This is a genomic window from Methylomonas subterranea (assembly GCF_024505185.1).
GTDB lineage: Bacteria > Pseudomonadota > Gammaproteobacteria > Methylococcales > Methylomonadaceae > Methylomonas > Methylomonas subterranea.
On sequence record NZ_JANIBJ010000016.1, the window covers coordinates 1 to 105,519 of the forward strand.

Annotated in this window: 104 protein-coding genes and 2 pseudogenes; 50 read left to right on the forward strand and 56 right to left on the reverse strand. The window is 54.1% G+C overall.

Annotated features, from left to right (window positions below; all coding sequences use genetic code 11):
• Positions 1 to 289: pseudogene (locus NP590_RS09890) on the forward strand (glycosyl transferase family protein); the annotation flags it as partial.
• Here the strand turns inward: NP590_RS09890 and NP590_RS09895 are convergent.
• The gene (locus NP590_RS09895; protein ID WP_256602216.1) at positions 278 to 925 is read right to left on the reverse strand and encodes a PilZ domain-containing protein; all 648 of its coding nucleotides are present in this window, start codon (positions 923 to 925) and stop codon (positions 278 to 280) included. The pseudogene NP590_RS09890 and the gene NP590_RS09895 overlap by 12 nt on opposite strands.
• A gap of 41 nt (positions 926 to 966) precedes the next feature.
• Between NP590_RS09895 and NP590_RS09900 the strand changes: the two genes are divergently transcribed.
• Together NP590_RS09900 and NP590_RS09905 are read left to right on the forward strand one after the other, a co-directional pair.
• Positions 967 to 1,557 carry a transglycosylase SLT domain-containing protein gene (locus NP590_RS09900; RefSeq protein ID WP_256602217.1) on the forward strand — a complete coding sequence of 197 codons (591 nt, stop codon included), beginning with the start codon at positions 967 to 969 and terminating at the stop codon, positions 1,555 to 1,557.
• A gap of 120 nt (positions 1,558 to 1,677) precedes the next feature.
• Entirely contained in the window at positions 1,678 to 2,157 is a 480-nt protein-coding gene (locus NP590_RS09905) for an FKBP-type peptidyl-prolyl cis-trans isomerase (RefSeq protein ID WP_256602218.1), read from the forward strand.
• 164 nt (positions 2,158 to 2,321) lie between these two features.
• Here NP590_RS09905 and NP590_RS09910 read toward each other — a convergent pair whose 3' ends face one another.
• Together NP590_RS09910 and NP590_RS09915 are read right to left on the reverse strand one after the other, a co-directional pair.
• Positions 2,322 to 2,942 carry an OmpA family protein gene (locus NP590_RS09910; protein WP_256602219.1) on the reverse strand — a complete coding sequence of 207 codons (621 nt, stop codon included), beginning with the start codon at positions 2,940 to 2,942 and terminating at the stop codon, positions 2,322 to 2,324.
• Complete coding sequence (locus tag NP590_RS09915; protein ID WP_256602220.1) at positions 2,942 to 3,391, reverse strand: FecR family protein; 450 nt, start codon at positions 3,389 to 3,391, stop codon at positions 2,942 to 2,944. The genes NP590_RS09910 and NP590_RS09915 overlap by 1 nt, the downstream gene beginning before the upstream one ends.
• 254 nt (positions 3,392 to 3,645) lie before the next feature.
• Between NP590_RS09915 and NP590_RS09920 the strand changes: the two genes are divergently transcribed.
• The 3 genes and pseudogenes from NP590_RS09920 to NP590_RS09930 all read left to right on the forward strand — a co-directional run bounded on the left by NP590_RS09920 (position 3,646) and on the right by NP590_RS09930 (position 8,878).
• Positions 3,646 to 5,805 (forward strand): HD domain-containing phosphohydrolase, encoded by a 2,160-nt coding sequence (locus NP590_RS09920; protein WP_256602221.1) that lies wholly within the window; start codon positions 3,646 to 3,648, stop codon positions 5,803 to 5,805.
• Between the two features lie 27 nt (positions 5,806 to 5,832).
• Positions 5,833 to 7,971, forward strand: coding sequence for a CHASE2 domain-containing protein (locus tag NP590_RS09925; protein ID WP_256602222.1), 2,139 nt, complete (start codon positions 5,833 to 5,835; stop codon positions 7,969 to 7,971).
• Between the two features lie 375 nt (positions 7,972 to 8,346).
• A pseudogene (locus NP590_RS09930) lies at positions 8,347 to 8,878 on the forward strand (REP-associated tyrosine transposase).
• 79 nt (positions 8,879 to 8,957) lie between these two features.
• On the opposite strand, the gene NP590_RS09935 reads toward NP590_RS09930, so the two are convergent.
• The 3 genes from NP590_RS09935 to NP590_RS09945 all read right to left on the reverse strand — a co-directional run bounded on the left by NP590_RS09935 (position 8,958) and on the right by NP590_RS09945 (position 13,818).
• A complete protein-coding gene (locus NP590_RS09935; protein WP_256602223.1) occupies positions 8,958 to 9,272 on the reverse strand; it encodes a hypothetical protein in 315 nt (104 codons plus the stop codon).
• Between the two features lie 563 nt (positions 9,273 to 9,835).
• Positions 9,836 to 12,844, reverse strand: a complete 3,009-nt coding sequence (locus NP590_RS09940; protein ID WP_256602224.1) for an EAL domain-containing protein — start codon at positions 12,842 to 12,844, stop codon at positions 9,836 to 9,838.
• Positions 12,841 to 13,818: a phosphate/phosphite/phosphonate ABC transporter substrate-binding protein gene (locus NP590_RS09945; protein WP_256602313.1), complete on the reverse strand. Its 978-nt coding sequence runs from the start codon at positions 13,816 to 13,818 to the stop codon at positions 12,841 to 12,843. The genes NP590_RS09940 and NP590_RS09945 overlap by 4 nt, the downstream gene beginning before the upstream one ends.
• Before the next feature lie 127 nt (positions 13,819 to 13,945).
• Between NP590_RS09945 and NP590_RS09950 the strand changes: the two genes are divergently transcribed.
• Positions 13,946 to 17,977, forward strand: a complete 4,032-nt coding sequence (locus NP590_RS09950) for a hypothetical protein (protein WP_256602225.1) — start codon at positions 13,946 to 13,948, stop codon at positions 17,975 to 17,977.
• Positions 17,978 to 18,074: 97 nt separating this feature from the next.
• On the opposite strand, the gene NP590_RS09955 is transcribed toward NP590_RS09950, so the two are convergent.
• The 3 genes from NP590_RS09955 to NP590_RS09965 all read right to left on the reverse strand — a co-directional run bounded on the left by NP590_RS09955 (position 18,075) and on the right by NP590_RS09965 (position 20,734).
• Positions 18,075 to 19,547 carry a methyl-accepting chemotaxis protein gene (locus tag NP590_RS09955; protein ID WP_256602226.1) on the reverse strand — a complete coding sequence of 491 codons (1,473 nt, stop codon included), beginning with the start codon at positions 19,545 to 19,547 and terminating at the stop codon, positions 18,075 to 18,077.
• The gene (locus NP590_RS09960) at positions 19,544 to 20,089 is read right to left on the reverse strand and encodes a PAS domain-containing protein (RefSeq protein ID WP_256602227.1); all 546 of its coding nucleotides are present in this window, start codon (positions 20,087 to 20,089) and stop codon (positions 19,544 to 19,546) included. Before NP590_RS09960 ends, NP590_RS09955 begins: the two co-directional genes overlap by 4 nt.
• A gap of 252 nt (positions 20,090 to 20,341) precedes the next feature.
• The gene (locus NP590_RS09965; protein WP_256602228.1) at positions 20,342 to 20,734 is read right to left on the reverse strand and encodes a YMGG-like glycine zipper-containing protein; all 393 of its coding nucleotides are present in this window, start codon (positions 20,732 to 20,734) and stop codon (positions 20,342 to 20,344) included.
• A 158-nt stretch (positions 20,735 to 20,892) separates the two neighbouring features.
• Here NP590_RS09965 and rpmH point away from each other — a divergent pair, with 158 nt between their 5' ends.
• From rpmH to NP590_RS10005, 8 genes are all read left to right on the forward strand, one after another.
• Positions 20,893 to 21,027 (forward strand): 50S ribosomal protein L34, encoded by a 135-nt coding sequence (gene rpmH, locus NP590_RS09970; RefSeq protein WP_256602229.1) that lies wholly within the window; start codon positions 20,893 to 20,895, stop codon positions 21,025 to 21,027.
• Positions 21,028 to 21,030: 3 nt separating this feature from the next.
• A complete protein-coding gene (gene rnpA, locus NP590_RS09975; protein WP_371927291.1) occupies positions 21,031 to 21,396 on the forward strand; it encodes a ribonuclease P protein component in 366 nt (121 codons plus the stop codon).
• Complete coding sequence (gene yidD / locus NP590_RS09980; protein WP_013820712.1) at positions 21,378 to 21,602, forward strand: membrane protein insertion efficiency factor YidD; 225 nt, start codon at positions 21,378 to 21,380, stop codon at positions 21,600 to 21,602. The genes rnpA and yidD overlap by 19 nt, the downstream gene beginning before the upstream one ends.
• 3 nt (positions 21,603 to 21,605) lie before the next feature.
• Positions 21,606 to 23,306: a membrane protein insertase YidC gene (gene yidC, locus NP590_RS09985; protein ID WP_256602231.1), complete on the forward strand. Its 1,701-nt coding sequence runs from the start codon at positions 21,606 to 21,608 to the stop codon at positions 23,304 to 23,306.
• A gap of 6 nt (positions 23,307 to 23,312) precedes the next feature.
• Positions 23,313 to 24,650 carry a tRNA uridine-5-carboxymethylaminomethyl(34) synthesis GTPase MnmE gene (gene mnmE, locus NP590_RS09990; RefSeq protein ID WP_256602232.1) on the forward strand — a complete coding sequence of 446 codons (1,338 nt, stop codon included), beginning with the start codon at positions 23,313 to 23,315 and terminating at the stop codon, positions 24,648 to 24,650.
• Between the two features lie 192 nt (positions 24,651 to 24,842).
• Positions 24,843 to 25,130, forward strand: coding sequence for a type II toxin-antitoxin system TacA family antitoxin (locus NP590_RS09995; protein ID WP_256602233.1), 288 nt, complete (start codon positions 24,843 to 24,845; stop codon positions 25,128 to 25,130).
• The gene (locus NP590_RS10000) at positions 25,127 to 25,639 is read left to right on the forward strand and encodes a GNAT family N-acetyltransferase (RefSeq protein WP_256602234.1); all 513 of its coding nucleotides are present in this window, start codon (positions 25,127 to 25,129) and stop codon (positions 25,637 to 25,639) included. The genes NP590_RS09995 and NP590_RS10000 overlap by 4 nt, the downstream gene beginning before the upstream one ends.
• Positions 25,640 to 25,899: 260 nt before the next feature.
• Complete coding sequence (locus NP590_RS10005) at positions 25,900 to 26,124, forward strand: hypothetical protein (RefSeq protein ID WP_256602235.1); 225 nt, start codon at positions 25,900 to 25,902, stop codon at positions 26,122 to 26,124.
• A gap of 12 nt (positions 26,125 to 26,136) precedes the next feature.
• Here NP590_RS10005 and NP590_RS10010 read toward each other — a convergent pair whose 3' ends face one another.
• On the reverse strand, positions 26,137 to 28,011 hold the full coding sequence (locus NP590_RS10010; RefSeq protein WP_256602236.1) for a sigma-54-dependent Fis family transcriptional regulator: 1,875 nt from the start codon (positions 28,009 to 28,011) through the stop codon (positions 26,137 to 26,139).
• Between the two features lie 276 nt (positions 28,012 to 28,287).
• Here NP590_RS10010 and NP590_RS10015 point away from each other — a divergent pair, with 276 nt between their 5' ends.
• From NP590_RS10015 to msrQ, 7 genes are all read left to right on the forward strand, one after another.
• Positions 28,288 to 28,563, forward strand: a complete 276-nt coding sequence (locus NP590_RS10015) for a BufA1 family periplasmic bufferin-type metallophore (protein ID WP_256602237.1) — start codon at positions 28,288 to 28,290, stop codon at positions 28,561 to 28,563.
• Positions 28,564 to 28,575: 12 nt separating this feature from the next.
• Positions 28,576 to 29,457 (forward strand): MNIO family bufferin maturase, encoded by an 882-nt coding sequence (gene bufB / locus NP590_RS10020; RefSeq protein WP_256602238.1) that lies wholly within the window; start codon positions 28,576 to 28,578, stop codon positions 29,455 to 29,457.
• Positions 29,441 to 30,211, forward strand: a complete 771-nt coding sequence (locus NP590_RS10025) for an HvfC/BufC N-terminal domain-containing protein (protein ID WP_256602239.1) — start codon at positions 29,441 to 29,443, stop codon at positions 30,209 to 30,211. Before bufB ends, NP590_RS10025 begins: the two co-directional genes overlap by 17 nt.
• Before the next feature lie 14 nt (positions 30,212 to 30,225).
• Positions 30,226 to 30,705, forward strand: a complete 480-nt coding sequence (locus NP590_RS10030) for a DoxX family protein (protein WP_256602240.1) — start codon at positions 30,226 to 30,228, stop codon at positions 30,703 to 30,705.
• Positions 30,660 to 31,148, forward strand: coding sequence for an SDR family NAD(P)-dependent oxidoreductase (locus NP590_RS10035; protein WP_256602241.1), 489 nt, complete (start codon positions 30,660 to 30,662; stop codon positions 31,146 to 31,148). Before NP590_RS10030 ends, NP590_RS10035 begins: the two co-directional genes overlap by 46 nt.
• 150 nt (positions 31,149 to 31,298) lie before the next feature.
• Entirely contained in the window at positions 31,299 to 32,231 is a 933-nt protein-coding gene (gene msrP / locus NP590_RS10040) for a protein-methionine-sulfoxide reductase catalytic subunit MsrP (protein WP_256602242.1), read from the forward strand.
• A 4-nt stretch (positions 32,232 to 32,235) separates the two neighbouring features.
• Positions 32,236 to 32,856: a protein-methionine-sulfoxide reductase heme-binding subunit MsrQ gene (gene msrQ, locus NP590_RS10045; RefSeq protein WP_256602243.1), complete on the forward strand. Its 621-nt coding sequence runs from the start codon at positions 32,236 to 32,238 to the stop codon at positions 32,854 to 32,856.
• A gap of 33 nt (positions 32,857 to 32,889) precedes the next feature.
• Here msrQ and NP590_RS10050 read toward each other — a convergent pair whose 3' ends face one another.
• The 7 genes from NP590_RS10050 to trxA form a co-directional block, all read right to left on the reverse strand.
• Positions 32,890 to 34,425 carry a GTPase gene (locus tag NP590_RS10050; protein ID WP_256602244.1) on the reverse strand — a complete coding sequence of 512 codons (1,536 nt, stop codon included), beginning with the start codon at positions 34,423 to 34,425 and terminating at the stop codon, positions 32,890 to 32,892.
• Positions 34,422 to 35,627 (reverse strand): GTPase family protein, encoded by a 1,206-nt coding sequence (locus NP590_RS10055; RefSeq protein WP_256602245.1) that lies wholly within the window; start codon positions 35,625 to 35,627, stop codon positions 34,422 to 34,424. The genes NP590_RS10050 and NP590_RS10055 overlap by 4 nt, the downstream gene beginning before the upstream one ends.
• 114 nt (positions 35,628 to 35,741) lie before the next feature.
• Positions 35,742 to 37,748: a DNA helicase Rep gene (gene rep, locus NP590_RS10060; protein WP_256602246.1), complete on the reverse strand. Its 2,007-nt coding sequence runs from the start codon at positions 37,746 to 37,748 to the stop codon at positions 35,742 to 35,744.
• A gap of 88 nt (positions 37,749 to 37,836) precedes the next feature.
• The gene (locus NP590_RS10065; RefSeq protein WP_256602247.1) at positions 37,837 to 38,955 is read right to left on the reverse strand and encodes a glycoside hydrolase family 5 protein; all 1,119 of its coding nucleotides are present in this window, start codon (positions 38,953 to 38,955) and stop codon (positions 37,837 to 37,839) included.
• Positions 38,956 to 38,962: 7 nt separating this feature from the next.
• Positions 38,963 to 40,663, reverse strand: coding sequence for an ABC transporter ATP-binding protein/permease (locus NP590_RS10070; RefSeq protein WP_256602248.1), 1,701 nt, complete (start codon positions 40,661 to 40,663; stop codon positions 38,963 to 38,965).
• 189 nt (positions 40,664 to 40,852) lie between these two features.
• Positions 40,853 to 42,109 (reverse strand): transcription termination factor Rho, encoded by a 1,257-nt coding sequence (rho, locus tag NP590_RS10075; protein WP_256602249.1) that lies wholly within the window; start codon positions 42,107 to 42,109, stop codon positions 40,853 to 40,855.
• A gap of 177 nt (positions 42,110 to 42,286) precedes the next feature.
• Positions 42,287 to 42,613, reverse strand: coding sequence for a thioredoxin TrxA (trxA, locus tag NP590_RS10080; protein ID WP_013820898.1), 327 nt, complete (start codon positions 42,611 to 42,613; stop codon positions 42,287 to 42,289).
• 101 nt (positions 42,614 to 42,714) lie between these two features.
• Between trxA and rhlB the strand changes: the two genes are divergently transcribed.
• Complete coding sequence (gene rhlB / locus NP590_RS10085) at positions 42,715 to 44,046, forward strand: ATP-dependent RNA helicase RhlB (RefSeq protein WP_256602250.1); 1,332 nt, start codon at positions 42,715 to 42,717, stop codon at positions 44,044 to 44,046.
• Here rhlB and yrfG read toward each other — a convergent pair.
• Complete coding sequence (yrfG, locus tag NP590_RS10090; RefSeq protein WP_256602251.1) at positions 43,976 to 44,650, reverse strand: GMP/IMP nucleotidase; 675 nt, start codon at positions 44,648 to 44,650, stop codon at positions 43,976 to 43,978. The genes rhlB and yrfG overlap by 71 nt on opposite strands.
• A 107-nt stretch (positions 44,651 to 44,757) precedes the next feature.
• Here yrfG and nudE point away from each other — a divergent pair, with 107 nt between their 5' ends.
• On the forward strand, positions 44,758 to 45,330 hold the full coding sequence (gene nudE, locus NP590_RS10095) for an ADP compounds hydrolase NudE (RefSeq protein ID WP_256602252.1): 573 nt from the start codon (positions 44,758 to 44,760) through the stop codon (positions 45,328 to 45,330).
• Here nudE and ampD read toward each other — a convergent pair.
• A complete protein-coding gene (gene ampD, locus NP590_RS10100; RefSeq protein ID WP_256602253.1) occupies positions 45,308 to 45,856 on the reverse strand; it encodes a 1,6-anhydro-N-acetylmuramyl-L-alanine amidase AmpD in 549 nt (182 codons plus the stop codon). The genes nudE and ampD overlap by 23 nt on opposite strands.
• Positions 45,857 to 45,976: 120 nt before the next feature.
• Here ampD and nadC point away from each other — a divergent pair, with 120 nt between their 5' ends.
• Positions 45,977 to 46,810, forward strand: coding sequence for a carboxylating nicotinate-nucleotide diphosphorylase (gene nadC, locus NP590_RS10105; RefSeq protein WP_256602254.1), 834 nt, complete (start codon positions 45,977 to 45,979; stop codon positions 46,808 to 46,810).
• Positions 46,811 to 46,977: 167 nt separating this feature from the next.
• Here nadC and NP590_RS10110 read toward each other — a convergent pair whose 3' ends face one another.
• Positions 46,978 to 47,490 carry a hypothetical protein gene (locus NP590_RS10110; RefSeq protein WP_013820904.1) on the reverse strand — a complete coding sequence of 171 codons (513 nt, stop codon included), beginning with the start codon at positions 47,488 to 47,490 and terminating at the stop codon, positions 46,978 to 46,980.
• A 240-nt stretch (positions 47,491 to 47,730) separates the two neighbouring features.
• Between NP590_RS10110 and NP590_RS10115 the strand changes: the two genes are divergently transcribed.
• A complete protein-coding gene (locus tag NP590_RS10115) occupies positions 47,731 to 48,333 on the forward strand; it encodes a peroxiredoxin (RefSeq protein WP_256602255.1) in 603 nt (200 codons plus the stop codon).
• A gap of 410 nt (positions 48,334 to 48,743) precedes the next feature.
• Here the strand turns inward: NP590_RS10115 and NP590_RS10120 are convergent, their stop codons facing one another.
• The 7 genes from NP590_RS10120 to NP590_RS10150 all read right to left on the reverse strand — a co-directional run bounded on the left by NP590_RS10120 (position 48,744) and on the right by NP590_RS10150 (position 54,808).
• Positions 48,744 to 49,064, reverse strand: coding sequence for a hypothetical protein (locus NP590_RS10120; protein WP_256602256.1), 321 nt, complete (start codon positions 49,062 to 49,064; stop codon positions 48,744 to 48,746).
• A 58-nt stretch (positions 49,065 to 49,122) separates the two neighbouring features.
• Positions 49,123 to 49,464, reverse strand: coding sequence for a YdbL family probable chaperone protein (locus NP590_RS10125; protein WP_256602257.1), 342 nt, complete (start codon positions 49,462 to 49,464; stop codon positions 49,123 to 49,125).
• 11 nt (positions 49,465 to 49,475) lie between these two features.
• On the reverse strand, positions 49,476 to 49,673 hold the full coding sequence (locus tag NP590_RS10130; RefSeq protein WP_256602258.1) for a YnbE family lipoprotein: 198 nt from the start codon (positions 49,671 to 49,673) through the stop codon (positions 49,476 to 49,478).
• Positions 49,674 to 49,719: 46 nt separating this feature from the next.
• Positions 49,720 to 51,450 (reverse strand): intermembrane phospholipid transport protein YdbH family protein, encoded by a 1,731-nt coding sequence (locus NP590_RS10135; RefSeq protein WP_256602259.1) that lies wholly within the window; start codon positions 51,448 to 51,450, stop codon positions 49,720 to 49,722.
• 86 nt (positions 51,451 to 51,536) lie between these two features.
• Entirely contained in the window at positions 51,537 to 52,547 is a 1,011-nt protein-coding gene (locus NP590_RS10140; protein WP_256602314.1) for a Gfo/Idh/MocA family protein, read from the reverse strand.
• A gap of 236 nt (positions 52,548 to 52,783) precedes the next feature.
• Positions 52,784 to 53,731, reverse strand: a complete 948-nt coding sequence (locus NP590_RS10145; RefSeq protein ID WP_256602260.1) for an Aq_1264-related membrane protein — start codon at positions 53,729 to 53,731, stop codon at positions 52,784 to 52,786.
• 162 nt (positions 53,732 to 53,893) lie between these two features.
• A complete protein-coding gene (locus tag NP590_RS10150) occupies positions 53,894 to 54,808 on the reverse strand; it encodes a DMT family transporter (protein ID WP_256602261.1) in 915 nt (304 codons plus the stop codon).
• 117 nt (positions 54,809 to 54,925) lie between these two features.
• Here NP590_RS10150 and NP590_RS10155 point away from each other — a divergent pair, with 117 nt between their 5' ends.
• The 3 genes from NP590_RS10155 (at position 54,926) to NP590_RS10165 (ending at position 57,708) form a co-directional block, all read left to right on the forward strand.
• The gene (locus NP590_RS10155; protein WP_256602262.1) at positions 54,926 to 56,131 is read left to right on the forward strand and encodes an ABC transporter permease; all 1,206 of its coding nucleotides are present in this window, start codon (positions 54,926 to 54,928) and stop codon (positions 56,129 to 56,131) included.
• A gap of 3 nt (positions 56,132 to 56,134) precedes the next feature.
• Positions 56,135 to 57,334, forward strand: a complete 1,200-nt coding sequence (locus tag NP590_RS10160) for an ABC transporter permease (RefSeq protein WP_256602263.1) — start codon at positions 56,135 to 56,137, stop codon at positions 57,332 to 57,334.
• A 98-nt stretch (positions 57,335 to 57,432) separates the two neighbouring features.
• Positions 57,433 to 57,708 (forward strand): late competence development ComFB family protein, encoded by a 276-nt coding sequence (locus NP590_RS10165; RefSeq protein WP_256602264.1) that lies wholly within the window; start codon positions 57,433 to 57,435, stop codon positions 57,706 to 57,708.
• A 79-nt stretch (positions 57,709 to 57,787) separates the two neighbouring features.
• Here NP590_RS10165 and gltA read toward each other — a convergent pair whose 3' ends face one another.
• The 5 genes from gltA to amoC form a co-directional block, all read right to left on the reverse strand.
• Positions 57,788 to 59,083, reverse strand: a complete 1,296-nt coding sequence (gene gltA, locus NP590_RS10170) for a citrate synthase (protein WP_256602265.1) — start codon at positions 59,081 to 59,083, stop codon at positions 57,788 to 57,790.
• Between the two features lie 145 nt (positions 59,084 to 59,228).
• Positions 59,229 to 59,651 carry a hypothetical protein gene (locus NP590_RS10175; RefSeq protein WP_256602266.1) on the reverse strand — a complete coding sequence of 141 codons (423 nt, stop codon included), beginning with the start codon at positions 59,649 to 59,651 and terminating at the stop codon, positions 59,229 to 59,231.
• A gap of 228 nt (positions 59,652 to 59,879) precedes the next feature.
• A complete protein-coding gene (gene amoB / locus NP590_RS10180) occupies positions 59,880 to 61,124 on the reverse strand; it encodes a bacterial ammonia monooxygenase, subunit AmoB (RefSeq protein WP_256602267.1) in 1,245 nt (414 codons plus the stop codon).
• 98 nt (positions 61,125 to 61,222) lie between these two features.
• Positions 61,223 to 61,972: a bacterial ammonia monooxygenase, subunit AmoA gene (gene amoA, locus NP590_RS10185; RefSeq protein WP_036280011.1), complete on the reverse strand. Its 750-nt coding sequence runs from the start codon at positions 61,970 to 61,972 to the stop codon at positions 61,223 to 61,225.
• Between the two features lie 112 nt (positions 61,973 to 62,084).
• Positions 62,085 to 62,837 (reverse strand): bacterial ammonia monooxygenase, subunit AmoC, encoded by a 753-nt coding sequence (amoC, locus tag NP590_RS10190; RefSeq protein ID WP_256602268.1) that lies wholly within the window; start codon positions 62,835 to 62,837, stop codon positions 62,085 to 62,087.
• 284 nt (positions 62,838 to 63,121) lie between these two features.
• On the opposite strand from amoC, the gene NP590_RS10195 reads away from it, so the two are divergent.
• Entirely contained in the window at positions 63,122 to 63,562 is a 441-nt protein-coding gene (locus NP590_RS10195; protein WP_256602269.1) for a hypothetical protein, read from the forward strand.
• Between the two features lie 373 nt (positions 63,563 to 63,935).
• Here the strand turns inward: NP590_RS10195 and NP590_RS10200 are convergent, their stop codons facing one another.
• From NP590_RS10200 to NP590_RS10230, 7 genes are all read right to left on the reverse strand, one after another.
• Positions 63,936 to 64,595, reverse strand: a complete 660-nt coding sequence (locus NP590_RS10200) for a hypothetical protein (protein WP_256602270.1) — start codon at positions 64,593 to 64,595, stop codon at positions 63,936 to 63,938.
• A gap of 32 nt (positions 64,596 to 64,627) precedes the next feature.
• Positions 64,628 to 64,999 (reverse strand): copper resistance CopC family protein, encoded by a 372-nt coding sequence (locus tag NP590_RS10205; RefSeq protein ID WP_256602271.1) that lies wholly within the window; start codon positions 64,997 to 64,999, stop codon positions 64,628 to 64,630.
• Between the two features lie 9 nt (positions 65,000 to 65,008).
• Positions 65,009 to 66,274 (reverse strand): sialidase family protein, encoded by a 1,266-nt coding sequence (locus NP590_RS10210; RefSeq protein ID WP_256602272.1) that lies wholly within the window; start codon positions 66,272 to 66,274, stop codon positions 65,009 to 65,011.
• Positions 66,275 to 66,321: 47 nt separating this feature from the next.
• Entirely contained in the window at positions 66,322 to 67,731 is a 1,410-nt protein-coding gene (locus tag NP590_RS10215) for an ATP-binding protein (protein WP_256602273.1), read from the reverse strand.
• 2 nt (positions 67,732 to 67,733) lie between these two features.
• On the reverse strand, positions 67,734 to 68,393 hold the full coding sequence (locus tag NP590_RS10220) for a response regulator (protein ID WP_256602274.1): 660 nt from the start codon (positions 68,391 to 68,393) through the stop codon (positions 67,734 to 67,736).
• A gap of 410 nt (positions 68,394 to 68,803) precedes the next feature.
• Positions 68,804 to 69,247 (reverse strand): NfeD family protein, encoded by a 444-nt coding sequence (locus NP590_RS10225; protein ID WP_256602275.1) that lies wholly within the window; start codon positions 69,245 to 69,247, stop codon positions 68,804 to 68,806.
• Positions 69,248 to 69,249: 2 nt separating this feature from the next.
• Entirely contained in the window at positions 69,250 to 70,170 is a 921-nt protein-coding gene (locus tag NP590_RS10230; RefSeq protein WP_256602276.1) for an SPFH domain-containing protein, read from the reverse strand.
• Between the two features lie 104 nt (positions 70,171 to 70,274).
• Here NP590_RS10230 and NP590_RS10235 point away from each other — a divergent pair, with 104 nt between their 5' ends.
• A complete protein-coding gene (locus NP590_RS10235) occupies positions 70,275 to 70,538 on the forward strand; it encodes a hypothetical protein (RefSeq protein WP_256602277.1) in 264 nt (87 codons plus the stop codon).
• Positions 70,539 to 70,540: 2 nt separating this feature from the next.
• Here NP590_RS10235 and NP590_RS10240 read toward each other — a convergent pair whose 3' ends face one another.
• The 3 genes from NP590_RS10240 to NP590_RS10250 are packed head-to-tail and all read right to left on the reverse strand — an operon-like array spanning position 70,541 to position 74,367.
• The gene (locus tag NP590_RS10240) at positions 70,541 to 72,463 is read right to left on the reverse strand and encodes a transglutaminase TgpA family protein (RefSeq protein ID WP_371927292.1); all 1,923 of its coding nucleotides are present in this window, start codon (positions 72,461 to 72,463) and stop codon (positions 70,541 to 70,543) included.
• Between the two features lie 39 nt (positions 72,464 to 72,502).
• Positions 72,503 to 73,465: a DUF58 domain-containing protein gene (locus tag NP590_RS10245; protein ID WP_256602278.1), complete on the reverse strand. Its 963-nt coding sequence runs from the start codon at positions 73,463 to 73,465 to the stop codon at positions 72,503 to 72,505.
• Entirely contained in the window at positions 73,462 to 74,367 is a 906-nt protein-coding gene (locus tag NP590_RS10250; RefSeq protein WP_256602279.1) for an AAA family ATPase, read from the reverse strand. Before NP590_RS10250 ends, NP590_RS10245 begins: the two co-directional genes overlap by 4 nt.
• 113 nt (positions 74,368 to 74,480) lie before the next feature.
• Between NP590_RS10250 and NP590_RS10255 the strand changes: the two genes are divergently transcribed.
• From NP590_RS10255 to NP590_RS10265, 3 genes are read left to right on the forward strand one after another with little or no spacing between them, the layout of a single operon-like run.
• Positions 74,481 to 75,065 (forward strand): MarR family winged helix-turn-helix transcriptional regulator, encoded by a 585-nt coding sequence (locus tag NP590_RS10255; protein WP_256602280.1) that lies wholly within the window; start codon positions 74,481 to 74,483, stop codon positions 75,063 to 75,065.
• Between the two features lie 5 nt (positions 75,066 to 75,070).
• Entirely contained in the window at positions 75,071 to 75,322 is a 252-nt protein-coding gene (ubiK, locus tag NP590_RS10260; RefSeq protein WP_256602281.1) for a ubiquinone biosynthesis accessory factor UbiK, read from the forward strand.
• A gap of 6 nt (positions 75,323 to 75,328) precedes the next feature.
• Positions 75,329 to 76,837, forward strand: a complete 1,509-nt coding sequence (locus NP590_RS10265; RefSeq protein WP_256602282.1) for a YifB family Mg chelatase-like AAA ATPase — start codon at positions 75,329 to 75,331, stop codon at positions 76,835 to 76,837.
• 109 nt (positions 76,838 to 76,946) lie between these two features.
• On the opposite strand, the gene NP590_RS10270 is transcribed toward NP590_RS10265, so the two are convergent.
• Genes NP590_RS10270 through NP590_RS10290 form a run of 5 tightly spaced genes read right to left on the reverse strand, consistent with a single transcriptional unit; the run spans position 76,947 to position 81,254 of the window.
• A complete protein-coding gene (locus tag NP590_RS10270) occupies positions 76,947 to 77,927 on the reverse strand; it encodes a thymidylate synthase (protein WP_256602283.1) in 981 nt (326 codons plus the stop codon).
• A 54-nt stretch (positions 77,928 to 77,981) separates the two neighbouring features.
• On the reverse strand, positions 77,982 to 78,536 hold the full coding sequence (locus NP590_RS10275) for a DUF2058 domain-containing protein (protein WP_256602284.1): 555 nt from the start codon (positions 78,534 to 78,536) through the stop codon (positions 77,982 to 77,984).
• The gene (locus NP590_RS10280; RefSeq protein ID WP_256602285.1) at positions 78,533 to 79,129 is read right to left on the reverse strand and encodes a Uma2 family endonuclease; all 597 of its coding nucleotides are present in this window, start codon (positions 79,127 to 79,129) and stop codon (positions 78,533 to 78,535) included. The genes NP590_RS10275 and NP590_RS10280 overlap by 4 nt, the downstream gene beginning before the upstream one ends.
• A gap of 46 nt (positions 79,130 to 79,175) precedes the next feature.
• Positions 79,176 to 80,396, reverse strand: a complete 1,221-nt coding sequence (locus NP590_RS10285; RefSeq protein WP_256602286.1) for a hypothetical protein — start codon at positions 80,394 to 80,396, stop codon at positions 79,176 to 79,178.
• Between the two features lie 3 nt (positions 80,397 to 80,399).
• The gene (locus tag NP590_RS10290; RefSeq protein ID WP_256602287.1) at positions 80,400 to 81,254 is read right to left on the reverse strand and encodes an outer membrane protein assembly factor BamD; all 855 of its coding nucleotides are present in this window, start codon (positions 81,252 to 81,254) and stop codon (positions 80,400 to 80,402) included.
• An 83-nt stretch (positions 81,255 to 81,337) separates the two neighbouring features.
• On the opposite strand from NP590_RS10290, the gene rluD reads away from it, so the two are divergent.
• From rluD to NP590_RS10310, 4 genes are all read left to right on the forward strand, one after another.
• Positions 81,338 to 82,288: a 23S rRNA pseudouridine(1911/1915/1917) synthase RluD gene (rluD, locus tag NP590_RS10295; protein ID WP_256602288.1), complete on the forward strand. Its 951-nt coding sequence runs from the start codon at positions 81,338 to 81,340 to the stop codon at positions 82,286 to 82,288.
• Complete coding sequence (gene pgeF, locus NP590_RS10300) at positions 82,269 to 82,994, forward strand: peptidoglycan editing factor PgeF (protein ID WP_256602289.1); 726 nt, start codon at positions 82,269 to 82,271, stop codon at positions 82,992 to 82,994. Before rluD ends, pgeF begins: the two co-directional genes overlap by 20 nt.
• A gap of 2 nt (positions 82,995 to 82,996) precedes the next feature.
• Positions 82,997 to 83,824 carry a ZIP family metal transporter gene (locus NP590_RS10305; RefSeq protein ID WP_256602290.1) on the forward strand — a complete coding sequence of 276 codons (828 nt, stop codon included), beginning with the start codon at positions 82,997 to 82,999 and terminating at the stop codon, positions 83,822 to 83,824.
• 76 nt (positions 83,825 to 83,900) lie between these two features.
• A complete protein-coding gene (locus NP590_RS10310; protein ID WP_256602291.1) occupies positions 83,901 to 84,059 on the forward strand; it encodes a hypothetical protein in 159 nt (52 codons plus the stop codon).
• Between the two features lie 134 nt (positions 84,060 to 84,193).
• Here NP590_RS10310 and NP590_RS10315 read toward each other — a convergent pair whose 3' ends face one another.
• Both NP590_RS10315 and NP590_RS10320 read right to left on the reverse strand, forming a co-directional pair.
• A complete protein-coding gene (locus NP590_RS10315; RefSeq protein ID WP_256602292.1) occupies positions 84,194 to 84,670 on the reverse strand; it encodes a NifB/NifX family molybdenum-iron cluster-binding protein in 477 nt (158 codons plus the stop codon).
• A gap of 135 nt (positions 84,671 to 84,805) precedes the next feature.
• Positions 84,806 to 85,153, reverse strand: a complete 348-nt coding sequence (locus tag NP590_RS10320) for a hypothetical protein (protein ID WP_256602293.1) — start codon at positions 85,151 to 85,153, stop codon at positions 84,806 to 84,808.
• A gap of 75 nt (positions 85,154 to 85,228) precedes the next feature.
• Here NP590_RS10320 and NP590_RS10325 point away from each other — a divergent pair, with 75 nt between their 5' ends.
• Genes NP590_RS10325 through NP590_RS10340 form a run of 4 tightly spaced genes read left to right on the forward strand, consistent with a single transcriptional unit; the run spans position 85,229 to position 90,048 of the window.
• Positions 85,229 to 85,462 carry a hypothetical protein gene (locus NP590_RS10325; protein WP_256602294.1) on the forward strand — a complete coding sequence of 78 codons (234 nt, stop codon included), beginning with the start codon at positions 85,229 to 85,231 and terminating at the stop codon, positions 85,460 to 85,462.
• Positions 85,463 to 85,511: 49 nt separating this feature from the next.
• Positions 85,512 to 88,295, forward strand: a complete 2,784-nt coding sequence (gene polA, locus NP590_RS10330; protein ID WP_256602295.1) for a DNA polymerase I — start codon at positions 85,512 to 85,514, stop codon at positions 88,293 to 88,295.
• 14 nt (positions 88,296 to 88,309) lie between these two features.
• The gene (locus NP590_RS10335; RefSeq protein ID WP_256602296.1) at positions 88,310 to 89,152 is read left to right on the forward strand and encodes an HDOD domain-containing protein; all 843 of its coding nucleotides are present in this window, start codon (positions 88,310 to 88,312) and stop codon (positions 89,150 to 89,152) included.
• A gap of 11 nt (positions 89,153 to 89,163) precedes the next feature.
• Positions 89,164 to 90,048: an MBL fold metallo-hydrolase gene (locus NP590_RS10340; RefSeq protein ID WP_256602297.1), complete on the forward strand. Its 885-nt coding sequence runs from the start codon at positions 89,164 to 89,166 to the stop codon at positions 90,046 to 90,048.
• A gap of 64 nt (positions 90,049 to 90,112) precedes the next feature.
• Here the strand turns inward: NP590_RS10340 and NP590_RS10345 are convergent, their stop codons facing one another.
• Genes NP590_RS10345 through NP590_RS10360 form a run of 4 tightly spaced genes read right to left on the reverse strand, consistent with a single transcriptional unit; the run spans position 90,113 to position 91,854 of the window.
• On the reverse strand, positions 90,113 to 90,685 hold the full coding sequence (locus tag NP590_RS10345) for a TonB-dependent receptor domain-containing protein (protein WP_256602298.1): 573 nt from the start codon (positions 90,683 to 90,685) through the stop codon (positions 90,113 to 90,115).
• On the reverse strand, positions 90,606 to 90,926 hold the full coding sequence (locus NP590_RS10350; RefSeq protein WP_256602299.1) for a hypothetical protein: 321 nt from the start codon (positions 90,924 to 90,926) through the stop codon (positions 90,606 to 90,608). Before NP590_RS10350 ends, NP590_RS10345 begins: the two co-directional genes overlap by 80 nt.
• 25 nt (positions 90,927 to 90,951) lie before the next feature.
• Positions 90,952 to 91,389, reverse strand: a complete 438-nt coding sequence (locus tag NP590_RS10355) for a TonB-dependent receptor plug domain-containing protein (protein ID WP_256602300.1) — start codon at positions 91,387 to 91,389, stop codon at positions 90,952 to 90,954.
• A complete protein-coding gene (locus tag NP590_RS10360; RefSeq protein WP_256602301.1) occupies positions 91,390 to 91,854 on the reverse strand; it encodes an NBR1-Ig-like domain-containing protein in 465 nt (154 codons plus the stop codon).
• Between the two features lie 26 nt (positions 91,855 to 91,880).
• Between NP590_RS10360 and NP590_RS10365 the strand changes: the two genes are divergently transcribed.
• Complete coding sequence (locus NP590_RS10365; protein WP_256602302.1) at positions 91,881 to 92,564, forward strand: WG repeat-containing protein; 684 nt, start codon at positions 91,881 to 91,883, stop codon at positions 92,562 to 92,564.
• Positions 92,565 to 92,630: 66 nt separating this feature from the next.
• Here the strand turns inward: NP590_RS10365 and yihA are convergent, their stop codons facing one another.
• Positions 92,631 to 93,260, reverse strand: a complete 630-nt coding sequence (gene yihA, locus NP590_RS10370) for a ribosome biogenesis GTP-binding protein YihA/YsxC (RefSeq protein WP_256602303.1) — start codon at positions 93,258 to 93,260, stop codon at positions 92,631 to 92,633.
• Between the two features lie 110 nt (positions 93,261 to 93,370).
• On the opposite strand from yihA, the gene NP590_RS10375 reads away from it, so the two are divergent.
• The 6 genes from NP590_RS10375 (at position 93,371) to NP590_RS10400 (ending at position 100,838) form a co-directional block, all read left to right on the forward strand.
• Positions 93,371 to 94,051: a c-type cytochrome gene (locus tag NP590_RS10375; RefSeq protein ID WP_256602304.1), complete on the forward strand. Its 681-nt coding sequence runs from the start codon at positions 93,371 to 93,373 to the stop codon at positions 94,049 to 94,051.
• An 88-nt stretch (positions 94,052 to 94,139) separates the two neighbouring features.
• Positions 94,140 to 96,110 (forward strand): cytochrome c biogenesis protein ResB, encoded by a 1,971-nt coding sequence (locus tag NP590_RS10380; RefSeq protein WP_256602305.1) that lies wholly within the window; start codon positions 94,140 to 94,142, stop codon positions 96,108 to 96,110.
• 7 nt (positions 96,111 to 96,117) lie between these two features.
• Positions 96,118 to 97,275, forward strand: coding sequence for a c-type cytochrome biogenesis protein CcsB (gene ccsB, locus NP590_RS10385; RefSeq protein ID WP_256602306.1), 1,158 nt, complete (start codon positions 96,118 to 96,120; stop codon positions 97,273 to 97,275).
• Positions 97,275 to 97,880, forward strand: coding sequence for a thiol:disulfide interchange protein DsbA/DsbL (locus NP590_RS10390; RefSeq protein WP_256602307.1), 606 nt, complete (start codon positions 97,275 to 97,277; stop codon positions 97,878 to 97,880). Before ccsB ends, NP590_RS10390 begins: the two co-directional genes overlap by 1 nt.
• 113 nt (positions 97,881 to 97,993) lie before the next feature.
• On the forward strand, positions 97,994 to 99,517 hold the full coding sequence (locus NP590_RS10395) for a GGDEF domain-containing protein (RefSeq protein ID WP_256602308.1): 1,524 nt from the start codon (positions 97,994 to 97,996) through the stop codon (positions 99,515 to 99,517).
• Positions 99,518 to 99,524: 7 nt separating this feature from the next.
• Positions 99,525 to 100,838 carry a GGDEF domain-containing protein gene (locus NP590_RS10400; protein ID WP_256602309.1) on the forward strand — a complete coding sequence of 438 codons (1,314 nt, stop codon included), beginning with the start codon at positions 99,525 to 99,527 and terminating at the stop codon, positions 100,836 to 100,838.
• 81 nt (positions 100,839 to 100,919) lie between these two features.
• Here the strand turns inward: NP590_RS10400 and NP590_RS10405 are convergent, their stop codons facing one another.
• Together NP590_RS10405 and NP590_RS10410 are read right to left on the reverse strand one after the other, a co-directional pair.
• On the reverse strand, positions 100,920 to 101,606 hold the full coding sequence (locus tag NP590_RS10405) for a hypothetical protein (protein WP_256602310.1): 687 nt from the start codon (positions 101,604 to 101,606) through the stop codon (positions 100,920 to 100,922).
• A gap of 216 nt (positions 101,607 to 101,822) precedes the next feature.
• On the reverse strand, positions 101,823 to 103,526 hold the full coding sequence (locus NP590_RS10410; protein ID WP_256602311.1) for a glycoside hydrolase family 17 protein: 1,704 nt from the start codon (positions 103,524 to 103,526) through the stop codon (positions 101,823 to 101,825).
• Between the two features lie 235 nt (positions 103,527 to 103,761).
• On the opposite strand from NP590_RS10410, the gene NP590_RS10415 reads away from it, so the two are divergent.
• Positions 103,762 to 105,489, forward strand: a complete 1,728-nt coding sequence (locus tag NP590_RS10415) for a multicopper oxidase domain-containing protein (protein ID WP_256602312.1) — start codon at positions 103,762 to 103,764, stop codon at positions 105,487 to 105,489.
• Positions 105,490 to 105,519: the final 30 nt, after the last annotated feature.

Genomic DNA, 105,519 nt, shown 5'->3' on the forward strand with positions numbered 1-105,519 from the left:
CAACCCGGATGTCGAATGTCTGGTGCAGAGCGTTACGCATGGCGAGTTGGTCGATGATCTTTGGCCGGCCCTGTTTGCCAGACGTCACATGAAGGACGAGGAATTGAATCCGCTACAGTTGCAAGCCTTGTGGCAAGGCCGGTTGGAGGACGAGTTTGCCGAAGCCACCGTCATCGGCACCACGGCGGTGGCCTTGAAGTTATTGGGCAAGGCCGACACCCAGGAGGCGGCTCACCAAATGGCCGACGGCTATTGGCAAAACCGCAACAGGCAACGCTTACCGGGCTGACAGCACCTGGTCGCGGACGAATCGAGGCACGCCGGGCAATTGGTCCCGTTGCAAATGCACGTACTTTAAACCCAGCAATGTCGTGTGCTCATCGAAGTCGACCCAAATCACCTCGGCTTCGCCTTCAACCTGCTGATCCTTAAAGCTGAAGGACACCCGGCTCCCCGTTTGGATATCCAACACCCTGGCAATCCGCACCATCAAGCCGTCCACCGACACGTTCTGGGTGGTAAACACATATTCGCCGGCGCCGATGACGATTTCGCCCAAGGTGTTGAGATTTTTACGATAAGCGCGGCGGTTATACAGCAAACTATCGATATCGTAGGACAGATCCCGAAATTCGATACCTATCAACAACCCGGCATCAACCGTCTCGACCCGCACCACTTCAGCCTCGCCGGCAATGCGCATATCCGGCAAATAGATGTCCACCCGCGGCGAAACCTGTAAACTGTTAAAAATGTCCTTTACCCGGTGCCCGGGCTGTTTATCGCTTAATTCCGCCAAAAATCCGCTCAGCGACAAATTGATGACTTTGATTGGAAGTTCCTCAAAGCCGAGATATATAAGCCCCTGGCAACTGACATTTTTACGGTAAGCCCTATGTTCTTCCATCTGTGTTGTATTCGTCATGTCATTCACCTTGCATTCATTTAACCGGGAACCTGGATGAAATGAAACCAAATTCGTTTTTGATCATTAGCTTAGTCCTTTTATCCGCCTGCGCAACCATGCCGCCTAAAAATACTCAGGATGTTTGCATGATTTTCCGGGAAAAAGACGATTGGTACAAGGCCAGCCTGGCCGCTTCGCGGCGCTGGGGCGTGCCGATCGCGGTGCAGATGTCCATCATTTTTCAGGAATCCGGCTTTGTTGCCGATGCGCAGCCGCCGCGTCCGACCTTACTGGGCTTTATCCCCTGGTTTCGCTCCAGCAGCGCTTACGGCTATCCGCAGGCACAAGACGGCACTTGGTCCGATTATCGCCAACAAACCGGCCAGCACTGGGCGGACCGGGAAGATTTTGCCGATAGCTGCGACTTTGTGGCGTGGTATTGCGCCATGAGCAAAAAACAACTGGGCATTCCCCACACCGACGCCAAAAACCTTTATCTGGCCTACCACGAAGGCCACGCGGGTTACCGCCGCCAACAGTATAAAAACAAACACTGGCTGCTGAACACAGCCCAAAAAGTACATCAACGCGCCTGGCAATACGACGCGCAACTGACTGCTTGCCGGCAAGAGCTGGAAAGCGAAAACTGATAAACTAGCGCGATAACCGCTGGCCGAAAACGGCCCGGATGAGCCCTGGGCATGTTTTTCGCGGCGCATGCGGTTATGGCTTGTACCCGTTAAATCATGATTTTTTACCAGGAGCAACCCTTGAAATCTTTACGCAGCCGCATCATAGCCACCTTAATCGCATTCATCACAGGATTTATTATGTTTTCCATGGCCAACGCCACCACTCCCGCCGAAAACAAAGCCGCCGGCGAAAAATTCTTGGCGGACAACGCCCAAACCGCCGGCGTCATCACTACCGCCAGCGGTTTGCAATATTTGGTCTTCAACGAAGGCAGCGGCGCAATGCCGAAAGCCACCGACAATGTCACCGTGCACTACAAGGGCACCACCATAGACGGCAAGGAGTTCGACAGTTCTTACGGCCGCGGCGCGCCGGCTACCTTTCCGCTCAATCGGGTAATCGCCGGCTGGACCGAAGGCCTGCAATTGATGAAGGAAGGCGCCAAGTACCGCTTTTTCATCCCGTCCAATCTGGCTTATGGCGAACGCGGCGCCGGTCGCGACATAGGCCCCAATGCCGCGTTGATTTTCGATGTGGAATTGATCAAGGTCGATTAAAGCGAAATCGGCGGCCGGCAAGCATTTGCCAAGTCGGCCGCCTAGCCCGAGCTCAGGATTCCGCCCAAAATAACTTCCGCATTCCGTTCCGTAGGTTGTCGTAAAAAGCCCCTCTCCTTGCGGGAGAGGGTTGGGGTGAGGGATATCGAAGGAACGCCCCCCGCTTACCTGACGGTGACTTCCACCCGGCGATTTCTGGGTTCGTCGGTATTATCCGGCGTCGGCACCAACAGATTCTTTTCTCCGTGCGAATCCACCGTGACCTTTTCGGCGTCCGGCACGGCTTCCGCAAACAACACAGCCACCGATTTCGCCCTTTCCAAACTCAGGCGGGCATTGAGTTGCTCGTCGCCCTTGGTATCGGTATGTCCGATGATGGAAATGTCGGCCGCCGGCCGCCGCCGGATCTCCGCAATGATTTTAGGAATATCGGCCTTGGATTCCGCCGTCAAGTCCACCGTGCCGCCTTCGAAGTATAAATAAAACGGCAAGGGCTTTTCCGGGCTGGCCGCCAACGCGGAGCCGAAATCCTTTTGAATCTGTTGTTCGCTGACGGCAAAGATTTTGCCGGCGTCGCCCTTGAGATTCACTGCGTCCCGATTATTTTCCAACACAGTGCTGCCCCTTGGGGTCGTCACTTCCACCTTGCCGAGACTGCCGTCTTCCTCAGCCAGCAACACCACATAGGATTGCGAACAAGCGCTTAGACCCAGGACGGCCGTCAGCGATAACAGCCGCAAGCCGCTAACATTAAATAGTGCCCGATTATTGAATTGTTTAGACATTATTCCGCCTCCGCCTTGGCCAAAAATCGCGTGCCCCTGACGCCGATGATGCCGGCCGGCGTTTTTACCGATACCGCTTCCGGTTTAAGCTTGGCGATGACGCCCGAAATGTAATGCAAGGTACCCCTGGCCAGACTGGCGACGAGTTTCAATTCGTTTTTGGCGGGAGCGAACAGGTATTCATCGATACGCAGTTCGGTGTCCGGCCCCAAAGACATCACCGTATTATCTTTAAAGGTCACGCCCAAACGACCGTTCTCGCCGGTTTTAAGTAGATTGCCCAGATACACCGGCGTACCGGGCCGCGCGGGTGTAGAACCCTGTTCGTTGACAACGCTGACTTGGCCCTCCGCTATTTTGACGAAGCCGAGAATCTCGCCCTCGGCCCAAGCCCGCACCGACAACAGGCAGGCCGCCAATGTCAGCATCGTGATACATATTTTCAACATTACTCCTCCTAAACGGGTTTTATTCGCTCTCTCTTTAATAATTTTTCCGGCCGTCTATACTTGACCGAATCCAATGGCGCGCGCTGGACAAGCTTCAATAATAGTCATACATTGGCATTTAAGATCGAAAAATAGCCCAAATATTATTAAATATCTCCAATATCCAATCGTTGTTTGAATATATGAGTCCTAGTAATCTTCCCAATTGATTATCGAATATTATTGTGAATGCCGAGCCTCTATCCGACATAGCCATGCAGCAAACTCATAACCTGATCTTGCTATATGGCGATATGCTCGGCGGACCGGCCCTACAACGCAGTATCGAATCAGCAGCCGACGGGTGCGACACCTACCTGCTGCACGACGCCGACCAAATCATTACAGAATTGCAACGGGGCAATTTCGACATATTGGTGCTGGATGCCGATAACGAACTGCTCGAAGTAAGCGAATTACTGCCACTGCTGCGGCGGCAATTCCAGCCGGCCGAACTGCCGATCCTGGTTCTGTCCGACCGGCTATCCACCGACAATTGCAATATCGCCCTGAGTCTGGGCGCAAGCGACTTCATAACCAAACCCCTATCCGCCGATGAAGTAAAGATAAAAATCAGAAACGCGCTGGCCCTGAGACAGTGCTTTAAAGCGCAGCAACTGACGCGAAACCAGCTTGAGCAACAAGTCCGGATCAGAACCGCCAAATTGAACATGCTGATAGACAGCGGCCTGATGATGTCGCGGGAAAAAAGCCGCGAACGTTTACTGGCGCACATCCTGCGCGAGGGCCAAAAACTGCTGCATTGCGATGGCGGCACCATTTTTCTGGTCACCAAAAATCGATCCTTGCGTTTTGCCATACGCACCCGCGACGACACCCTGCCTTTCGATGAAATCGAACTATACGACCCGGTCTCCGGCCAAATCAATGACCGCTATGCCTCCACCTACGCCGCCAACCATAACGAAACCGTCATCATCGACAACGTCTACGCGGAGACCCGCTTCGACTGCAGCGGCACCCAAGCCTTTGACGCCCAATCGGGCTACCGGACCGTTTCGCTGCTGACCGCGCCGATGGCGCCGCGCAGCGGACAGGTTATCGGCATTCTGCAGTTTTTCAACGCGCTGGATCCGCGGACCGGCGCGGTGATTCCGTTCCCGCCCGACATTGTGGAATTGGTGGAAGCCCTGGCGGCCCAGTCGGCGATTGCCCTGGACAATTTACAACTGATCGAAGGACAGAAAAACACCACCGAGAGCATAATCCGAGTGCTGGCGTCCGCCATCGACACCAAAAGTCCACACACCGGACACCACTGCGTGCGGGTGCCGGAATTGGCCGTCATGCTGGCCGACGCCGCCTGCCGGCAAACCGAGGGGCCGCTGGCCCATTTCAATTTCGAATCCGAAGATCAGTGGCTGGAATTCCGGGTCGGCGCCTGGCTGCACGATTGCGGCAAAGTTACCACCCCCGAATATGTGATTGAAAAGGCCACCAAACTGGACATGCTGTTCAACCGCATCCACGAAATCCGCATGCGCTTTGAAGTGCTGCTGCGCGATGCCGACATCAGACGGCTCGAAACCCTGCTTGACGGCGGCGACAGCACCGAAGCCGACCGGCGTTTCGAACGGGAAAAAGCCGAGCTGATGCAAGACTTTGCCTTCATTGCCGAGTGCAACATGGGCCGCGAGTCCATGCACCCGAACGACTGCGATCGCATCAAGACCATCGCCGAAAAAACCTGGCTGCGCTATTTCGACGACACACTGGGATTATCCCAGCACGACACGCTGCGCTTGCGGGCCGAGGATAAGCCCAGCCTGCCGGTTGCGGAACGACTGCTGGCGGACAAGCCCAAGCACATCGTGCCGCGCCCCGAGCATAAAGTGCCGGACCCGGCCCTGGGCATCAAAATGGACATTCCGGAAAACATGTTCAATTACGGCGAAATTTACAATCTGTCCATCCAAAAAGGCACTCTGACCGCCGAAGAGCGTTACAAAATCAACGAACACATCATCGAGACCATCAATCTGCTGGAAAAAATACCTTTTCCGGATTTTTTGCAGCGGGTACCGGAATACGCTTCCACCCACCACGAAACCCTGGACGGGCGCGGCTACCCCCGCAAACTGACCGCCAAAGAGTTGTCCATTCCCGCCCGCATCATGGCGGTTGCCGATATTTTTGAAGCCATTACCGCCTCGGACAGGCCTTACAAAAAACCCTACACGCTCTCCGAATCCTTAAAAATTTTATGCGCCATGAAAAACAATCGCCATATCGACGCCGATATATTCGAGTTGTTTTTAACCTCCGGCGTCTACAGGCAGTTTGCCCTCAAATACCTGCTGCCGGAACAGATAGACGAAGTGGATATATTTGAATACCTCGACAAAGCCTCCTAGGCAGGCGGCCGCCCTAACTTTCAAGCCATGCCGTTAAAAGCCGGCCAGTTCCCTGCCTGGCTGGGTTTTGGCGTGCTGCTGCTTTCCCTGCTGGGCGGCTCCGGCCTCTATCTGTGGAATCCGGAACCGCTGCAAATTCTTCGCCATGCTGCTTTCGATCAATTCCAGCGCCTCAAACCGCGGCCTTACTCCGATACCGCGGTCAAAATCATCGATGTCGACGACGAAAGCCTGAAACGTCTGGGCCAATGGCCATGGCCGCGCACTCGCCTGGCCGAACTGCTGACCATGCTGCAAGCCGCCGAACCGGCCAGTATCGCCATCGATATTATTTTCGCCGAAAAAGACCGCACCTCGCCGCGGACCATGCTGGAATTTTGGCAATTGCCGGCCGACAAAGCGCAATGGCTTGCCAATCTGCCCGATCACGATCAGGTGCTGGCCGAAGCCGTGGGGCATGGCAACACGGCCTTGGGCTTCGCCCTGTCGCCCAACCCGTCCCTGGGGGACGTGCCGGCGATCAAGGCCCAATACGCCCTGATTGGCACCTCTCCGCTGTCCTATCTGTTGCCGTTTCAGGGCGCGTTGTCGCCCTTGCCCGCCCTGGAGGCCGCCGCCGCCGGCAACGGCGCCTTGACCTTTATCTCCGATGCCGACGGCGTAATCCGCAAAGTACCCTTGCTGTTGCGCTATCAAAACACCCTGGTGCCTTCGCTGGTGGCCGAAAGCTTGCGATTGGCGCAAAAAACCCGAAACTATACCTTGCACAGTCTGGCGGACGACGCGGGCATGGCCGCAATCGGCATCGGCCGCTTGCAAATTCCCACCACCGCCAACGGCGAAATCTGGATCCATTACAGCCAGCCCGACAGCCGGCGCTATATTCCGGCCTGGCGGATTCTGGCCGGCGAAATAGACAGCCGCCGCTTGCGCAACAACATTCTGCTGATCGGCACATCGGCGCAGGGTTTGATGGACTTGCGCTTCAGCCCCTTGGGCGGGATTATTCCCGGCATAGAAGTTCACGCCCAGGCCCTGGAGCAAATCCTCGGCGGCAAGCACCTGAGCCGGCCCGGCTGGGCCAATGCCCTGGAACTGCTGGCCATCCTGCTGGGCGGCCTGCTGATAGGCGCTGTTGCACTGGGCAATGGCGCAATCTTCTCGTTTGTCGGCTTTATACTAGCGCTGTTGCTGCTATGGGGCTGCGCCTGGTGGGCCTATGCCTATCATCAGTTCCTGCTCGACCCGGTTTTACCATCCATAATCTGGCTAATGACTTTTCTTTTTACCAGCATTTTCCGGCACATCTACAGCGAACGCAGCCAACGCTGGGTCAAGCAGGCCTTTTCTCGCTATATATCGCCCAATCTGGTGGAGTATCTGATCAGCCACCCGGAACAACTGGAACTGGGCGGGAGGCGCCAGACCTGCAGTTTTGTCTTCACCGACCTGGTGGACTTCACCGCCTTGATGGAGCGCCTGGACCCCGGCCAAGCCGTGAGTCTGTTGAATACCTATCTGGAAAACATGATAGCCATTGCCTTTTCCCATCACGGCACCCTGGACAGAATCGTCGGCGATGCCGTAGCCATCATGTTTTCGGCCCCCATCCAGCAAACCGACCATCAACGCCGGGCCGTGCAATGCGCCCTGGATATGCAACGCTTTGCCAGCCGTTATGCGGCGGAGCTGAACGCCCAAGGCTTGGCGTTCGGACAAACCCGTATCGGCGTACATAGCGGCGAAGTGATAGTCGGCAATTTCGGCGGCAAAACCATCTTCGATTACCGGGCGCTGGGCGACGTAGTCAATACCGCCTCGCGGCTGGAAGGCGCCAACAAATATCTCGGCACCCTGATCTGCGCGTCCGAAGCCACCCTGGCCGGCTGCCCCGAGATTGCCAGCCGCCGCATCGGCCACCTGCGGGTCAAGGGCAAGTCTATACCGCTGACCGTATACGAGCTATTGGATGAGACCAACCTGAATCCCGCCGCGCTGACGGCATACCAAACCGCCCATGAATTGATGTGCGCCACCGATCCGGGAGCCATCGGCGCCTTTCAACACCTGGTGGACGACCATCCCAGCGATAAACTGGCCGCCTTTCACTTAAAACGCCTGCTGGACGGGGAAAGCGGCGATTTGATCGAGCTGAGCCAGAAATAAGCCGGTACGAAGCAGACTGCCTAAACAAATCCCCCACCGCCTCCATACCCCTGTATAGAGGATAAGGCTGCATATTCCAGCCTAATCCAGCCAACTGTTCCGATTGATTGTCCGCCACCGATTCCAATCGCAAAACCACCACCCATTCCGTTACGATTACTCAAGTTGTGGATGACGACTTTTGGAAGTGGCGAATTGACGCAATCGATCCAGGGTAGCCATTAACTATGCAACGTTGTATGTTCGCTATTCGGCGCATACCCGACATTTAAAATTCACGATAAATGGCGATTAATTTTGAAACTCGGGTAGGATGTGCCAACCAACGGGCGGCGCATCGGTTGAGATAATAATGGCATAAACCATCGATTTAATATGACGGATTATCGTAGACTCTATATTCCCGGCGCATCATGGTTTTTTACCGTAAATTTGGCGCAACGAAAGGAAAACCGCTTATTGATTGATAATGTCGATTTATTGTGCAAGGCATTTGCCTATACCAAACGCCGACAGCCCTTTAAAATAGATGCCGTGGTTGTTTTACCCGACCACATTCATTGTATTTGGACTTTACCTGCAGGGGATTCCGATTTCTCAACCCGCTGGAATGTTTTGAAAGGCGTCTTTTCCAAAAGCCTCGAAAAAGGGGGAACGAGTTTCAGCCAGTCGAAAATCCCGAAGGGAACGTGGCATTTGGCAGCGGCGATTTTGGGAACATGGCTTGCGCGATCAAGAAGATTACAGCCGGCACATGGATTACATCCATTGGAATCCGGTAAAGCATCAATGGGTAAAGTCGGTAAAAGACTGGCCTTATTCGAGTTTTCATAATTACCTCAAGCAAGGATTTTATCCCGAGAACTGGGGTAGCGTTATGCCGTTGGATATTGAAGGCATTGAATAACTCGAAAGATGCGCCGCCCGTTGGTTGGCGCATCCTACGGGCTGCAAAGCTCCCGAGCCAATTAGCATACCTTATGGCCTTATTTTAACCTGCCTCCTCTGATAGCCCTATTGCGCAGTTCAATTATCCATTCGTTATTTATTTCAGATAGGCAGTCTTCTAATGGCCAATCGGGTGCAGTTTCTATTAAATGAACAAAAGATGAAGCCAAGCCAAAACATCCGTCTGATCCAAATAATTTAACTAAAATCCTAGCCTCTTCGTTAGTTATCGGTTTCGTTATTGATCGGTAAAGGTTTTCATAACAACGAATTAAATCTGGGTCCAAATTATTTTCGGATGGCAATGGGCCGAGTTTTTCTAAATCAAGAATTTGCTGCCTTATTTTTTTCATATTTATTGCTTGTTTATCAATTCAAGGCCATAAGGTGCGCTGACTATAGGGTGACGCCGTCAGGCGCACCGTTCGCGATCGTTGCGCCTCGCATGGCTCGGCACAACCTATAGGCAGTCGCACATTTTTGGGATTACAGCTGGCAGCTTTAGATCAATCAACAGACCTTCGCCATAAAAACCATCTGTCCACTTTTGGCCGACCGCCGACGGTCAGTTAAGTAGGTCGGAATAAGCCGGTAGGCGTTTCCGGCAAAGCTTTTGCAATTTGTCTCATTCCGCCGGAAACGCTATCGCTTATTCCGGCCTGCATCCCGCATGTTCCCAAGTACCAGCTTTTCGGCATTAATGCCATTGGCAGAGGATTAAACATTTGGAAGCTTTATTTTTCAGACCAAGTCCAGCTTCTGAGTATCGCCATTGATCAGAATTCTCCCCGGTGAAAGGTGATCCGGTAGGCCATTGGAAAGGCCAAAAATAAAAGCAATGCGTATCCAAAATCTTGAGTCTGCAGCAAACCAAATGATTGGCGGTAATGGTGCTTTCCGGAATTCACCAGGTTTTTTAGCCCATAAAGCGGGCATTAAATTGCGCCAGTGTCTCGGGGTTGCCGAACAAATAACCTTGAAAATAGCGGCAACCGCAATCGGTCAGATAGGCCTGCTGCGGCTCCGTTTCCACCCCTTCGGCGATGATTTGCAAATTCAGGCTGTCGCCCAAGGCCAAAACGGTTCGTATGATCGCGGCATTATTCCCCTCGTTGCGCAATTCAGCGATGAAAGAACGGTCTATTTTCAATTGAGTCAGCGGCAAGCGCTGCAAATAGGCCAGCGAGGAATAACCGGTACCGAAATCGTCCATCGCAAACTCCACCCCCAGCTTATTCAGGGCCCGCATGACGGCTATGGCATTTTCCACATTACCCAGTACCACGTCTTCGGTGATTTCCAGTTTCAAGCGCCGGGGATCCGCGCCGGTTTGGCGCAACAGGCTTTGCATCTGCCGCACAAAATCCTGCTGACTCAACTGTTTGGCGCTGATGTTTACCGCCAGACTCAATCCCGCCATCGCCGGCCGCCGGGCCCAGTTGGCCAATGCAGCGCAGGCCTCCCGCAAGGCGAAATTCCCCAGCGCCACTATCAAGCCGCTTTCCTCGGCCAGAGCAATAAACTCGGCCGGCGCCACGGTACCGCGCAAGGGATGATCCCAGCGCAGCAAGGCCTCCGCGCCAATCGCTCGCCGCTGCCGGTCGACTTGAATCTGATAAAACAATTTGAACTGGTTTTGCTCCAGGCCGCTGCGTAAGTCGGCTTCCAGCGCCGCCCGCTTGTTCAGTCCGGCCTGCATTTGCGGATCGAACAGACACAAGGTGTTGCGGCCGGCCTGCTTGGCTTGGTACATCGCCATATCCGCCTGCTTCAACAAATCCTCGCTGTTGACATCCAGCCCGTGAAACATCGCCACCCCTATGCTGGCGCTGGAATGATGTTCCACCAGGGACACGCCGCCGTCCGCATTGATTTGATGCAGGCGATAGACCTGGTTCATTTCCGCCAGAATCTTATTGCCGATTTTTTGCGCATTGACCGCCGCGATTTGCCTGTCCGCCGACAATTCTTCCAGCAGAACCACAAATTCGTCCCCGCCATGCCGGGCAACTGTGTCCACTTCCCTGACCGAACGGCACAGGCGCTTTCCGGCCTCGATCAGCAACTGGTCGCCTAAATTATGCCCCTGGGTATCGTTTAAAATCTTGAACCTGTCCAAATCCAAAAACATCACCGCGCCATGCCCGCCCTTGCGCTGATTGGCGGTTAGCGCGGCTTCCATCTTCTCCAGCAATAAGCGGCGATTGGGTAAATCGGTCAGGGGATCGTAAAACGCCAGTTTATAAATACGCTCTTCATTCAACTTGCGTTCGGTAATATCGGTAAAGGTCACCACATAATGCGTCAGGCAACCCTCGCCATTCACCACCTTGATGATGGACAACCATTGCGGATAATGCAGACCGTCCTTGCGGCGGCTTTCCACTTCGCCTTGCCAGCATTGCTGGGTGTCGGTGTTATCCCAGATAGTCAAATTCAGGGCGGTTTGCCGGGGCCAGCACCCGATTTGCTCGGGGGTTTTGCCGATGCATTCTTCCGCCCGATAGCCGGTCAGCACGCTAAACATCAGATTGACGCGGCGGATGGTCTTATCGGCATCGGTGATCATGATGCCTTCCTGGCTGTTTTCGAATACCGACGCGGCCAGGGCCAGTTCGATTTCGCTTTGTTTGCGCTGCCTCTCGCGGTCGAAGTTATCCAGGGCATAGGACATATCGTTGACCAAACCCGATAGCAGCGTGATGATATTGTCGCTAAAAAAATCCGTTTTTTCGGCATAGACCGCCAAGCCGCCGAAGATTTGCCGGTTTCGCAGCAAGGGAAACGCCGCAACGGATTTTATCCCCGCCTCCCTGGCGGCCTTGTGCCAGATTTGGGTACCGGCGTCGCTCAAAAAGTCGTTCTGGATACAGGCCTGCTTTTGGCGTATGGCATTGGCCAATACCGCATGACCGTAGGGCGAATCCGGGTCGATATCGATATGCAAGTTACTGACATAATTTGATTCATTGTCGCTATGCGCCGCGATTACGACACGACCCGTGGCGTCCAGCCTGCCGACAAACACCAGCCGCAACTGAATTTTTTCCGCCAGAATATTGCATATGCGCTTCAACAGGCTGCGCTCGTCGGCATCCCGCACAATGGCGGCCACGCTCTCCGTCCATGCCGCATACACCCGATTCAGCAGGTCCAGCTGCTGTTCCGAGGCCACCAAGGTATCCAGCATATGATTCAGGGATAGCCCCAACTGGCTGATTTCGTCTCCGCCGCGCAATTCGCTACGCTCGCTACGCGAGCCGGTTTCTATCGCGGATGCCACCGCCATCAAGGACTGCAGGGGTTTGATCAGGCTATTCGACAACCACAGCGACACCAACAACAAAATCAGCACGGTCGCCGCAATGAACTGCAAACCGACCCAGGCGACCCTGCGTAAACTGGCCTGGGTGGCTTTTTGATCCAGTTCGATGCGGGCCCACCCTACCAGCCGCTGATTGACCATAATGGGCGCGGCCACGTCTATCATATGCCGGTCGGCCAGCAACAAGGCGGGCTCCGGCGTCACTTGCTCCAGCAATTGCCGGCTTAGGGCATCGGTGACGTATAAACCGGTCTCGTCGTTTCTGCTGGAGGCCAACACCTGCCCGCGCGGCGACAGCACCAAGGCTCTGATCAGGTTAGGCGTTTTTTCGTAGCCTTGCAGCACCTCCCGCAAACCCGCCACATCATTGGCCAACACCCAGGATCCGCTGCCGTTTGCCAAGCTATTGGCCAGGGTGTGCGCCCGCAATATCCCGGCCTGATCCAGAAAATTCTGTTGCTGTTTCAGCAACAAGCCGGCCAGTCCCAACATCATCAGTAAGGAAACCCCGCCGAATGCCAACGCCAGCCGACGGTGCAGGGATTGTCGGCCGAAGCGGCGCAAGACCTGCCAAGGGCGAAAGCGGGAAAAAGTATTCACGGGCTAACGGAATGCACGGTTTGGGAAAAGCGTTCTAAAAACGCCTGGACCGGCGCATAAGTTCGATTGTCGGCGGCTTCGAAACGCGAGACGGGCACGGCGGCCAGCATGGCGCGACCGCTCTCGCTGTCCCGCAAGGAAAACAAGAAACCGGAAAATTTATCGACGACTTCGGCGGGTACGTCGTCCCGCACCACCCAGGCGTTGTTTAGCAGCGGCTCGGTTTGCCATTTCACGACCAATTCGCCGGCTTGTTGCGGATGTTCCGCCATAAATAATTTCCACGGTACCGGCCAGGTCGCCGCCGCCGCCACTTCCCCCATCAACACATTCATGATCGAAGATTCCTGCGAACCCACATAACGGTTTTCGATATCCCGGTTCACATCCAGGCCGTGAGTATGCAAAAAATATTGCGGCATCATGGTCGCCGCCAGCGCCGTTTTGGCCGGATAGGCCACCGCCTTGCCCTTGAGGTCGGCCACGCTGTCGATACCGCTATCCTTGCGCACCAATATGATGCCGCGAAAATCCTCGTCATCCGCCATTTTTCCGAACACCCGGTAACCATGCTTCAGGGCGCCGATAGTTTGATATGGATTGGGCATGGCGATAGCAAAATGCCGGCCATAGAGTTTTTTATCGAACTCCTCATAATTGCGCGACGCCTCCAGTTTCAACTCGACCTCCGGCATCCGCTGATTGATGTATTCGACAATCGGCCCATACACTTCGAACAAGCGCTTGGGGTTATGCAAGGGATGCACGCCGACGATGTACTCGGTGACCTGCTTTAAGGGTTGAGAACTGAAACTCGGCTGATATCCGCTTGCCGAATCCGCGCTCAAGTAATCCCGCAGCCGATGGATCCATTCCCAGGGCTCGACAGCTTTCAACGGCTCCGCGCGCGCCACGTCCGGCCCGCCCAGCCAGATCGAACAGCACAACAGCAGAATCCGCCCCGCACTCGGCATCACTCATCACTCTCCGGCATATTCATCGGCATCGCATCGCTCAGACATTGCAAATTATGGTTCCGAAACATTCTAACCGCTATTTCTGACTACAATTGCCATTGCATTCGCCTCCGGAGCACTAAACATGAATCACGTTCGCATATTTACGCTATTTCTGTTGCTGCTTTGTCAGCCTCATGCGGCCGCCGGGTTTGACGACAAATCCGTGCCGGAGGTCTTAAAGGCCTGGATACCCTGGGTTTTGTCTGATCAAGCGCAATTCGACTGCCCGTTTTTCCATAACGACTTTCAGCAAAAAAACTGCAGCTGGCCGGGGCCGCTAAAGCTGGAATTGCAAGATGGAAACGGCAGCTTCAGCGGCGAATGGACCCTGTATCAACCCGCCTGGATAAGCCTGCCCGGCGACAGCCGGCATTGGCCGCAACAAGTATCTATCAACCAAAAGCCGGCGGTGGTGACAGCCCGCCAAGACAAACCCGCCATTTGGATGCCGGCCGGGCAGTATCAAGTCAGCGGCACATTCAATTGGGACAAGCTGCCGGAAAGTCTGGCTATCGCCGACGACTCCGGTTTGATACAGCTCAGCCTGAACGGTAAATCCGTAGCCTATCCGCGCCTGGACCAAGGCGCGCTATGGTTGCGAAACCAAATCGACACGTCCGCCGCCACTCAACAGGATAGTCTGGATATACAAGTCTTTAGACAAATCATGGACGACAATCCCTTGCAGGTGTCCACCCGTCTGGAACTGAACGTGTCCGGCCGGGCGCGGGAAATCAGTCTGCCTTACGCTCTGTTGCCATCCTTCATTCCCGTTCTGCTGGACAGCCCGCTGCCGGCGCGCCTGGAAGCCGATGGTCGTCTGTTGCTGCAAGTTCGCCCCGGCCACTGGCGGATCGGCTTGCTGGCCCGCCACCCGCAAGCCCTGTCGCAACTAGACCTGAGCATTCAAGACCCGACTTGGCCGGAATCCGAACTGTGGGCCTTTCAAGCCATGCCGGGCCTGCGCTTGGTGGAAATCGAGGCCTTGCCGGCGGTGGACCCCAGCCAAACCAACCTGCCCGAGGAATGGCAACATCTGCCTACTTATCAAATCAAACAGGGACAAAGTATGCGGTTTAAATTGATTCGCCGCGGCGATCCGGAACCGGAGCCCAATCAACTGAGCCTGCAACGCAAGCTCTGGCTGGACTTCGACGGCGCCGGTTATAGCGTCAGCGACCAAATCAACGGCAAAATGAGCCGGGACTGGCGCTTGAATGCCTTGACCGATACCCGCTTGGGGCAAGTTCTGCTGAACGGCCAAAATCAACTGATCACTCAATTGAGCGATAAGCGGCAAGGCGTTGAAGTGCGCCGGGGCGACATTCAATTGCAAGCCGACAGCAGAATTGAAGCCGGCATTACCCAGCTGAATGCAGTCGGCTGGCAAGAATCCTTCCAAAGCGCGCAAGCGGAATTGAACATTCCGCCCGGCTGGCGCCTGCTGGCCGTGGGCGGAGTGGACAACGATCCCGACAGCTGGCTGAGCCGTTGGAGTTTGCTGGATCTGTTTTTAGTCTTGATCGTGGCGTTGGCGGTTACCCGTCTGTGGTGTTGGCAATGGGGTCTGCTGGCCTTGTTAAGCCTGACCCTGTTCTGGCACGAGACGGAAGCCCCCCAATGGATATGGCTGCATACCCTGGCGGCCCTGGCCTTGTTGAAAGCCTTGCCGGAGAATCGTTTTTCCCGCTGGGTCAAGTGGTATCGAAACCTGTGTTGGCTCGGTCTGGCGATCATCGTGATTCCCTTCATGATCGCGCAAATCCGCTTCGGGATTTATCCGCAACTGGAACGGCCCTGGCAACCGATTCAACCCAGTCCGTATGCTGCCCAAGGCATGGTGGCCGGCGAGGACTATGCCGAGGAAAGTTTGTCCATGGCCGCGCCCGCCTCATCCGCGCCACGGGTAGCCAGAAAACTGATGGGCAAGGCCTATTCCTCCGTGGCCGACGCCGTCGGCGCCGCCAACTTCGACCGCATCGACCCGGAAGCCAATTTGCAAACCGGCCCCGGCCTCCCGCAATGGCAATGGCAAACCGTGCATTTGTCCTGGAACGGCGCGGTAGACAGCCAACAACAGCTCCGGCTGTGGTATTTGTCGCCGACCTGGAACTTGTTGCTGCACATTCTGCAAGCCCTACTGGCCGCGTTGTTGAGCTTAAAAATGCTCAACTTGATCGATAAGCAATGGCGTATCGGCTGGCCTAACTTGACAGCCTGGCTGCTGTTGCCGCTGCTGGTCGCTCCCACGGGAGACAGTTGGGCCGACATGCCCGATCAGGCACTGTTGGATCAATTGAAAGCCCGGCTGCTGCGGGCGCCCGAATGCCTGCCGTCCTGCGCGCAAATAGCCGATATGACTATCCATATCAAACCGGACGACATGCGGATCGAGCTGTCGATTCACGCGAGGGAAGCGCTTGCACTGCCCTTGCCGGCTCAACTGAAGCAGTGGTTTCCCGAGCAGATCAGCAACGACGGCCATCCCGCCCAAACCCTGCTCAGACAAGACGACGGCACACTTTGGCTAGGTCTGGAGCGGGGCGTGCACCAGGTGATATTACGAGGCCGGCATACCCCCCAATACAAATTCACCTTACCGTTGGCCTTGCCACCGCAACGAACGCAAATCGACAGCGAGGGCTGGCGGGTCGACGGGCTTTACGAGGACGGAAAAACCGGCCCGCAACTGGAATTTACCAGGCTGAACCCCGAGGCGAATCAAGCCGCCGATCATACGCCGCAAACCGCCATGCCGGCCTTTGTGCGGATTGAAAGAACCCTGCAACTGGGCCTGGACTGGCGCATCGCCACCCGGGTGGTCAAACTGGCCGGCAGCGACGGCCCAGTGGTATTGGAGCTGCCGCTGTTGGCGGGCGAAGCCGTCACCAGCGCCCAAATTCGCGTCAAGGATGGCAAGGTGCTGGTCAACCTGCCGGCCGGCCAAACCAGCCTGGAATGGCAATCGCTGCTGGAAAAACGCGAACAGTTGCAACTGACCGCCGCCGACAATCCGGCTTGGAGCGAATTGTGGCGCGCCGACGTCAGCCCGATCTGGCATTTACAGCCCAGCGGCATCGCCGTAGTGCATCATCAGGATCAACAGGGCGCATGGTTGCCGGAATGGCGACCCTGGCCGGGCGAAAGCGTAAGCCTGCATATCAGCCGGCCGCAAGCCGTGCCGGGCTCGACCCTGACCATAGACAAAAGCCAGCTGAGCGTCGTTCCGGGTAAGCGCAGTCAACAGGTCAGTCTGGAAATTCAGTTGCGGAGTTCCAAGGGGGGCCAACACAACCTGCTTTTGCCGCCGCAAGCCGTGCTGCAAAGTGTCGCTATCGACGGTGTGGTTCAACCGGTGCGGCAAAAAGAGCGGACCGTGACCCTGCCGATACGACCGGGCGCGCAACAAATTGCTCTGAGCTGGCAAACCCCGAGCGAACAATCCCCGCTATTGACTACCCCGGAGGTCGATTTGGGCATTGCCAGCGTCAACAGCCATCTCCGAGTCAGTTCCGGCGAGGATAGATGGGTGCTGTTGACCTTCGGCCCCAAATTCGGCCCAGCCGCGTTGATTTGGGGTTTACTGCCCGTCTTGTTGCTATTGGCCGCAGGCCTGGACAAAACCAACCTGACCCCGTTAAAAACCCGGCATTGGTTTTTATTGCTGCTGGGCCTGAGCCAAATCCATATTGCCGCCGGCCTAGTGGTGGTCGGCTGGATTTTTGCGCTGGGCTGGCGGGAAAAATTCAGCCCGCAAACCCGGGGCTATTTTAATCTGGCGCAAGTCGGCTTGGGGCTGTTGACACTGCTTTCGGTGTCATTGTTATTTAGCGCCGTCCAGCAAGGCCTACTCGGCGCACCGGATATGCAAATTACCGGCAATCAATCCACGCCGCAAAACTTGAACTGGTACCAAGACCACAGCACGGCCAGTTTGCCGACCGCAACCGTAATAGCCCTGCCGTTGACGGTTTATCGCCTGTTGATGTTGGGCTGGTCTTTATGGATGGCCTTGGCGCTGTTGAATTGGCTGCAATGGGGCTGGTCCTGCTTTGCGCGGGGCGGCATCTGGAAGCATAAGACCGCCTCCTTGCCGGCAAAAACATCCGAATGAAAAAAGCCCGGATAGCTGGCGAGCTATCCGGGCTTTCCGCGCCGGCATCCCTATTCGGCATCGGCCCATGCGGGCCGCCCGTTTGTCGAAGGTTAAGCTACTTCAGTCTATTCTTTTCTTCCACCATTTCATCGATGTATTGCATGACCAGACTGCTGGCGGCTTCCGATGCGTGCATTTGTTTGATGATTTCGTCGAGCTTGAACGAATCGTTCACCCAATCGCCCCTGGAAAGCTCATAGGCCAACTGCGTGGATTGATGTACATCCAGATGCGGCAAATCCAGTTTGCTGTAGGCCTCGGTAGTCCTGAATTTTTCGTAGCCTATGCCTTCGTAATACCACTTGCCCAGCCGACAGTTATGGTTATCCACCTTGATGGCGTGATATTGCGGGCAATCTTCCGTGTGCTCGATGGCAATATAGCCGTTTTGTTTATAAATGATGTGATCCAGCTTGGTCAGCAAACCGAAGGATTTATCCTTGGCATAGGTTATGAAGCCCACGGACGCCTTGGCCGAATCCGACAAACCCGAAAACTGATGCCTGAACGAACTGACCTGCTGCATGACTTCCTGCGACAGGGAAGACGAACTTTCCGCTTCCTGATGCATGCGTTCGACCCGTTTGTTGAAGGCCCGCAGGGTTTTCGATACCTCCAGCGCGGCATTTTTGGTATGTTCGGACAGATTTTTCACCTCGTCGGCCACCACGGCAAAACCGCGACCGTGTTCGCCGGCCCTGGCCGCCTCTATGGAGGCATTCAAGGCCAACAAGTTGGTTTGGTCGGCGATACCGGTAATCATCGATAACGATTCGGTAATTTTTTTGCTGTCGTTGATCAAGGCGGTAATCACTTCGGAGACCGAATGCACGGTGGAATTGATGTTTTGCAGCGACGAACTGATCTGTTCGACGGTACCCAGACTGTCGTCGGCGTTCCGGCCGGTTTCCATGGTGATGTTTTCCACCTTTTGCAATTGTTCGGTAATGCCGATCAAATCGTTTTGACAGGCTTTTAAATTGCCGGACAAATTGGCCGTATTCAAGGAATGCAGGCCGGCGGACAGGCGCCTTTTCACCATCAGGCGGGCATTCTCATTCATATGCCCCAAGGCGAAATTGATGTTCTTGGTGGATTGCTTCAACAAACCGGGCAAGCCGTCCCCCAAGGCATAGCGGTCGTGATTGCCCTTGTCGGCTTCCCTGAAGCAGGTATTGATTTCCTTGAAATACGCTTCGATGATATCCAGGGTTTCGTTGAGTTCCCAGGCCACCTTGCCCACTTCACCCAGGCCTCGGGTACCGGTGATGCGGTGGTATAGCTCGCCCTGGTTGGTCAACTCCAGAACCTTTTCCATGCGCTCCAGCACCTCCAGGTTTTGCTTGGCGATTTTCCAGATATACCAGGCTATGACGGGATGAGGAATGGTCAGGGCCAACGCCACCCAGGTAAACCCCGATGACGCTAGGCAATAAACGAACAATGCCAGGGCAAAAAACAAAATCCCGGCAACCGCGTAACCGATCCGGGTTTTCAGAAAGGGAATGTTGGCATTGCTTCGCTTCATTTCGACACTCCGTTCGGTTTGTATAGTTGCAACACCAGATTGTTATAACTTTTGGCACCGGATTGTTTGACCACGTCAAACAGATAATCCAACGACCTCCCCGGTGCTTCCTTAACGGAAGCGTTCTTTTCGATAGCCAACATTTCGTTGTAAATGGGTGTAATCGCCTCGAGCGCCGAGCGCGGCGGGTTGCGGCGCACGGAATAATAGCCCTGCAGTTTGCCGTCCTTGTCATAGTCCGGCGTGATATTGGCAAACACCCAGTAAAAACCGCCGTCCGCGCACATGTTTTTGGCGAAGCCGAAAAACTCCTCGCCGGCTTTCAGGGTATCCCACATAAAGCGGAACACCCCTCTCGGCATATCCGGGTGACGAATGATGTTATGTTGCACGCCCAGCAGTTCATGCTCCGGGTAGCCGGCTATCTCCATGAATATCCGGTTGGCGTAGGTTATCCTGCCGGATTTGTCGGTCTTGGAGACGATGAAATCCTCCTCTGCCAACTTATGTTCTGTTTTATTGGGGGTAATACCGGGTTTCATGTGTCCACACCTTGTTTTTATTTTCCAGGTAAATTCTAGGCCTTTTTCGCAAAAAAACTAAATCGCATGTCGTTTTATGCAATGCATCCGACATTCCCGCGAGGCGAAGCCCGCCCGCCTGTCCGTCGGCGCGAAAATCGGATCTGGGGGAGGTGGCGGAGCCGAGATGCGCCAGCGTTATTTCCTGGCGCCATGACGTCAACGATGACGGGTAAGCGAAGGCATCGATTGCCCGTCATCGCGAAGGGAAAATCAGTTGAGCACCGTGTGACCGCGCTGCCGCAGGCAGCTTCGATATGCATTTCTATAACCGTCGTCGGATTGTATGCCTTGCTTGGCGGCCCCGCCGATACCGCCGGCGGCGGCACCGATAGCCGCCCCCTTGCCCGGACTACCGGTCACGGCGCCAATCGCCGCGCCGCCCGCCGCGCCGATCAAGCCACCCACCACGGCGCCCGTGGCTGTTTCCTTAACGGAACTGGCTGCTTGGGATGCCAATTGCTGGCATTCATGCATGTCCTGCTCCAGTCTATAGGCATTCCTGTCATTATATGTATCCACGGTGGGTCGCCAACCCGTGGTCGCCGCGCAACCCGCCACCGATACTCCCGCTATCAATGAAACCAAAAGGTTAACTGTTTTCATGTCGACACTCCTGCTATTTTGATGAAAAACTCCGAATACAGTATACCGCATCTGCTGTATTACCAACTTGATAAGCCCAAGTCAAATTGACAGTATCCGGCGCTTAACGTATTATCCGCAGCCTTTTTTATCCGTTTTATTTAATAAGGCAAACTCCCATGAAAAGAACCTACCAACCCAGCAAATTGAAACGTGTAAGAACTCACGGCTTCCGCGCCAGAATGGCAACCGTGGGCGGTCGCAAGGTCATCAATGCGCGCAGAGCGAAAGGTCGCGCTTCCTTGACAGTCTAATTGTTGGCCGAAGACTTCGGCTTTCCCGATTTATATCGGCTCAGGACGCCCGCCGAGTATAAAAATGTCTTTGCAAACCCAGTAAAATCGTCTGACAAGTATTTTACCGTGTTGGCGACCAATAGCCCCCTGCCGCACCCGCGGCTGGGACTGGCCATCGCCAAAAAAGCCATTAAAAAAGCAGTCGCGCGGAATCGCATTAAAAGAACTGTTCGGGAAAGCTTCCGCCTGCAAAAACAACTGATTGTCAATATAGATATTGTGGTTTTGGCGCGCGGCGACGCGGCAACCGCTGACCTGCAAATATTGAGGAAGTCACTGGAAAGGCATTGGCTTAAATTGGTGGATCGATGCGATTCCTGCTCATAACCCTGATCAAGGTTTATAAATACTTCATTAGCCCCCTCCTGGGACCGAGATGTCGTTTCTATCCCAGTTGCTCAAGTTATGGCCTGGAGGCAATCCAGCTGCATGGCGCCGCCAAGGGCTCCTACCTCACGCTTCGACGATTATTAAAATGCCACCCGTTCCACGAAGGTGGCATCGATCCTGTTCCGGAAAAATTGAGTAAATAAACAATGGATAACATTAGATTTGTACTTGTCATGGCGATGTTGATGATCTCCTACATGCTTTGGGAATCATGGCAGATTGACTACGGCCCGAAACCGAAAGCCATCGTCTCGGACACTCCCACGGTAGCCGGAGGCAACGATATTGCTTCGTCCGCCGACTCCGTCCAAGCCCAAGATACCCGGCAAGCAGCCACGGCAACCGAATCCAACGCACGCATCATCCGGATCAAAACCGACGTATTTGCCCTGGAAATCGATCCAGTGGGCGGTACACTGCGCAACCTCGACCTGCTGCAATACCCGCACGAAAAAGAAAATACCTACGTTAACAAGGCCTGGGAACTGATAGGCATGCAAGCTCCGGAAAGAGATTTGTCGCCCATCCGCCTGTTCGACGCCAATCCGGAAAAACTGTTTCTGGCTCAAAGCGGCTTGGTTGCCAGCGGCGAATCCGCCGGCGCGCCCGACCACCATGCCCAATACCAAAGTGAAAAAACCAGTTACGAATTACAGGAAGGCCAGGACGAGCTGAACGTTCCGCTGACCTGGACCAACGAGCAAGGCCTGCGCATCACCAAAACCTTTACCTTCAAACGCGGCAGTTACGCGGTCGATGTAAGCCATAAGGTCAGCAACCAGTCTGGAAAACCCTGGGCGGGCCGCCAATACAATCAACTCTTGCGCGTCGAGCACAGCGACAAAAGCGGCAACAACTTCATCAGAACCTATTCCGGCGGTGTGATTTACACCCAAAAAGACAAGTACCAAAAAATCAAATACGAAGACATGACCGACGGCAACCTGGATGTCGCCAGCCAAGGCGGCTGGAGCGCATTCATCCAGCATTATTTCGCCAGCGCCTGGATTCCACCGGCGGATCAGGAAAACCATTTCTATACCAAGGCGCTTAACGAAGGCCGCTTCGTAATCGGCTCCTATTCGCAAGACCTTACCGTGCAACCTTCCAGCGAAGGCGTTTTCAACGCGCAAATGTTTGTCGGCCCCAAAATTCAGCCGCTCATGGAGGCCCTTGCCCCCGGCCTGGAACTGACTGTGGACTACAGCTGGCTGACCATCATCGCCAAACCGATTTACTGGCTGCTGAACGAAATATACAGCTTCGTCGGCAACTGGGGCGTTGCCATTCTGGGCGTCACCTTCTTCATCAAGGCCCTGTTCTTCAAGCTGTCCAAGGCCAGTTTCCAGTCCATGGCCAAGATGCGCAAGATTCAACCCAAGCTGAAGGAATTGCAAGAGCGTTATGCCGACGACAGACAGAAATTCAATACCGAAATGATGGCCATGTATAAACGGGAAAAGGTCAACCCGCTGGGCGGCTGTCTGCCCATGCTGGTACAAATTCCGGTATTCATTTCGCTGTATTGGGTACTGATCGAAACCGTGGAATTGCGCCAGGCCGATTTCATGCTGTGGATACAGGACCTGTCCGCGCAAGACCCCTTCTACCTGCTGCCGATTCTTTACGGTATCACCATGAAGATTCAGCAAGGCCTGAATCCCGCTCCGGTCGATCCGTTGCAAGCCCAGGTCATGAAAATGTTCCCCATTGTGTTCACGGTGTTCTTCCTGTTCTTCCCCTCCGGCTTGGTCGTGTACTGGATCTGCAACAACAGCTTGTCTATCATCCAACAGTGGTACATCACCAAACACGTACTGGCGGAAGACTCGCATCACCATCACTAGAAACGGATGAGCACCGGCGACACCATAGCCGCCATCGCCACACCGCCGGGTAACGGCGGTGTCGGCATCATCCGCATTTCCGGGCCAGCCGCATTCGACATCGGCCGCCAAATCACCCGCAAAACCCTCAAGCCCCGCTACGCCCGCTTTAGCCATTTTCACGATGCCGACTCCGGCGTCATCGACTCCGGTCTGGCCTTGTATTTTCCCGGCCCGGCCTCCTTTACCGGCGAAGACATACTGGAACTGCAAGGCCACGGCGGCAGCGTGGTTCTGGACATGCTGCTACGCCGGGTGTTGAGCCTGGGCGCGCGGCCGGCCAATCCCGGCGAATTCAGCCAACGGGCGTTTCTAAACAACAAAATCGACCTGGCCCAGGCCGAAGCCATTGCCGATCTGATCACCAGCGGCACCGAGCAAGCCGTGCGCTCGGCCCAGCAATCGATGCGGGGGGTATTCTCGGACCGAATCAACGAACTGATAGACGAACTGATCGAACTGAGAGTGTATATCGAAGCCGCGATAGACTTTGTCGACGAAGAAATCGACTTTCTCAGCGACGGCATGGTGGCCGGTAAAATCGAACAGCTGCGGGCCAAAATTCAATCCATACACGCCACCGCCCGCCAGGGCCGCTTACTGCACGACGGTATCAGCGTGGTGCTGGCGGGTAAACCCAACGCCGGCAAGTCCAGCCTGCTAAACGCACTGGCCGGCCACGATGCCGCCATAGTCACCGACATTGCCGGCACCACCCGCGACGTATTGCGCGAACGCATCCAAATCGACGGCATGCCCGTGCACATCATCGACACCGCGGGCCTGCGCGACAGCGATAGCATTGTCGAACAGGAAGGCATCCGCCGCGCGCATAGAGAAATCGAGACCGCCGACAAAGTTTTACTGCTGATGGACAGTACGGACCGCGAAAACATAGCCATGGTGGACAAACTGCCAGCCGACATCGACGTCACACGGATATTCAACAAGATAGACCTGTCTGGACAAGCGCCGCATATCGTCCAGCGCGAACACGGCACCGAAATTTATTTGTCGGCAAAAACCGGCGCCGGCCTGGAGTTGCTGAAACAATACCTGAAGAATAGCGTCGGCTTCGGCGAAACCGGCGACAACGTCTTCATCGCCCGACGCCGCCATCTGCAAGCCCTGAATCTGGCGCAACAAGCACTGGCAAACGCCGACCACCAGCTCAAAAACCAGGCCCCGGAACTAGTCGCCGAAGACCTAAGACTGGCCCAAAGCCATTTATCCGAAATCACCGGAGAATTCACCCCGGACGATCTTCTAGGTGAAATTTTCGGCAGTTTCTGTATCGGAAAGTGAAGCGGCAAAGCAAGGGAAAACAAAGGTGCATATTCCGCTCCAACGTTGCCATCTAATCCGCCAACAACGCTTAGCCGGCTTGTGTGCATAGTGAAAACGTATCCAATCTGAACTGGCATATGCGACAATGCCAATGTGTAGAAAATTTCTACACAAGACTGTATTATAAATTGACACACATAAGGGGCTGCCATGATACAAGCTCACACCAACGAAACACCATCCGTATCTATCAATATCCGTGCTAAAGCCAAGCAACGAGACCTGATTGATCAAGCCGCGGAACGGCTGGGTCGCAGTCGGTCAGACTTTATGTTGGAAGCCGCCTGTCGAGAAGCAGAAGATGTGCTGCTTGACCAAGCATTTTTTACCGTCGACGAGGGTACGTTTGCACAATTTCAAACCTTGCTCGATCAACCATTGCCGCCAACGGATAAACTGCGTCGCCTGCTAAAGACAAAAGCCCCTTGGGATCAATGATTCCCTTGTCGCTTTCGAAACCTGAACCCGTTGCCGCAACTCATCAGCTGACGAATTTCGACTGTGGCGAGCCATCATTAAATGATTGGCTAAAAAAACGGGCACTTAAAAATCACGCATCCGGCGCATCTCGGTGCTTTGTAGTCTGCGCTGATTCGCAAGTGGTTGGCTACTATTGTTTGTCAACAGGTGCGATCAGTCATGAGCTCGCGCCGAAAGGTATGCGGCGAAATATGCCCAACCCATTGCCTATTTTGGTATTGGGTCGACTCGCTGTGGATCAGCGCTATCACAATCAAGGCCTTGGCCAAGCTCTGTTGCGGGACGCCATGCTGAGATCGGTCAATGTATCCGGTGATGCGGGGGTATTTGCGTTATTAGTGCATGCGTTGTCTGAACCGGCGAAACAATTCTATCTGTCACGTGGTTTTGTTAACTCGCCGCTTCAGCCCATGACATTGCTGATGACGCTTGAAACCATTCGAGTCATTTTGGCGGAGCCTGAGTGAATTAGCGCGGATGGCTGGTTGAAAAATTAACCGAAGAAGTTTTCTATTGCTTCTTAACCCGTTACACCCATGTTACACCATAACGCTCATGAAGGCTGGGCATCGCCCCGGCAGATGAAAGTAGTGCAGCTGGGCACGGTTCCTCGCCGGACAGGACGCCGTAAATACGTCCGTGTAGGCTCGTCGGCAGTATCCTTGCTGCCGACGCCTGTCCAACAAGCAACCGTACCCGCCCGATTTTTACTTTCAGAGTAACGCTCATGAAGGCCTGGCAATCACCCCGACATATGAAAGTCAACGGCGTTATGTCGTTAGTTTTTGGGCGGTTGCCGCGTGACTTTCAGAGTAATACGCATAAGGCTATGATATTAGAAGTTATTTCACTTTCTGTATCGAAAAGTGAAGCGGTAAAAACGGATAAAGGTCTTAGCCTGGCACATAAGCCCCCTTTCAAATCAGCGCCACCAAAACAACTGCTTGGATAAAAGCCAAATACCTCATTGCCCCGTCTTGGCAATACCAAGCTTTTGCATGCGATAACGTAGCGTACTGGGCTTGAGATTCAGCCGCCTTGCCGCGCCTTTCGAGCCTTCGATGACCCAGCGGGTTTGCTCGAGAACGCTGAGTATATGCTCCCTGGTTATCGTATCGAGACTGGCATCGTTTGTTTGCGGCGAATCCGGGTGGCGAGCATCCGAGCTGCCCGGCAACTGATCGGCCCCTATCTCCAGAACGGCTCCGTCGGCCAGAATGACGGCCCGCTCTATGACGTTTTCCAGTTCGCGGATATTGCCAGGCCAGCGGTATTGCTGCAGACGCCGCATGGACCCAAGACTGACCGAAGTTATTTTCTTGCCGATTTTCGGGGCGAATTTGCCAAGCAAAAAATCCACCAACAAGGGGATATCTTCCAGCCGCTCGCGCAAAGGTGGGGTAGTCAACGGAAACACGTTCAAGCGGTAAAATAAATCTTCGCGAAAGTTTTTTGCCTCAACCTCATGCAACAGATTACGGTTGGTGGCGGTAATGACCCGCACATTCATCTTGATCGACGTTTGGCCACCCACACGTTCGAACTCGCGCTCCTGAATAACCCGCAACAATTTCACCTGCATATCCAGCGGAATTTCGCCTATTTCGTCCAGAAACAGCGTGCCGCCTTCCGCCAGCTCAAAGCGGCCGATGCGTTTATTCACCGCGCCGGTGAATGCGCCTTTTTCGTGGCCGAACAATTCGCTCTCGATTAAATTGGACGGCAGCGCCGCGCAATTGACTTTGATCAAAGGTTGGTTTTTACGTTTGCTGGCGGAATGGATGGCGCGGGCAATCAATTCCTTGCCCGTACCCGATTCACCTTGGATCAATACCGAGGCATCGGTTTGGGCGACGCGTTGCACCTGATTCAATAACGACCGCAAGGCCGGACTGCGGCCAACGATCTCGTCAAAGTTATGCGCCGACTTGATTTCTTCCTGCAAATACAGATTTTGCGCTTGCAGCCGGGCTTGCGCCTGTTCCATCAGTACCCGCTCGGTAATGTCGATAAACAGGGTACGCATGAATTGGCCGCTGGGATCGGTTTTCGACCACCACTGGATCCAGACAGGCCGACCATTATCCTTGCGGCGCAATTCCAGCACCACGCCGGCACTGTCGGTACCTTTTTCCACGCAGGCGAATGCCGCTCGCAGCCGGGCCTGGGCGTCGGGGGTATCGGGTACCAGGGAAATACCCCGTATACCGGGCACTTGTTCGGGACTGATGCCCAGGATGCGCAGCGCCGCCTGATTGGCCTGCAGAAAACGGCTATCTCTATCCTCGTGTACATAGGCAATCGGCGCTTCGTCGAACAGCTCCCGATAACGTTTTTCGCTGAGCCGTAGTTGCGTTTCCATGCGTAATCGGTTCAGTTCCGCGGCGGCCCGGGCGGCAAAAATCTTGAAGGTGTACAGCAAACGGGGTTGTTCAGGCATCGGTTGTTGGCCGAACAACGCCAGATGGCCGAGAATCTGACCTTCGCTGTCTTGCAAGGGCACGCCCAAATAGCTTTCCACCCCTTCTTCGTGCGGGAATTTCTTGCTAAGTTCGGATGGGTAATGACATAGATTGCCGCGCAGCACATCCTCGCAGGGTGTGCCGGATAGCTCCCATTCCTGTTGCGGTAGAAATTCGCCGTCCGCCCAGAAGGCCAGAGACCTTACCCGGGTTTTAGCCTCGGTAAATTCCGCAATAAAGCCGTTAGCAACACCGGTAGCCAGACACAGATTGCGCACCAGCGAACGCAGGAAATCGTCCCCAGTGGCCAGCACTGTACCTTCCACCACTGCCTGCAGTATGGATAACTCATTTAAATCCACGGGTTGTGTTGCCATGCCGACACCTTGCCTGGGGTTAAACAACAAAATAAACGCCGCCGGCATTCTAATCCTCCCCACCAAACCAGGCCACCAACATTGGCGGTATCCACCACTATTGGTGACACCAAAAATGCACGCGTCAAACCGAAACCCATGCATAAACACCTCAACACCATGATTTTAAATGTAATTTTTTTATGACGCGTATTTGGCACGCGGCTTGCCATATAGGGATGTGTCAGTCGGTGCTTACCGGCGACACTTCTAAATTCTAACTTTTGGAGAACACCCATGAAATCTGCTAACCCTGCCGTATCCACCACCTTAGCCACACTGCTTGCATTGAGCGCCTTAGGCGCGCAGAGTCAGGCATTCGCCGCCGACAAGCCTGATCACGAAAAATGCTACGGCGTCGCCAAAGCCGGTAAAAACGACTGCAAAACCCTGTCCAACGCCTGCGCGGGACATGCCATCATGGACAATCAAAAGGATGCCTTTATCGCCCTTCCCGCGGGCACCTGCGAGCGTATCGTCGGCGGCAGTCTGGAAATGCCGTCCGGCATGTAGGCTGAGTCTGTCATGGCGCAGTCGATTCAAGCTCCCCACATGCGCGTGGCAACAGCTGCGATTCCGGCCAATGCCGGAATCGGGCTGCGCTCCCGCCATTATCGCGACGTGTTGAATGAGCAGCCCGCAGTGGCTTGGTTTGAAGTACACAGCGAAAACTATTTCGGTAAAGGTGGAGCACCGTTGAGGTATCTGGAAGCAGTGCGCAACGATTACCCGCTCAGCCTGCATGGCGTAGGGATGTCGTTGGGCTCGGTTGACGAACTGGACAGCCGGCACCTGCGGCAACTCAAGGAGTTGATAACCCGCATCGAACCGGCGCTGGTGTCGGAGCATTTAGCCTGGAATAGTTTTGCTGGCCGCTATTTAAACGATCTTGCCCCGATACCCTATACGGACGCGGCATTGACGCATCTAGCGACGCGAATTTCCCGCGTGCAGGATTTCTTGAGCAGGCAAATTCTGCTGGAGAATCCGTCCAGTTACCTCGAGTACCGCTTTTCCAGCTATGGCGAAGCCGAATTCCTCAACGAACTGAGCAAACGAAGCGGCTGCGGCATTTTGCTGGACGTGAACAACGTTTACGTGTCCTGCCAAAACCACGGCTGGAATGCTTTGGCCTATCTGCGCGGCATCGATGCGGCGCGGGTGGCGGAAATGCATTTGGCTGGACATAGCCGGAACGCTGCCGGCGAACGCGGTATTTTGATCGATACCCACGACCGGCCGGTGTGCGAGGCGGTGTGGCAACTTTACCAAGCGGCATTGCGTATCATCGGCAAGCGGCCCACGTTGATCGAATGGGACGCGGATTTGCCGAGTTGGCAAGTCCTGGTTGAGCAAGCGGCACGAGCTGACACTTACATGAGGCAAAATTATGAACAGGCTGCATGACACGCAACGGGATTTTGCCCGCTTCGCCTTCCGGGAATCCGAGGATGTACCGGACGGCATCGTGGCTAATGGCTTGGAACCAGCGCGACGGCTAGCCATTTACCGCCACAACACGCTGTCCGGACTGACGGAAGCCTTGCGGGATGTCTACCCGGTCGTCAACCGCCTGGTGGGCGAGGGCTTTTTCCAACGTCTTGCCCGTGCCTACATCGCCAGTCGGCCGCCAAAATCCGCCTGTTTGCTGGAGTTTGGCGGCGAGTTTGCTGATCTGATCGCCGGATTTACCGACGCGCGCGGCTTGGCGTATTTGCCGGACATTGCCCGGCTGGAATGGTCGTTTCACCAGGCTTACCATGCGGAAAATGCCACACCGCTGACGTCTGCTGATTTGGCGCTTATAGCTCCGGCCAACCATGTCCGGCTGGCTTTCAAGCTGCATCCGAGCGTCCGGCTGTTGGCGTCGAGGTATCCGATAGACCGTATCTGGCTGGTCAATCAGCCCGATGATACAGACAGCGGCTTGATCGATCTCGACCAAGGTGGCTGCCGGCTGCTGTTGTTCCGCCCGAATCTGGAGGTGAACATACAGCGCTTGAGCGAGGCCGAGTACCTGTGCCTGTCCGCGCTGGCCGCCGGCGACTGTCTGGTGCAAGCGGTCGAAACAGCCATGGCCAGGCAAGCCGATTTCGCGCCGCAAGCCCTTTTGCGGGACGGTTTATCGAAAGGTTTGCTGAGCGGGTTTTACTTTGTTTAACAGGATCATGCATTATGAACACACTCGGTATCAACGACTATAAACCGGTAAGTCGCAGTCCACTGAATTACCTGACCAAGCTGGCATACATGCTTAATCGCGCAAGCCCGTTCGGCGATTTATTGCTGCGCTGCTGGGTGGCTTATGCCTTCTGGATCTCCGGCTTGCTGAAAGTGCGAAATTGGGACAGCACTTTGTACTTATTCGAGTACGAATACGCGGTGCCCTTGCTGCCGCCTGAAACGGCGGCGATTCTGGGAACGGCGATCGAACTGTGCGGGCCGGTATTGCTGGCTTTGGGCTGGCGCGGACGCAGTGCCGCCGCACTGCTGTTTCTGTTTAATATCGTCGCGGTTATTTCATACCCGGAGCTGGGCTCCGCCGGTATCGAGCAACATAAGGTTTGGGGTGTGATGCTGCTGGTTTGCATACTGCACGGCCCCGGCAAATGCTCGCTCGACGCCTGGCTGAAACCACGGCTTTTTTGCGGCTGAGCTTGGAGAGCCGCGTGCCCGCCGCCGAATTAATTCAGCCCTTGCGGGGCCGCATCGCCCTGGTACTTGCCGCCACCTCGCCGGCGGCTTCCGCCGCGGCCGAAGCCTTGGCCGAGGCGGGCACCAAAGTCATGCTGAATTATTCGGAGCAGCGGCATCGGGCTGAACAACTGGCCGAGCGTATCCGCAATAAGCGCGGCCAAGCCATGATATTTCAAGCCGATGTTGCCCAGCCCGACCAGATGACAAGCCTGTGCGACGTGCTGACCGCCTATTGGGGCCGCCTGGATATTCTGGTGGACGACAGCGGCTTGCATGCCGATGCGGTGCGAACAGCCATGCGGGCGGCACGATCGACTGAATTGATCGTTTTCGATTGCACCGGCCTGTTCCGCTATTTGGCCGGGCTTTCCCGCCCGGATGGAAGCACCGAGCAACCCTGAACGGCTTTTCAGGCTCGCCAAGGGCGGCTTCAGCTTACTCAGCGCGCGAGTCGAGCGAAACTTGATTACGAAAATTTTATCCGCTGTTAACGTACACTGCCGGAAACGGAAATCGCCGGCCCACCCATTTTTATTGCCGAGGAACGCAACATGAAACCCTATAAAGCGCCAGCGATACCCGCTTCGGAAATCACCCCCAAGGCCCTGTTTTACGCCCGCCGCAAATTCATGCAAACCGCCGGCGGCGCGGCTTTGGCGGCCTTATTGCCGCAGACGACCCGGGCCGCCGGCTCGTTCGGCGACTTGAAAAAGTCCACCTACGGCGCGGAGGAGGAATTAACCCCGCTGACAGCCATCACGGCCTACAACAACTTCTACGAATTCGGCACCGGCAAGGAAGATCCCGCCGCCCGCGCCGGCAGCTTGAAAACCCGGCCCTGGAGCGTGTCGGTCGAAGGTGAAGTACATAAACCCAAAGTCTTCGATATCGACGACATTTTAAAAATGGCGCCCCTGGAAGAGCGCATATACCGCTTGCGTTGCGTGGAGGCCTGGTCGATGGTGGTGCCGTGGCTGGGATTTCCGCTGGCGGAACTGCTGAAACGGGTGGAACCCACCGGCAACGCCAAATATGTCGAGTTCGTCAGCCTGCACGATCCGGCGCAAATGCCCGGGCAAAAATCCACCGTGCTGGACTGGCCGTACCGGGAAGGCCTGCGCATCGACGAAGCCATGCACCCCCTGACATTATTGACGTTGGGTCTTTACGGCGACGTGTTGCCCAATCAAAACGGCGCGCCAATCCGGATGGTGATACCTTGGAAATACGGTTTCAAAAGCGCCAAGTCCATCGTCGGCATCCGTTTGCTGGAACAACAGCCTGTTACCAGCTGGATGCGGACCGGCCCCAACGAATACGGTTTTTACGCCAACGTGAATCCGGAGGTGGATCACCCGCGCTGGAGCCAGGCCAAGGAACGCCGTATCGGCGAATTTTTAAAACGCAAAACCCTGATGTTCAATGGCTACGCGGATGAAGTGGCGCCACTGTACGCCGGCATGGATTTGAGCAAATACTTCTAGGCGCATGGCGATTAAAAATCTCGACAACAAAATCGTGGGCCGGATTAAAGCCGGGGTGTTTTTGCTGGCCTTGATCCCGCTGCTCAAGTTAAGCATCGGCGCATATCTGGGCAAACTGGGCGCCAATCCCATCGAAAAAATCAGCCATGTCACCGGTTACTGGACGCTGACTTTTTTGCTAATCACCCTGACCCCAACCCCGCTCAGACGCCTGTCGGGTTGGTCGTGGCCGGTAAGGCTGCGGCGCATGCTGGGTTTGTTCACATTCTTTTACGGTTGCCTGCATTTTTTAACGTATCTGGTGCTGGATCAGTTTTTCGACTGGGACGGCATTCTGAAGGACATCGTCAAGCGGCCCTATATCACGGTGGGTTTCCCGGCCTTTTTGTCGATGATCCCGCTAGCCATCACCTCCACCGATAACATGATGCGCCGGCTGGGCGGCAAATACTGGCGCTTGCTGCATACACTGGTCTACCCATGCGCCATCGGCGGCGTTGTACATTACTGGTGGCTGGTGAAAAACGACCTCAGCAACCCCATCATCTTTGCGGTGCTGCTGGGCATTTTACTGGGTACGCGGGTAGTTTACCGTCTGCGGCCAACGGGACAGGGGAAGCAATAACCGCGTAATGATAAAAGATGGCCTTGGACTTGTTTAAGGCAATGTATCGCTGATTTTGCTTAAGAACCAACGGCTGGACTGAGCTACTTGCTGCCACAATCGGGTCCATTTCTCATGGCTTTTGGCGTCTTTCAAGCATCTCAACAAGCGGGCTCGATTGGCTTCATCCATTTGCCGCCCCATGGCCAACAATAACGAATCTAGGTTATAGGGCCCCAAGCCGTCGTTATCACTCAAACTAACCGGAACGATTACAGTATTATCAAAGAGCGATAAATCCTGCTGAATGGCGTCCATGGCGGCCCGGATGTTGGCAGCCTTGACGCAATTGGGCTCTATCACATCATAGGGCGGCTGCCATTCTCGAACCGGATGCAGTTCGTCGATATGTGTAACCACAACTAACATGGGTGGAATTTTTCGGTTCGGTTGAGCCTTGAAGTGTTGCTGAAAGCCTTGTAGAAACCGGCGATCAGCCGATCTTGCGGCATTATTGGCATTACAGACCAATAGCACTAAATCGGTTTTATCCAACACTTGACTATTGTCGGCCAACCAACTGGTGATTTCGCCATAACCCGGTGTGTCGAAAATTAACCCAGAAAACTGTCCCTCTTTCTCCAGTACATAAGGCATGATGGCATCCGTGCACGACACCACGTCCGCCGCCGCGCGTGGTGAATCGAACAAGCTATTGATCAAGCTTGATTTGCCGGCATTGGTTTGTCCGGCCAGCAAAAACCGTAACGGCTCCCGAATCGATGCTGTCTTTTGAGCCTGTTGACCGTCAGCCTTAGACTTGGCTGACAAGACATCGATTTTTTGTGGCTCTACCGCCACGCGCCCACTATATAACAGAATCGCATAATGCCCTACTTTCTGGATATACATCTCCAGCAGCCAATCTTGCAGCCGGGGCAGCGTTAAGGCTAATACTTTGCTTTGGGCATAATTTTTAGCTTCGTATAAACCGCCCGTCAGGGGATTTAATATCAGCCGGCCCAAGCGTAATGCAGTATTGGCAGTACTCAAATGCTCCAGCCATCGCTGCAGATTCAAACCGTCGGCCAGGGTCACCACGTGACTCAGAGGCAAATTGCCCTGAATTTGTTCGTGCAAATCATGGCAAACCTGCTCGGCCATGCGCAACAGCTCGGTAACCGGTATATCCATTTCAGGGTGCTTTGCCTTGGGGCGATAATGCCGAGCCACCAATATCAATACCTGCTGCCCCATCGCCAGCCAGGTATCGATTTGATCCAGTTTTTGTCGCGTATCCTGGCCAATGATGGGAATCAAAGCCTGCACAGCATCCCAAGCCGCTTGATCGCGTTGCGAAAATGGCGTGTCGAATTTAATGGCGCTATCGGCCAATGGTCTTTTTTGATATCGATTGAGCTGACGTGCGGCAATCCAGACAATGCCGCTACACAATACCGCCAGATTCAGCCATAGCCAAAACCACTGCTGCTGCCACACCCACCAAGCCCCGATCACCGTCAAGGCCAAAAAAGGGATTATCCCGACAAGCAACAGTGTTAGCCAAGGCCATAACGCATGTTTCATCATGATCCCGGATTTTGCGTGAAGCGTGCTTTTAGCAACTCACGGCCACATTGCAACTGCTCCTGATAAACCGTCTTCAGCATTTTGGCGCTAAAGGCATGGCCTTGTTGAGTTTGGGCGTAGTAAAAACATAAGGTCATGCCCAGGGCATAGGTAATGGCGGCAGTTGAGAGCCCGGAAATCAAAGATCCCCAGCCGGGGATCAATTTAGCCAGTTCGCGCGCGCCAAAGCCAATGCCGATCCCACCGACACCCACCGCACTGACCACTTCGTAAACGCTCCGTTTCGTCAGCGACAGGCCGTAAATCGACGCTATGCTGTGAAACATTTTGCCTTGCAGCGCGATGACCAGCGGCATGCCGGCGGCCGGTACCGGAGTCATCGCCAACAACCCGGCGGAAACGGCATAGCCCATCACATGAGGATAGGCATGTTGCGCATAGACATCGTTGAGTTGGCCGGATTGCAGGCGGTTTTGCAATAACATGTGCCGCAAGCCCAACGGCAGCGCCGCTTCGATGGCTTCCCACAAGGCCTCCAATCCGTAATGCACCGGCTGATAGCCGTCTTCGACCCGAGTCAGATCAACGGCGACGAATTGTGCGCCCAAGGCTTTGAAATGTTGCCTTTGCACACTGATAGAGCGAGCCAAATCCGCCGGACAACGCATATCCAATCTATCCTCCGCAAACGGATAGGGTTGCGGATGGTTGCTGGCTTTACTCGGATAGCCCTCATGCAGGCAGGTCTGTATGACCAATACCGGCCATTCGGGATGTACGGCCCGAATGGTTCGAGTTGCCGACAGTACGCCATCCAACTCGTGATCCATGGCTTTGACGACCACCATCAGCAAATGCGCCTGACTCCGGCACCACGCCATGTCTTCGCTGGGATCATAGTCCGCTTCGCCCAAACCCTTGGTATCCAAAAACCGCAGGAAAGCGCTATCTTCGTTGGGAAAGTCGTAGACCGCCGACTGGCGGGTACAGGCGCGAAAACCTTGCCCGATCTCGGCGCGGCTGGAACCGGTCAAGGCCTGAATGACGGAGGACTTGCCGCTTTGGGTTTTACCCAACAACCAAAACACCGGCATGGGCATGTTTTGCCGGGCCTGTTGCAGCTTTGCATGCAGCTGAATTTCCGAAACAGCGGGATTGAGGATTCTATGGATCCACTCCCCGTGCAAAAGTTTATTGATCATGGATTTACCGGGTTGCAAAACGACATTGCCGACGCGGCAGTTTGCCACGGAATCCGTTTGACAGTGGCCGAAAAAATACGGAATTCGCCCCGCCGGCCTTGGCGGCGGCGATTTTCAGTTCAGCATTTCCCGCAGTTGCGCCAGACTGGCCTTGCCGCGCTGTTTGATTTCTTCCGGCGGCAGTTTTTTCTTGTTGGCCCATTCCAGATCGTCTTCCGGCAGTTCGCTTAAAAACCGGCTGGGTTCGGATTCGCTGATTTCACCGTAACGTTTGCGGTGGGTGCAATAACTGAAGGTCAGCGTCTTCTGCGCGCGGGTGATGCCGACGTAGGCCAGCCGGCGTTCTTCCTCGATATTGCCGGTGTCTATGCTATTTTGATGCGGCAACAGGTTCTCCTCCATGCCGATCAGAAATACATGCGGGAATTCCAGACCCTTGGCGGCATGCAGCGTCATCAGGCTGACCTGGTCGCCGGCCTCCTGTTCCTGATTGCGGTCCATAATATCCAGCAGCATGACCTTGGCAATCACCTCCGCCAGCGATTTTTCCCCGCCCGTCTCGTTATTGGCAATGCGTTGCAACCATTCGACCAATTCAAAAACATTGCCCATGCGCCGCTCGGCGGCGGCCGGGGTCTTGCTGTTTTCCCGCAGCCATTGCTCATAGTTGAGCTGCTCCAACATTTGCGGAATGACTTTAAAGGTATCTTCCCGCTCGATTTTGCCGGCGGTTTCGTTGAGCCAGCCGCAAAACTGGCGCAGCCGATGCACCGATTTTTCCGACAGGCGCTGCTGCAAACCGAATTCGGAACAGGCGTCGAACAGGCTAATATGCCGTTCGTTGGCGTAAGCGCCCAGCTTTTCCAGCGTGGTGGGGCCAATCTCCCTTCTGGGAGTGTTGATGATGCGCAGAAAAGCCGCATCGTCGCCAGGGTTAACCATCAGCCGCAGGTAGGCCAGTACGTCCTTGATTTCCGCGTAGCTAAAAAACGAGGTACTGCCGCTGATGAAGTAGGGCACGTTGTTTTCGCGCAGCTCTTTTTCGAACAAGCGCGATTGGTGGTTACCGCGATACAGAATTGCGTAATCGGCATAGCTGCCGCCGTGCTTGAAGCGGTGATGGACGATTTCGGCGGCGATTTGCTTGGCTTCCTGCTGGTCGGATTTATGGCTCAATACCCGCAGCGGCTCGCCGTAACCCAATTCGCTCCAGAGTTTTTTCTCAAAGGTATGCGGATTGTTCGAGATCAACTGGTTGGCGACTTTCAAAATCCGCCCGGAGGAGCGGTAGTTCTGCTCCAGTTTGATGACCTGCAGCCGGCTGTAATCTTTCTGCAACTGGCCAAGGTTTTCCGGTTGGGCGCCGCGCCAGGCATAAATGGATTGGTCGTCGTCGCCGACCACGGTGAAACGGCCCAAATTGCCGGCCAACAAGCGTACCAGCTGATACTGGGTGATGTTGGTGTCCTGGTATTCGTCCACCAGCAGATAGCGGATTTTGTTTTGCCATTTTTCCAACACCGGCGCATGCTGCTTAAATAACAATACCGGCAGCAAAATCAGATCGTCGAAATCCACTGCGTTATAGGCTTTCAGGCTGCGGGTGTAGGCATCGTAGAGCAGCGCCGCACCCGGATTAACGGCATCGGCGCCGGATAAGGCCTGTTCCGGGGTCACAAAAGCGTTTTTCCACTGGCCAATTTGCCGATTGTATTGCTCGACCTCGTCGATGTTGCAATCTTGCAGGCCGTGGCTGATCAGATTCCGCAACAGGGTCAATCTGTCCTGCTCGTCGAACAGGGTGATGGCGGCCTTGTAACCCAAGGTTTTGTGTTCCGCCCGCAAGATGTCCAGACCCAGCGAATGAAAGGTCGATACCCTGAGACCGCGACTTTGTTTGTCGTCCAGCAACTTGGACACCCGGCTTCTCATTTCCCGCGCCGCCTTGTTGGTAAAAGTGACGGCGGCAATATGGCGGGCGGGCGTGCCTTGCTGCACCAGATAGGCGATTTTCTCGGTAATTACGCGGGTTTTGCCGCTACCGGCGCCCGCCAGTACCAGCAAGGGGCGATCGATAATTTTAACGGCGGCTTGTTGTTGCGGGTTAAGCTTGGGGGACACGAAAAGGAAGAACCGGCTAATAAAACCCGTATTATCCCAGCATCGGACTATTTTTGCTGAGTTGCCCCGCCTTTAGCGGCGCCCCTCGTCAGCCAAAGCGGTTGGGTAGCCAGCCATTTTCCACGCAATCCCTAAAACACCATTGCGGCATGTTTTCGGTTTTGTAACTCCAGAAAAACCAGCCCAGGTATTTTTCGAAACAGGCCAGTTGGGCGGCGGCGTACCCCCGGTAAGCCACGTTCAGCTGAAAGTCGTCCATGCCGGACGTCGGGTAATCGAAGGCACCCGCCGCCCAGCTTGCGGCCATTTTTAAATCCAGGCCCAGACTCCACTCGCCGACATAAGTCGGTATGCCGGCATGAGCGATGATATCCTCGGCTTCGTTCTTCCAGTCGACCACTGCCTTGTTTAAATGACCGAATACGTCCAACTCGACATCTTCCCGAATGAAACATTGGTAGCGATGAATGTCGAAAATCACATTGCGGTATTGCGGACCGCTCATGAAGCGTTCGTATTCGCGGAAGCCGCGAAAACCGTCGTGAAAAATCACCGCCACGTCGTCCGCCCGGCAATGTCGGCGGATGATGTCGTAGCCGGCCTGGGTATAGCGTTTCAGCAACTCGGTATCAATGTCCCAGCGCGGTTCGTTGAGCACTTCGATACCGCACAAGGCCGGATGCCCGCCGTAGCGTTGCGCAAGACGCTCCAGGCTTTTCAGGGCGTAGTCTATATATTCCCGCCGGGTATGCCATTCGCAGACATCCTGGATGCCGCCGTTATCGAAACCGTTCTGACAACCGGGCGCGGCGTGCAGGTCCACCACCACCGCCAAACCGAACTCACTTGCCCAAGCGAATGCCTGGTCCAGAATGTCCGCGCCGCCTTGCACGAAGGGATAGGGGTTTACGCCGTAACTGGCGTGATAAGGGTAATCGGCCTCGAACAACCAGTGGCCGACCGGGATGCGCACGGCATTGATGCCGACTTCCGCCAGCCAGGCGAAATCTTCGCGATTGATAAAGGTACGCCAGTGTTTTTGTAATATCCACTCGGCCTTGTCGCCCAATTCGACACACCAAGCGGTTTCGTCGCGCGCCGCCATGCCGCTGAACAGGCTGGGCGTCATCCATTTTTCCAATACCAGCCAGCCACCGAGATTGACACCCCTGAGTTTTTTGACCGGTCTGTCGGCATCAATCGGCATGTTTACCTCACCCCAGCACAATACGGCGCTTGTGCATGGCCTGAATGGTCGGTTGCTTGGTTATGGTCAATACCGTCGAGTCGGGCAATTTACGGTTGATGATCTTGATCATATCGACTTCTCCCTCCGGATCCAGGGAGTCGAAGGCTTCCTGCATCATGATCCATTTGGGTTTTTGCAGCAACACCCTGACCAAACCCAGCCGTTGCTGCTGCTCCCGCTCCAGGTTTTTTTCCCAATCGGCGACTTCATCCAGTTGCGCCACCAATTCGCCGACGCCGGCCAAGCCCAAGGCATATTCCAGATCGTCCTGGGCAAAATCCTTGCTGCTGGAGGGATAACAAATCGCCGAACGCAGTTTACCGGTCGGCAAGAACGGCCGCGGTGGCATGAAAAACATAGGTTCTCCGTTCGGTAACTCGATGGTGCCCTCGCCCCACGGCCAGAGGCCGGCTATGGCTTTAAACAACTTGTTGCCGGTAAAGGCATTGCCGGCGATCAATACCCGCTCACCCGCCGTTATCTCTTCATTCAGCGATTCAATGCAAACTAAGCCGTCCAGGCGGCACAAACTGAGATTTTTAAAACTCAAGGCGGAGCGGTCTTTTTTGATCAAATGAATGCGGTGAGGATCGGGCTTGGCAATTTCCTTTTCCAGTTGTTCCAGGGCCGAGGACAGACCCAATACCCGCTCGACGGAAGCGCGCCATTCAGCCACCCGGCCCATGTTGTCGACCGGCCAGGATAAGGCGGATACCATGTGTTGAAAGGATTGCGCCGACTGCATCAGTGCGCCCAGCGTGATACTGCCCAGGATATAACGGGGCGCCGAAACCATGACGGGAAAGGCCATCGACAACACCGAATAACCGGAGCCAAACAGCATGATGCGCTCCCAGGCCTTGGTTTGCCTGTCCCAGGCATTGACGATGTCGCCGAACAGACGATGAAAATGCGGAGCCTCGTGCCGTTCGCCGTGTATCAAGGCAATGGCCAACGAATTTTCGCGGGCTTTAACCAGACCAAAGCGAAAGTTCGCTTCAACGGTCTGCCTATCGTCGGTAGCCTTGGTCAAAGGCCTGCCTATCCACCAACCCAACATGGAGGCACTGGCGGCATAGATCATGGCTATCCAGACCAGATGACCCTGAATAGCCATTTGGAAAATCCCCAAATCCAGGGTTACCGTGCCGGACAGGTCCCACAAGATTTGAGTAAAGCTCACCAACAGTAAAATGCTGTAAATCAGGCTGTGTATCAGGTCGATGGCATATTCGGTGGCGATTCTGGCGTCTTCGGCAATCCGGCCGTCCGGGTTATCGTGCTTGCCCGGCAGATGCGTTACCAGATAGTGCCGGCCTTCGTGCATCCACTGGCTGATCAGTTTATCGGTCAACCAGCCGCGCCAACCCAGCTGGATGCGGCGCTTCACCATCAAGTGTGTGACGGTGATGGCCATATTGGCGATAAATATCAATACCACCAGCCCTAACTGAGTAAAAAAGCGGGACATCGAGCGTTGATCCAGCGCATCGAACAAATCCGCGCTCCATACCGTAATCACGACCGAAATGACAATTTGCAATATGGTCAATAGCAACAGCGCCAGGGATAAGCCGCGAATGGTCGCCTTGTGCTCGGAATTCCAATAAGGTCCGGCAAGCTTGATGAACTGAATAAAAAATCTGCTGGTCGTTTGCAAAGCCATACTCCTCTTTCAAGTGAGCAGGCAATATACAAATTAGCCGTACTAATAACAATAAAAACCGTTGGCGGCAGAGTGTGGCTTCCAGCGGCGCGACGTAGCGAATCCCCCCCTGTTTCCAGACCGCCGCGCATAAAAAAGCCGGTTTGGCTTTAAAACCCAAACCGGCTTTTTGACGCTGACACAATCCGCTTAACGCTTCATGGAATCAAAAAATTCGGCGTTGGTCTTGAAGTCTTTGAGCTTGCCCAATAAAAATTCGGATGCGGCCAATTCGTCCATCGGTTGCAGAATTTTGCGCAGGATCCAGGTTTTTTGCAGTTCGTCCGGATCGACCAGATATTCTTCGCGGCGGGTGCCGGAACGGTTGATATTGATGGCGGGGTAAATGCGTTTTTCGGCGATTTTGCGTTCCAGATGCAACTCCATGTTGCCGGTGCCCTTAAATTCCTCGAAGATCACCTCGTCCATGCGGGAGCCGGTTTCCACCAACGCGGTGGCGATAATGGTCAAACTGCCGCCTTCCTCGATGTTTCTGGCCGCGCCGAAGAAGCGCTTGGGCTTTTCCAGTGCGTTGGCATCCACACCGCCGGACAACAATTTGCCGGAGGACGGCACTACCATATTGTAGGCGCGGGCCAAGCGGGTGATGGAGTCTAACAGAATGACCACGTCGTGTTTATGTTCGACCATGCGGCGGGCTTTTTCAATGACCATGTCCGCCACCTGCACATGGCGGGTGGCCGGTTCGTCGAAGGTGCTGGACACAACTTCGCCGCGCACGCAGCGTTCCATTTCCGTCACCTCTTCGGGACGCTCGTCGATCAGCAGCACGATCAGATAGCATTCGGGATTCTTCTCGGCGATCGCATGGGCGATGCTTTGCATGATCATGGTTTTACCGGCCTTGGGCGGCGATACGATCAAGCCGCGCTGACCCTTGCCTATGGGAGCGATCAAATCGATGATGCGGGCGGTAAGGTCTTCGCTGGTACCGTTGCCTTGTTCCAAACGGAAGCGTTTGTTGGCGAATAAGGGCGTCAGGTTGGAAAAGGAAATTTTGTTCTTGGCGTGTTCGGGCGATTCGAAATTGATGCTCTCGACCTTGAGCATGGCGAAATAGCGTTCGCCTTCCTTGGGCGGGCGGATTTTGCCGCTGACCGTATCGCCGGTGCGCAGGCCGAAGCGCCTGATTTGGCTGGGCGAAACATAAATATCGTCCGGGCCGGCCAGATAAGAACATCCGGGCGTGCGCAGAAAACCGAAGCCGTCTTGCAGAATCTCCAAAACCCCATCCCCGAATATATCTTCCCCACTCTTCGCCTGCTTCTTGAGAATGGCGAAAATCAATTCCTGCTTTCGAGCTCTGTCGATATTTTCTAAACCCAGGGATTCGGCAATGGCAATGATTTCAGTGGCTTGTTTAAGTTTTAACTCGGTAAGGTTCATAAGGGTTATGGGAAAAGAAGAAAAGCAAAACGGCATGAAACCGTTTATGGCAGAGGTCGTTGTTGGAAAAAATACGAAGCTTATGGATGCGTAAGAGGCAAGCGCGGGCGATTTTAGCGCAATTACCGGACTTATCAAAACGATTTGTTGAAAAGTCCGGTGATCGGGAGCGAAATATTAGATGTTACTATCGATAAATGCGGTCAATTGCGACTTGGTGAGCGCACCCACCTTGGTCGCTTCCACTTCTCCGCCCTTGAACAGCATCAGCGTGGGAATGCCGCGCACGCCGTAATGCTGAGGGGTTTTGGGGTTTTCGTCGATATTCAGCTTGGCAATAGTCAATTTGCCTTGATATTCAGCCGCAACCTCATCCAGAACCGGTGCAATCATTTTGCAGGGACCGCACCATTCGGCCCAGTAATCCACTAACACCGGACCGTTGGCTTTAATTACCGTATCGTTAAAATCAGCATCTGATACATGAAGGACTAAGTCGCTCACGCCGTTCTCCACTAGTTTACAAAGCCAAAACTATAGTAATGTCCACCCGCGATTGTCAATCGATTTCATCGGCACGGCATTTTACGATATGCTATCGGCCTATGAAAAAAGCACATCTGACGGAAACACGTTTTAGCAATCTGGAGCTTTCCGACTCCATCATCAAAGGCCTGAAGGAAGCGGGATTTATCAACTGCACACCGATACAGGACAAATCGCTGCCGCTGGCCTTGCGCGATAAAGACGTCGCCGGCCAGGCCCAAACCGGCACCGGCAAGACCGCCAGTTTCCTGCTGGCCACCTTTCAGCGCCTGTTGAACGACGAAAGCGAGCAGATCAAAAATCCTCGCGCCCTGATTGTGGCGCCCACCCGCGAGTTGGCGATTCAGATTCACAAAGACGCGCTGGTGCTGGGCAAATATCTGAACCTGAAGTTCGCCCTGATCTACGGCGGCACCGATTACCAAAAACAGCTCGACAAGCTGAAAACCAATGTCGACATCATTATCGGCACCCCCGGTCGCATCATAGACTTTTATAAACAAAACGCCTTTACGCTGGACAACATTCAGGTCACCGTGATGGACGAAGCCGACCGCATGTTCGACCTGGGTTTCATCAAGGACATCCGCTTCCTGTTGCGGCGCATGCCGCCGCCGGAAAAGCGCCTGAATCTGCTATTTTCGGCTACCCTGTCGTACAAAGTGACCGAATTGGCCTATGAGCACATGAACAATCCGGTGCTGATCCGTATCGAATCGGAAGAAGTCACCTCCAAGGCCATCAATCAAATCGCCTACTGCCCGGCGAATGACCAGAAAATCCCGTTGTTGCTGGGACTATTGAAGCACCACCAGCCGCAGCGCAGCATCGTATTCGTCAATACCAAGCGTTGCGCGGAACGACTCGACGACTACCTGGATGCCAACGGCTACAAGGTAGCCATGCTCAGCGGCGACGTACCGCAGGAAAAGCGCCAACGGCTGCTGAACGATTTTCAGGAAAACCGGGTTACCTTATTGATAGCCACCGACGTGGCGGCGCGCGGCCTGCATATCCCCGATGTTTCGCATGTGTTCAATTACGACCTGCCGCAGGACGTGGAAGATTACGTGCACCGCATCGGCCGTACCGCCCGCTTCGGCGCCAGCGGCGAAGCCATCAGTTTTATCTGCGAGGAATATGCTTATTCGATGCCGGACATCGAAGACTATATCGGCGAAAAAGTACCTGTTGCCTCCATAAGCCCTGAATTACTGGTCGAGGACGTCGTCAAGCCGCGGCGGAAAGAGCCGCGCGAAAGAGTCATCCCGCACGACAAGCGGCCGCCGCGTCCGCGCCAGGAACGCAAACCTCGGGAATTCAAACCCGGAAATCCGGAATCAGCCCAACCATTAGGGCCCGAAAATCCTCCGCTGCCGGAAACTCCGTAATTTGTCGAACCGGCGACCGGCTGTCGGGCTTGCTGATGGCCGCCAGATACGCAATGCCGAAGCTTTGCGCCGAGCGCAACACCGGCAAACTGTCGTCCACCAGCAGGCAGCTGGTTTTTTCCAGGACGTGGGTTTCTTGCAGCGTACGCCAAAAACCCTGCTGTTCCTTGGCAAAGCCATAGTCGTGCGACGAAACGATAGCGTCGAAAAATTGCCTTAAACAGGTTTTTTCCATTTTCAGGGACAAACTGCCGCGATGCGCATTGGTCACCAACAACAGGCGGCGCCCACTACCGCGCACCGCATCCAGAAACTCGGTGACATGCGGATGCACCGCAATCAACCCGGCCAGCTCCTGTTTCAGGCCGGCGATATCCAATTTTAATTCCGCGCTCCAGTAATCCAGGCAATACCACTCCAGACGGCCTTCCATGGCTTTGAAGCGCGGCCGCAATTGATGCTTGGCCTCTTCCAGCGACAAGCCATGCAGTACGGCAAACCGTTGGGGAACGAATTCCTGCCAGAAGTGATTGTCGAAATTCAAATCCAGCAAGGTGCCATCCATATCCAGCAATACAGTTTCGATTTTTGTCCAATCCAACATAATGACTCCCTGACGATTCAATGTAACCCCGATGTTAGCGAAAAAGCCGAGGCTTTGTCAGCACGGCTCTGTTACGATTGGACACCCGACAACCGACCGATTTCGCCATGTCACGAAAAATGCCCATTATTCACAGTAAGGCGGTGATTGCGGAAACCCGCCAATTCCGTATCGAAGCCCTGCAACTGGAATTCAGCAGCGGCCAGCAGCGTCGATACGAACGTCTGGCGCGGGGCGGTTCGCACGGCGCCGTGCTGGTGGTGCCAATGCTGGATCACCAAACCGTCCTGCTGGTCAGAGAATATGCCGCCGGACTGCATCGCTACGAACTGGGCCTGCCCAAGGGCAAGATAGACCCCGGCGAAGACAATCTGAGCGCCGCCAACCGGGAGCTGAAGGAAGAAGTCGGCTACGGCGCTCGGCGCCTACGGCATCTGCATACGGTATCCATGGCCCCGGCCTATCTGGAGCACACCATAGACATCATTCTCGCCGAACAACTGTACCCGGAAAAACTGGCGGGCGACGAGCCGGAAGAACTGGAAGTGGTGCCCTGGAGCATACACGAAATCGACAGACTGATGCGCTGCGGCGAATGCAGCGAAGCGCGTTCCATAGCCGCCTTGTATTTAACCGCCGCCCATCTGCGCGACAGGCTTATCGATCAGCCAAGGCCTTGAAATAGGCTTGCCAATCGAACCAAGGCCCCGGATCATCCTTTCTGCCCGGCGCAATATCGCTATGGCCAACTATCCTGTCCCGACTCAACTCGGGAAAGTGCACGAGCAATAGCCGGGTCACCTCGACCAGTCTTTGGTACTGCCGCTCTTCAAAAGCCTGATTCACCGAGCCTTCCAATTCGATGCCGATGGAATAATCGTTGCAGCGCTGCCGGCCTTGAAATTGCGACAGGCCGGCATGCCAGGCCCGCCGGTCGAAAGGAACGAATTGCAACAACTCGCCATCGCGGCGGATCAACAAATGCGCGGATACCTTCAGCGGGGCAACTTCCGCAAAATAGCGGTGTTCATGCGGATTCAAGGCATTGCAAAACAGCTGCTCGATATACGGGCCGCCAAACTGCTCGGGCGGCAGACTGATGCAATGGATCACCAACAGGGAAATATCGGCGGCGTCCGGTCTGGCATCGCAATTGGGCGAAGGCAGGAATCTGGCTTTATCGATGCGATGGTCAAGAATATTCATGCAATTGTGTTAAGCGTAAATAGCGTATTTTCCCACAATCCGCCGCGCCGCTGACGCCAGGAAGCCCTTTGGCATGGTTTATAATGCCGTACTTGTTAATGCTTAGCTTGGATACCCTTGATGAAACCGCAGCCCAACCCGACAGACATTGCCGCCTACCTAGCCGAAGATGTCGGTAGCGGCGATCTGACCGCCGGCATTATTCCGGAAACCACCAATGCCAGCGCCCGGGTCGTCACCCGCGACAACATGGTGTTATGCGGCCAAGCTTGGTTCGAGGCAGTGTTCCGGCAACTGAGTAAGGACATCGTCATCGAATGGACTTGCAATGAAGGCGACGATGTAACCGCCGGCGGCACGCTTTGCCAACTGCGAGGCCCTGCCAGGGCCTTGTTAACCGGCGAACGCACCGCCTTGAATCTGCTGCAAACCCTGTCGGCCACCGCCAGCGTGGCGCGCCGATATGCGCGGGCCGTCGCCGGCACGGATTGCAAAGTGCTGGACACCCGCAAAACCATACCCGGCCTTAGATTGGCGCAAAAATACGCCGTCGGCTGCGGCGGCTGTGTCAATCACCGGATTGGTTTGTTCGACGCGATTTTGATCAAGGAAAACCATATCATTGCCGCCGGCTCCATTAGCGCGGCGATAGCCAAAGCCAGAACGCTCGGCAATGTGATGGTGGAAATAGAAGTGGAAAACATGGAGGAATTGCGTGAGGCGCTAACGGCGCAACCCGATCGCATCATGCTGGATAACTTTTCCGTTGACGATTTGAGACGCGCGGTGGCAATAAACCAAGGCAAAGTCGAATTGGAGGCATCCGGCAATGTAGGCTTGGCAGACATTCGCGGCATAGCCGAAACCGGCGTGGATTACATTTCGATCGGTGCCTTGACCAAAAATGTCGCTGCCATCGATTTATCTATGCGCATCGAATTATCTACCGCCTAACGATCATGAAGCCAGTGCATCGCCCCGGCAAATGAAAGACAGTCGCGATGATGAACTTGCGAACGCGACTATGCGTCGCTCCCACCATGACTTTCAGAGTAGACAAAAGCTTGATTGGCGGGCGTTATAACAACCCGCCAATGCCGGACCCCATAGTCAGCTTCGACTCAGGAAACCACGTTAAGATTTTCGTTTTCGTACAAGCGTGTTTTTTTCCAATTTACAAATTTGCTGTCGTCGAAATGCGCATCGTGATCGATGGCATGCTCATAACAGCTGCGGAACAGTCGCGCGGTACGAAAAGCATGCAATTCGTCATCGGCGGTAACGGTTTGTACGTTGCCGACCTGGAAGGTTTTATTTCTCGACTTGCCGTCCTTCACCCAAAACACCGTGTAGCACAAATAACTTTTATCCTTGCGGTGATCGAATTTAATCGTGCGGGACACCCCGGTAACCCCGGTGGTAGTCTTGTTTTTCGGCGGCTTTAAAAAACGGGTCTTGCTGCCTTTCAGCACAACCAGCATTTGGTCCCGCCATGTAATGGCAGCCTTCAAAGACTTGGTTTTGCTGCCCCACAGCTTATGGGAAAAATAGCGGCTGCTTTCTTTACCGCGCCGGACGATGCGAACTTGGAAACCAAATGCATCGGGTTCTGTTATATGTTTAACTTTTGCCATACGTATCAACCTTCAATCAACAAAAGCCCACAAGGTGATCCTGTTAGTCCGATACCATCCGTTAGTCATGTAAGCGTTAGACTACAAATTAACGTTAATTTGTCAGTTGCGCAAGTTAAATTTACTAGGATTGATACATGATTCCCTACTAATTTAGTGTAGAATAGCGGTCAGCCCTATCTGATAGGCGGATTCACCCTCATAACTTTTTGTTTTATAAATGAATTTGGAGAGAAATCAATGAGCGTTTTAGTAGGAAAGCAAGCACCTGATTTTACAGTTCCAGCCGTATTGGCCGACGGCCAAATCGTTGACTCGTTCAGCTTTTCCGAGGCAACTCGCGGTAAATATGCCGTGGTTTTCTTCTACCCACTGGATTTTACCTTCGTCTGCCCTAGTGAATTGATCGCATTCGACCACCGTATTGATGAGTTCAAAAGCCGCGGCGTGGAAGTTATCGGCGTCTCCATCGACTCTCACTTTACTCACAATGCCTGGCGCAATACCCCGGTCAACCAAGGCGGCATCGGCCCGGTCCGTTACACCTTGGCGGCAGACATCAGCCACGGCATCTGCAAGGATTACGATGTCGAATCCGCCGGCGGCGTCGCCTTCCGCGGCAGCTTCCTGATCGACAAAAACGGCCTGGTTCGCCACCAAGTGGTCAACGATCTGCCGCTGGGCCGCAATATCGACGAAATGCTGCGCATGATAGACGCCCTGCAATTCCACGAAGAACACGGCGAAGTTTGCCCGGCCGGCTGGAACAAAGGCGATTCCGGCATGAACGCCAGCCCTGCCGGCGTGGCGGAGTACCTGAGTCAAAATGCTGACAAACTGTAATTTTTAGCTGTCCCAGCGTAAACAAAAGGCGCATTGTTTAGGCAATGCGCCTTTTTTAATATAGGCCCGTGCCGTAAAAACAACCGGGGCAGGTTTTATTGCATGAGTCGAGGCGGCAACTTCATGATCGTCAGCTTGAAACCCAAATCAATTCCAGGCGATTAATTTTTCGGCATGACCGACGCGAAAGACCCCGAGCACCCTCCGCACGGAATCCGCAACATGCGCGACCATGCTCAAGCAGAAAAATTTACATTGGGACGTTGACTACAAACCGGACAAAGCGCGCGAACAGCTTCGACCGGCGACAAGAGGGCGTCTCTCTATCAACCGCGCAACCAAAGCCCCCTCGCCTATTGTTGAACATCTTGCTGAAGATTGAACGAATGGTTCTGCCATGCCCACCGATTTTAGGCCTCAAACCCAATCGGGCTGAAAGGACGGTCGGATTCGTCTCCGTAAAGCCAGGAAAGACCGGCCGACCCCGGCCCATCGATACGGCTGGCCGAATAGGCGTCCAGCAACGGGGTAATATGCCGCACCGATTCTGGTGTGGCGTACACAAAATATCGAGCACCATCGTCGCTCCAACCGCCGAACATCGCCATGCCCGCCGGCCCGTTTCGCGCCACATAGGCGGCACGGAAGGCGCCTAACAGCAGCGCCATTTCTCCGGATTCGTATTCCCGCTTCGACAACGTGATGCGGTACCAACTGGTAATTTTCGTCATGCCTCGCCTGCTTTCTATCAATTGCCTTAGTTCGCCCGGCGGGCCAACTCAAAACGGATTAGCGCCGTTTCCAGCCCGACGGAGTTTGCACAAAATGTCCGCCCGCCGCCTGCCCGATGACTTTTTGCGCGGTCAGCTTGGCTACTTCCTCGGCCGGAACGCCGTTCTTGGCGGCTATGCGCTGGTACTCGGCGCGCCGCTGCGCGTTGATACTATCGACCAGCGCTTTTACGTCCGCCGGCGCATTGCCATCAACCAGGCCCAGATAGCCGTTCATCAACTCGCCCACCAGACCGGCCGCCTTGGCCTGCCCCAAATCCGCCGCGTTGACTGGCGTGATCGCAAACCAAAGGCAAAAGGTTAAGGCCGCCAACAGTTTTATCGCATCATTGTTTTTCATCGTCCACTCCTTTAAAACAGGTCTTTGTTGCCACTAATCAGTGCGTCTACATCTTTTTCCACCTTCAAGCGTATTTCGTGTTCGATTTTGACGTTCATGGTGATTTCGATGGGTTTTTCCGGCGCTTCCAATCTGACTGACGGCGAACAGCCGCTCAGATACAGGGCTGCGCCGATGACGCCGATAATATTGATTGCACTCCAATTCATTGGTTTCTCCGCTTCGCGTTGATATTCCCCCAGAAGAGGCCGATTTTCATGGTTGGCCGGCCTTGATTTGTTCCAGGATAGGTTTGTCAAAGTCACCGGCCAAAAGACCTTTTTGCAACAAATCCGGCAAGTGGCCATTTAAATTCAGATTGAAAGCCACGGGATGCCCGGAAAATACCCGCGGGTTTTTACCTTCCAGACGCAAGCCCACCCGATAATCGCCATCGGCTTGATAATTCAGCGTGGCTTGCAGCTTATGGTACTGCAAATTGCGCAGCGCGCTAAAAGCCGGGTTTTCGCTTTCCGTTACCGGCGTATCGTAACGCAGCACACCCGGCCGCAAACCGTGCAATTTGCCGTCTTTTATTTCGATACTGTCGGTGGTCAAACTTAACGGCAACTTACCGTCCAATTCGCCGCTACCGGACAACTGGGGGTAATTCAGACTATCCAGCAATTGAGCCAAATCCAGTTTTTTGACTTCCAACGTCAACTTAAGCGGTAGTTCGTCGATATTGACCGTGTCCTGCACAATCGACATCTGCCCGCCGAACGCCGGCATGCCAAACCTGTCCACGGCCAGAATCCGGTTGTTGAGCCGCACGTTTAGTTGCAGCGCCTGCAATATGGTTTCCTTGCCTACATGCAGTTTGGGTAGCGCCATTTCCAATTGCAAAGCCGGCTTGACGATGTCTTCAACCGCTAAACGGATATATCCGTCCTCGGCCTCGATCGGTCCCGCCAGCATGCCCAAGCTATAACCGTTCAGATATATCCGGCCTGTCGACGGGCCGTCAGGCAACCAATTGAAATGCACGGCGCCCATTACCTGTCCGGTGGAAGCTTGCCAGCCGCCCAGGGTTTCCGGCAGCCAAGGCTTGATTAAACCCGTCAACTCGCCGAACGGCATATCCAAATGGCCGTCAATTGCCAATTGCGATTTGGCGGCGTTCAAGGCCAGTTCGGCACTTGCCCGATAGGCTTGATTACGGGTTAGTTCTAAACGGCCGGCTAAATTCGCCAATTTGTCGTTGGACCACGCCGACAGATTCAATTGCATGCCGGCCAGATTGGGTGCCGCGCGGATAAGGGCCGCATTGGAAACAGTCTCCCGCAAACTCGCCGGAATCAATTCCTCCATTTGCACCCAGCGCAGCAATTCGGACAAATCCCCCTGCAAATTACCTTGCAGCCGGGTTGGCCCTGGTTGGTCTGCATTCAACGCCAAAACGCCCGAACCAACGGTTGGTTCGACTGTCAACGAGGCATTGGTCAAGTTTGGATCAATTTGCAGTTTTATGGTGCGCTCCGCGTTGGCAAGCCGGATAAGCAGCGGCTTTTCCGGCTGAGCGTCGCCATCCAGGCGGCCGCTGAAACGGCTGACACCCCAGGGTGTGTCCACTTCGAGTTCCAGCCGCTTGATATTCAATCGCCGAAACGGCAGGGCCAATACCGGGTCATTTGCTTGCCGAGTGCCGGTCGCTTGATCGACTGCTTGATAGCTAATCCGCAGTTTGGCCTTGGTCATTTCGATAACGCCGAGACGTCCGGCGCGCAAGTCGTAATCGGCCTTGATGCCTTCAAGATCGGCCGTTATCGCCCCATTGCCGGCCCGCAGACCAAACTGCAGCCTTGCCAGTTCAGCTTGGCGAAAATCCACGCGGGCGCCGGATATTTCGGGGTTCAACAGTGGAATTTGTTGCAAGCCTTGCACTATGGCCCATTGCAAAACCGCCTCGTGCCGCGACCAGATAGCAGCGGCAGCGACAACAATCAACAGCCAAAACCCAGCCCCCGGATGGCGTCGCCGACACGACGCAGCCAGACCGGCCAGTTTTCGGGAAGCGGCGGGGCGCGGATAGGTCAAATGTTGACGACCCGCCCGCTTGCGGCCGACTGCAAGGCAGCAACGATGATTTGGCAGTTTTCCCTGGCATCCTCGAACGTCAGCGACGGCTCCGTGCCGTTCAACACGCAATCGCTGAAATGTTCGATTTCCAAATCGAAATGATTGGAGGCCGGCAAACGTTCTTCGCCTTGGCGGCCGTCCTCTGTCCACCAGGAAATCACCGGCACATCCCCCGGCAATTGCCACACCACGTGACATTTCAAACCGCCACGGGTACCGACGATTTCGTATTCGCAGCGCCGGGCTCGCTCGAAGCTGAAATCGAACTGAGCAAACCTGCCGTCGCCGTAATCCAGAATGCCGCTGGCGGAAATATCGGCGCCGCTGTCCGCATATCGCGCCATGGCCGTTACCGCCAGCGGCGGACGATCGAAAAACATCCGCAGCGAATGGATTGCATAACAGCCGATGTCCCACATGGCGCCGCCGCCCTGGTCCACATTTTTAGCCAAGCGGTACATCCTGGCCGGACGCATCATGAAGGAAAAACTGGTCCGTACGGAGCGAGTTTCTCCGATCAGGCCCGAATTCAAGAGCTCGCGGACCCTGCCGTGTTGCGGGTGAAACCGGTACATAAACCCTTCCATTACCGTAACCTTGTAACGGCGGGCGGCTGTTTCGATGGCATCGATGTCCGCGACGGTCAAGGCCATGGGTTTTTCGCACAACACATGCTTACGACTGGCTATGGCGCGCAGTGCCCATTCGGCGTGTTCATGGTTTGCCATGGGCAAATATACCGCCTGAATATCGGGATCGGCCAGCAACGCATCCGGATCGTCGTAGGCCCGTATATGCGGATAACAAGGCGCATACTTCGCCAGCGTTTCGGCGCTCGCGCCGGGCCGGCGGCTAGCGACGGCAATCAATTCGGCATTTGGCGCCGCCAGTATGGCCGGCAACAGTCTCTCGTTGACACGCGCCGCACCCAATATCCCCCAACGCAATTTGGCCTGATTTTTCATTTTCGCAATCTCCCGCTGAATATTTTTTGTTATCAAGCCCGGAGTTTGCAGCCTATCGGACAGCGAGTCAATCCGCAATCGGGCGCATAAATAGCCCTCGGCGGAATTTAACATGACTATCGCGGATCGAATTTCGGCATTAAGGTAAGAAGCGTGACATCACCTCCGACCCATGCAAGAAATACCCATGGGGGTAAAATTACCGCCAAAGCAACAATTGTCTGCAACGCCGATTCTCAAAATAACCGTCTGCCTCGGCGCAGGCGTTTTTTTATCCTGTCCGCCAACAACAGGAACAACTTATTCAATTCAACCAAATTTCTCCGATTCGCTTCATTGTTCAACCATTGCTTCCAAACGCTATTCGCGCAATGCCATCCCCGTATAAGCTTGGCCCAAATCCTTCCCGAAATCAAAGCCATTCGGCTTGCTGAAACGCTCAACCGGCTTTGCAAACTTTTCGCCCAGGCCTCGGGCAACCACATTTGATACAGACTCAATATAATTTGAAAATTCAACGACAAGCCCATCAGCCCGCCGCTCAGCACCAATAAATAAGCAAACTCCGGGGTTTCCCTGGTCAGATACCAAGCAAAAATATCGGTCAACATACTCATGAATGGAATGCCGATAGTCAATCGCTTCAACCAGACCGGGATCTCGCATAACACGAATAATTTTCCGACGAAAAACAGGATAAAGGCAATGCCGAACAGATGGATGTGAGATACCCTCACCAGCGATGGGATCGACGCGCCCCGGTCGGCCTCGGTCAATATAACGACTTGTTCATAGCTGGTTAATGACGGCAGATTCATGCCACTGGCCGGCGAATGACAAGCCACACAGTCGCGCCGCAGAATAGGGGCAACCTGGGCATGGTAGACGGCTTGCCCGGCGCCGGACGCTATCCAATCCAATATGACTATCCTGTCTGCCGGGGATTTGAGATTGCCGGCCATGGGTCCGTTGATGGCAGCCGCCAGACGGGTTTGTTCCGGGCTGCCGTGATAGGCGATGGCAATGTCGGCTATCGACAGGCCCGGTTGTCCATCTCGGCCCTGGTGCGCAAAAAACACTTGCCCCAGCGAAAACAGATAACCCAGAGCAATACTTAACAAAAACAAGCTGTTCAGTATCCTTTCCGAAATGGATATATCGCTAAAACGTTGACAGTTTGCCATGGGGCACCTCGTTCCAACAGAACACCCATTAATTTCAGCAAGATGCATGCCTTACAAATATATAATTTATATCAATGATTTACGTAATTGTAGATGCATTTATTAATCCCCAACTGGTGCGCCGCGCACCTCTGTTGTGCATATTCAACAATAGTTGCCAAATTACAACTTTCGAATAAACGGCAATACCACGCCAAAAATTAAAATAAGCAAGGAACCCACCAAGGCATTTTGACCAGGCCATTGCGCAAAAAAGGCAAACCCCCAGACCAAACTCAATACCGGCGCCAAGTAAGCTACCGCGCTCACCAAGGCTGCCGGCGCGGCCTGATAAGCCCTCGTCATGCAAAATTGCGCGCCGCTGCCCAGCACCCCGATCAACAGTAACAAACCCCATATTTTCGGCTTATACGGCAATTGAAATCCAAATTTGGCGAAATATAAAACGTGCAGCAACACGGCCACCACGCAAAAATAAAAGATCACCGACCGGGGCGCATTGCTCCGCCCGGCACGCGCCACCATCAAGTAAGCCAGCGCGGATAAGAATCCGGATATTAAGGCCATGGCTCGGCCCATTAAATCCATACCGTGCCCATCCGGTTTGAATAATAAAGCCGCACCGGCAAATGAGCCCAAAATTGCCAGCCATACCAACCAGGTATTTTTCTGCCCCAACACCCAAGGTCCCAGCAAAACCACAAACACACCGCTGGTGGCGGTCAGGAAGGCGCTTTCGCCCGGCCCGATTCGGCTGATGGCGGCAAACGACAGCATCAGCGCCGTAGAGCCGAATAAACCGCGTAACCACAATGAAGGCCGCCTGTCGCCGTATAATGAAACCAGATTGCGGCAATATAGCGCCGGCAGGATCAATAACAGCAGATTACTCAACACTCTGACAAAACTCACCATGGAGGCCGGCATCTCGTTATCGTAAAACCTGACGGCATATACGCAGGCATTCATCAGCGAAAATAGCACACTGGCCAGCAACATGTCCGTCAGGCCTTTTTTTCCGTGGAATGATGATGGATTGGCTTTCTGCTTGGAAGCAGCGGTGTTTGTTTTCGACATGGAGTGGATTGAATAGTAATAAGCTGGAAAATGTTGCCGACTGACTGGCGAGCGGATTTTCGGTTAAAGTGTGATCCCCCCTGTCTGCGCCCGACCCGAAGATACCGGACTTAAGCCATGTTGACACAAGACATTCTGCTGCAAGCCTTTAAGGCGATAATGACCCAGCCGGTCCGAACAGGCTTGATCATTCTGGCCATGAGTATCGGCGTGGCTTCCGTAAACGTACTAACCGCATTGGGAGACAGCGCTCGCCAATATGTCATCAACGAGTTCGAGTCGCTTGGCACTCATTTGGTGATTGTGTTGCCCGGCCGCTCGGAAACCACCGGAGGACATCCACCTATTTTCGGAGAAACACCCCGCGACTTGACGCTTGACGATGCCAATGCATTGCTCAAAAGTCGCCATATCGCCGCCATGGCTCCGGTCGTCATCGGCTCCGCGCCGATTTCCTCCGGCGGTCTGGAACGCGAAACCAATATAATGGGCTCCAACCATGCACTGTTAAAGGTCAGGCACTTGACCATTCAACATGGTCAATTCCTGCCCGATGCACCGACCGACAAGGAAATTCCGGTATGCGTGATAGGCTTGACCATAGCCGAACAACTCTTTCCCAATCGGCTGGCCGTCGGTCAATGGCTGCGCATAAATGATCGTCGTTTTCGGGTAATCGGCGTTCTGGCGAAAGAGGGGCAATCCATTGGCGTTGGCTTCGATGAAATTGTCATAATCCCCGTTGCGTCCGCCTTGGCCTTATTCGACAGCCATTCACTGTTCCGTATATTGGTCGAAACCCACTCACAGCAAGCCATGTATAAAGCGGTCGAAGAAATCAAGCGCATCATTACCGTTCGACATGACGGCGAGGAAGATGTCACGATTATCACCCAGGACAGTGTCGTCAACACTTTCAATAAAATATTGTCAGCCCTAACCCTTTCGGTTGCCGGCATTGCGGCCGTCAGCCTTGCGGTTGCCGGAGTATTGGTCATGAACGTCATGCTGATCAGCGTCAGCCAGCGAACTGCGGAAATCGGCTTATTAAAGGCGCTTGGCGCGACGCGGCGTAAGTTGCTGCAACTTTTTCTGGCGGAAGCCGCGCTACTGTCCCTCGTTGGCGCGCTGGTCGGCAGTTTGCTCGGCATTGGCGGCATCATGATTCTGCAATGGTGGTATCCCGGCTTTCCTCTCAGCCTACCCCTATGGTCCTGGCTATCCGCCATTGGCGTTGCACTCGGCACCGGTTTACTCTTCGGGGTTCTTCCCGCTCGCCAGGCGGCCGGCTTGGATCCCGTTTCTTCTCTGTCCAGGCGCTGAATCATGCATTGGCCTGATTTATTAAGGCTTGCTACCCGCAGCATTACCAGCCATAAGCAACGTTCGGCATTAACCACTCTCGGCTTGATCATCGGCATTGCCGCTGTCGTTATTCTGACTTCCATCGGCCGGGGCGTACATCGGTTTGTGCTATCCGAATTCACTCAATTCGGCACACATTTAATTGCAATTTATCCCGGAAAAACCTCGACTTTCGGATTATCCGGCGCTACTTTCAGCACCGTTCGCCCACTATCGATCGGCGATGCCGCCAGCCTGCAACAGCTTGACCAAGTCATAGCCGCCATGCCTGTCATTCAAGGCAATGCCCGCATCGAAGCCGACAAGCGGCAGCGTAGAGCCAACATTTTCGGCGTCAGTTCGGCTTTACCCTTGGTGTGGCAGTTCAAAATTCAAAGCGGCCGGTTCTTACCCGATGACAGCCTGGAAAACCCGCGCGCATTCGTGGTGTTGGGTAATAAAGTACAAACGGAGCTGTTTGGCACCTCTTCTTCTCTTGGCAAACGCATTCGTATCGGCGAAGACCGATTCATTGTTGTGGGCGTCATGGAAGCAAAGGGTCAGATGCTGGGTTTTGATTTGGATGACAGTGTCTATATTCCGTGCGGCAAGGCCATGGAAATGTTCGACCGACAAAGCTTGATGGAAATCGACGTTCTCTATGACAGTTCAGCAGCCAGCGAAGTTATCGAGCAGCGTATCAAGCGCCGACTTATCGCTCGCCACGGCTTCGAAGATTTTACCATTGTGACCCAAAATCAAATGCTGAAGAAAATGGATTCCGTATTGAGGATACTTACCTTGGCTATCGCCGCCTTGGGCGGCATCTCCTTGCTGGTCGGGTCCGTGGGCATCTTGACTATCATGACCATTGCCGTTTCCGAGCGGTTTAGCGAAATCGGTCTTTTGCGCGCCATTGGTGCCGAGCGCTTTGTTATTTTTCGACTATTTTTAAGCGAAGCTTTATTGCTAAGCTTGACCGGCGGCATTGGCGGCATCGCCTTGGGTATTTTGGCGACGCAATTAATGGCGGTCTCAATACCGGCATTGCCGGTACAGCTTGCTTGGAATTACATTTTACTGGCCTTTTTCATTTCTTTTGCAATCGGGATAGCGTCCGGCGTAGTGCCTGCCATTAAAGCGTCGCGATTAAGCCCCTTGGATGCTTTAAGGGCTGAATAGCTTTAAATTAACGGCGGACAAGACGCTCACTATCTTTACAGGGTCTTTTCGAATAAGCTTCCCTTCATCCCTGAATATGTTTTATTAACGAGGAACCCATGTTTGACATTTGCAATTATTACGAACAATTAGTTTATGACCATTTGTGGCATTTGAAGGAAATAAGCCCGGAACCCTTATCTCAATCTTTCCTTATGGACGTGGCCTGCATCGCACTTAATTCTTTACCCAACTGCTATGTGTGCAACCTCGTAGACAAGGGCGCCAACCTGACCGAAAGCGAACATCAGGACATGCGGAACGATGCCGTTAAGGCTATCGAAAGAGCAATCTTGATCGTTAGCGAAAATCCGCATGAAACCCGGGATCAATAAAACTTCCCGTCCTTCAAATTGCTTGCCGGTAATTTGATCAGCGGAGCTGATTTACTTAACGTCGATTGATCATGGTCTTTTATCGACTTGATATCGGTTGCACGTCGCGCTTGGCGACGCCACGATATAATTGCCGCGGCCTGCCGATTTTAAGCTCGGGGTCTGAAATCATTTCATCCCATTGCGCAATCCAGCCAACCGAACGGGACAAGGCAAAAATGGCGGTGAACATTTCTGTTGGAATCCCCAAGGCCCTCAGCACGATGCCGGAGTAGAAATCCACGTTCGGGTAGAGTTTCCTTTCGACAAAATACTCGTCTTCCAATGCAATTCGCTCCAATTCCATGGCCAGCTTAAACATTGGGTCGTTGTTTAGATTTAGCTCATCCAAGACTTCATGACAAGTTTGCCTCATCAATTTCGCTCGCGGATCGTAATTTTTATATACCCGATGACCAAATCCCATCAGTCTGAAAGGGTCGCTCTTATCTTTCGCCTTGGCGACATATTCCGGAATTTTAGTCACATCTCCTATTTCTTCCAGCATATTCAACACGGCTTCGTTTGCGCCACCATGTGCCGCGCCCCACAAACATGCGATACCTGCCGCGACGCAAGCGTATGGATTGGCGCCGCTTGAACCGGCTAGCCTGACCGTTGATGTGGAGGCATTTTGTTCGTGATCGGCGTGTAGTATCAATATCCGGTCCAGCGCCCGAATCAACACGGGATTGGCAATATAGTCGTCGTATGGATCCCCCATCATCATACGCATGAAGTTTTCCGCATAACCTAACTTTCTTTTCGGGTATATAAACGGCATGCCCGTGCTGTATTTATGACACATCGCCACTATATTCGGCATTTTGGCAATCAAGCGTATGGCGGCAATATAGCGGTCTTCAGGGCGGGTAACATCGGTCACATCGTGATAGAAAGCTGACAATGCGCCGACTACACCCACCAATACTGCCATTGGGTGAGCATCTCGGCGAAATCCGCTATAAAATTTCGTCAATTGCTCATGCACCATTACATGCTGGCTAATAATGGTTACAAATTCTTTCATTTGCGCGCCATTTGGCAATTCGCCGTTCAGCAATAAATAACAGACCTCCAGAAAGTCGCATTTTTCCGCCAGTTGCTCAATCGGATAACCCCGGTACAACAAGATACCGTTATCTCCATCTATATAAGTTATTTTTGACGAACAACTCGCGGTTGATGTGAAGCCTGGATCATAGGTAAAGTAACCGGTTTGCGCATACAGGCTACGGATATCAACGACCGATGGCCCCATTGTGCCGTCCATGATTGGTAGCTTTGACGCCTTTTCTTTATCGTCCTCTGTTAAGGACACATAGTTTTCAGCCATTGAATCGCTCCTACTGTTGATATTTTTACGTCAGTGCCGGTTACTTGTATTCTATTCGATGTATCTACCGGCAACTACGCATCATTGTTTACCGTTACTGACTTTACTATTTCTCATATCTCTTAGCTCGACAGCTGCGAAATCGTTATTGTTTTTTGTCGCCGATTTTTAGCCCCTCTTCTTCCCCGGTAACCAAACCTGACATGCATTCCACTACGCTCTCGGCGTAATTAGCATGTGCCTCTGCCAAGGCTTTAGGCGATCCAAAGGCATTTCTCAGGTCTTCCAGTGTTTTTTTGGGATCTTCGGATTCGTTCAGTTTTAACATTTTTGTGTAATTTATATACGCCTGTCTGCGCTGCGGATCGACCGGAATCATTCCTGGCATATCCTTTGACGATGTGACTACGACGCATTCGACCATTTTTTCGGGTGCGATATTGTAGTCCTTAATATCTTTATCCTTTTGCATCTGTGCCAGTATTGCTTGCTCATATTCCCCTTTTTCGGCACAACCTGTCATCGTGATAATTGTTGTAATTGCCAATATTAATTTTGCATTTCTCATTTTTTCCAACATTCTGTTATTTATTTTTACCGCTGAATTTAAACTTTTCGGGCCGGAATTTTTCTACTTTTTCCAGCTCTATCAATTCGTTTTATTTCCGAGCATTATTTTTGAACTGAGTTTATCGCTCATAAATCAAGCAACCGCACCCAAAAAAAAACCCCCGCCACCCTAAGGTAACGGAGGTTTTCCTCCTATCAATCCAAGACGAATCTTAGATTTCTTTCATTAGATGAAAGATGGGATTAATGGAGCGTCAACTGTTACCATTTGACGTGTACCGTTTTCATCCCAGAAGAACAACAAACCAGCGAAACGGCTGTCTGGATCGTAGATCAAGTCAGCTAAGCGGTATACTTCCCATGCTGCGTCAGAAGCTGTAACTTCAACAGTACGTGTCTCACCTGGAGCCAGTGGGCTGTTGTCGCTAACAGTCAAACCTTCTTCTGCCAACAAGTCATCTGGATAGCTGGTTTCATCTTCATGAACAGCAGGATCCAAGAAACGTACGCCAGCAGTGTTGAATTCGCCCAAACGAACAGGTGAATCGCCATTGTTGGTGATGGTCAGTGTCATTTGCATAGCACGACCTGGAACGCGGTAGGTAGCATCATCAACTTTTACTGAAACAGTAGATTCAGGCATTTGATAAGTTTTCATACCACGCAACAAACCAGCTTGCAGTGGGGTGGTCACTGGGTATTTTTCGTTGGTTGCGCCCATTGAAGCAGCAACGATAACCATAGTACCTACAGCGAATACCATACCGACTTTTTTATCGCCAGCAGAGATCAGAGTGTCTGCTTTGCCAGTGCTAACAGCGATGTGGCGTGGAACGAACATAGGACGTTTGATCCAGAACAACAACCAAGCAAAGGCGATTGCAAACCATACTGCGTGCCAGAAATAAACGTTATCCAGAGCGTAGGTTTCCAAGTTGATTGTTTGGCCAGTCAAAGTTGTAACTGGGTTAACAAACTCGCTCATAGAACCAGTAATGGTTACCCATTTGCCTGGGCCGATGATTGGACCACCGCCTTGTACGTTCATCATAGAGTGAACGTGCCAGTCACCTGGACGACGTGCTTTCAGCAGTACTTTGAACTCATAAACTTCGCCCAGTTCCAGAGAAACTGAACGAGGAACCAACTGACCACCGATCCAAGAACCAGCACGGATAAATACTGGACCAGGGATACCAACGTTCAGGAACGATACTTCTGGCTTATCAACAGTTTCAGGCCATCCCGCGAAAACCAGGAATTTACCGGAAATGGTCATAGTGTCGTTAACAGGCACTTCTTCTTTTGACCAGTTCAAGTCAAACCAGTGAATAGTACGCATACGCATGAACGCAGCCTGTGACTTTTCACCGTGAGCAGATGCTGTTGGAGCGTAGAACATCGCTGCTGTCATTGTGATCAGCAGTGCGACAAAGGACAGTTTTGCAACTTTGTCTTTAATTATTTTCATATTTCCTCCTCTATTACTAGAGAATCTTGTAATTAAGATCTACTGACAAACTTGTTAATTCAAATTCGTCAGATGTCATTTTCAATCAAAACTTCAGATTAGGACGCGTCGTCGGCGATGAAGTCGGTTTTTGCGAACCAACGGCCGAAGAAGTGCCACAAGAAGTAAATGATGATAGAAACGAATCCAGAGAAGAACGCTGATACTGGAGCAACGTCTTTACCGAAAGTTCTTAATGTACCTTTCTCTACCATACGGATGTACTCAGGTGTACCAGTTCTAACGTAGTGGTAACCTTGCAAGTCAGCCAGAGTCATCATCATGCCGTTGTATTCAACGGGCACGTGCAATGGCGCGATTACAGGCCAGTTACCTGGGTAGAACAACAAGCCATAAGCCAAACCACCAACAACAGCGGTCAGAGTCATGCTGTTACCCAACATCAGGATAACGTCCAGAACGATAGCGCCTGGCAGCAGGTTGGATGGGAAGCAGATGTTTACTGGGAAGTAAGTCCAGCCCCAGAAGTTCATGTATCTGTTGATCCACTCACCGATCATCAGAGCAACTACAGACAGTGTTGCGCCAACTGGCAAACGGTATCTCCACCACAAGCAAGCTTGAACAGCCGCAGGGAATGTAATAGAAACGATAGGTGCCACGGTTACCCACAGACGTCTATCTTTCCAGTCGGTCCAGAAGTCCCAGTCACCACCAGTCAACATATAGTGAATGTGATAACCGCCCAGAACCGCTGTGAACAGTGTAAAAAGAATCATCCAGTCAAACGTACGGGAAACTTGTACTGCTTCCGCACGAGAACGTACAGCTGATTGAGATGCGCTCATTAGCTTACCTCCTAAAGAATTAAAATTATATTTTTTTACTTTCCCTTATCCTGCCCCACCTAAATTTAAGCGAGGCAAGAAAGGAGATAGTATTTACTTTTACCGACTTGGATTAGGCCAGGTCTTTTTTCAGCAATTTGGTAATTGCCATTACTTCGGTATTCACAACACCCATGATAGCCAGAGCAGCCCAACCAAAGAATACGAAACCGTAGTGCAATGGAGCAACGAACAACTCTTCCATAAACCAGAATGTGTGACCCCACTCATTCAAACCAACGTTTGGCAGAATCATGAATGGGCCGATAACCGCAACCAGATACATCAAGTGCAGACCTTCATGGTATGTAGGCAGTCTTGTTTTTGCATACATAAATGCTGCTGTACCAGTGATGATGTAGATTGGGTAAGACAGGTAGAATTCGATGATGTGACTTGGAGTAAAGTCAGTATCACGAACGATGGTTTGGTGCCAAGTACCGTCTTGCTCGGTGAAGTATGAAGCACCCCAGTAGATCGCCCAACCGTAGCAAACCAACCAGATCCAGTGTGTGAAATGACGACGCAGTTCTTCACGTGGAGTGATTGACATTACTTTACGATCACGAGTTTTCCAGATCCAACCGTTGATGCCTGCAAACAGCAGAACTTCGATTACGATCTCGATGTACAACATGTTCATCCAGTATGTTTCAAACTCTGGAGCAAATGAATCAAGACCAGCGGACCAGCCATAGACACCTTCGTACCAACGAATGAAAGAATAGAAAACCAAATAGAGCAACATGCCCAATGTCAGGTTTCTTTTGTTTAAAAGCGGTGCTTCCGCAGCATCAGCCTTAACTGATTCAGTTGTAGCAGCCATTTCTACCTCCTAAAAGATTTTTAAATCCCCGGAACATTACCGGGAGTTCTTTGTTTTTCCCTTTGTTAAAAATTTATTCAACTTCGAATAAACCACCCCCTCCCTAAGAGTGCCTGGCAGTCTACCATCTCGACACTCCTTGTCAATACCGGCTCGCTGTTTTTTATCTATTTTCATTTATCCCGTTGCCAGAGACCATTCACTTAACGCTTGCAACGGTTTTTTTGCTAGAATCGCCGCTGCTTTCGCGCACCCCGACAACAACACCTCACCCGAAAATAGCCATGAACAAAAAAAAAATAGTTCTATTTGTCGCCTGTCTGGCCATCTTACTTGCGCTTCAAATCAAGTTCCTGCTGCCCCTGATGTACGACATCGCCGCGTCCGATTTATTTCTGGTTGAAAGCAAGGACAACGCCGACCCCATGCCGATATCAAACGACATGACCGCTCTTGCATTTACCCACTGCAACAGCCATATCAACAGCCAACTTGGCTCAACCGAAACCAGCGCAGCTTTCGCCAACCAGCCAACCAATGCCTGGAGCATTGGAAACTACGAATACATAATTAATGCAACGGTTGAAATTGCCACGAAAGATGCGCCAAGCACCCCTTACCAATATGTTTGCCGCATTCAATACGAAAATGGCGACGACCTGTCCGGCGCCGGCAATATCGAAAATTGGTCCGTTGAAGGCCTGACCGGCCTGCCTGATTTATAAAGAGGCCATCCCGGCGACAACATGCCTGCTTTTGATCGGCCACAACCCTTTTCAAAAGCAGCGCTACCGCTCTTACCCCCCCGACATCAATAGCTTTCGGCCGCACGCGGGCCACTATTACTCCCAACCTGCTAATCCGCAAAATGCCCGAATTTTAACGACGTTTATGCCCCAGGCACTCAAAACGGCGGCAAGGACTATAAGCGAGCGAGACCCCAACCAGACCGAATTCGAGCGGACAACAGGCAAAATTCCGGCCTACCGACAGCTCTGGAAGTAATTTGAGCTTGGAGGACGGGCGCCAGCCTATACGATTGTATTCACGGCGTCCCACCCTGCAAGCAGTCCTACCCTATCCGCGCTTTCATGATCGTTACGTCGTCAAATCGTCGCTCAGCTGCCGCCTTGCCTTATACCAATACAACAATAGCCCAAGCCCAAGCAGAACCACCAACCCTATGACGAAACCGATTACCAGAATAATGGGCTGTCCATCCGGATCGACTCCCACCTCCAACGGCACTCGAAACTTATCGTCTTCCTCCACGGCCTCGCCGATCAGAAAATACATGACATAATCGCCGTTTTTATCCACCTCGGCCCGCGCTTCCACCGCTCCTCGCGGATACAGTTTGGCCGGTAACTCAATGATGGTACGAATTTCGCGTATATCATCCGGGAATTTTTGCCCGGTTTTTTCGACTTCGACCAACCTGATGCCAATCGGGGTAGTACGTATATCCCGGTCAATTAAATCCGCCGTGAAAAACATTTTTCCCGCCCGAGGAATTTTTTGGCAGAAAGGCACAAATGCGGCTTTATTTTCCGGTTTCAATTCTTTACTGTCGGGCTGCAAATACGCACTGAAATGCACGGCATAAAAATCGTTGGCAATGATGCAATCCAAGTCGGGTCTGTTACCCAAGGCGTTGGATTGTTTGCTGCCGAACCCAAACTGTTCGCAGCCGGTCAGAGACAATGCAAACGCTATCAAACAGGATATAAAATAATAATTTAAACGCTGAATATTCATGAACTTTTGCCGCTCGACAACCAAAGTTAAATTTATGGTTTTACGGTAAATTGAAATTTACCGGTGACAATGTGGGTATCTTCCGAAACCACCCGATAACGAATGGTATATGTGCCGGGGGGCAAATCTTCCACGCTGGCATGTATGTGCGATCCGTCCAGCAAATCCTGTTCAACGTCGCGTTTATCAACCCTCTTGCCTTCGCTATCGATCACCGCCAGCGCCTTATATTCGCTCCTGACCGGATCGTTAAACCACAAATCTATCTGCTTGGGCGCCTCGGCGACTTCTTCATCCTTCGCCGGCTGAGACTTCACCAAAATGGCATGTGCCAAGGCCGTCAGAGGAAACGATAGCGCCGCAAACAGCAGCAAAGGTTTTATCAGTGTTGTTAATTTAGGCATAACTATCTCTTATTGATTGGAATTATTATTTAGTACCGCTATTACCCATTGCTTGACAGCGCCCGGCTTTTGCTCGGCCCAGGCAGCCAGCCCACCGAATGGCGTCGAGACTATCCTTGGAAAGGTCGCCGAAACACCGGCTCCGGAAATCTGTCTTGCAGACGACCAGCGCTGCCCGCCATCAAGCAACTCGCTGATTGCCACAATCGTTCCATCCGGCCCCATGGCATCCCATATCGCCAGCAAACGATTATCCGCCAGAACCGCCATGTCGCTGTGAAACGCCAATGCCGTCCCGCCCATGGGCAAGGGTTGCGACCAACTTTTGCCGTTGTCGGCGGACTGTAAATAATACAGGCCGGCCTTAGTCTCGAGCCCGGTCCAAACCAGACTATGCAAGACCCGCAAATCCGAGACAGCCATGGCGCCGCCGTTGTGCGGGCAACCGTCGAATACCCAGTTAAATTCACCTACCGTGGCTATACGTTGCCAGTTTTTTCCGGCATCGGCGGACTGCGCCAGCGCCATGTCGCGTGGCTCCATGTCCCGATAAAGCAGATTGACTTGCTGTTCCGCCCCCATCAACAGACGATTCCAGCAGCAGGAACAACTGGACTCGTCAACGGTTTGAGCCAACTCCCAATGCCGTCCCGCATTGGAACTTCGCGCATACCTCACCCCCTGGTGACCATTTTCATCCCTGTCGTCCAGCCAAGCCAGATGAAAGCGGCCAGCTTGATCCGCCACCAACTCCGGATGAGACTGATCGACGTCACTGGCGGTGGGATTAGCCCCCGGCGACCAGGTTTTTCCGCCATCCAGCGAATATACTGCCTGCAAGGGCCCCATACCCGGAAGCTCTCCGGTGATTTGCCAAATTGCCAGCAATGCCTTGCCGCTGGCGGCAATCTGTACATCGTTACCCGCTCCGGACTCTACGGTGGCCTTTGCGAAATGCCCGATTTCCACCGGCTCGGACCAGGTCAACCCGCCATCATCCGAACGCACATAAAGGATAAAAGATTGCTTGGGCTTTGCCGTCGCCACGGCAAGCAATCCGTGCACCACGCCTTGATCCTGGTATATATCGAAGCTCAGCAGATTTTGCCCGGCAAAGGGATAAGACTTCAAGGGATACACAACAGTAATTTCAGTACCGTCGTGCAGATTGCCTGGTCTGGCGGAAGACTGGGCGCACGCCGTCAAAGCCGCGGCGGCAAACAGAAAAACAAAGCGAAACATTCTCCGCAACATAGACACCGACATATTGCTCATTAAAAAGACCATCACAATTACATCATAACCAAGTCAAACACACACCCTTAAGCGGTTTTGACGGCTGTTTCCGGCAAGTTGAAGCACAGCGACACTTTTAAGCCGCCCAAGCTCGCTTTTGCAAAACCAATCTCCGCCTCGTGCAGACGAACGATGCGACTGACTATGGACAAGCCTAAACCGCTGCCTTCCGCGACCTGCGCGGTGTCCACGCAGCGATAAAACCGCTGGGAAATACGGGCGTAATCTTCATCAGCCACCCCCGGCCCGCTGTCTTCGATAAACACCATAACCCGCCTGGCTTCAGGATAAAGGCTGACCTTCACCTGTCCGCCAACGGGGGTATATTTAATGGCGTTATCGATCAGATTCCGGAACAAAATATTCAATAATTGCGAGTTGGCTTGTATGGCTACCCCCTCTCCGCCAACCAATTCAATGTCAATATTTTTCTCGCGCGCGGAAAATTCGATATCGGCAATCACCGCAATCATGGCCTGACTCAGATTCACCCACTGCTTGTCGAGTTGTACATTCTGGTGCTGGACTCGGGACAAGGTCAAAAGTTGCTGCACCATATGGGTCATGCGCAAAACGGCCTGCTGACATTTTTGCAGGGCTTGATCGCGCATGGCGGCATCCTTGGTTTTTTGCGCCACCTGCAACTGCGTCATCATACCGGCCAACGGCGTTTTAAGTTCGTGCGACGCATCCGAAGTAAAATTTCGTTCATTGGCAAACGCCTGCTCCAGCAAGCCGAACAAGTTATTGATCTGTTCGACCATGGGCACCACTTCCGCCGGCAATTTGTCCAGCGACAAAGGCTGCAAATAGCCCACTTCGCGGGCCGCCAACTGTTCCTTGAGCGCATTCACCGGCCGCAGCGTGCGACTGACGATCAGCCATATCACCAGCCCCAACACCGGAAAAGCCACCAACATCGCCAGCATTTCCTGACCGGCCAGCGACTTGATCAGCTCGCGGCGTATGTCGTCGCGCTGACCGACATGAATCACATACTCGCCGTTATCGGTACCGATGCTGAACACATGCCAGACCTGATTATTGATCAACGTGTCGCTGTATCCGTTGCGGGTCAAGGACAGGGCAAATTCCGGCGCGCTTTCCGAGCGTAGCACCACTCCCTCGCTGACGGAACGCAATTGAAAGGCGATTTTGCGCTCGTATTTATGCCCTAGAATAGGCATATGGAACAAATCGGGCGACTTATTCTGATCCCAAAGCTTGGTCAGGCGCCTTTGCTGTAATAAATTTTCCACAAAGGAATGCGCCACCCGGGCCGACTGAGCCAACTCGGCATTGGACAACTTGGTGATTTCGTCGCGAATCTGCAAATAACTGACATAAATAGTCGCCCCCCATACCAGCAACAACGACGACAACAACGAGAACAGCAAGCGTTTTTTCAGCGACCATGGCCGCAAACCCGGCCGCATGCTCAGACTTCGTCAATGATGTAACCCACCCCTCGAATGGTGCGGATCAGATTGGCATCCAGTTTTTTACGCAAATGATGAATATGCACTTCGACCGCGTTGCTTTCCACTTCCGACCCCCAGGCATACAGAGCCTCCTCCAGCCGGGCGCGGGAAGTGACATGGCCGATATGCATCATCAGGTAGTTTAAAATCTCGTATTCCTTTTGCGACAACTCCACCGCCGCGCCGTTGTAGAACACCTGATGCGCGGCCGGATCCACGGTAACGCCCTTATGCTCCAACAACGGCGCGCCATGCCCCTCGTTACGGCGCGCCAACGCCCTCAGGCGGGCACAAATCTCGGTCAGATCGAACGGTTTGCAGACAAAATCATCCGCGCCGCTATCCAGCCCGGCCACCCGCTCCGAAACGCCATCGCGGGCGGTCAATACCAACACCGGCGTATTGTCCTTGCGTCTTCGCAGGTTTTTCAGCACGCTCATGCCATCCATGCGCGGCAAATTCAGGTCCAGCACAATCAAATCATAATGATTCAGCTTTAACGCCTCGTCGGCCTGGGCGCCATCGGTCAACCAATCCACCGCGTAACCCTCCAGACTTAGACCGGCCTTCAAACCATCGCCGAGTATGGCGTCGTCTTCTATCAATAACAATCGCATAAAATTTTATGAATCAGTTGGCTGATTTAGGAACATTTCAATTCAAATACCGTTTTTTGTTCCCTTCGCGCCGGCGCGAGGAATCGGATAGGCCAAAACCCGTGACACAAAGGGATATACCTATCTGACATCGAATTTCGGCATTAACGCATCAGGCGTCGGGGTGTTCGGCAAAGGCTGTGCCAGCATGGACGCTGTCACAGAGCCTACATGGACGTATTTACGGCGTCCCTTGACGCACACCCCGACGCCAAAACCCATGGCACAAAGGGATATAAGCCGGTCATTGTAACAAGGAATCATTGACCTTAATGCCGCCGCAAGCGGTTCAAGCCAATACGAAAGCGGAAAAGCACTGTCGGGGATGAACGCCAGCAAGGCATGCACCCCGACCATGGCCTGCGGGCGCATCACCCGCAAACTTCCACCTCAAACACCGTTCCCTTTACCGCCACCACCTTAACCTTGGTACCGACCGGACAATCCTCGCCCTGGGCTTGCCACAGGCTGTCACCCACCTTGATTTTGCCCTGGCCGTTTTCAATAGCGGTTACCACATTGAAAACCCGGCCGATATATTGGGCACCGCGTCGATTCAACAGCGGCTGATCGCTTTCCTGAGACTTTGCGCTGACGTAACGCCGCCAAACCATTATCGAAGCAACCGCCATCAACGAAAACAGCAGCAATTGCACCTCGAATGGGGCAGAGGGGATCATCAACAAAATAGACCCAACCACAAACGCCGACACCGCCAACCACAAAAAAAAGAAGCCGGGGGCCAGCAGTTCCACAGCCAAAAACCCCACCGCCACTACCCACCAATACCAAAACACGATCTCCAACTCGGCCATGGTCAGGCCTTTTTGTTCAGCGCTTCTTTGGCCAATTCGCCTATACCGCCCAAGGCACCGATCACGCTGGAGGCTTCCAGCGGCATGAAGATCAATTTGCTGTTATTGGCCGCGGCCACGTCTTTCAACGATTCGATGTATTTTTGCGCCACGAAGTAATTGATGGCCTGTACGTCGCTCTTGGAAATGGCTTCCGATACCATCATGGTGGCGCGGGCTTCGGCTTCCGCCATGCGTTCGCGCGCCTCCGCCTCGCGGAAAGCGGCTTCCTTGCGGCCCTCGGCCTCCAAAATGGCGCTTTGCTTCAAGCCTTCGGCTTTCAATATCTCCGCCTGCCGCATGCCTTCCGCTTCCAGAATTTGCGCGCGCTTTTCCCGTTCGGCCTTCATTTGCCGGGCCATGGAATCCACCAAGTCCTTGGGTGGCGAAATATCCTTGATTTCGATACGGGTGACCTTGATCCCCCACGGCGAAGTGGCTTCGTCAACCACGCCCAAAAGCCGGGCATTGATTTCATCGCGGCGCGACAGCAATTCGTCCAGGTCCATCGACCCCATTACGGTACGGATATTGGTCATCACCAGATTGATGATGGCCATATCCAGATAAGTGATTTCATAAGCCGCTTTTGCGGCGTCCATAACTTGGTAAAACACCACGCCATCTACCCGCACCATGGCGTTATCCTTGGTGATCACCTCTTGCGACGGTACATCCAGCACCTGTTCCATCATATTCAATTTACGGCCTATGCGGTCGATGATGGGCATGATGATATTCAAACCCGGGGTCAAGGTATTGGTATATTTCCCGAAGCGCTCAACGGTATATTCCATGCCTTGCGGCACGGACTTGACACTCATGAACACCAATAACACCGCAAACACAAACAGCATGGTTACAAACAAGCCAAAGCCGCCCATAACGCCTCCTAAATTTTCTGATTGAAATTATTGTTTATTGCAAACTGTCACCCGACTAATAATAATGCATCACTCTCAAACTTGCTGGTTATAGGACCCGATTCATGAACACCCTGATTTATTACAGCTTTAGCGTACTATTCGTTTGCATACTGGTGCTGATCGTCGGCATGATAAAGCCCAAGTGGGTATTTCTTTGGATGGAAAAACCGGGTCGACTACCCGTATTGATGGTGGCGCTAGCTCTGTTTATGGTCTTCGCGGTGATGTTCGGCGAAGGTAACAAGCAGTTACAGCAAGAAAAAGCCCAGCAGATCAAACAGCAGACTACCCAACAACCCGGCGCGGAAGTCCCCGACCTGCATTGAAATCAGCGCCTTTTTTTGACGCTGAACGCATCGACAAGATTTTTTAAACGTTGCAAATCGCCGGCCTTCGCGTCGGCCTGATAGCGCAGACGGATAAACAGAGCGCTGATTTGCTCTATTCGTCCGGCCAATTCCGGCAACTGCTTTTGGGCTCGCCCGGCAAAGTCTTTCGCCCCCTCCCCTTGGCCGATCACCACCCCGGCATCAGCCAACTTGCCGCAAAACCGCCGATAAACCAATAAGGGCTTATCGGCGGTTTTTGCCGGTTTTTTCAGCAGCCACCACGCCAGGGGCAACGTGACCGCCAGCAGACTACCCAACAGCCATTTGACCAAGGGGGAGATGCCGTCTATTCCCAGGGTCCGCAAAAATTGCATCTGATTGGCGCCACTGTAGTTGATAACCCAGCGTTGCCAGTTGTAATCCACGCTCTGCCATAACTGCCGGCCACGCTTGAACCAGTTCAAGGCCGCCGAATCGCCCGTTAACGGCCCGAAATTCACCGCGCCACTGGCAATTTGCAAATCCACATTCACCCCGCGCTCCACCCGCTCCGGCGCCACCGCCGCCGTGGGGTCGAATCTGACCCAGCCCTTGTTCTCCAGCCACGCCTCGGCCCAGGCATGCGCATCGGCTTGGCGGACTTCCAAAAAGCCGCCTACCTTGTTGAATTCGCCCCCTTGATAACCGCCGATCACCCGCGCCGGAATCTTGGCAATCCGCAACAGGTAAACAAAGGCGGCAGCGTAATGGCTACAAAATCCGCTGCGGGTTTCGAATAAAAACGTGTCGATGGGATTTTCCGGCATCAAGGGTGGCGCCAGCGTGTAAAAAAACGCTTCCCGCCTGAAGTGATTCAACAAATTTTGAATGAATTGTTCGGGAGAAGCATTGCCGCCACCCAGGGCCTTGATCAATGCCAATTGCCTGTCCGATGCCGCCAGGGGCAATTGCAGATTTTCCCGGTAGTCGGCCGGGCTGAGAGGGCCGGTATTATAGAAGGGGCGAGAAACAATTTTGTACTCGGCGCGATCGGCCGGCCTTTTGTCGCTGCGCAACTGAAAACCGTGGATGCTGCGCAATCCGGCGCCGAAACTTTCCGGCATTTCCAGCCCGAAAACCCAGTTTTGCTTTTGCGGCTCCATCAACAAGGTATATCGATAGGCATCGCCGCTAAACTCGGGGGGCCGAGCCGACGTGTCGCGGCTGGAGTCAACCGTCCAGCGCACGCCATCGGTGCGCGAATAGACCGCGCCGCGCCAATAGCGCAGAAGCGGTGGCGGAACATCGCCCTCAAACCTGACCCTGAACACCAACTCATCCGACAAACTCAAATCGCTGATCGAACCGGGCTCCAGTGTATCGCTAAGTCCGGACAGGGCCTTGTTGTCGTCGGCCAGCCACATCCAACGCGGCGCTTCCAGCCGTGGAAACAACACAAAAAGCACCAAGGCCAAGGGCAAAGCCTGTAAAACGATGGCGGTCGCGGTTTTTAGCGCGGCTCGGGTTTCCACCCGCTCGGCGGTTTGGACGATCAAGGTAGCCAATAACAGGATACAAACCAACAAAATATAGCCGGCCATCAGAATGCTTTGTTCGTATAAAAACTGCGAAGCGGCCACGATGAAGGCCAGATATACCACCAATAGCACGTCGCGTCGGCCACGAATCTCCAGCAGCTTTAAACCCAGCGCCACCACAATCAATCCGGTACCGGCATCGCGGCCGAACACGCCGCGCTGCTGGCTGAGCAACAATGCCACGCCCAACAACGTCAATAAAAACAATTGCCAACGCTTTGGCAACCACCCCGGGTAACGAACAGCCATGAAGCGCCAGACCAGCATAACCGCGAAAAAGCCGAACAACGGCCAGGGAATATGCCAGCCGTGCGGCAGCGTGATCAGCAAAAGCGAGCCCAACAAAAAACTCAGTCCTCGCCGATCAAGCGCCCCCACCATCATTTAAGATTCCAAGCCAAACAGCGCCAAAGCGCTTAAGCAAGCCTGATTATGCGCGGCGCCACGATCCGGTTCCAACCTTACCCCCGGCAACAGCAAACCGTAGCGTCGTCCGGCCTGCTCGGCATCCACCAGCCAGCGGCACAGTTGGCCGAGCCGCGCTTCCGCATCGGCGCCGGGCGTCGTCTCATAATCCAGCCAAAGCTCGAGGCTGGAGGCACCGGCGTATTGCTTGCTGTGCAAGCCGCGTCCCTTGGCATAGGCCTTCCAATGAATCTGCCGGATGGGGTCTCCGCTTTGATAGGATTTAAGACCATAAAACTCGTCACCCTCGCGCTTGGACTGCCCTTGCCCACCGGGCCCGGAATCGGTTTCCGGAAACGGCAATTCCAACTTGGCCGGTTGCGGATAAACCAGCACCCGGCTATCGAAACGCAAGGGCGACCAGGCCCGAAACAATCCCAACGGGTAACAGCTGGACAAGGTTAGAGTATCGCACGCCAACCAACCCCTCTTTTCGGCGGGCACCGCCAATGAAACGGTTTGCGTTTCCCCTGGCCGCAGCCGAATGGTCCGCGGCTCCCGCAAGCTCACGTCTATCGCCGGACGCGCTTGGTCGCCGGGATTGTGCAGCACGAAATTGAATAGCGCCTGGTCGCCGGCGAATACCGGCTGATGCTGCCCCGCTCTGACCACCAAGCCAGACAGCGCCTTGAAACTATGCAAAATAGTCACAAAAAACACACTGGCCAGTAAAAAGCCCAACATATACGCCAAGTTATTGTTGTAAACAAAGGCTATCAGCAACACCAGAACAATCAATAACACGAACAGTAGGCCCTGCCGGGTGGGCAGAATAAACACCCGCCGTTGATCTAATTGAATAGGACCGGCGGCGGGCGCCTCGCCTATCAAAAATCGGCTCGGCTTAAACCGCTGCCGCCAGCCCAACGAACCACCATTCACAGCACGGCCACCTGCCGCAGTATGGGGGCGACGGTAGCTCCGGAATCGCGACCGCCCGGCGACAGGCGATGCCCCGCCACCGCCGGCAACACCGCTTGCACGTCTTCCGGCAATACCGCCCCGCGCTGATCCATTAACGCCCAGGCCTTGGCGGCCGCCAACAGCGACAAACCCGCCCTTGGCGACAAGCCGCAAGGGTAGTCGTCGCAGTGGCGGGTAAAATCGATGATGGCCAGCACATAATCCAGCAGGGCTGGCGCCACATGCACGCCGGCAACTTCGTGCTGCAAGGCCGCCAGTTGCTCAGCCGGCAAATACACCGGCAGGTTTTTAATCAAGCGATGCCTGGGCTGACCGATCAGCAGCTCCCGCTCGGCCTGTCGACTGGGGTAGCCCAATTCGATGCGCATCAAAAACCGGTCCAGTTGCGATTCCGGCAACGGAAAGGTGCCGATTTGATAAGACGGATTTTGCGTGGCGATGACAAAAAACGGCTCGGGCAGGGGATATGTTTGACCTTCCACCGTAACCTGTCTTTCTTCCATGGCTTCCAACAACGCGCTTTGAGCCTTTGGGGTGGCGCGGTTGATTTCATCCGCCAATATCATTTGATTGAACAAGGGGCCTTGACGAAAACTGAAACTGTTTTGCCGGCTATCGAAAACGGCGGAGCCCATGATGTCGGCCGGCAAAATATCGCTGGTAAATTGAATCCGTTGATAACCCAGGCCGAATAAATGCGCCAGGGCATGTGAAAGCGTGGTTTTGCCGACGCCGGGAATGTCTTCGATCAGCAAATGCCCCTTGGCCAACAGGCAGCAAACGGCCAAACGGATCTGCGTCCGCTTGCCGAGAATAACGCTGTCGGCACAGGCGAGCAGTTGGTGGAGAGCTTCGTGCATAATCAAACAACCGGCGGCAAAAGTCTGAATTGTGGCTCGATACGGGCCGGCATTGCAAATGCGCCGGCATCCGGCCCGAGGCAATGTGGGCTGCTTATGCTAGAATCCTTCCAATGCACGAATTGGAAACCTTTAAGCTTATCGAGCGCATCAGTTCATTGCTACGCTCGGAAGAACGCAAAAAATACGCCGCCATCGGGCTGCAACCCGTTCATGGACAGGTTCTGGAATATCTGGCCAAATGTAACCGATACAGCAACACGCACGCTTCCGTCGCGGAATACCTGGGGCTAACCAAAGGCACGGTTTCGCAAAGCATTCAGATTCTGGAACGCAAGCGCTACCTGCAAAAAACCACCGACAGCCTTGACGGCCGCGTCGTGCATTTAAGCCTGACCGAAGCCGGCATGGCCTTGGTCGATGAGCTGAAACCCCTGGATATATTCAAACAAGCGGAACGGGAAGTCAGCCATCAGGAATTCGACTCCATCGGCAACGCCCTGCAAACCACCCTGAGCGTGCTGCAAAAAGTCAATCAAAGCAAAAGTTTCGGCATGTGCCGCAGTTGCGAACATTTCAGGGTAGTGGCCCATCATTACCAGTGCGGAATGACAGACGAAGCCCTGGAACGCGACGATACTGATAAGATATGCCGAGATCATATTCCCAAACCCAACCCCGTCATCAATCAAGAGTAATTACCATGTTCGATCCAAAATCCATTGACAATATCGCCGAGCGTATTGCCGGCGCCATTCCACCCGGCTTAAGCCACTTCAAGGATGATATGGAAAAAAACGTCCATGCCTTGCTACAAAGCTTTTTTTCCAAGCTGGACTTAGTCAGCCGGGAAGAATTTGAAGTACAAAAAGCCGTGCTGGCCAAAACCCGCGCCCGCCTGGAAGACCTGGAAAAGCGCGTGGCGGAGTTGGAAAAACAGCTGACGCCCGAGTAAAGCGCCATGTCCCTGGCCGTTGTGTTCAGCCGGGGCCGTTCCGGTATCGATGCACCGTTGGTGACTGTTGAAGTGCACGTCAGCAACGGCTTGCCGGCGCTCAATATCGTCGGTCTGCCGGAAACGGCCGTCAAGGAAAGCAAGGACAGGGTGCGCGGCGCGATCATCAACTCGCGCTTCGAGTTTCCGTTTCAGCGTATCACCATCAATCTGGCGCCCGCCGATTTGCCCAAGGAAGGCGGCCGCTTCGACTTGGCCATTGCACTCGGCATATTGGCGGCTTCCGGCCAAATACCCAAGGACAATCTGCCGAGTTACGAATGTTTGGGCGAATTGTCCTTGGGCGGCGAGTTGCGGCCCATTGCCGGGGCTTTGCCGGTAGCGATACACTGCCGCGACGCCGCCAGGCAACTGATTCTACCTGTTGGCTGCGCCGATGAAGCCAGCCTGATCAACGATGCGCAAATTTTGCCCGCCCGAACCTTGCTGGAAGTGTGCGCCCACTTGAGCGGGCAAAGTCCCATCCCGCTTGCCAAAACCGCCACCTTGGCGGAAACCGGACAATTCGAGATCGATTTTGCCGATGTGCACGGCCAGTTTCATGTCAAACGGGCCTTCGAAATCGCCGCCGTCGGCGCGCATAATGTTTTGCTGTTGGGGCCGCCCGGCACCGGAAAATCCATGCTGGCGGCCCGCCTGCCCACCATCCTGCCGGAACTGAGCGAACAACAGGCTCAGGAGACCGCCGCCATCGCCTCCATCAGCGACCAAGGCCTGGATATCGGGAAATGGCGCAAGCCGCCCTTTCGCGCGCCGCATCACACGGCCTCCGCCGCCGCATTGGTCGGCGGCGGCAGCAATCCGAAACCGGGCGAAATATCCCTGTCCCATCATGGCGCCCTGTTCCTGGACGAACTGCCGGAATTCGATCGCAAAGTGCTGGAAGTACTGCGAGAACCGCTGGAAACCGGCCATATCACCATCTCTCGCGCCAACCGTCAGGCCGACTTTCCGGCCCGCTTTCAACTGATAGCCGCCATGAATCCCTGTCCGTGCGGCTATCTGGGCGACGCCTCCGGCCGCTGCCATTGCAGCTCCGAGCAGATTGCGCGTTATCGCGCCCGCGTCTCGGGACCCTTGCTGGATAGAATCGACATGCATCTGGAGGTGCCGCGCGTGGCGCTGGATGTATTAAGAAAAGGCGCCAAGGAAGGTGAGGAAAGCAGCCAAATGATCCGCGAACGCGTAATCGCCGCCAGGCAAATAGCCCATCAACGCCAGGGCAAAACCAATTCGGAACTGAATGCCAAGGAAATCAAAGTCTATTGCGAACTCAGCGAAGCCGGACATCGCCTGCTGGAACAGGCGCTGGAAAAGTTCGGCCTCTCCCACCGGGCCTATCACCGCATCTTAAAACTGGCCCGCAGTATTGCCGACCTGGCGGACTCCCAAAACGTGGAAATCAAGCATCTGAGCGAAGCCATCGGCTATCGAAAACTGGATAGAAGCCGTTGACCGAGGAAAAACAGCCGATGCCTCGGGTTTATCCAAGGATAGGCGACATTTAAGCTTCGCGGCACCGATTGCGCGAGCGCCTCCGGCTAACAAACGTAACCCTAGCGGCTCAGACCGCCATCGGCGCTGTCAGCGGCGGGTGATGCCGGTAGCCTTCCAGCCTGAAATCGCCCGGTTCGACTTTTTCCAGCCATTCCGGCCGGTATTGGCCGCTTGCGGCATAGTCCGGCACCCGTTCGGCAATCACCAGTTTGGGGCTGGGAAACGGCTCGCGAGTCAATTGCTCCCGCAGCATGTCCAGATGGTTTTCGTAGATATGGGCGTCGCCGATGAAATAGGTGAACCAGCGCGGAGTATAACCGGTCAGGCGGCCGACCAGATGCAGCAGGGCCGCGCCTTCCGCCAAATTGAACGGCGCGCCCAGGCCTATGTCGTTGGAGCGAATATATAGACACAGCGAGATTTCGCGCTCGGCCGGGTTAAGCAGAAACTGGTACAACAAGTGGCAGGGCGGCAGGGCCATTTCCTCCAGTTGCGCCCAGTTCCAGCCGTGGAACAGAATACGCCGATTGCCGGGGTCGGTCATGATGGTATCCAGGCACTGGCGCAGTTGGTCTATGGCCTTGTAAAGCAATACGCAGTCGGTACCGTTGTCTTCGACGATGCCGATTTGCCGATAGCCCTTGGCCAGTGCATCGGCGATCCGCGCGGCGCTTTGCGGCCGGCCGGAAGCGATCAGTTTGTAGGCCGGCCATTGCCGCCATTGCACGCCGTAAACCGGCCCCAGATCGTCGTCCCCCAAGCGGTAGGGATTGGCCAGCCACTGCTGGTTTTGGTTGGCGTTTTGGTCCCAGACCTTGCAGCCCAACTCGCGAAACTCGGCGGCGTTTCTGGAAGCCCTTAAAAAACCAATCATTTCGCCGATGGCCGATTTAAACGCCAGCTTTTTGCTGGTGACGGCGGGAAAACCTTGTTGCAAATCGAAACGCAGCATGGCGCCGGGCAGGCTGATGCTGCGAATGCCGGTGCGGTTCTGTTGCCAGCTGCCCTGGTCCAAAATGTTTTGGACCAGGTCCAGGTATTGTTTCATAGCGCGGGTATTAAAAAGCCTGTTGGAAAGATTGAGCGTCGGCCGCGATGCGCTTTACCACATCAAATCGTCCGGAATTTGGAAGGCCGCGTAAGGATCGTCCTCGGCGGCCACATCCTGGGTGGCTTGATTGAGCACCACCACGCTGTCGGCATCGCGCGCTTGTATTTTACGGGCAACTTCCGCCGGCACGATTTCGTAGCCCTGCGCCAGTTTAACGATGCCGGCCCGGCCGTTGATCAGCGCATCACGCACCTTGTCCGCCACGTAAACCGCCTTGACCTTGTTGTCGTGGTTGAATTGATAGGCCACGCCGTTGGCGTCCTGGGCTATGCGATTCAGCAAGGCGATTTGCTTGATTTGCGCGGCCAGGGCCTTCTGCTCTTCCAGTTGTTTGCGCTGGCGGTTCAGTTCCCGATCCCGCTCGATCTGTTGCTGGCGGGCCTGCTCGGCACTCAGTTTGATGTCGTCGACGATTTCGACGCCGTTGTTGCGCTGCAATTTGTCCTGCTTGCGTTTTTCGGCCTTGACCTGTTTGACCTTGGCCTCGTTGGTCAGGCCGGATTTCAGCAATTGGGCCTGCAAGGGATTGAGTTGCGGTTTTTTCATGTTAAATCGTCGGAGGGAAGATACGGTAGTACGGCTTGCCAGTCGATTTCCAGGCCGGGCAGGGCCTCGACCGGCGTGATGCCTTGCAATTCAAAAATATCCGGTTTGCCGAATTCGCCGTCAAGCAGGCGGTAGACAGTCAGCAGCCGGTCGCCGGGATGAACCAGCCAATATTCGCGCACCCCATGGCGTTCGTAGAGGCGGTGTTTTTGGATATGGTCGCGGCCGGCCGTGGACGGCGACAGTACTTCCACCACCCAATCCGGCGCGCCGCGCACGCCGCGGCGGTCGAGTTTGCCGGGGTCGCAGACCACCATCACATCCGGCTGCACCACCTCGTCGGTTTCTTCGTCGGTTTCGTCATGGCGCGGCAGGCGCACATCCAGCGGGGCCACCAGTGCACGGCAGGTTTTGCCGTGTAAAGCGTTTGCAGTTTGCCGAAAGATTTCACCGGCCACCTCCTGATGCACCAGCAGCGGGGCCGGCGACATCATATACACCACGCCGTCGATGATTTCGCAGCGCACATCGTCGGGCCAGCTCAGGTAATCCTTATAGGTGTAATGTTTGTCTTTCTCCAATGCAAAAGCCATGGCGAGGTCTCCGGGATCGGCGTTCGGGCAAGCATAGCACAAGCACTTATTGCCCCAACAGCTTTCCGCTGGCGTATTTTTGCCACCAGCTTAATGGGCGGGTGACCGGGGTCGGGCAGCGGTCGTAACCCTGATATTCGATGCCGCGAAACACCTCATTGCGCAGCCATTGATAAGCAGCGGGAGAGCTGGTTTGCAGGCGTTCCGGAATCAGGACGTATTGCGCCACCAGTTCGGCCAGTTTTTCTTGGGTATTGCCGTCGTAGCGGCCATCGTTGACTTCGTGCAGATATTCGAAGGCTTCGAACCATTTCGACGGCCAGAGCGCCAGTTTGGCGTCGGCGATGATTTTCATGATCTGTTCGTCGTTGGAAATCTTGTGGTATTTGTAAAAAAAATACAGGTCGTCGGTGCCGTTCCAGAAGTGAAAATTATCAATGGTGTGGGCGATTTCGTGTACGACGATGGGCAGACGGAAATCCACCAGATATTGCACGTCTATATCCCGGTAAGTGGCGCCTTCCTTACCCTTGTCGAACTCCTTGACGGTAAACACGATCAAATTCTGGCCGCTGAAAACCTGCGCCACGGTTTGCGAGCGAAAACCCATACCGGGCGTAAAGGTCAAGGGATGGGTATGATCTTGCCAGATGCTGGTGTTGTAATCTTCCTGAAAGGCGTCGTGTATCAGTTCCTGTATCGCGCTGGGTTTGTCGGCGATTTCCCGCTGCAGATTTTCGACCGGTTTGGCCTTGCTGATACTTTGCCGCAAAAAAGCCGGAATCTTGCGTATGGCTTTTTCGAAGACACGGATATGGTCGGCGCCGAAGCGCTTGACCTGATAGCGGTAATCCTCGCTGTGCTTGATGACGGTCTTGGTATCGTAAAACAGCGCTAGCGCCCGCCAGGCGGCGTCTTTATCGTCCCAGTACTTTTCCAGCACGCACAACTCCGCCGAAACCTGTTTTTGGCAATCGTCTTTATAGCCGGCCAAATCCTCCAAATGCTCGGAATTGGCATGGTCGGTCAATACCGCTACCGCCTGTTGGCGCAGATTGGGATGGTTGTTTTCGTAAAAACGGATGACCTCGGCCAACCGCTCGCTGGAGAGGAATTGCTGTTCGCTGGTGGCGCACAATAATTCGGCATTTTGCGACAGGGTGAAAAAGCGGTTTTGAAACAGGGCTTCCGGGCCCGGCGCGGCCGCCGAGGCGGACAGGCCGCACAGCAGCAAGCCGGCGCCCCATAAAGATTGCGTCCGCTTCAAGCCTTATTTATCCATGCCGATGGCATCCCAGGTCTGTTCGATCAGGGTTCTTTCCTTGTAATCCGCCACCGGGATACCGTTGGGGTAATTCAGTTTAAACACCCTATCGGTATCGGCCGCCAGATCGTCCATGCCCAGTTTGGTATAAGCATCGCGCATGATGACCAATGCATGCGGCACCGCCGGGGTGCGCTGGTATTCCTTGATGATGTGATTGGCCCGGTTCACCGCCGCCACATAGGCCTTGCGACGCAGATAAAAATCGGCGACATGCACTTCGTACATACCCAGGTTGTTGCGCAGGGCCACCATGCGTAATCTCGCATCCGGCACGTATTTGCTTTGCGGGAAACGCTGGATCAATTCCTGGAAGTTATCGTAGGAATCCTTGGCGTTGCCGGGGTCGCGCTGCGAAGAATCGGTGGGCAAAAACCGGTCTATGAAGCCGATGCCGCGGTTGTAATTGACCAGACCTTTCAAGTAATAGGCGTAATCGACGTTGGGATTTCTGGGGTGGACTTTGATGAAGCGGTCCACCGCCGCCAGGGCGGCTTCCGGATCGTCGTTTTTATAATAGGCGTAGGCCACGTTCAATTGCGCTTGGGCGGCGTAATCGCCAAAGGGATAGCGGGCTTCCAGGGCTTCGTAAAGCGTGATGGCTTTTTGATAGTTTTTATTATCCAGCGCTTCCTTGGCTTGCTGGTGAAACTTGGCATCGTCCCAACCGACGTACTCGTCTTCCTTGGCCGAGGCGGACTCCTTGCCGCCCAGACCGCTCAGGGCATTCAAGGCTTCGCAACCGGCCAGGCCCAGAACCAAACCGGCCATAAAAACAGTTTTTACTAAAAGTAATCGCATAGAAAAGACAACACGTTGTAATATTGTGAGTTTTTTGCGGCAAATGGCAACAGCAAAGCCGCGAGTATATCTTAAAAACGACTATGACGATATTAACCGAACGGGTTCCCGAAGAACTGGCCGGCATGCGCCTGGACCAGTGTCTGGCGGAAATATTTCCCGACTATTCCCGCAGCAAGCTGCAAACCTGGCTCAAGGACGGCCGGGTACTGGTCGACGGCGAACAGCGCAAAGGCCGCGAAAAAATGGACGGCGGCGAGGAAATCGAGCTGGATGCCGAGGCGGAGCAGGTGGTGGAATATGACCCCGAAGACATCCCGCTGGACATCGTCTACGAAGACGACTGCCTATTGATCGTCAATAAACCGGCCGGGCTGGTGGTACATCCGGCGGTGGGCAACTGGAGCGGTACCTTGGTGAATGCCTTGCTGAATCATGTGCCCAGCCTGGATACCTTGCCCCGGGCCGGCATCGTGCACCGCATAGACAAGGACACCAGCGGCCTGCTGATGGTGGCGAAAACCTTGCAGGCCCACAACAGCCTGGTCGAACAATTGCAGGAACGCAGCATCCACCGCGAATATCTGGCCCTGGTGAAAGGCTGGATGACCGCCGGCGGCACCGTGGACCAACCGATAGGCAGGCACCCGGTGGATCGCAAACGCAACGCGGTGCGCCGCGACGGCAAGGAAGCGGTCACCCATTACCGACTGGAGCAGCGCTTCAAGCGCCACACGCTGATCCGGGTCAAACTGGAAACCGGCCGTACCCACCAGATTCGGGTGCACATGGCGCACATCAATTACCCCCTGGTCGGCGATCAAACCTACGGCGGCCGCTTTCAAATGCCGGCCGAATGTAATCCCGCATTGGCCGAGGCCTTGCGCAATTTCAAACGGCAGGCGCTGCACGCCACCAAACTGGGGCTGGAGCATCCGGAAACCGGCGAATACATGGAATGGGAACAAGCCATGCCGGCGGACATGCAAAACCTGATCGATCTCCTGACTAAAAATGAACTGGATCAAGCCTGATTGGCCGCTGCCGGCGCATGTGCATGCCGCCACCACTTTACGCGGCGGCGGCGTCAGCAGCGGCGGCTACGCCAGTCTGAATCCGGCCGGCCACGTCGGCGACGACCCGCAACACGTGCAGAGCAACCGGCGCATCATAAAACAAATGCTGAAACTGCCGGCCGAACCGGTCTGGTTGCAACAAGTGCATGGCATCGAGGTGGTAAAGGCCGACCGAGTTCGCGCCGTAGCGGAAGCCGATGCCAGCTTTACCGACCAAGCCGGCACCGTCTGCGCGGTGTTGAGCGCGGATTGCCTGCCGGTGTTGTTTTGCGGCGACGACGGCGCGGTGGTCGCCGCGGCTCACGCAGGCTGGCGCGGCTTGCGGGCCGGCATCATCGAACAAACCCTGTCCGCCATGCATTGCCGCGAAGTATCGGTCTGGCTGGGGCCTGCCATCGGCCCGCAACATTTCGAAGTCGGCGATGAAGTGCGGACGGCTTTCGTCGGCGACAAGCCCAAAGCCGCCCAAGCCTTTAAAGACAGGGGCTCTGGCAAATGGCTGGCGGATATCTACCAACTGGCCCGCCTGCAACTGGCCGAATTGGGCGTCGAACGCATTTACGGCGGCGAATATTGCACGGTAACCGATGCGCCAAGGTTTTATTCCTACCGCCGGGACGGCGCCGCCACCGGCCGCATGGCCAGTTTGATCTGGAGAGATTGATTTTGAGCACTTTGTTATTGATCGTCATCTTTACCGCCATTGGCGGTATTTTGAGCGTGCTGACCGCCGGCGTGTTTTTACTGTTGCCGGAACAAAAAAGACAAAACCTGTTGCCGCACGGCATCAGCTTTGCGATCGGCGCACTGTTGACCGGCGCTTTCTGCGGCTTGATCCCGCATGCGTTCGAAGAGGTGGCCGAGGGCGAAATGCAAATGCTGTCGGCCACCATACTGATCGGTATTTTGTTTTTTTTCATTTTGGAAAAACTGTTGGTTTGGCGCCATTGCCATTCCCACGCCTGCGAAGCCCACGGCGAAGATTCCCACGACCACCACGCCGGGCACCAACATCAACAAAACGACCATGGCCGGCGGGTGGCCGGCATGTTCATCATCCTGGGCGACAGCATCCATAATTTTGTCGACGGCGTGCTGATAGGCGCGGCGTTTTTGACCGACCCGCAACTGGGCATGGTCACCAGTCTGGCGGTTGCCGCGCACGAAATTCCGCAGGAAGTCGGCGATTTTGCCATCCTGCTACACAGCGGTTACAGTCGCGGCAAGGCCCTGCTTTACAACGTGCTGGCCAGTTTGACCACGGTGATAGGCGGCGTTTTGGCCTATTTCAGCCTCGGCGATCTGCGCCATATTCTGCCCTACTTCCTGACCCTGGCGGCTTCCAGTTTTATCTACATAGCCGTGGCCGACCTGATCCCGTCCCTGCACCGGAAAACCGATATCAAAACCTCGCTGGAACAGATCGGCTTTATTCTGGCCGGAGTAGGCCTGATTCTGCTGATGCAAACCATCGCACACAGGTTCGAGAGCTAATTTGCACCCGCCGTTTTCGTGGGCGGACTAACCCTGTGTAATTTCAATCCTACCGAGCCTGACTAAGGCACCCGGAATGGAAAAATCGATGTTTCACTGCTGTCTTTGGAAGGAAAAGCCAAGGACTTTTGGCGATTTCTTCGCTGACTTCGGCCTGCATGTCCTGGCGATGGAATTAAAACCGGCGTCGTTGGGCCATGCCAGCGTGAACGGTTTCAAATTCAAGGCCGGGTGATACCAGGCCGACGACATTAGTTGTGATGGTGACTGTTGGCTAAATGGTTAGTGTTTTCGCTGAGTTAGACTTTGCCGGAAACGCTGGCGTTTATCCGGCCTACCGGACTGATGCGCTCTAAAGCATGGCAAGCCTTATTCATCCCACTCTTCGTTGGCCATCTCGGCAAAACGGCTGTTATCTTTACCTGTCTTTTGTTTAAAAATGCGTTCCAGCAGTGGCGACATGGCTCCGGTAATATCTTGTTGTAACTCGGCAATGATCTCTTCAATGTCGGGGCCGCCTTTAACGATGACCGGGTGCGCGCCCAATTTGATCAACTCGTTGGTGGCCGTACCGCCGACGGAGCCGCAATACACCATATCGCAACCCGTTAACCAGGCAAGCTTGGGTTTTAATTTGTCGTCATTACCGTCGCGTTGTTCCTTAGCAAACAACTTAGCCGCCAGAGGCGTCGCGGTAGAACCATCAATAGCATAAACATGAAATCCCAAAGACGACCCAAAATGCTGGTTGACGATTTCCCCATCCGAACTCGCAAAAGCAACGATCAGCTTATTGGCATCGACTTCAAACTCCGCGACACTGTTTACATCGGCAAGTTGACTCATATGACACTCCTCAATGAATATTTGGGCCAAAGAACGACCAAGGCGAAATCTTGCAATCGATGGTCTTTGGCGATGTTAATCCGTACCCCGCCGAAATTACCGGGCACGGCGCCGGCTCGCTCGGTAGAATTCCAGTTACTTGCGTGGCTGGTATTCCGCCACCAGCACCTTAATCTTTAGGCGCATAATGTCTTTCAACATATGCAATTTTCGATCATGCTCCTGATGAGCAATATCGTAGATTTGCTTTCCGAGGGTTTCGTTACTTTCTTCGGGTAGGCTCAAGAACCATTCAGTAAAAAAGGCATCGTAGCTGTCTATCGTTTTGATCAACTCAAACCTGAGCCTTTCCCTGTCTTGCCTGGGAATTGCCCTTAGCGCTTCATCGATAACAGCATCAAGATCTGATTTTTGTGGTTTGTTGGAAACGGGAAACGGGAAACGGGATGATTTCAGACATAAGCACGGTAAAATGATAAGCAATCGAACACAGCATTGATTTACGTATAGCCCGCTTAATTCACATTTCGCACCAAGTTTTAACCGATTGATTAATCAGTGAAAAATATTGATATTATTGTCGTGTTTGCAACAAATAAAACCCTGTTGGGCGGTCGATGTTTGAATGGCGGCAGTAAGCGGGCAGAGTCGTTAAGCAATATTATCCAGAACCGTCACCAGCACCCAGGCCACGACTTTCAAATTTCCGGCGCCATCTCGTCCGCGAAAAAGCATTGTCACTCGCGCTACCTTCGGGATTGCCGGTGGAAATCATTCTTTGCTTGCGGCTAACCGGCCCTGACTGTATCGTTGCCGGTTTGAACATCAGGCCGCAATCCGCATGTCCGTACAATCCGCCAACACATTGATTCTGGTCGACGGCTCGTCGTTTCTGTTTCGCGCTTTTCATGCCGTGCCGCCGTTGAGCAATGCCCAAGGCGAGCCGACCAATGCCGTTTACGGTGTTTCCAACATGCTGCGCAAACTGATCAACGATTACGACACACCCTATGTAACCGTGGTGTTCGACGCCCCCGGCAAAACCTTCCGGCACGATTTGTACGACCAGTACAAGGCCCACCGGCCACCGATGCCGGACGATTTGCGGGTGCAGATTCAACCCTTGCATGAGCTGATCCGGGCGCTGGGTCTGCCGTTGATCATCGAGCACGGCGTGGAAGCCGACGATGTGCTGGGCAGTTTGGCGCAAAATGCCGCCCGCCAAGGCTTTCGGGTGATCATTTCCACCGGCGACAAGGACATGGCGCAACTGGTGACTGAACACATCACGCTGGAAAACACCATGACCAATACCCGCATGGACATTGCCGGGGTGGGGGAAAAATTCGGCGTCAAGCCCGAACAAATCATCGATTATCTGGCCCTGATGGGCGATGCGGTGGACAACATTCCCGGCGTGCCCAAGGTCGGCCCCAAGACCGCCGCCAAATGGCTGCAGCAATACGGCACGCTGGAAAATCTGATCGCGCATGCCGACGACATCAAGGGGAAGATCGGCGACAACTTGCGCGAAGCCTTGCCACAACTGCCGCTGTCGCGGGAGTTGACTACCATCAAATGCGACGTGGCCTTGCATTACAGCCTGGAGGAACTAAAACGGCACGAGCCGGACATGGCCGCGTTGAAACAACAGCTGGGGCACCTGGGCTTCAGCAGCTGGCTCAAGACGTTGAATGGCGACAGTTCCAAACCCACTGTAGCGGGAGAAGAGCGGACGATTGGCAATGAAAATACGGCTTCCAATATTCCCTACCAGCCTACTGCCTCAAGTGAGAAGGAAACTGCTTCCGCATTAAGCCGCGATTATCAGACCATCCTCACGCAAACGCATTTCGATAGCTGGCTGGAAAAACTCAAACAGGCCGAACTGTTCGCCTTCGACACCGAAACCACCAGCCTGAATTACAGCGATGCCGAAATCGTCGGCGTGTCGTTTGCGGTAGAGGCCGGACGTGCCGCCTACGTGCCGTTGGTACACGACTATCCAGAGGCGCCGGCGCAACTCGACCGGCAAGCCGTGCTCGAGGCATTGCGGCCGCTACTGGAAGACCCGGCCAAGGCCAAGCTGGGGCAAAACCTGAAATACGATGCGCATATCCTGGCCAATCATGGCATCACATTACGCGGCATCCGACACGACACCATGCTGGAATCCTATGTGCTCAACAGCACCGCCAGCAAGCACAACATGGACGATCTGGCCAAGCATTATCTGGGCGTGGAGACCATTCATTTCGAGGACGTGGCCGGCAAGGGCGCCAAGCAGATCGGTTTTCAGGAAGTGCCCATCGAGCAGGCCGGCGAGTACGCGGCGGAAGATGCCGATATCACGCTACGCCTGCATCAAACCCTGTCGGCGCAATTACAGCAACAACCGCGTTTATGGGATTTGTATAATCAAATCGAAATGCCGCTGATAGACGTGCTGGTGCGCATCGAAGCCAACGGCGTACTGATCGACAACGCCATGCTGGATCAGCAAAGCCTGGAACTGGCCAACCGGATGATAGGCATCGAACAACAGGCCCACGATCTGGCCGGCTCGGCGTTTAACCTGGGGTCTCCCAAGCAAATTCAGGAGATTTTATACGACCGCCTGAATCTGCCGGTGCTGAAAAAAACCCCGAAAGGCCAGCCGTCCACCGACGAATCGGTATTGCAGGAACTGGCGGTGGATTATGCCTTGCCCAGGCTGATCCTGGAATTTCGCGGCATGAGCAAGCTGAAATCCACCTACACGGAAAAGCTGCCGCAGCAGATCAACCGCCGCACTGGCCGGGTGCATACCTCTTACCATCAGGCGGTGGCGGCCACAGGGCGTCTGTCGTCGTCCGACCCCAATTTGCAGAATATTCCGATCCGTAGCGAGGAAGGCCGCAAAATACGCCAAGCCTTTATCGCGCCGCCGGGTTACAAAATCGTCGCCGCCGACTATTCGCAAATCGAGTTGCGCATCATGGCGCATTTGTCCGGGGATGCCGGTTTGCTGGCGGCCTTCTCCCAGGGCGTGGACGTGCACAGCGCCACGGCGGCGGAAGTATTCGAAGTCGAGCTGGAACAGGTCACTCACGATTTACGCCGCTCCGCCAAAGCCATCAATTTCGGTTTGATTTACGGCATGTCGGCCTTTGGTCTGGCTCAGCAATTGGGCTTGTCCCGCAATCAGGCCCAAGCCTATATTGATCTATACTTCAGTCGTTACCCGGGCGTGAAACGGTACATGGACGACATTCGCGAACAGGCCAAACAGCAAGGCTTTGTGGAAACGATTTTCGGCCGCCGTCTGTATTTGCCGGACATCAATGCCCGCAACGCCGCGCAAAGGCAATACGCCGAACGTACCGCCATCAACGCGCCGATGCAGGGTAGCGCCGCCGACATCATCAAACGGGCCATGATTGCCTGCGACGGCTGGATACGCGACAGCGGCGCCGACTTGAAAATGATCATGCAGGTGCACGACGAGTTGGTGTTCGAAGTGGCCGAACAGCAGCTGAGCGACTGCATGACCGAGATTCGCAACATCATGTCCGCCGCGGCCGATCTGCGGGTGCCTCTGCTGGTGGAAGCGGGTTGCGGCGATAATTGGGATCAAGCGCATTAAACGGGGAAAACCTTTTGACCAACCTGGATGAAGAGCAGTTATTGGCATTTGTCGATAAAATGCCGGCCTTTCGCAGTAGCGTGCAACGTCTGCTACGCTTGGCGGCCGATCTGAATGCCGATAGCCGGGAGATCGTCCAGGTGATAGAAACCGACCCGCTGATGACGGTCAAGGTTTTGAAAGTGATCAATTCGCCGTTCTACGGTCTGGCGCAAAAAATCAGCTCCGTGCAGCGGGCCGTGGTGCATCTGGGCATCAACACCATCAAAAATCTGGCTTTGTCGGTGGCCGCCATCGGCGTGTTGCCCCGGCAAAACCAGGCCGGCTTCGATACCCACGCCTTCCTGTTGCATTCACTGACCAGCGCCGCGCTCTGCAAACTTTTGGCCGATCGCCTGAAAGTTCCGCCCATGCAGGGCAGCGATTATTTCGTGGCCGGTTTGTTGCACGACTTCGGCAAGATCGTGTTCGCGGAATTCGTGCCCGCCACCTATAAACAGGTTTTGCTGACCGCCCGCGCGCAAAACCTGAACCTGTTTCAGGTAGAACTGGACATGCTGGGCACCGACCACAGCCAAGCCGGCAAACTGTTGGCGCAACATTGGGGGCTGGCCGACGATTTGATCGAAGCCATCGACCACCACCACGGCGACCACAGGCACACTCAGCTGGGCGACTGCCTGTGCGCCGCCAATCAGATCAGCAAAAAACTGCAATTCGGTTTTGCCGGCAACCCGGTAATCGATGAGCTGCCGCCCGGCACCGAGGAAGTTTTCGGCATGAACCTGGCCGCTTTGATGGCGGACATGGGAGATTTGTCCGCCATCAAAACCGAAGCACTGGCGTTTATCGATTAGGCGGACCGGCGATGAAATTTAAATTTTGGGGCGTCAGAGGTTCCATTCCCACTCCCGGTCCCGGCACGGTCAAATACGGCGGCAACACCACCTGCATAGAAGTCAAAAACGCCGGTAACGATTTGTTGATACTGGATGCCGGTACCGGCATCTTCGCGCTGGCGCAAACGCTAGCGGCACAATCGCCCATCGTCGCGCATATCTTGATTACCCACACCCATTGGGACCATATCCAGGGCCTGCCGTTTTTTCTGCCGCTGCTGTCGGCGCGGAATCAAATCCACCTCTACGGCGGCATGGACCCGGTCACCCAACAAGGTATCGAAAGAGCCTTAAGCGCCCAGCTGCAATACAGCTACTTTCCCATTATCCAATCGCAGCTGAAAGCCCAACTGCACTACCACACTCTGAAACCGGGCGAACCGATACAAATCGGCAGCACCACCATCGTGCCGACGGTATTGAATCACCCGGTGCTGAATTTCGGTTACCGTTTGAACGACAGCGACGGCAGCTCGCTGTTTTTTACCGGCGATTATGAAGCCCCCCACAACCCTTACGCCCCCGACGATCCGGATTACGCTTCCAACCAGCAATTTATCGAAGCCAAACTACTCGAAGTGCATGCCGCCATGCGGAACGTGGACGCACTGATAGTGGACTCATCCTATACCGATGCCGAGTACCTTAAAAAAGTCGGCTGGGGCCACGGCACCTATGGCGCGGCCTTGCAATTGGCCCGGCAAACGGGGGCGAAAAAACTGTTTTTGACCCACCACGAACCCACCCGCGACGACCGGGAACTGGAAGCAATCTTTCGCGAGGAAGTTACCAAGGCCGGCCCGACGGAGTTCGAGATCGTGCTGGCCAGGGAAGGCATAGAGCATGTACTGTAGCGGCATCCGGCCTGTTTGTCCGACACGCGGCTGGACCGGGCCCTGGCTAGCGGCATGGCTGTCTTTAAAATCGTACACCCGCCAGAAACTGAAACAGCAGTCGGTTGCCCTGAATCACCGTATCGTCATAGATGGAACTGCTGACATAACGCTTATCCAGCAGATTCTCGACCTTAAGCCGAAGATCCAGTTTGTCGATTTGATAATGGGCTGACAGATCGGTGCGCAGATAACCCGGCACCTTGAAGCTGTTGGCATCGTCGCCAAACCGGCGACCGACATAGACCAAGCCCCCGCCTAAACGCAGCTTGCCGGGTAACGCCAATGGTGCTTCATACATGGCCCATGCACTGCCGCTATATTTGGGCGTACTTCCGAAGCCATTACCTTTTAGATCTATACCGCCACCAAATTTAGCTCCAATCCAACTGTAATTCGCCAATAGCTGCAGTCGTTGCGTAATTCGGCAGATACTGTCGAATTCGAAGCCATGGCTGTGAATTTTACCAATGGCGACTGCAATCGGGGTCGGCGGGGGCGCGCCCCGGTAAATTGCTTTATTGCTCGTGAATGTCCCGGTAATAACCGCTGACGCTAGTCGGCGTAACGAAGGTATGAAACCCCAGCAGCAGGTCATCGCGCTCGACGTGAAAATAATGGCCGGCAAAATGCAGCGACCAATGTTTAGACACTTGATGATCCAGCGCGGTGCTGAAGCGCCAGTAATGCCGATCCGAACGGGCGCGCGGGTCGACATAGGATTGATCGAAAACGACTTGATTTTGAGTGTATACCTTATCGAAGCGGTAAGGTTGGTATTGATAGCCGTATTCGAACCCGACATTCAATGCGCCGCCAGCGGCATATTGCCAAGTCAACGATGGCGCAATGGTCGCCCTATCGTTAGCCGTACAACACCGAGGAATGGCCCGTCAGAATTTCCATCCGCTCGATCAAAGCCATGTCGCGCACCTGAAAGCGCTGGTTATCCAGCACGCCGTCCAGATAAGCGCCGCCCGCAGTGGTAAAACCGCGTATGCGCAAATCGGTATTGAAGCCGGAATCCGCCGAACTGGCTTGCACACCGCTGACGAACGGGGCGAGGTCTTCCAGCCGATAAGCCAAACTGTCCCGCAACAACACCTGATTGACCACACCGACCGAGCACGGGGTTGACAGCAAGCCGGCGGGCTTACGTGCCGCACCGGTCGCGCCTTGGCTGTAATGCTCCTCATCGGCGGATTCGGCAACGACGACCTCCGCCAGGGTATGCGCGATGGGATCGGCCGATACCTGATTGGCGGCCAGCAGGCCGAACAGACATAAAAGGTGATGTATCATCTATATCGACACCACCCGCACCAGACAGGACAAACCTTCGGTTTCCGGAAAACAAATGTCGCCCCGTTCATCTGTCATTTTCCAGTAAGAAATGATGCTGCAAGGGTAGGAAGGCGCCTTAAATTGGACGCTGAGTAATACGCTGTCGCCGGGCAGGGTTTCGGGGATTTCGATACAGGTTTGTAAGGGCCGCAACCGGCGTTCGGAATCCGGCGGCACTATGCCGGCGAGGATATTGGGGCTTTCGGCGCTCTGGTCCACACAGCGCAGCTTGCGATTTTGCCAGGTCACATGGCCTATATTCTGGATTTCCCAGGTTTTGCAAAAAATCTGGTCGGTGGTAACCGTCGTATGATCCGGCACGGTTTCCGCAACGAAACCGCTGGCATCGAATTGATATTTCGCCCCGGTGGCCGAAAACTTCGGCAGATCCAATTGGTGCAGCAAATGCCGAAATAAAACCACCGAATGTACCTGCAGGGCGCCCGCCAATGCTCGGATATTGGGGATATCCGGATGGACTCGGACAGCTTGCAACCGAGCCGCAATATATTCATGCCGGCGATTTTGATAACGGCCAGGCTTTCGTACGCAACGACCAGGGTTTGGCCGGCATCATTGACCGGCATTGCCAATATGTCATCGCGCCGCAATGGCGGGATATCGCCCCCTTCGAAGACCGGTTTTGGCTGGTAGAAAATCAACGGGGCGAAATCGGAGTGTTGGATGATTCGGCTCAAGTCTTGGTCGAATTCAGAACGAAAGTGACGGAGCTGCAACCCGGCCATCAACTCTGGCTGAGCCGGCGGATAGAGCAAACGCAACTGGCGGAGTTGAAGGAAGCCGTCAACCGTAATCTGGCCCGGCGGTGGTCCTTGTTACTGCGGGGCCAAACCCAACTTGGCATCATGCGGGGCAAACTGCAAAACGGCGAGTGCGGCAAGGCATTGGTGCGAGCCGGCCAATGGGGACAGCCCGTTCGCTTGCTGCTTGATATTCCGGAGAGAGGTCTCAACAAAGGCGCCGGCGGCCGTATCGGTTGGGACTATCCGAATACGGAGGCAAACTACGATTTATCGGTGGAATGCCCGGTCAGCGGGCTTGCGGCGGACAGACGGTATGACCTGGGGATTGCCTGGGAACATCTGGATCTGCCGGCGCCTTGGCGCCAATAGCTCCCAAGCGAGCATCACAGACAATTTAACGCACCGACAGTTTGGTGGCTGCGCCTGTTCCGCCTGTCAATTCCCGGAGTTTTGAGCGGTTGGCTCGGGCGAAAATTGAAACCATTCGTCCAGCATTTGATGAACGTCGTCTATGCCGATTTTATGCAAGGCGGAAAACAACTGTAAGGATACGGTAATGCTGCTGCGGCTCAATTCCCGCTGCACGGCCAGCAGGGTGTTTTTGGCGGCGCCGAATTTCAATTTGTCGGCTTTGGTCAGCAGGATATGTAAAGGCTGGCCGGTATGCTCGCACCACTCCACCATTTGCCAGTCGAATTCAGTCATCGGATGGCGAATGTCCATTACCAGCACGATGCCGCACAAGGCTTTACGGTTTTTCAGGTAGTTTTCCATCATTTTCTGCCAATCGCGCTTAACCGCCACCGGCACCTTGGCGTAGCCGTAGCCGGGCAAGTCGACCAGCTTGCGCTGCGGGTCTATTTCGAAAAAATTCAACAACTGGGTGCGGCCGGGCGTTTTGCTGACCCTGGCCAGGGCATTTTGCTGTACCAAGGTATTGATGGCGCTGGACTTGCCGGCGTTGGAGCGGCCGGCAAAAGCGATCTCCATGCCTTGGTCGGGTGGCGCATCCTGCAAGCGGGGCGCGCTGTTGATGAATTTGGCCTGATGGTAGATTGGATTCATCGCTGTCTCGCTTAAGGGTTATAAATCGGTTAGAATCCGGCCATTATAGCGTCCGGCGGTGTATTTAAGGCTGCCTGTCGTCGATTAACCTTCCTGAACAGGGGCCAATAATGATAAAAAAACTGCTGACTGTTTCCATTGCCTTGGCGCTTGCCACCAGCACCGGTTTTGTTTTTGCGCAGGGAAATACCGGCGCGGGTAAGGAAAAGGCCGCGTCTTGCGCGGGTTGCCACGGCGAAGACGGTAACAGCACAATGCCTGGCTTTCCGAAATTGGCCGGCCAACACCAGGGCTATCTGGTCAAGCAATTAAAGGCTTTCAAGAGCGGCGAACGCATTTCGCCGATGATGGCTCCGCTGGCAATGGGGCTGGATGAAAAAAGCATGGAAGATATTGCCGCTTATTACGCCGGGCAAAAAGTCTCCCGCAACCCCGCGCCCGCTTTACCGGCCGACGACGAAGACGATGACAAACCGGCCAAAACCGACGAGGAAAAGAAAGCCGAACTGGCCAGCTTGATCGAGCAGGGCAGTGACTTATACCGCAACGGCAATATCAGCCGCGAAGTCTCCGCTTGCGTGGCCTGCCACGGCCCCTACGCGGAAGGCAACAAACCGGCGGCCTATCCGGCCCTGCATTCGCAGCATGCCGATTACTTGATCAAAACCCTGACCGACTTTAAAAACGGCGCCCGCAGCAATAACCGCGAAAACGTCATGCATATGATCGGCAAAAAAATGACCGATGAAGACATCAAGGCCGTAGCCTACTACATCTCAACCATGAAATAACCGGCCACGGTTACCCGCTCCGGCGGACTACCCGCCGGAATCCAATGAATCCCCATCCCGCATGGGGATTGCCAGAATTCCTTAGTTCATGCCGCAATCGACCTTTCCTATTCTGCTGCGCTTTTTAGGTTCGATGAACCTGGCGATTACCTTGTTGGTGGCGATTGCCGTGGCGGCGGTGATAGGCACGGTGGTGCAACAGAACCAGCCCTATCCCGACTATGTGTTGAAATTTGGCCCGTTCTGGTTTGAAGTTTTCAAAAGCCTGGATTTGTACAATGTGTACTCGTCCGCCTGGTTTCTGAGCATACTGGGCTTTTTGGTATTGTCCACCAGCGTCTGCGTTTACCGTAACCTGCCGCATGTGCTGCGCGACCTGAACGACTACCGCGAACACAGCCAACGCAGCGCCTTGTCAAGGCTGCCGCACCAGCACACTTTTGCAAACGAACTGGACACTCAAGCCAATTTGGCCCGCATCGCCGCGCTATTGCAGCGGCACCATTACCGCTTCAGGCATAACGACGCTCAAACCGGCCTGCTGATTGCCGCCAAAAAGGGTAGCGGCGGCCGCCTGGGCTATATCTTCAGTCATGTGGCCATCATCGTCATCTGCGTCGGCGGCCTGATGGACGGCAACCTGCCGCTGAAGATTGCCGAATGGCGCGGCGAAATCGCGGTGGAAACCCGGCGAATTCCGGCCGGAGAGATTCCTCCCATCAGCACATTGTCCGCGGAAAATAGTTCATTCCGGGCCAATATCGATATCGCCGAAGGCGGACAATCCAATCTGGCCTTCATCGATTACAAAGACGGTTATTTGTTGCAAAAACTGCCGTTTACCCTGCAAGTCGACGATTTTCGCATCGAACATTATCCCAGCGGCCAACCCAAGTCCTTCGAAAGCGATTTGACCGTCATAGCCCCCAGCCTGCCGCGACCCTTGAAACAGACTATTTCGGTTAATCATCCCTTAACCTTCAAGGGCTACACTATCTATCAAAACAGCTTCGGCGACGGCGGCTCCAAGCTGCATTTGCGGACTTGGCCCCTATACAGCGCCGCCAATCCCGGCCGGCTGACCGCAACCGTGAAACAATTTACCCAGCTCGACGACCACCAACTGGAGATTTCCGATTTCAGGCCATTCAATGTCAATCCCGATCCCAGCGGCGAAAAGAAATTCATCAATCTCGGCCCCAGCTTTCAATACAAGTTGCGCCAAGCCGACGGCACGGCCAACGAATATCTAACCTATATGCAGCCTATCGAACAGGAAGGCCGCTGGTTTTATCTGAGCGGTATGCGCGGAAAGGTCTCCGAACAGTTCAATTACTGGTTTTTGCCGGCCGACCGCGAAAAGCGCCCGGCCCGTTTCATGGCGTTTTACCACAGCCTGCGCAACCCGGAAATCTTGCATGCCATCGCCATGCAAACCGCCGCTTCCAGCGATAGCGGCAAGCAATCCTCTAATGATGACAGACAGAAGGTTGCCCGATTCATGCAGTCGCTGGCCGAGCAGTTTATCGAGGGCGGCCAGGAGAAAATTACCGCCATGCTGGAACAAAGCGTGGCGCCTGAAAAACGCCCGGAAGCCTCCGCGGTCTACAGCGCGGTCTACAGCGCGGTCCTGCAACGCTTGCTGAAAAACGTTTATTTGCAGGTGCTGCGCCAAGAACGTATCGATGTAAACCAGCCCATGTCCGACTTTGACAGCCAGTTTCTGCTGGATGCGCTGGCCGCGGTTAATCTGGCGCATGTTTACGCCGCGCCGGTATTTTTGGAATTGGAAAGCTTCCAACACATCGAGGCCACCGGGTTGCAAATCACCCGTTCGCCCGGTCAATGGCTGGTATTTCCAGGTTGTCTGTTGTTGGTGCTGGGGGTGTTTTGCATGTTCTATCTGCCGCAACGGCGTCTGTGGATACTGCTGGAAAATACCGCTAGCGGGTCGGTACTGCTGCTGGCCGGCAGCGCTCAGCGCAACCGCTACGACTTTGACAGGGAGTTTGAACTTATCAAACAACAACTGACCCAACCCACCACTTCTGTTCTGTAAAACCGCCATGGACAACACTTTACCCCAGCCCTTCCCACAGCCCTCCTACCTTCAAGCCAGAAGCGCCTACGACTGGCTCTGGGCCGCGCTGGTATTGATGGGCGCGGGCCATGCGTTTTCGCAATATCAGGCCTTGATGGATGCTTATGAAGTCGGCATCCTACTGGTCAGCGCGCTCTTTTTGATTTGGCTGGGCTGGAGCTGGCCCGTATTGAAAAACTTTAGCCTCTGCGTGGCCAGCTTCAGCTTGTGGGCGATTTCGGTTTACGGCGGCGATTTGAGCCGGGCGGAAAACGCATTTATATTGAAATATCTGTTTTCCAGCCAGTCGGCCATCATGTGGATGAGTGCCTTGTATGTGATGGCGACCTTGGCCTATTTCGGTTTTTTGTTGTCGGGGCGCGAATTTATCGGCAATGTGGCTTCGGCGTTGACCTGGAGCGCCACCGCCATGGGCCTGACCGGATTGATGGTTAGATGGCGCGAATCCTATCTGCTGGGTGCCGACATCGGCCACATTCCGGTCAGCAACCTGTACGAGGTGTTCATCCTGTTTGCCATTATCACGGCCCTGCTCTATCTGCATTACGAACAACACTACCAAACCCGCAGCCTGGGCGCGTTTGTGCTACTGGTGATCAGCGCGGCGGTCGGTTTCTTACTCTGGTACACCTTCGACCGGCACGCGGACGGCATTCAACCCTTGGTGCCGGCCTTGAACAGTTATTGGATGAAAATCCATGTGCCGGCCAATTTCGTCGGCTACGGGGCCTTTTCCCTGGCGGCCATGATAGGCTTGGTATTTGTATTGAAAAGCCGGGCGCATCAAGGCCTGTTACTGGCAAGATTGCCGGATTTGGCCTTGCTGGACGATTTGATTTATAAAGCCATTGCCCTGGGCTTTGCTTTTTTCACGCTGGCAACCATTCTCGGCGCCTTATGGGCAGCGGAAGCCTGGGGCGGTTATTGGTCCTGGGACCCCAAGGAAACCTGGGCGCTGATCGTCTGGCTGAATTATGCCGCCTGGCTGCACATGCGGCTGACCAAGGGCTGGAGCGGCAAACCCATGGCCTGGTGGGCGATAATCGGCTTTTTCGTCACCCTGTTTGCGTTTCTGGGCGTGAATATGTTTTTATCTGGTTTACATTCCTACGGAGAACTTTGATGTTAAAAAAAATCGCATTTTTGGCACTGTTTTGCCTGGCCGGCCTGGTTCGCGCGGAAGGCGGCTACGAAACCTTGTCGCCCGCGCAGCCGGTGCAAAATCCGGACAAAGTCGAAGTCATCGAATTTTTCTGGTATGGCTGCCCGCATTGTTACAGCCTGGAGCCCTCCATGGTGGAGTGGTTGAAAACCAAGCCCGCCAATGTGGAGTTCATTCGACAACCCGCCGTTTTCAGCGATTTATGGGGCAAGCACGCCAAGGCTTTTTTTACCGCCGAGGCCTTGGGGGTAACCGAGAAAGTGCATGCCGATTTCTTCGACGCCATCCAAAACAAAAAACAAAAATTGACCTCGGAAGACGATCTGGCCAAGTTCTTTGCCGCCCACGGGATCAAGGATGAGGATTTCCGCGCTGCTTACAATTCATTCATGGTAGACGCCAAAATGCGCCAGGCCGAAACCATGGGCGCCCGCTACGGCATCAGCGGCGTACCAGCCATCGTCGTCAACGGCAAGTACCGGGTGACGGCAAGCACGGCCAAATCGCAAGACAACATGATTGCCGTTACCAACCAGCTGATTCAACGGGAATCGACCGCCAAATAACTCCGAGGGCTTTATTTACCCCTGTTGCCGGCAATTATTTATTGCCGGCAATTCGGCACCGGTAGAGTATAATCTCTGCTTAATTGCCGATTATTCCGAGGTAATAAGCCTGCATGAGCTTTTTCAAAACGAGGGACGATTCGCCGGCCAAGTGGAAGGAAAAATACTTCGACCTGCTGGACAGTCAGGAAAAATCCGAGCAAGAGCATAAAACCAGTCAGGATTTACTGTGTAAAACGATTATCCGTTTTGCGCTGGCCGCCAAGGGCTATAATACGACTCTCGATCCGCATCTGGATCGCATTCGCGAACTGTTGAAAACCGGCGTTAAAATCCAACTGCTGCGTAGCGAGCTTGAAGAGTTTTCCAATGCCCTGCTGAGCATGGAAGATTATTCAAATCGCGAACGTGCCGATGCCACGCTGTTATTCGACTTTTTGACCGCTCATTTTCCGGACCGCTCAAGGGATCTGGAAAACCTTCGCCAACGTTACGCCGCGGGCGATTATTCATCACCGCAACTTCTATTCTCTTCACTCTCCAATATCCTGGCGGACAATCCATCGGAAACGGGCGATTTTGCCGGAGAACTGGCGCTGGCCGACACCCAGGCGATTGGTCGGCATCTGCTGGAATTGCTGGAGGGCGCCGATCTGCCCGGGGAGTTTCTGGACGACGGCAACAAGCTAAAAAACCGCTTGCAAAGCGGTCAACCGCTCGGCCCGATATTCGGCGACGCGGTCAATTTGCTAATGTCCATTAAAGACCATCTACGGCTCGAACAACAGGACATGGCCGATTTTCTATCGGCCTTGACCGAGGAGTTGGCCGGACTTGGCTTGCTGGCGACGGGCGTAAATATCGCCGCCGAGGACGCGGAAAAAAAACGTCACGATATTGATCGGGATCTGGCGTCTCAGATGGCCGATTTACAGAGAAAATCCGCCACCGCCACCCAGCTGGAGCCCTTGAAGCAGCTGGTCGGACTTCGGCTGCAAAGCATCAACCAGCAACTGCAGAGCTACGCCATGCAGGAACAAGTGGAAAGAGATAAAACCCAACGGGAGCTCAGGAATCTGTTACAGAAAATCAGGGACATGGAAGCGGAAACCAGCGAACTGCAATCCCGGCTGGACGCGGCGCAAAATCGGGCGATGCGAGATCCCCTCACCAACTTGCCCAACCGGCTGGCATTCGAAGAGCGCCTGACCGATGAAATAGCTCGCGCCAACCGCTACGGCGGCGCCTTGACACTGGCGGTCTGGGACATCGACCTTTTTAAAAACATCAACGATACTTACGGACACAAATCCGGCGACAAAGCCTTAATGGTGATTGCTAGATTGCTGTCCGGTCATTGCCGCGAGGCCGATTTCGTGGCGCGTTTCGGCGGCGAGGAGTTTGTAATGCTGCTGCCGGAAACCACGCTGACATCCGGATTGAAAATGACGGACGACTTGCGGAAAAACATTGGAAAGAGTAGCTTTCGCGCCAATGGAGACAAGATATCGATTACCCTCTCGTGCGGTTTGACTCAATATAAACAGGGAGACAACAATGAATCCATATTCATACGCGCCGACGGCGCCCTGTACCAAGCAAAACAGAATGGCCGCAATCAATGCGTAGCCGCCTGAACCGAGCATGAGCGCCATCCCGCCAGCCGCCGACCAGGAAAAGCTGCTTTATAAGCTGGTCATCCAGTTTTTGATTTTCAGTCAAGGTAGCCATAAATTATTGGAACCTCATCTGATCCAGATCGGCAAGCGCCTGAAGTCCGGAGCAAGCCTGCATGAGTTGACGCCGGAGCTGTTGGCCATTTCCAAAACCCTATTGCATATTTCCAAACAAACCGAACCGAGTAAGAAGGAAAACGGTTCCACGCAACAACCCGCCTATTTATTGCAACGACTCGATGAGTTGCTGGACAGCAGCGACGTACCGCTGCGCTTTCAACAACAAAAAGCCGCCTTGAGGCAGCGTATCAAGGCCAACGCCGACGACAGCACATTCAATAAAGTCATCGATTCGGCTGTTGCCTTGTTGGTGGACATCAAGGATTATGCAGTTTCCGAGCAAAAAGACATTGGGGGGTTTTTAAGCCAACTGACCACGCAACTGGGCGAAATCGAACAACATGTGGAACTTGTCGGGCAATCCAGCCAATTGTCTTACGACCAACGCCAGCATCTCGATCTGGAGATCAACCAACAACTGGACGACATTAAGGGCTGCGCCAACGAGGCGGAAGAGTTAACGGCCCTGAAAACCATTACTAGCGATCATCTCGACCGCTTGATGATGCAACTGATGGAACACAAACAACTGGAAAGCGAAAGACAGTTGCACGCTCAGCAACAATTGACCTTGATGGCGGAAAAGTTGCAAGCTCTGGAAACGGAAACCGAAGCCCTGCGCACCAAGCTAAAAATCGAACATGACCGAGCCTTGTGCGACACCCTGACGGGCTTGCCCAACAGGCTGGCCTATAAAGACAGGGTGGATATGGAGGCCAATCGCTGGCGGCGCTACCGCGCCCCCTTATCCTTATTGATTTGGGATATCGATTATTTCAAGCCCATCAATGACAACTACGGCCACAAAGCCGGCGATAAAACGCTGAGCCTGGTTGGCCAGCTGTTGCTGAACAATTGCCGCTCCACCGATTTTGTTGCCCGCTATGGCGGCGAGGAATTTGTGATGCTGATGCCCAATACCCAGGCAATCCAGGCTTATGCGATGGCGGAAAAGGTCAGGGATATGATCGAACACTGCGGGTTCAACTACAACGGCGAGAAGATCGATTTAACCATTAGTTGCGGAATCAGCGAATTTACCGATGGAGACCAGCACGACGACGTATTCATACGCGCGGACCAAGCGCTGTATCAAGCCAAACAGGCCGGACGGAACCGTTGCATGATCTATCAAAACGAGCTCGACTCACCCAACAATTAATTCGGTTTGGGTAATCTGCTCAAGACGGTCTGGCGCGAGGGGCATCCGGTGCCATGATTGGCGGTTAACAAAAGCTCAAAATCAGCGCCCCGCAAACGCAAGCACATTGCCCCAACGCTCATGCTGTGGAGCCGATAGGCAAGCATCGAAAACGGCAATTGCCTCATCGCAACTGATAACTTCCTGTCGACTTTCCAAAATGAACTTGGCCAAACTGCTGATGCAGACCCAATGCAGCGCATCGTCAATAAACCGGTAGGCCTGTTTAAGCAATTCCGCCAGTTTTTTGTCCCGCAAGGTTTTGGATGTAATGAAATAATCCAGATAATATTGCGCTCTCTCCAGATCGCTATGGCCGCCGTAATGCCTTAACGCTTCCAGAGTCATCAGTTCCAGATTAAAGATTTCACCATCGCCAATGGCGACGTACTTGGCTTCAGCCAAGGGCCCGACCAACAAATTGACCACATCGGCTTCGTACGCGCGCTGACAGCTATGCTGACCGCAATTGGTCATCGCGGAAAAACTTTCAATCACGGCAATCGGTAAATTTTGAATCAGATTGCCATCGACCACTTTGGCAAAAAATTCGCGTTGGCTGGAATCCGGTCTTTTGATTTGAATTTCGAAAAACACCGGAGGCAGTTGCTTTTGCCGGTTTCGAATGTGAATGGCGGCGGCATGACCCGCTTCGTGAAAGGCAGTACGGCAATTAAGCTCGTCCGTATTCAGAAATGCGGCGGCAGCTACTTTGTAGTTTCTTTCCATAAACAGCCTCGTCCAAAAAAGATGCGGCATTAAGCCGCATTGAGGAAGGATATTAAAACTCTTTCCCTTAGGAGAGGGAGCGCATACAAGAGTTGCATACAGTTTAATAAACAAGCGGCGCTTTGAAAATGTGACAAATTGCCGCGCATAAATCGGGCCATCGCCGCAATGGCGACATGGCGACATGGGTTGGAGCCCTGCCGACCCGGCACAAACTCACTCTTCGACCCTGGGTCGTGCCTTAGCCCAGAAAGGTAGGGCCAGAGTCAATAAGCACGCTAACCAGATTAACAGTTGTTGGTTGTAGAGCGCATAGCTCAAGGCGACGGGCAAACCTTCCGACAAGCCGGGGTGGGCCTGAATGAAGTCCCGGCCATCCAAAAAGGCTTTGGTTTCGCCGAATACCATCGCTATTGCGGCAAAACTCAAGCCGTAGGCAATCAGACGGTCATGGCGCCCCCCTATGTTCCAACCGCACAATTGATCAAAACCCAGGTCACAGCCTTTTATGTTGCCGCTGGCTAGCCACTGACAAGCCACAAGGCCGACAATACCGAGGACGGGAAGGGCAAACTGTTCGATCGGAAAACTCAGATAGCGCCCGGCAACCGCCAAACCGTAAGTTTTGTATAGCGCCAACAAAATGAAAAACAAATAAGCATTTTTAAGCTTAAACGCCAACGCGCCCGCGCCCGGCCGCCGATTCAAAATATCCAGGTAGCGCTGAATCAAAAACACCAGTAATACCACGTTCGCAAACAACATAAAAACCGTGTAAGCACGCTGCAAGCTACTGTAACTGGTATACCAAAGAAAATGCGCCAAGGTGACCAGACAGATACTAAAAAGCTGGGTAAACAGCAACAGTACCAGCAGACTTGGCAGTGACCTGAATTGAATTTTTTTGAAACAAGCCGCAATGATGGTCAGCCATATTAAAACCGCGAACGCAAAATGTGTTAGCCAATCCGGATTTTCAGCTACCGGGCCGGTCAACGGAAAAACCGGTTTTCTGTCGGCCGAAAACAGCCCCCAATTGGCGCCGACCACGCCTTCCAGATTGCTTTTCCAAGGCTGGTTAAACGCTTCCACGATGTTGTAATCGAAACCGTGCCGGGTGGCGACTTGTATCATGCCTCGGATAAACCTGGCTTCATTGACGACACCCGGAACCGCCAAGCCGCGCTGCCGACCCGCGCTGGGCCAACCGGATTCGCCGATTAAAATGGGTTTTCCCGGCGCAATGCCTCGCGCCTCGTCTTCGACCTGTTTGACGATTTTTTCCAGATGTTCCGAAGCTCGCTCCACCGAAACCGGCTCGTCTTCCCAATACGGCAAAATATGGATAGTGATGAAGTCGACTTCCTTGATCAATTGGGGATGCTTCATGTACATCGACCAAACATCGGCATAGGAAACCGGTTGCTTAACGACCCGTTTGACTTCCCGGATATAGCCGATCAGCCGATCGACATCCATATCGCCGCGCAACAATACCTCATTACCCACTATCACCCGCTTGACCACATCGGGATTGGCATTGGCTGATTTGATCAAGGCATCCACTTCCTTTTTATTATCCAGGTAACCATAACCCAACCAACCTCCCTGGATTACCGCCAGCCCATGCTTGCGCGCCAATTCCGGCACGTTTTCCATGCCCCCGCCCACACTGGAATAGGTACGCACACTCAGGGTTTTATCCGCCAGTAAACTTAAATCCTCATCTACATGTTCCTTGGGCGGAAAAATCTCCTCCAGGGGACTAAAGCCTTCCCGGAAAGGCGCAAACGATAAGCTCATCAATTTGCCGGCCGGCACATCGACTCCGGCGTCCCGTGGCTGATTGACAAACCAGGCAACGCTGGCGTGAACTAAAAGCACCGCGAAGGTACAAAGCAATAATCGGGCTGATGACATAAATGAAGATATGGTTTGGTTGGCGTTCGGACAGCGTTAATGACTCGCAAAGCCGATTATATCGATTTTCCGCAACGGCCGGGTTTTACCCGGTCCCGACCGCCGGACGAACCGCATTTTTTCGAAATAATTTCTGTACTTTACCCATGGGTTCTGGTTACAGTATTGGGCTATCCACATATCGGAACCCTGTTCCGTTACCAATAGACTCATCGTCAATTTTATGAGGCTTTCCATGCATAAAAAAGTTCTTCCCTTGTTGTGCGGCGCCATACTGCTGCCGTTTTCACCATTGGTCACGGCGGAAACCAACAAATTGCCCGCTTCCAGCAATGTCACAATGGGTAGCGCGGAAGAATTGTGCTCCGACTTCACCGACCCCAAATGGCGCGAAGCGCAAGTCATCGATGGCGTGGAGATTCAGGAGTCGAAAATGTGCAACCCCGACAATCCGGCCGATATTGCCGCGTTTGTCAAAGGCACCAACAATATTTCCATGGATACGCTGATGAAAACTCAGCTCGCCGCCGACGCCATCACCGTAGGCAACGACATGGATGGCGACGGCGATCCCGATCACTACATCATCAAATTGGAAATAGCCGAATTAAACGGCCATTCGCCCGATATGCGCGAACCGACCACTACCTTCGACATTGCGCCCGGCATTCAGCCGACTTTCTGGGTTTACGCCCCCAAAACCCGCGACATGTCGACTCTAAGTTTATATGAGCCCATCGCCAATCCTCTGTTGCGCGCGCCTTCCCCGGTTATTCGAGTCGAACAGGGCGATATCGTCTGGCTGGTATTGGAAAACAGCCACTATCTGCCGCATTCCATTCATTTACACGGGGTAGACCATCCTTATATGGATCACGGCGGCGAGGGCAACGATGGCGTGGGCCAAACCGGCCAAATGGACGTCATGCCCGGCAGCAGCAAAACCTATGTCATCAAGCCGCGCCAACCCGGCACCATGTATTATCACTGCCACGTACAGCCCCATGTACATATTCCCATGGGCTTGCAGGGAATCTTCGTGGTTGAGGAGAACCGCCCCAACAATTGGGTGCAGGTATTCAACGTCGGCGGCGGCCAAGTCAGACACCCTTCCGTGGCCGTGAAGGAGAAATACTCCGGCGAATACGATCTGCATTACCAGTCCGCCGACAAGGAATTGCATATGATGGCGCGTTCCGCCAACGATCCGCGCCTGATAGGCAAGCGGCTAAATCTGGAGTATGACATCACCGACTCCAAGCCGGATTATTTCATGCTGAACGGCCGCTCCTTCCCCTACACTTTGCGGGAGTCGCTGATCGTCATGGAAGAAAACAAAAAGGTCAAAGTGCGGATCCTGAATGGCCACGAAGAGGCCTTTGCCATGCACATACACGGACACAAGCCCATGGCAACGCATTACGACGGCGTGGATAACGGGCCGTCGTCCTATATCAAGCGCGACGTGCACGGCATGGTACCGGCACAAAGGCTGGATCTGGAAATCAACGGCACCGACGATGGCTTGAACAGTTTCGGTCAAGGGGTATGGATGTTCCACGACCATGTCGAAAAATCGTTCACTACCGACGGTATCGGCGAGGGCGGAGACATCAGCCTGCTGGTTTATAAAAACTATTTGAGCGACAAGGGCATCCCGGAAGTACACGGCGTTAGCCTGGCCCCCTACTTCACCAAGGAGTTCTGGGAAGGCAAGTATCCGGTATGGCAGGATTACGACAAATGGAAAAGCCTGGGCCTGCCTGAAATCAGAGCGACCAAGGACAAAGCCTTTGTATTGGCGCCCCCTACCGCCAAGCCGGCGGACGCTTCGCCTAATCCGGCAAGCACCGTCAATAAGCCGTCGTTTATAGGCCAATTGTTTTACGGCTTTTTGCTGGGTCTGCTGGCTTACACCCTCTATATCAGACGTAAAGACATTCTGGCCCTATTTGGCAAATAATCCCGGCAGAGACCGCGCCGACCCGGGTCG

Bases quoted from the DNA above. Each gene is read 5' to 3' on its own strand.
- rho (WP_256602249.1), bottom strand. From the start codon at position 42,109: ATGAACCTTACCGAGTTAAAACTTAAACAAGCCACTGAAATCATTGCC.
- yidD (WP_013820712.1), top strand. From the start codon at position 21,378: ATGCGATTCCTGCTCATAACCCTGATCAAGGTTTATAAATACTTCATT.
- NP590_RS10000 (WP_256602234.1), top strand. From the start codon at position 25,127: ATGATTCCCTTGTCGCTTTCGAAACCTGAACCCGTTGCCGCAACTCAT.
- mnmE (WP_256602232.1), top strand. From the start codon at position 23,313: ATGAGCACCGGCGACACCATAGCCGCCATCGCCACACCGCCGGGTAAC.
- NP590_RS10310 (WP_256602291.1), top strand. From the start codon at position 83,901: ATGGAAAAATCGATGTTTCACTGCTGTCTTTGGAAGGAAAAGCCAAGG.
- NP590_RS10405 (WP_256602310.1), bottom strand. From the start codon at position 101,606: ATGGAAAGAAACTACAAAGTAGCTGCCGCCGCATTTCTGAATACGGAC.
- yrfG (WP_256602251.1), bottom strand. From the start codon at position 44,650: ATGTTGGATTGGACAAAAATCGAAACTGTATTGCTGGATATGGATGGC.
- NP590_RS10005 (WP_256602235.1), top strand. From the start codon at position 25,900: ATGAAGGCCTGGCAATCACCCCGACATATGAAAGTCAACGGCGTTATG.
- NP590_RS10395 (WP_256602308.1), top strand. From the start codon at position 97,994: ATGAGCTTTTTCAAAACGAGGGACGATTCGCCGGCCAAGTGGAAGGAA.
- NP590_RS10070 (WP_256602248.1), bottom strand. From the start codon at position 40,663: ATGGCTTTGCAAACGACCAGCAGATTTTTTATTCAGTTCATCAAGCTT.
- pgeF (WP_256602289.1), top strand. From the start codon at position 82,269: ATGAACTGGATCAAGCCTGATTGGCCGCTGCCGGCGCATGTGCATGCC.
- amoB (WP_256602267.1), bottom strand. From the start codon at position 61,124: ATGAAAATAATTAAAGACAAAGTTGCAAAACTGTCCTTTGTCGCACTG.
- NP590_RS09935 (WP_256602223.1), bottom strand. From the start codon at position 9,272: ATGAAAAAAATAAGGCAGCAAATTCTTGATTTAGAAAAACTCGGCCCA.
- NP590_RS10210 (WP_256602272.1), bottom strand. From the start codon at position 66,274: ATGAGCAATATGTCGGTGTCTATGTTGCGGAGAATGTTTCGCTTTGTT.
- NP590_RS10115 (WP_256602255.1), top strand. From the start codon at position 47,731: ATGAGCGTTTTAGTAGGAAAGCAAGCACCTGATTTTACAGTTCCAGCC.
- NP590_RS10120 (WP_256602256.1), bottom strand. From the start codon at position 49,064: ATGACGAAAATTACCAGTTGGTACCGCATCACGTTGTCGAAGCGGGAA.
- NP590_RS10140 (WP_256602314.1), bottom strand. From the start codon at position 52,547: ATGAAAAATCAGGCCAAATTGCGTTGGGGGATATTGGGTGCGGCGCGT.
- NP590_RS10280 (WP_256602285.1), bottom strand. From the start codon at position 79,129: ATGGCTTTTGCATTGGAGAAAGACAAACATTACACCTATAAGGATTAC.
- NP590_RS10415 (WP_256602312.1), top strand. From the start codon at position 103,762: ATGCATAAAAAAGTTCTTCCCTTGTTGTGCGGCGCCATACTGCTGCCG.
- NP590_RS10160 (WP_256602263.1), top strand. From the start codon at position 56,135: ATGCATTGGCCTGATTTATTAAGGCTTGCTACCCGCAGCATTACCAGC.
- NP590_RS10165 (WP_256602264.1), top strand. From the start codon at position 57,433: ATGTTTGACATTTGCAATTATTACGAACAATTAGTTTATGACCATTTG.
- NP590_RS10255 (WP_256602280.1), top strand. From the start codon at position 74,481: ATGCACGAATTGGAAACCTTTAAGCTTATCGAGCGCATCAGTTCATTG.
- NP590_RS10145 (WP_256602260.1), bottom strand. From the start codon at position 53,731: ATGGCAAACTGTCAACGTTTTAGCGATATATCCATTTCGGAAAGGATA.
- NP590_RS10015 (WP_256602237.1), top strand. From the start codon at position 28,288: ATGAAATCTGCTAACCCTGCCGTATCCACCACCTTAGCCACACTGCTT.
- NP590_RS09995 (WP_256602233.1), top strand. From the start codon at position 24,843: ATGATACAAGCTCACACCAACGAAACACCATCCGTATCTATCAATATC.
- yidC (WP_256602231.1), top strand. From the start codon at position 21,606: ATGGATAACATTAGATTTGTACTTGTCATGGCGATGTTGATGATCTCC.
- NP590_RS10050 (WP_256602244.1), bottom strand. From the start codon at position 34,425: ATGATGAAACATGCGTTATGGCCTTGGCTAACACTGTTGCTTGTCGGG.
- NP590_RS10390 (WP_256602307.1), top strand. From the start codon at position 97,275: ATGTTAAAAAAAATCGCATTTTTGGCACTGTTTTGCCTGGCCGGCCTG.
- NP590_RS10265 (WP_256602282.1), top strand. From the start codon at position 75,329: ATGTCCCTGGCCGTTGTGTTCAGCCGGGGCCGTTCCGGTATCGATGCA.
- NP590_RS10290 (WP_256602287.1), bottom strand. From the start codon at position 81,254: ATGCGATTACTTTTAGTAAAAACTGTTTTTATGGCCGGTTTGGTTCTG.
- NP590_RS10315 (WP_256602292.1), bottom strand. From the start codon at position 84,670: ATGAGTCAACTTGCCGATGTAAACAGTGTCGCGGAGTTTGAAGTCGAT.
- bufB (WP_256602238.1), top strand. From the start codon at position 28,576: ATGGCGCAGTCGATTCAAGCTCCCCACATGCGCGTGGCAACAGCTGCG.
- NP590_RS10380 (WP_256602305.1), top strand. From the start codon at position 94,140: ATGCCGCAATCGACCTTTCCTATTCTGCTGCGCTTTTTAGGTTCGATG.
- polA (WP_256602295.1), top strand. From the start codon at position 85,512: ATGTCCGTACAATCCGCCAACACATTGATTCTGGTCGACGGCTCGTCG.
- NP590_RS10130 (WP_256602258.1), bottom strand. From the start codon at position 49,673: ATGAATTGGAGTGCAATCAATATTATCGGCGTCATCGGCGCAGCCCTG.
- NP590_RS09945 (WP_256602313.1), bottom strand. From the start codon at position 13,818: ATGCCGAGTGCGGGGCGGATTCTGCTGTTGTGCTGTTCGATCTGGCTG.
- NP590_RS10010 (WP_256602236.1), bottom strand. From the start codon at position 28,011: ATGGCAACACAACCCGTGGATTTAAATGAGTTATCCATACTGCAGGCA.
- NP590_RS10055 (WP_256602245.1), bottom strand. From the start codon at position 35,627: ATGATCAATAAACTTTTGCACGGGGAGTGGATCCATAGAATCCTCAAT.
- yihA (WP_256602303.1), bottom strand. From the start codon at position 93,260: ATGAATCCAATCTACCATCAGGCCAAATTCATCAACAGCGCGCCCCGC.
- NP590_RS10225 (WP_256602275.1), bottom strand. From the start codon at position 69,247: ATGGCCGAGTTGGAGATCGTGTTTTGGTATTGGTGGGTAGTGGCGGTG.
- NP590_RS10340 (WP_256602297.1), top strand. From the start codon at position 89,164: ATGAAATTTAAATTTTGGGGCGTCAGAGGTTCCATTCCCACTCCCGGT.
- NP590_RS10110 (WP_013820904.1), bottom strand. From the start codon at position 47,490: ATGGCAAAAGTTAAACATATAACAGAACCCGATGCATTTGGTTTCCAA.
- NP590_RS10025 (WP_256602239.1), top strand. From the start codon at position 29,441: ATGAACAGGCTGCATGACACGCAACGGGATTTTGCCCGCTTCGCCTTC.
- NP590_RS10200 (WP_256602270.1), bottom strand. From the start codon at position 64,595: ATGAATATTCAGCGTTTAAATTATTATTTTATATCCTGTTTGATAGCG.
- ubiK (WP_256602281.1), top strand. From the start codon at position 75,071: ATGTTCGATCCAAAATCCATTGACAATATCGCCGAGCGTATTGCCGGC.
- msrP (WP_256602242.1), top strand. From the start codon at position 31,299: ATGAAACCCTATAAAGCGCCAGCGATACCCGCTTCGGAAATCACCCCC.
- NP590_RS09910 (WP_256602219.1), bottom strand. From the start codon at position 2,942: ATGTCTAAACAATTCAATAATCGGGCACTATTTAATGTTAGCGGCTTG.
- NP590_RS09895 (WP_256602216.1), bottom strand. From the start codon at position 925: ATGACGAATACAACACAGATGGAAGAACATAGGGCTTACCGTAAAAAT.
- NP590_RS10270 (WP_256602283.1), bottom strand. From the start codon at position 77,927: ATGAAACAATACCTGGACCTGGTCCAAAACATTTTGGACCAGGGCAGC.
- NP590_RS09925 (WP_256602222.1), top strand. From the start codon at position 5,833: ATGCCGTTAAAAGCCGGCCAGTTCCCTGCCTGGCTGGGTTTTGGCGTG.
- rhlB (WP_256602250.1), top strand. From the start codon at position 42,715: ATGAAAAAAGCACATCTGACGGAAACACGTTTTAGCAATCTGGAGCTT.
- NP590_RS10365 (WP_256602302.1), top strand. From the start codon at position 91,881: ATGCTCGGATATTGGGGATATCCGGATGGACTCGGACAGCTTGCAACC.
- amoC (WP_256602268.1), bottom strand. From the start codon at position 62,837: ATGGCTGCTACAACTGAATCAGTTAAGGCTGATGCTGCGGAAGCACCG.
- NP590_RS10215 (WP_256602273.1), bottom strand. From the start codon at position 67,731: ATGCGGCCGGGTTTGCGGCCATGGTCGCTGAAAAAACGCTTGCTGTTC.
- NP590_RS09915 (WP_256602220.1), bottom strand. From the start codon at position 3,391: ATGTTGAAAATATGTATCACGATGCTGACATTGGCGGCCTGCCTGTTG.
- nadC (WP_256602254.1), top strand. From the start codon at position 45,977: ATGAAACCGCAGCCCAACCCGACAGACATTGCCGCCTACCTAGCCGAA.
- NP590_RS10275 (WP_256602284.1), bottom strand. From the start codon at position 78,536: ATGAAAAAACCGCAACTCAATCCCTTGCAGGCCCAATTGCTGAAATCC.
- NP590_RS10250 (WP_256602279.1), bottom strand. From the start codon at position 74,367: ATGCACGAAGCTCTCCACCAACTGCTCGCCTGTGCCGACAGCGTTATT.
- nudE (WP_256602252.1), top strand. From the start codon at position 44,758: ATGTCACGAAAAATGCCCATTATTCACAGTAAGGCGGTGATTGCGGAA.
- NP590_RS09960 (WP_256602227.1), bottom strand. From the start codon at position 20,089: ATGAAACCCGGTATTACCCCCAATAAAACAGAACATAAGTTGGCAGAG.
- NP590_RS10410 (WP_256602311.1), bottom strand. From the start codon at position 103,526: ATGTCATCAGCCCGATTATTGCTTTGTACCTTCGCGGTGCTTTTAGTT.
- rluD (WP_256602288.1), top strand. From the start codon at position 81,338: ATGACGATATTAACCGAACGGGTTCCCGAAGAACTGGCCGGCATGCGC.
- msrQ (WP_256602243.1), top strand. From the start codon at position 32,236: ATGGCGATTAAAAATCTCGACAACAAAATCGTGGGCCGGATTAAAGCC.
- NP590_RS10150 (WP_256602261.1), bottom strand. From the start codon at position 54,808: ATGTCGAAAACAAACACCGCTGCTTCCAAGCAGAAAGCCAATCCATCA.
- NP590_RS10030 (WP_256602240.1), top strand. From the start codon at position 30,226: ATGAACACACTCGGTATCAACGACTATAAACCGGTAAGTCGCAGTCCA.
- NP590_RS10195 (WP_256602269.1), top strand. From the start codon at position 63,122: ATGAACAAAAAAAAAATAGTTCTATTTGTCGCCTGTCTGGCCATCTTA.
- NP590_RS10375 (WP_256602304.1), top strand. From the start codon at position 93,371: ATGATAAAAAAACTGCTGACTGTTTCCATTGCCTTGGCGCTTGCCACC.
- NP590_RS10035 (WP_256602241.1), top strand. From the start codon at position 30,660: ATGCTCGCTCGACGCCTGGCTGAAACCACGGCTTTTTTGCGGCTGAGC.
- NP590_RS10175 (WP_256602266.1), bottom strand. From the start codon at position 59,651: ATGAGAAATGCAAAATTAATATTGGCAATTACAACAATTATCACGATG.
- NP590_RS10345 (WP_256602298.1), bottom strand. From the start codon at position 90,685: ATGACCTGCTGCTGGGGTTTCATACCTTCGTTACGCCGACTAGCGTCA.
- ampD (WP_256602253.1), bottom strand. From the start codon at position 45,856: ATGAATATTCTTGACCATCGCATCGATAAAGCCAGATTCCTGCCTTCG.
- NP590_RS09965 (WP_256602228.1), bottom strand. From the start codon at position 20,734: ATGAAAACAGTTAACCTTTTGGTTTCATTGATAGCGGGAGTATCGGTG.
- rpmH (WP_256602229.1), top strand. From the start codon at position 20,893: ATGAAAAGAACCTACCAACCCAGCAAATTGAAACGTGTAAGAACTCAC.
- NP590_RS09920 (WP_256602221.1), top strand. From the start codon at position 3,646: ATGCAGCAAACTCATAACCTGATCTTGCTATATGGCGATATGCTCGGC.
- ccsB (WP_256602306.1), top strand. From the start codon at position 96,118: ATGGACAACACTTTACCCCAGCCCTTCCCACAGCCCTCCTACCTTCAA.
- NP590_RS10400 (WP_256602309.1), top strand. From the start codon at position 99,525: ATGAGCGCCATCCCGCCAGCCGCCGACCAGGAAAAGCTGCTTTATAAG.
- NP590_RS10205 (WP_256602271.1), bottom strand. From the start codon at position 64,999: ATGCCTAAATTAACAACACTGATAAAACCTTTGCTGCTGTTTGCGGCG.
- NP590_RS10230 (WP_256602276.1), bottom strand. From the start codon at position 70,170: ATGGGCGGCTTTGGCTTGTTTGTAACCATGCTGTTTGTGTTTGCGGTG.
- NP590_RS10065 (WP_256602247.1), bottom strand. From the start codon at position 38,955: ATGCCGATTGATGCCGACAGACCGGTCAAAAAACTCAGGGGTGTCAAT.
- NP590_RS09955 (WP_256602226.1), bottom strand. From the start codon at position 19,547: ATGAAGCGAAGCAATGCCAACATTCCCTTTCTGAAAACCCGGATCGGT.
- amoA (WP_036280011.1), bottom strand. From the start codon at position 61,972: ATGAGCGCATCTCAATCAGCTGTACGTTCTCGTGCGGAAGCAGTACAA.
- NP590_RS09900 (WP_256602217.1), top strand. From the start codon at position 967: ATGAAACCAAATTCGTTTTTGATCATTAGCTTAGTCCTTTTATCCGCC.
- NP590_RS10220 (WP_256602274.1), bottom strand. From the start codon at position 68,393: ATGCGATTGTTATTGATAGAAGACGACGCCATACTCGGCGATGGTTTG.
- gltA (WP_256602265.1), bottom strand. From the start codon at position 59,083: ATGGCTGAAAACTATGTGTCCTTAACAGAGGACGATAAAGAAAAGGCG.
- NP590_RS10125 (WP_256602257.1), bottom strand. From the start codon at position 49,464: ATGAAAAACAATGATGCGATAAAACTGTTGGCGGCCTTAACCTTTTGC.
- NP590_RS10155 (WP_256602262.1), top strand. From the start codon at position 54,926: ATGTTGACACAAGACATTCTGCTGCAAGCCTTTAAGGCGATAATGACC.
- NP590_RS10355 (WP_256602300.1), bottom strand. From the start codon at position 91,389: ATGATACATCACCTTTTATGTCTGTTCGGCCTGCTGGCCGCCAATCAG.
- NP590_RS10235 (WP_256602277.1), top strand. From the start codon at position 70,275: ATGAACACCCTGATTTATTACAGCTTTAGCGTACTATTCGTTTGCATA.
- NP590_RS09950 (WP_256602225.1), top strand. From the start codon at position 13,946: ATGAATCACGTTCGCATATTTACGCTATTTCTGTTGCTGCTTTGTCAG.